This is a genomic window from Clostridium sp. X, from assembly GCF_055755365.1.
In genome coordinates, this window is sequence record NZ_CM146912.1 from 230,685 (window position 1) to 346,027 (window position 115,343).

The following is a 115,343-nucleotide window of genomic DNA, read 5'->3' on the forward strand; positions in this document are numbered from 1 at the left end:
ATAACTGGAGAAATAAGATGTATTTCATCTGATATATTTCCAAGATACTTCACTGCATTTAGCACTACAGCAGCAGTTGCATTGATGACTTCAGAACTTTTCCCTGTAATAATTGTTCCATCTTCAAGCTCTATGGCTACAGTAGGACATATTTCATTTTTATCTGATAGCTCTCTTAACTTAGATGATTGATTTCTTGCAGGTATAACTACTTTTCTATCTTCTCCTTTTAGATTAAGCTCTTCCATAATAAGCTTAGCTCTCTCAAGAGTTTCTTTATCCACATAACCCTTTTTATATTCACAACTTGTTTTAAAGTATCTTCTTATTATTTCTTGATTTGATGCTTCTTTTATAACTTCATCATCTGTTATACCGTATCCTACTCTATTAACTCCCATATCTGTAGGAGATTTATATACAGCTTCTTTCCGTGTTATTTTCTCTATAATTCGTTTTAATATAGGGAATGTTTCAATATCACGATTATAATTTATTGCTACACTATTGTAAGCATCAAAATGAAATGAGTCAATCATATTAACATCTTTAAGGTCTACTGTAGCAGCTTCATAAGCTATATTTAAAGGGTGCTTTAGAGGTACATTCCAAACTGGAAAAGTTTCAAACTTAGAATATCCTGCAACATTCCCTCTCTTATGCTCATGATAAAGCTGACTAAGACAAGTTGCAAGCTTACCACTTCCTGGACCTGGTGCTGTTACAACTACAATAGGTCTTGTTGTTTCAATATATGGGTTCTTTCCATATCCCTCATCACTTACAATAGTATCTACATCTGTAGGATATCCCTTAGTTGCTTTATGAGTGTATACCTTTATACCTCTATGTTGAAGTTTATTCATGAATACAGTCGTTGCTGGCTGACCTTCATACCTAGTAATTACAACACTATTTACATAAAGCTCATATCCTCTTAATTCATCAATTAACCTTAAAACATCCATATCATAAGTAATACCAAAATCGCCTCTTATTTTATTTCTTTCAATGTCTCCTGCATATACACATATAACTACTTCAACTTTTTCTCTTAATTTGTGTAGTAATTTTATCTTTGCATTTTCATCAAATCCTGGAAGTACTCTCTTTGCATGTAAGTCCTGTAACAACTTCCCACCAAACTCTAAATATAGCTTATCATAATCATTAACTCTTTCTAATATGTACTTTGATTGTTCTTCTAAATATTTCTTGTGATCAAATCCTATTTTCATTTGTTTATCCCTCACTGTTTTCATAACTATTTCGTTCTACAACTTTCTATTATCACATATTTTAATTTTAAAGTAAATATAATTATAGTATGCCTATTTTGTTAATTTAAAATATAAAATTAAAGACAGCAGAGATTAAGAATTACGTAACTCTGTTATCTCTTCCTCCGTAAGATTACGCCACTTTCCAATTTCTATACCATCAATTTTTATATTCATAATCCTAATTCTTTCTAGTATCACAACTTTATATCCTAATGCCTTACTCATTCTACGAATTTGTTTGTTTAGTCCTTGTGTTAGAATAATTCTAAAGGTGTTTTCATTAATCCTACTCGCTTTGCAATGCCTGGTCTTAATTCCACAAATATCAACGCCTTCAGACATTCCTTTTATAAAAAGATCATCAAAAGATTTATCTAGAGTTACTATATACTCTTTTTCATGTTCATTTTCCGACTTAGAAATTTTATTCGATAAGTCACCATCATTAGTCATTAGTATTAGTCCTTGTGATGCTCTATCTAATCTACCAACTGGAAATATATAGTCTGGATAATTCATGAAATCAATTATATTACTCTCTACACTCTTTAATGCAGTACAAGTAATACCTACTGGTTTGTTTAATGCAATATAAATTTTATCTTTTACTGGAATAGGCTTATTATCAATGAGTATAATATCTTCTTCTTCTACCCACTGCCCTGGCTCACATGGCATACCATTTACTGTTACTCTATTATCCTCAATAATTCTGTTTGTTTCTCTTCTTGAGCAAAATCCAAGATTACTGAGACGCTTATTTATTCTCATTGTAAATTATTTCATCCTCTCGTTATATGTACGTTATTCTACTAAGTATCTTTTATTTATATAAAATATATACTATCCTACTATACTATATATTTTATAGTTTTGTTAATATAATAAACATTCTAAATTCTAAAATTTATATTAGTTTAAAATATAAATTTAAATTTACAATAGGTTAGTGCAAAATTTTCTCTACTTCTTTCGTATTGTTAGTGAAAGGAGGTTATTAACCTATGAATAGATTTTACGGTGCCGAAAATTATATTCAAAATATCATTAAAGATTACTCTGATATGATTTTTAGAATTTCATATTCTTATATGAAAAACATTAGTGATGCTGAAGATATAACCCAGGAAGTTTTTATAAAACTACTTGAGAAAAAACCTAATTTTGAAGATAACAATCATGAAAAAGCTTGGTTAATTCGAATTGCTATAAACTTATGCAAAGATAAATTGAAATCTTCTTGGTTTAAAAAAAGAACTATATTAGAGGAAGAATGTTTTTATGATGCTACAGAAGAAGATAATGAAATCATCTCCTTTGTACTGAATCTACCTATAAAATATAGGAGTGTAGTACTACTATTTTATTATGAAGATTATAGTATAGCTGAAATTGCAAATATTCTACAAATTGATCAGTTTTTTCATAAAGTAAATAAAGCAACTCCAATTCTTGCAGAAAATCTTGAGGCTGAACTAGGTGATTATAGAAATGAGGAAAGTTATAAAGAAGTAGTCCTAACTTTAAAAGATGGTTCTAAACTTTCATTTTCTATTATAAAAGATGGATATGTACACTATGGTGTATCTAATGTCTCTTTCAAAGTTGATAACAAAATTTTAAAAGAAATTTGGGATTTACTAAATGCTAATGTTTCTTAAATCTGCAAACAAAAGAGCCTCTGAATTGATAACTCTATTAATTCAGAGGCTCTTTAACTTTAAATTTATTTTCTATTATTACGAGTTTTTACGTCAAATATTACAGCAGCTACAAGTACTGCACCTCTAATTACATATTGATAGGATATTCCTACACCCATCAGATTCATTCCGTTTGTTAGGGATGATATAACTAGAGCTCCTATTATAGATCCAGTAACTTTTCCTACTCCACCAGCTGCCGATACTCCCCCTACATACGCTGCAGCGATAGCATCAAGTTCAAATGCAGTTCCCGCTGTAGTTGTAGCTGATTGTAGACGAGCAGTGTATAGTATTCCTGATAATGCAGTTAACATACTCATAGAGGCAAAAACTATATAGGTTATCTTGTTAACATTAATACCACTTAGCTTAGCTGCCTCTAGATTTCCTCCAACAGCATATATATGCCTTCCAAGTACTGTTTCATTAGTAATAAAGTGATATAAAGCAACTATTGCTATAACTATCACTATAGTCCATGAAAGTCCATTATAACCTGCAAGTATCCATGTTATATAACCAACAATTAATGAAACAAACACTAGCTTAACTGTAAATAACTTTGAAGATAAAACTTCAAAATCATATTTGATTTTCTTCTTTCTTGTATTAAGTTCACTCCAAATATATAATCCTATTGACAAAATGCCTATAATAAGAGTTAATACATGAACCCCTTGTAACTTTACTATATCTGGTATAAATCCATTTCCTATAGCATTAAAGCTTCTATTTGGCACAATTATAGTTCCTGTTTTTTCTGTTATTAGAAGTAATGCTCCTCTAAAAATCATCATACCAGCTAAGGTTACCACAAAAGATGGTATACTCATCTTAGTTACTAAAAATCCTATAACCAATCCAATTAATACACCAAAAACTAATACTATTGGAATAGTAATAATTACTGGTAATCCAAATCTAGTCAGTAGTATAGCTGCTACTGCACCTAAAAATCCTGCAACAAATCCTACAGATAAATCTATATGTCTTATTATTAAAACAAGTGTCATTCCCACCGCTAAGACAGCGATATAACCTGTTTGGTTAATTAGATTGCTGATATTTCTAGATGAAGTAAATAATCCACCAGTAGCAATTGAAAATATAATCATAATAAGCGCAAGAGCAATATACATTCCGTATTCACGTATATTTTGTTTTATTAATTGTTTAGCTTCCTCATATAATCCCATAATTTATCCTCCTAATTAGTTGCCAGTTGCATTATTTTTTCTTGAGTTGCCTCTTCTTGGGTAAGCTCACCGACAATTTCCCCTTCGGACATTACATATATTCTATCACTCATTCCAAGTACTTCTGGTAGTTCAGAAGAAATCATTATAATACTCATACCCTGATTTACCAGTTCATTCATTAGAGTGTATATTTCAAATTTTGCTCCTACGTCAATACCTCTAGTAGGTTCATCTAGAATTAATATATTTGGATTTACAGCTAGCCACTTTCCTAAAGAAACCTTCTGTTGATTACCACCACTCAAATTACCAACTTTCTGTTCTATACTAGGTGTTTTAATATTCAAAGAAGATTTATAGTAATTTGCTAATTTTATTTCTTCATTTTTGTTTAGAACTCCTTGATTGGATAAATTCTTTAGATTAGCAATAGTTATATTTGATCTAATATCATCAATTAATATAAGCCCATTTCCTTTTCTATCTTCAGTAACATAAGCAACTCCCGCTTTTATTGCATCTCTAGGATTACTAAAATGCTGCTTCTTTCCCATGATATATAATTCACCCTCAATATCATAAGCTCTGGCATTTCCAAAAAGACTAAGCGCGAGTTCAGTACGACCTGATCCCATAAGCCCTGCAATACCTATAATTTCACCTTTTCTAACATTGAAATTAACATTTTTAAGAATCTTTCTTCCAATATTACGATCATATGCACCCCAGCTTTTCACCTCAAATATCATATCTCCAAATTGCTTATTAGTTCTTTTAGGATATATATCTTCAATTTCACGTCCAACCATATTTTTTATTATTTTACTCTCTGTAATTTCCTCTACACTGGCATCCATAGAACAAATACTTTTACCGTCCCTAATTACTGTAACACTATCTGCAACTCCAATAACTTCCTTTAGTTTATGAGAAATCAAAATGCTAGTTACACCCTGCTGTTTAAGCTCTTTTATTAAATATAAAAGATTTTCACTATCATTCTCATTTAATGCTGCAGTAGGTTCATCTAGTATGAGAAGACGAACATTTTTACTTAACGCCTTAGCTATTTCAACTAACTGCTGCTTACCAACTCCTAGATCCTTTATTTTAGTTGTAATGTTAATATCAAGTTTTACTTTTTTTAACATTTCCTCTGCTTTAACTATAGTTTCATTCCAATCAATTAATTTTCCACTTTTTATTTCGTGTCCTAAAAATATATTTTCATAGATAGTCATTTCAGGAATAAGAGCTAATTCTTGATAAATGGTTGCAATTCCAACTTGTTCACTATCCCTTATAGCAGAAAATTTTTGTACTTCTCCATTAAATATTATATCTCCTGTATATTCACCATGAGGATAGAGCCCACTTAGTATCTTCATAAGAGTAGATTTTCCTGAACCATTCTCTCCAATAAGACAATGAATTTCACCCCTTTTAACCTTAAAATTAACATTGTCCAAAGCCTTAACTCCTGGAAATAGTTTTGTTATATTCTTCATCTCTAATATATACTCATTCATATCTGACTTCGCTCCTCACTAAGACTATGGTTAATTTTTATAAATCATATAATAAACGAATAGTGATAGTTTTAGCTATCACTACTCATTCACTTATTAGTTCTGTTTATTTTAATCCAGTAAAGTCTGTTGCTGGATAATAACCAGATTCAATTAATGCAGATTTTACATTATCTTCTTTAACAACAATTACTTCTGTTTGTTTAGCTTTAACATCAATTTTACCATTATTGTATGATCCAGTTGTTTCTGGCTCTTTGTTTTCTAATACAGATACTGCCATATCTATTGAATCTTTTACTAAAGTACGTACATCTTTAAATATAGTCATAGATTGTTTTCCATCAATTATATATTGTACAGAAGCTTTTTCAGCATCCTGTCCAGTAACTTTAAAGCTCTTAACTTCGCTATCTGCTTTGAAAGCATCAGCTATAGCACGTGCTGTTCCATCATTTGGAGCTAATATAAATACGTTACCTTTATCAGCTACAGTAGCAGATGTTAAGTGTGCTTCTGCTTTATTCTTAGCTTCATTAAAATCCCAGTTTGTAGTTACTTGGCTAATTATTTTACCCATTTCATCACGTGAAAGTTTAGCTTTACCTTTTAATGCAACTGCATCACTTGAATTTTTGATTACAAAAGTACCATCAGCAATTTTAGGTTGTAATACATTCCATGCGCCTTCAAAGAATAAGAAAGCATTATTGTCTGATGCAGCACCAGCATATAAGTATAGTGGATTATTCTTTCCTGTTGCTTGGTCAACTAAATATTTTGCTTGTGCTTCTCCTACAGCTATACTATCAAATGTCACATAGTAATCAACTGCATCTGTATTAGTAATTAATCTATCATATGAAATTACTTTAATTCCTTCTTTTTTTGCTGCTTCAACTGCTGCAGCTGCTGCTCCACCATCTTGTGGACAAATAATTAATACTTTTATTCCTTTAGCAATTAAAGCCTCAACATTTTCCTTTTCTTTAGCAGATGTTCCTTGACTAAATAGGATTTCAACAGAGTACTTAGTATCCTTTAATGCTTCTTTAAATCTTGCTTCATCTTGAACCCATCTTGGTTCATCCTTTGTTGGCAATACTATACCAACATCTACAGTATTAGTTTTCTTGCCACAGGCAACCATTCCTATAACCATCAAACCTAATAAGAACAACGAAATAAGTTTTTTCATTTTACCCCTCCTCTTTCTTATGTTTAAATTATTTCATATAAGAAGGAACTTGTCTATGTATACGATTACTCATTACTGGTAAAAATTTGCCAGGTATTTTCAATATAATTATTGACTAGTAATATTTTATGATAAAAAAATACAGTCTCATAGAATTTCTCCTACACAGACTGTATTTTTTACTCCCTATAAACTTCATCTTTTAAATGAAATCCATCTCTAATTACAGTATTATCTATGTTATTCTTATAAACCGCAATTGGCTCTAATATATAATATGGTATATTATATCTTCCATTAAATATTTGTTTACCAGTATCAATAGCTTCATTATTTACTAACTTTATTGCCATCTCTATACAATTTTCTGCCAGCTTTTCAATTGGCTTATATATAGTCATGAATTGAGTGCCTTCTACAATTCTCTGACAAGCTCCTAAATCTGCATCTTGACCAATTACAATTACTTTTTGTGTCAATCTATGCTCTGATAGAGCTTCAATTACACCTTCTGCAAGACTATCATTTCCTGCTATCACTCCATCTATATCCATTTTATTCTGTAGTGATGAATCCACTACATTAAAGGCATATTCCTTTAGCCAATTAGGTGCATTTTCTTCAGTTATAATACTAATTTTTCCACTTGATATATAGGGTTGTAATTTTTTATCATAGCCCTCCTTAATCATTTTCGTATTGTTATCATTTTTTGCTCCATTTATTATAAGAAGATTTCCCGACTTCATTGTATCTAGCAGAGCACTAGCCATAAGTTCCCCTATTTTTACATTATCAAAACTTATGTAAAGATCTACATTAGTGTTCAAAATAAGTCTGTCATAAGAAATAACGGGCACTCCCTGTTTTTTTGCAGTTTCTACTGCAGAAGCTGCTTTATAGTAATCATTTGGTACTATTATAAGTACATCAATTTCCTGTTCTAAAAGATATTTAACTTGCTTCAACTGATCCTGATCATCATTATTAGCATTTTGAACTATAACTTCCGCTCCAAATTCTTGTGCTTTTGCCATTAAGATATCTCTGTCTCTAATCCATCGTTCTTCCTTTAGAGTACCAAGAGAAAATCCAATTCTTATTTTTTTCTTTTCTTTAATACTTACTTGGTCAGTGTCATATTCCTTATGAGTTGTTCTATTCCAATTTCTAAAAATAAGAGAAACTAGTATACCTAATATAAAAATAAGCATAACAATTATAAAATTTTTCAATATATTATTTTTAATAATTATAATCACTTCCCTTATTCGTAAATGATTTATATTCTGTAGGTGTCATCCCTGTTATCTTCTTAAAGGATTTACAGTAATAATTAGCATCATTATATCCAATCTTCTGACATACTTCTTTAATACTCATATTGTGATTAGCCAGCAGTTCCATTGACTTTTCTATTCTAAGCTCAGTAAGATAGTCCGTAAAGCTCTTTCCTATTTCATCTTTGAAAATTTTACTAAAGTAATGATAACTCAAATTTACATTTTTTGCTGCATCGTTTAATGAAATATCAGAATAATAATTATTGTTTAAGTACTCTAGCACTTTTGGAATAATTCCCTCAATATCTCCTTTTCTCTGATTTTGTATTTCTATAGCTATATCAGAAAGATAGTAAATAAACTGTATTCTAAGTTCATCTTTATTATTAATTCTTAAAATATCTAAAATGTATTTCTGCTTTAATTCATCTGCCTTTTTTAATTTATGAGGTAAGACTTTTTCTGTAGTAAATATCAAGTCTATAAGTTTAAACTTTATTCGGTCAATATCATCTCCGTAAATATTTACTAGCCAAACATATATCTCTTTGAATGCCTCTTTAGCCTCATTTATATTACTAGTCAGTATACTATTTGAAAATATATTCTCCTTATGTGAAGGATAAATATTTGAATTAATATCTGCGGCAATAATATCCTCAAAATGCATAAGTTCTTTATCCTTTGTCTTAGTTGCTGCTATGTATGCCTCATTACAAGACTTTCCAAGACTTTCTACATCATAAACTTTTCCTACACCTATTTTATATGTTAAATTTGATAATCCTTTAATTTTTCCTAGTACCTTTTTTCCAATCTCTATAGACTTATTTTTTATATTATCATTATCTATTTCTTTATCAGTAGGAATATAGGCTATTATTCTATCTGATATAGGACTTCCTATAAGACAATAACACAATGATTTTAATTTAATACTAAACACATCAAAAAAGCTCTGTTTTTCAAACTTTAATTTTAAACTCTCTTCTTTACCTGAATTGTTCAGATTATCGAATAATACTGTTATTGCATAACCACTTTTTAGATTCATATTAAAAATATTTTGGTAAAACTCTATATCATTTACTGTTCTAACATTAAATAATTTATTAGAAATAAACTCTGCTTCTAGAGAAGGTATAATTTTATTCATTTTTTCTTTTAATTCAATTTCTCTTATGAAGTCCCCTCTTTTTTTGTTAATAGCAATACTTATATTATTGAAAGTCTCTATTAATTTATTTTTATTTATAGGTTTAAGAAGATACTCAAATACTCCTAAATTTAGTGCCTCCTTAACATAATCAAAATATTCATAGGCAGTAAGTATAACAAACAAAGTGTCACTATTCACACTTTTTATTTGCTTTATAGCCTCAATGCCATCAATTCCTGGCATATGAATATCCATAAAAACAATATCTGGTTTAAGACTAATAGCTTTTTCAATAGCCATCCTACCTGTACTTGCAGTAGCTACAACATCAATATCTTTTATATTTTTTGATATAATCATCTTAATAGCATCTATAACAAGATATTCATCATCGGCAATTAATAATTTAAGCATACTTTCTGCTTCCTTTCCCTGTGAACTTTAAAGTCTCGGAATCCTTAAGGTAACTTTTGTTCCAGAGTCTACCTTACTTTCTATACTAATTAGTTTTTCACTATCTGGGATACCAAATGAAATCTGAAGTCTTTGTATAACATTTTTCATACCTATCCCTGTAACATGCTTTTGAGAAGTTCCCTCATCTAGATTTAGGGATATAATTCTTTGTATACAATTTGAATCCATTCCTTTACCATTATCTATAACTTCTATTAAGATACTTTCTTCCATGGACCTTACATTTAGATGTATTTCTCCATTTCTCTCTAGGCTTTGTAACCCATGTATAAATGCATTTTCTACTATAGGCTGTATGGTTATTCTTGGTATCTTCGTATCTACTGTATCATCATCTATATGTAAAAAAAAGTCAATTCTACTTCCAAAACGTATTTTCAAAACCTGCATATAATTTTTTACGTATTCAATCTCATCATGCAGTGGAACCATATCTTCAATGTTCTTTAAATTATATCTAAAAAGTTGGGCAATATTTTCTATAAATTCTGAGGATTTATCTGCTCCCTCTATCATAGCTAGCTGTGATGCAGCATTTAATGTATTAAAAAGAAAATGCTGATTAATCTGAGACTGCAAAGATTTTAGCTCTGCTTCTTTTAGAAGACTTTTCATCTTTAAATTATAAAATTCTTGCTCTTTTAGCTTTTTTTCTACTTCTGCATGACGTCTTAATTCAGCAATATAATCCTTTATGCTTTTAACCATCTTTATAAATGCATTTGCAAGAATATCTGTCTCATCCCCGGTATGAGTTTGAGTTAATTCAATATCAAAATCGCCCTCCGCTATTTTCTCCGCGGATTGTGAGAGCTCTGCTATAGGCTTTGTTAATCTGTATGTAAATATAACGGCTATGAAAATGTTGATAAATATAGCACCTATTATTATAAAAATATTAAAATAAGTTATGATTTTCATATTTTTTGCTATAATTTCATATCTTTCTGAGCCACTTTTTAATTTACTATCTAATAGTTTATTATTATACAATTTTATATAGTTACTAATTTCATCTGCCCTTTGAAAATGTAAAATATACCTACTACTTATTCTTCCTCGTTTTGCTTGTATTGCTCTATCACTTTCACTCATTAATTCATGTAGCATATTTCCAATATCTTTAAGCACTAGCTTATCTAGATCATATTCCCTTGTTGTAGGTATTTGCCTTGTCAATTCTTCAAGATTATTATAATAGTAATAATAATTTAGTAGATTCTCAGATGATGCATTAGTAAGATACTTTTCAAGCTCCATCATCATATGGTCTACATCATTTTTTAAATTATTTAAATATCCATAATCAGTAATTATATTATTTGTATTTTTTAATACTACTCTCGTATTATAATATGAAAAGATACTAGTAAATCCTAACAATGATATAGTTAAGAGAAATTGTATAATTAATTTTTTCCTTATTCCAAAAAATTTAAATATGTCTCTATTCATTATTTAATCACCTATTTCACTCTGAATGTATCTAGGTTTTTCTTTGTAATTATTTTTACTTCTGTATCAATAAAGGTAGGAACACTTTTTCCTGCTTTAATATCAACTAAAGCCTTTAAACTCTCATATCCCATTTTATATGGATCACTTGCAACGGTTCCATAGACTATTTCTCTATCTATATATCTTAGAATTTCCTCTGAGCTTCCATATCCTACAAGTATAATATTTCCTACCTTATTTCTATCAACTATAAATTGAGCTGTTCCTAAGGTATCTGCAGCACTAATTGTGAATATGGCATTTATTTCATTTCTAGAGTCAATTATGGTCTGAGTAATTTCCTCTGCGCTTAAAGTTCCCATTTGAGATAGATAGGTTTTTATTATTTTCATCTGTGGATATTCTTTTAAAATACTCATAAATCCATTCATTTTCAAGTTGTTTTCTATTGAACTCTGATCTAGATCATTATTTGAAATCACGGCAATATTAGCTTTTCCATCTGTTGCTTCTACTAGGAGTTTAGCAGCTTGTCTTCCAATAATAAAATTATTTGTACCTACAAAAGCATTACGCTTGCTCTCACTGTCATCATTTTCAAAGGTTATTACAGGTATTTTATTATTATATGCTTTATCAATATAATCTGTAAAACTTACCTTGTTAGAAACATGAGTAATTAAACCATCTACTTTTGATATAGTAGCAATATCAATGTATTTTAATTCCTCCTGTGGATCATTAAATCTCGGTGCATAAAACTCTACCACAACATTATTATCCTTAGCAGACTTCTCCACACCTTTTATTACTTCTTCCCAAAATGGATCTACAGAGTTTTGAGCAATAAAATAAAAATGATGTGTTGGTTTAGAAACAGGCAATTTTACATCCTCTTTACTAGAGTAAAATAGAACAATACTTGCACCAAATATCAATATCAATAAAATTAAAATTGCCTGTCTGTATAAAAATCTATAGATGTTTCTCAAGGTATTCATTTAATCGCTTATCTCCCAACTACAATGTTTTATACTAAATAAAAAATTAGTGTTAAAAAACCTTACCTATATTATATTCTACTTGATAGGCTTTTTAAAATAATTATTTTAAGATAAAAACAATAAAAAAGGATAACTAATATTAAAGGAAAGATACTTATCATCTTTCCTTTTTACTGTCATTTGATTATTGAAAAAACCTCATCAACTGACTTTCGTGGTCTAGCTTTTGGATTCTGCGCTGGTCTTCCTATTGGCAAAAGAGCTGTAAGTATCCATGGCTCAGGAACATTAAGAATCTGACCTATTTCTTTATATGCTATAACCGGGGCATACATCCAAGTTGTTCCATAACCTTTTGCATGAGCTGCTAAGGATATATTTTGAATAGCGGCTCCCATACTCTGCTGTATTACATCTATATTCATAGGTATTTTTAACTTCAGATTCAACTTATCTAATGCCAAGTCAAGTGCACTTTCATAAGGATGAGCAAATGCTAGTATTAGAGCAGGTGCATCTCGAAAAAAGGTTAAAAAGTATCTATGATGTGCAATAGCATCATAGTCAAATCTTTTGCAAGCATTAATTATAGTATCTACTTTATAAGAAACCGCATCACCAATTTCATTTAATACTTCCTTATTTGTTACAGCAATAAATTTCCACATTTGTGCATTTTCAGCGTTTGGGGCTAGAATTCCAGCCTCTACTATTTCTTTAAGATCTTCCTCACTTACTGAGTCTTGCAAAAATTTTCGTATACTTCTCCGGCCTCGAATAGCCTCCATTAAGTTCATATATACCTCCTTAAAAACACAATTATATTTTAATATTTTAAAATTATATTCTAATATTTTAAAATTATATTCTAATATTTTTACATTATGATTCTTAAATTCTTATACTCTTCAAATTCTATATTCCAATTAAACCCTTAATTTAAAAAATTATATTATATTTTAGTACTAAATACCTCTAAGTTGCATATATTATATTTTGTCCGCTAATTTTAACGGCATTTTAGCTTGGCTTAATCGAGGGAGGTACTTAACATGAATACTAAACAAATCTTTGTAATTACAGAAGATGTTATTGAAGAGTGTTTATCTGAATCTCTAGGTAAATAACATAAAAAAAATAGCTATCAATACCTAGTGTATTGGTAGCTTTATTTTTAATTACACTCTATCTAAACAAGGGTTCTCTTGAAAACTTTTCGATTACATCGTCAATTTCTCTATATGCTTTTTCTTTTGCCATATCTATTCCTACATCTTCATCGTCTGTGCCCTGTACAAGTATTTTCTCAAACTTATCTACTCCTAAGAACTTAAATAAGTCATGAAAATAATCTATACCATGGTTTATATTCCAATTTAAAAGTTTTGGATACACTCCTCCTGAAGATTGTATATAAACCATTTTTCTATCTTTGTCTTCTAGAAGACCTGTTACTTCCTCTTGTGATATTTTAATTGTCTTATCTTTGATTACTACACAATCTACATATCTTTTTAATATTGATGGAAAGCTTATACTCCACATTGGTGCAGCGATAACGTAAACATCTGCTCTTAAAAATTGGTCACATAACTGGTTTATTTTATCCACAGCTTTTCTCTCTTCTCTTGAGAGATGTTCATATTCTGCTCCTGAAGCTGGCTCTGCTCTACGAGTAAATATTCTATGATTCACCTCTGGTATGTACTCACTATAAAGATTTAATTCCTCTAATCCATACTCAGGATTTTTTTCTAAAAATCGATTAACAAATTCTCTTCCAACAGTTTTGCTAGTAGAGATTGCTTCTGGTTTTGAGTTTGCTGATATATATAGTAATTTTTTCATACACTTCACCTCCAAGAAAATCTTCTATTAGTTTTAGCTTATTAAATAGATTTATTCCTTTTTTCAAATCTTAAACTAGAGGTGCTATTCACTATTAAATTTCAAAACTTTTTTATTTATTTCTTAATTATGTGTTATACTATATATAGCAGATAAATTTAATTACTTTACCACCTTCATTAGATTAATTTACATATACAAAGGTGGTTTTTTGTATTCTATGATTTTATAAGTATTAAAAAATTAATACTTATATATTAAATCAACAAAAAAGAAAATATTATTTAAAGAGGAGACTATCCATAGTGAGAAAAAATTATAACTTAAAAAAGACAATATCAATGAAGCGTTTTATTTCAGATCTTGGAGGAAATTTCTCAAAGCATATGAAAAAAAGATTATTAGACTTAGAGATACGCTGTGTATTAACAAGAAAAGAAGATGATGAATTTAGACTTGATATTAAACATGTAGAACATGTAAAATATAATTGTAATTTAGAAAATCCTTCAGATGAAAATAAAAAAGAATATGTATACGGTCAACTTATAGTAGTAGATGAGGATTTATACTTTTCTGAAACCTGTACTGAAGATGATAGTGTTATGCAATCTCCAATTGTAAATGAACTTTATAATTCTTTAGATAGTGAGTCTATTACTTTTGACACAGGCATTATGGCTAAAAAACTAGATGATAGTAATATCGACCATGTTGTAGATAGTTTATTATCAGTATGTCCCGAAGTATCTGACTACTACGCTAATATTGTTAAAGGGATGCTTTCTAGATCAAGCAAGAAAGTCCCAAATAGCACACTTAGCTAAAATACTGGTACCTGTAGAGGGTTTCATGTAACTTTAACCACTCTACAGACTTTTTTTATTATTTAACCTTTTTAGATATACCCTCATATAAATAATCAATATACTCTGTATTTACACTTTTGTCTTTTAAACTATCTATTCTAACTTTAGCTCTAGATAAGCTTTCTTTTGCCTCTCTGTAATCTTGTTGTTTTATGCAACTACTAGTATACTCTAGTAAATAATCAATCTTTAATACTTCCTGCGCTAATTCTCTCTTATCCTCATTAACTAAGTCTACTAATAACGAGTATATTTTAGGTGAAGTGCTCTTTTTAGCTTCCTTTAAAAAATCATCTCTTTTTGCACTTACTTTTGCCATTTTTTATCATCCGCCTTTTGTTTATATAACTATCTTATAGTGTAAATGTTAAGAGGCAGCCTCTTAACATTTACTATTTTGCTGCGTTACACACTATATGAACCGCATCCCATACACCTGAAAAAGGAGGTGCATAGCATAAATCTGCCATTCCTAAATCCATAGTTGTCATGTTATTGTGAATTGCAATAGCAAACATGTCAATTCTCATAACTGCTCCTTTATTACCTATTGCTTGAGCTCCTAGAATTCTATAGCTTTCCTTTTCATATATAAGCTTAATCCAGATAGGTGTTGAATTTGGGTAGTACATAGGATGATCATAAGCTTTTACAAATACAGTTTTATAATCTAATGCTAATGCCTTTGCTTCACTTTCTGATAAGCCTGTTCTTCCAAGCTCATAGTCTAAAATTTTTATTGCTGCACTTCCCAGTGTTCCAACATATTTGTTATGTTTTCCCGTGATATTTTCTCCTGCAATTCTACCACATTTATTAGCAGTTGTTCCTAGTGGCGTGAAAGTGTTTTCTTCTTTAATTTTATTGTATACTTCTGCACAGTCACCTGCTGAGTAGATATCTTCAATATTAGTTCTCATTTCTCTATCAATTATAATGGCACCATTTTTTGCTAATGCAATTCCGGAATCTTTTAAAAAGTCAGTAGCAGGTCTAACTCCTATAGAAAGTATAACTAAATCAGCCTTATATACTCCCTTATTAGTCCTTACTTCCTCTACCTTATCATCTCCTAAGATTTCTTCAATTTTTTCATTTAGATTAAGGTTAATTCCTTTTTCTATTATATGCTTTGTAACTATATCAATTAGTTCATCGTCAAAAGGTCTTAATATTTTAGGAGCAGATTGAATAACTGTTACATTCTTTCCTACTTCTTTCAAAGTCTCTGCAACCTCTATTCCTATATAGCCACCACCTATTATAGCTACATTTTTAACCCCTTGTTTATCCATAGCTTCTCTAAGAACTAATCCATCTTCTAGAGTTTTTAACATATATACTCCATTCAAATCTTTTCCTTTTATTTCAGGTACAACAGGTATTGTCCCAGTAGCAATCATAAGTTTATCATAGGAGTCTATAAACTCTCTTTCACTATCTAAATCTTTAACTATAATTTCTTTCTTCTCTGGAACAATCTTCACTACTTCATGCCTCAAGTGTGTTCTTATTCCTGATCTTTCAAATCTCTCTCTAGTTCTTGCTATCATTTTAGTATAATCATTATTTATACCAGCCACATAGTATGGAAGTCCACAAGCTCCGTAAGACAAAAATGAACCCTTTTCATAAACTACAACCTCTGCTTCTTCATCCACTCTTTTTATTTTTGAAGCTGCTGACATTCCTGCAGCTACTCCACCTATGACAATAGTCTTCATTGCTGGATACACCCCCTAAATTAAATTATTTTTATTTAACATTATATCATAAACTAGTCTAATTAACATTTTAATCCATTAGTGCTGTGTTTATACTTAATATCCATAGTAAATACTTATAAATTTTAAAAGTTTGTCTCATAGAACTTATACTAATTTCTAATACTATTAAAGTGTAATCAATAATTTTTTAAATCTAAGGAGGAAGTTTCATGAAGAAAAAAATAATTGCTTTAACTATAGCTACATGTTCAATTTTAGCTGTAGGCTGTAGAGAGCAAGATCAACAAAGCCAACGTAATCAGCAAAATCAACAACAAACTCAAAGAAATCAAAATAACACAAATAACAGAAGCCCAGTTATCGGCGGTGTAGAATCTTCTATTCAACAGTTTGGAGATATTCAAAGAATAAAAATCACTTCTGACAAGGCTAATGTGAGAATGGGAGCAGAAGGTAATACTCCTGTACTTCAAACTCAAGATAAAAACAGCACTCTAGATGTTATAAACAAAGTTGGAGATTTTTATGCTGTTCAGCTACCTAATGATAAAATAGGTTTTGTACCTCAAGAGGATTGTAAAGCAATAATTGCAGAAGATAAGGAACCTGCCGCACCACCAGCAGCACAAGGATCAGCTCCTCAAGGAACTACAACTCCTCAAGGGCCAACAACACCAAAAACACCAACTGCTACAACTAACACAGGATCACTAAGTGCAGTTGAACAAGAAATGGTAAGGCTAGTAAACCAAGCTAGAGCTCAAAACAATGTACCAGCTTTAAAGGTAGATACTTCTCTTGCTAATGTTGCCAGAACTAAATCTCAAGATATGATGGATAATAACTACTTTAGTCATAATTCTCCAAAATACGGAAGTCCTTTTGATATGATGAAATCTTTTGGAATTAAGTACGTTCAAGCTGGTGAAAATATAGCTGGTAATCAAACTGTTGCCGCAGCTCATAACGCTTTAATGAATTCTCCAGGTCACAGAAAAAACATATTAAGCCCAGATTTTACTCATATAGGAATTGGAATCACAAAAGGTGGAACTTACGGAAATATGTTTACACAAATGTTTATTAGTAAACCACAATAGAAGAAAAGAGTGTATCAGTTTTTCGATACACTCTTTAACTTTTTTAATTAAAACTCCTCCAAAACTCTCCTTCAATATCAATAATACTTGATATTTCATTAAATAATATTTTAAAAGTAGGAAATCCAGCTGCATAAGGTGCAATTTCATAAGGTGTAAAATAAATATAAAGTGCATCTTTATCAAGATAAAAACCTTGATTTTCATTTATTCCTTTATAATCTTCTATCCATACATATGAATACTCTTCCCTAGTCTTTATTTGATTTTCTATAATATCACTTAAAACTTTTATATAGTCACTATCTTTTTTAAACAAATCTTTAAGCTCATAAAATCTTCCACTAACTAGATCTATACTAGGATAAATCAAGCTAGGCATACCATGAGCTGCTCCAAACGGAAATTCATACCCATTTAATTCTATAATTAATAGGTTCTTTTTAAAGAATTCTATTGAAAAATCCTCGGTATAACTGTAATCAAGCTGAGTATCCTCTGAAATTTCTTTTACCTGTGACATTTCCTTTAATTTTTCATTTACATTACTTTGTACCTGATTATTCTCCATTCCTTCAATTCTAGGATAATACACTAAATAATCCTTGTTTGGTTTATATTTCTCTTCAATAACACTATACTTATCATTTAATGGAATAGTAGTATTTTGTTTATAAACTAAAGTACCATTTTTATTTAAATATAATGTCCTAAGATCAACATTGACTTTAACTATATCCCCTTCAATAGACATACTTCCATTTCCTTCTACTATCGGTAGATTAAGTGCTGGTTTGCCACTAGTATCTATAAAAAATGTATCTTTATCATCATAAACAGAAGCCAATCCATCTTTATATTCTGAGACTTGAGAATATATAAAACCAATAAGGAAATTTCCATTTGTATCAGCAATAGCATATTTTGATCCCATATAAGACTTATCCTTATCTACACTTTCTCCTACTGCTATTCTTTTTTCCCCTATTTGTAGTATATCATTATATATAGGCTTTATTATAATCTTTCCTGTTTTATCGATAAGTCCATATTGATTTGTAAAATCTTCTCCTACATTTATAACAGCTCTCTCTTCTTTAAAACTCTGAGCTCCTGTATATTGTGGTGCTATAACTATATTTCCATTTTCATTAATAAACCCGTATTTGCTCTCATTCTTCTCCCTAAAGGGTAAAAGTCCATCTCCTATATTTCCTACAAAACTGTACCTATAGGTGTTTAACGTCTCTCCGTTTATTCCTATTAGTCTATATTCACCATCATTTACATTAACTACAGCTTTTCCATTGTTAAAATCATTTACAGATTGATATATCGCAGGAATAACTTCCTTACCTGTTCTATCTAAAAATCCATATTTCCAATTTCCTTCACTATCTTCTATACTAAACATAGCTCTTCCATTTTTATAAGTTCCTATATAGCTATATGCTTTATTTGTTATCTCTTTTCCATTCTCATCTATTACCTTGAATCCCTCTCTATGAAGAACAGTAGCCCTTCCCTCTGAAAACTCATTGATTGTCTCGTATTTTGGTTCTATAATATATTTTCCTGATAAATCTATAAGCCCATATAAGTTTTCCTTTTCAACTATAGCAATACCATTATCCTGAAAATCTCTTGCACTATTATACTCTGGCTTGATTATAAATACACCTTTACTATCTATATACCCCCACTTTACTCCATCAATATTTTTCACAGGAGCTGGATACAATTTATACTGCCTATCACTTCTAGTCTCAGATTCTATTATATCTATATTTGTATTTGTATTTATACTATTTAATTTTAATAGAATTTCTTCCTTTAATTTAAGTAAACCATCTTTATCAGGATAGCCTGAATTAATGCTAATAGCCTTTTCAATTGACTTCAAAGCTCTCTCTGGCATTTCTGCTTTTAATTCAGCATCAGCTAAGTAATACCAATAAAAAGTTGCATCAGGCATTTCTTTAACTTTCTTCTCATAAAACACAACTACCTTTTTAAAATAGTAAGGATATACATCTAATGCTGTCTGTAACTTTCCATCTATCCACCTAACTACTTCAATTTTGTATGCCTCTCCGGTGTCATGACTCCAAAGAGCTATTTCTGACTTCCCGTCTTTTCCATATTTTCCTGGCATATCTTCAACTTCAATCTTGCTATAATAAATATTTTCCTTTATTAAATTCATAATTCCTCTTGTAGTCCATTGATAAATATTAAGTTTAGACCATATTGCTCCATATTGCCAACCAATTATTAAGTTATGTTCATAGTTACTTGTAATAGGAGCTACATCTAAGTAATTTACATCATATCCACTTCCTTTAATATTAGCTGCAATATACCAAAGATTGTAATGGCTTTTTATTATAATAACATAAATTTCCTCTCCAAACTTATAGGGTGCAATTATCTCTACTACACCATCCTTGTCTATATCCGCCAGTAAAATTAATGTCTTATTGCCATCTTCTTTAGATAATAAAAGCTCACTTCCTATTGGTAAATAAGCTTTCACAAAACTAATTAAATAGTTCTTATAATCCATAATAAAACCTTTCTAACATTATTCTTAAAATATTATATGAAAACTTATAATAATGGGTGTTTATTATATAAGTACCTTATTCTCCCTAATTTCATATTCTGTAATTAGGATATAGAAATAGTCTGGAGGTAGTGTATGTACCCACTAAAATTTGAGAACCTATATTTTGATAAAATTTGGGGTGGAAGAGACTTTGAATTATTTAGAGATAATCTTCCTAAAGGAAATATAGGCGAAAGTTGGGATATTGCCTGTCACCCCCACGGAATTAGTATAATGGCAAATGGAGAATTTAAAGGAATGTCCTTAGCAGAGCTTATAGAGCTTAAAGGAGATGAAATACTAGGTACAAAGATACAAAAAGATTGGTTTCCATTACTTATAAAACTTATAGATGCAAAAGATTACCTTTCCGTTCAAGTACATCCAAATGATGAGTATGCAACAAGAGTTGAAAATGAAATGGGTAAAACTGAGATTTGGTATGTATTAGAGGCTTTTGAAGATGCTAGCTTAGTAGTTGGGACTAAAGATAACTGTACTGTTGATGACTTTAAACTTGCTATAAAAAAAGGGACTTTAGATGAGTATATGAATAAGATTTCTGTTAAAAAAGGGGATGTCTATTTTATACAAAGTGGCTTAATTCATGCCATTGGTCCTGGGGTAATTATAGCAGAAATACAACAGAATAGTGATACCACTTATAGAGTGTATGATTATAATAGAGGGCGTGAGCTTCACATAGCAAAGGCTCTAGATGTAATAGATCCAACTCTTAAAAGTGAGAAGATTAAAGGAATTTCTATAAGCTCAAGTGGTTATTCTAAGACTTATTTATGTATTGATAAAAACTTCTCTTTAGAACTTTATACAGTAGAAGATTCCTTTACTGAAAATAGTGATATAGAAAGATTTTATGCATTTACCTGTGTAGAAGGAAGTGGTAAAATTCTTTATAAAGATGGTAAAGAAGATATAAAAATAGGAGACAGTGTTCTTATCCCTGCCTCCCTTGGTGAATATACCTTTACTGGAACTATGAAAGTTTTAAAAAGCTACGTACCGCCTCTATAATAAAAAGAAGTTGCCTTGCGACTTCTTTTTTAGGTTCTAAATATAACATCTTCTCTACTAAACATGTATCTTGCAAATAAAATTGCAGCTATAATATATATCATTATCCATGCAAAAGTTATTAATATATGTCCTGTATTAAATACTCCCGCTAAAATTTCTTTCATAACACATACTACATTTGCAATAGGTATATGAAAATAGTAAGTATCAATATTTCTAGCATCTAACATATAGGTTGCATAAATTGGAATTATTGCAACTATGTTAAGTGGTGTAAGATACGTTTGTGCCTCTTTAAAGGACCTTGCGTATATGCTTATTGCAAGTTCCAAAGAACCAAATACAAGATTTAAAAGGATTACCATAATAAATATTAAAGCAATTCCGCTAATACCCATACTCAAAATACTATTAGCACTTATAGAGATATCCATAGCACTTTTTCCGCTTTGATAAAAGGCCATACCTATACCTATCAAGGAAGATAGTGTAGACAAGAGACCTACTATAGAAATGGCCCCAAACTTCCCCCATAACAGTGACATTCTCCCCACTTGAGTAGTTAAAAGTGGCTCTAGGGTTCCTCTTTCTTTTTCCCCTGCTCCTAAATCTATTGCAGCTCCCATAGGTCCTGTTATACTATATATTACAAGAAAAAGAGGTAGCATCATTGAAAGCATCATTTTACCTAAGCCTTCTTCTTCCTTTGAAGTTGTTCTATAGTCTATCTTAACTGGGGTTAATATTTCGGTATTCATATTTCTTTCCTGTAATCTTACTGCGACTACCTGCTTACTATAGTCTTGTATATAATTTTCAATAATACTCTGTGCCATCATAGATTGTTGGCTAGTGTTATCATAGATTATATTAACTCCTGCCTGTTTCTCATCTTTAATCAAACTATCTATATTATTTGGAACTTCTAAGGCTAATAATAATTTCCCATCCTTTACATCCTCCTCTAAATTTTCTGATTCCTTTAATTTTATTTTTGGTTCTTGTTTTATAAAGTTAACAAATTGAGAGTTTTCTCCACCTTTTATAGATATATGAAAATTCTCTTCAACACTCTTTGTATTACTAGAAGCAGCTTTACCTATAGCAAAAAACATGAAAGGAAATATTACTAAAGGAATTAGTATACTTACTAATATTGTCTTTCTATCTCTAAAAAGATCTCTTAATTCTTTTTTAAATACAATCGCAGACTTATTCATGGTTATCACCTACCAAATTCATAAAAATACTTTCCATATCATCATTATTATACTTAAGCTTTAATGCTTCTATGGTTCCCTCTTCAATTAACTTTCCTTTATGGATTATTACGATTCTATCACAAAGTTTTTCAACCTCAATCATACTATGACTTGAAAAAACTATAGCTTTATCTTCTTCCTTGCACTTTAAAATAAAATCTTGTACAATTTTGCTTGCGCTTACATCAAGTCCTATTGTAGGTTCGTCAAAGAGCATTACTGATGGTTTATGAACTATAGATCTTGCTATAGCTACTTTTTGCTTCATTCCTCTTGAAAACTTACCAACCTTTCTATCTATAAACTCTTCCATATGAAGCATTCTAGTTAAATACTCTACACTTTCCTTCGCTTTAGCTTCATTCATTCCATTTAGCTCTGCGAAATACATGATATTTTCTCTAGCTGTAAGCCTGTCATAAAGTCCAACTTCTCCTCCAAATAGAATACCTATTTCACCTCTTACTTTATCATCATCTTTTTTTATGCTATATCCTGAAACTGAGCAATCTCCATCTGTAGGCTTTAACATTGTAGCCATCATTCTAAGAGTTGTCGTCTTTCCTGCTCCATTTTCTCCTAATAGACCTAAAATTTCTCCCTTTTTTACTGAGAAATTTATGTGATCAACAGCTTTAACCTTTTTAAATTCCTTTGTAAGGTTTGTAACCTCTACCATTCTTACCCCTCCTACTACTTTTACTACATGATAAGTGTTCAAATTCATTCAATAAATAAGAGAAGTATTAAAACTTCTCTCTGTGGATTTTATTATATTGTAATTCACTTTCATCATATGCTTTCTTAGTCTCATTTGGATATCCAATAGAAATTATAGCCTCTACACAATAATTTTCTGGAATATCTAATATCTGTTTTATATACTGCTCTGAGGTAACTTTATCATTATACATCCTATTTCTTATCTGTATCCAGCAAGACCCAAGTCCAATATCTTCTGCTTGAAGTTGTACTATTGTAGAGGCTATAGCTGTATCCTCTACCCAAACATCACTCTTTGTAGTATCTGCAATAATAATAATTCCAAGAGCTGCTTCAGATAAGAATGAAGAGCCATGAGTCTTACTCTTTGAAAGATTATCTAAAGTGCTTTTATCCTCAATAATAATGAATTCCCAAGGTCTAATACTTCTTGAAGATGGAGATAGTAATGCAGCTTTTATAAGTTTATCTACCTTATCCTTCTCTATAGAAATATCTTTATATTTCCTTATACTTCTTCTCTTAAACAATAACTCTAGCATACTTATCTCCCCTTATTAATCTTTTTAATATAATTTTTATATTTACTGAATTCTCTTCCTAAACTTTCATTCCACCCTAAATTTTTAATATTATGTTTTATATTCAATATAAAATTGTCCTCCTAAAATGTTCTAACTAAAAGTAGTCTTTTCAATTTTTAAGGCTACCTAAAAACTAAATAATGGTAAATTAAGATTATTTTAACGTAAGCATCATTTCTAAAATCAGCATACCAAATAATAATTCGAATATCAATATTTAAGCAATTTATTATTTTTATCACTAAAGGACATAATATACTCAATGTAGCATATATGATTTATTATAATACCCTAACTTACTAATTAGAATTTACCTATTGACAATCTATTTGTAAACTTATATCATATTAATTAAAATTCTATATAGAATTACTGTGACAAGGGATAGTAAATTTTAAAGTCTTTTCAAAGAGAAGAAGCCATTGGTGAGAGGTTTCTAAAGATTTAATTTTGAACCAGCCTTCGAGTTCTGTACCGAAATAATAGTAGGCTACAGCGGAACTTTACCGTTAAAAGAATGAGTGAATATATTTTATATATTAACTAGGGTGGTACCACCGGAAGCCGGTCCCTTTTTGGGATTAGGGCTTTTTTATTTTGTAAAAATATGAAAAATACATAGGAGGAATTATTAATGTCTAAACAAAAAAAATTCGTTGAAGCTATAACTGCAATGGATGTAGATTTTGCACAATGGTATACAGACATCGTAAAAAAAGCTGAGCTTGTTGATTATTCAAGCGTTAAAGGGTGTATGATTATACGTCCTTACGGCTATGCAATTTGGGAAAACATACAAAAAAACCTAGATGAGAGATTTAAAGCAACAGGACATGAAAATGTATATATGCCAATGTTTATCCCTGAGAGTTTACTTCAAAAGGAGAAGGATCACGTTGAAGGCTTTGCTCCAGAGGTTGCTTGGGTAACTCACGGTGGAAGTGAAGAACTTGCTGAAAAGCTATGTGTTCGTCCAACTTCTGAGACTTTATTCTGTGATCACTATGCAAAGATAATTCAATCTTATAATGATCTTCCAAAGAAGTATAACCAATGGTGTTCTGTTGTAAGATGGGAGAAAACAACTCGTCCTTTCTTAAGAACTACAGAATTTCTATGGCAAGAGGGTCATACAGCACATGCAACCCCTGAAGAATCACACCAAGAAACTATTGATATGCTAAATGTTTATGCAGAATTCTGTGAAAATGTTTTAGCAATTCCAGTAGTAAAAGGACAAAAAACTGAGAAAGAAAAATTTGCTGGTGCAAAAGCAACATATACAATAGAAAGCTTAATGCATGATGGTAAGGCTCTTCAATCTGGTACATCTCATAACTTTGGAGATAACTTTGCTAAAGCCTTTAACATCCAATACACAGATAAAAACAGCCAGCTTCAATACGTTCACCAAACTTCTTGGGGAATGACAACTAGACTTATTGGCGCAATTATAATGGTACATGGTGATGATAGTGGTCTTAAACTTCCACCAAGAATAGCTCCAACTCAAATAGTAATCGTACCTGTTGCTCAACATAAAGAGGGAGTTATTGAAAAGGCTCAAGAACTTAAAGCTAGAATTGCAAAGTTTGCTAGAGTTGGCATAGATATTAGCGATAAAATGCCTGGCTGGAAATATAATGAATACGAAATGAAGGGCGTTCCAGTACGTCTTGAAGTTGGTCCAAAGGATATAGAAAATAATCAAGTTGTCCTAGTACGTCGTGATACTCGTGAAAAGCTAGTAGTATCAATGAATGATCTTGAAACTGCAATACCAAAGCTTTTAGAAGATATTCAAAATGCTATGTATGAACACGCTTTAAAACACAGAGAAGAAAAAACTTACTCTGCAACAACTTTTGATGAACTTAAAGAAATTGCTGACACTAAACCTGGCTTTATAAAAGCTATGTGGTGTGAAGAAAAAGCTTGTGAAGAAAAGCTAAAAGAAGTTGTAGGAATAACTTCAAGATGTATGCCTTTTGAGCAAGAAAAGCTTTCTGAGAAATGTATTTGCTGTGGCAAGGAAGCTAAGAAAATGGTTTACTGGGGAAAAGCATACTAAAATAGTAGCTAATCTCTAATCTCTAATCACTAGTCGCTAGTCACTATATAAAAAACTTAGGAGGATTCTTTTAGAATCCTCCTAAGTTTTTTCATTTTATACTTTTATATATAAGCATACTGCTACTTGAGTTTTACAATACTAAATACTAATCACAAACAAACCAATTCTCAACCTTATGTAGCTATTATTGATTGGTCTAGGTGAAAATTGTTTTAATCTTTCTGCCAAGCTCTTTTCCTAAAATATAATGACTTTCCTCACTTAAGTGACTTCCATCTACTTCACTGGTTGAGATTATTTCATTTGAATCTAATAAATAGTATTGCCTATTGTCAAATATATTTTTAAACTGTTCTGATATATCTTTGCACTTTTCTTCTGCCCCCATAAAAACACCTCTTTGCTCGTTTAATTCTCTTATAGCAGGTGGTGTTACTACTAGTACCTCTGGTGATTTTCCTTCCTCTGGTCCTGTTCCACTAGTTTTTATTATTTTGGCAAGAGTTTCAACAGCTTTTGATACGTCAAAAGAATTAACTGAAAATCTATATTTAAAGTCATTAGCTCCAAGATAAATTATAACTATATCTATAGGCTTATGAGTATGTAAACAAGGCAAAAGATAGGTCTTACCGTTCTTATATTGACCATCTATTGGGTCATTCCACACAGTTGTCCTTCCATTTAAGCCTTCCACAATTACCTCAAATTCTTCTCCTAATTCTTTTTGTAGAACACTACTCCACCTTTTTTCCTTTGGATATCTAGATCTATTTAAAGGATTATATCCCCAAGTATTTGAATCTCCATAACATAATATTGTCTTCATCATAATCTCCTTTATTTTTAGTACTTTATTTATATTTTTTCTCATGTTCTAAAAGCCATTCCTTAAAATGCAATCCTCCTGCATATCCTACTAATTTTCCATTACTTCCAATAACTCTGTGACAAGGAATAACTATAGCAATCTTATTTTTATTATTTGAATTCCCTACAGCTCTCACTGCCTTTTCATTTCCTACAGCTATGGCTATATCCTTATAACTTACTACTTTTCCATAAGGAATATCAGATAATGCTCTCCAGACTTTCTTTTGAAAATCTGTTCCATCAATATTTAGCTTAAGATTGAAATCTTTTCTCTTTCCTTGAAAGTACTCATCTAATTGATCATAAGCATCCTGTAGTACTTTAGGAGTTTCAGTGACTTCTCCTTCTTTTTCAACAAAATCAATTCTAGTTATAGCATCTTCTAAGCTTGTAATTTCAATTACTCCCACTTCAGATCTATAATAAATTTTATATTCCATACCTATATAAATTTCCTCTCTATACGTAATTAATGTTAAGAGGCAGGCTCTTAACATTATAATTACATTTTGTCACTTATTTTTGTATACTTTCTTCCTAAATAGTCCTCTACTATTACTTCTATTTCTTCATAACTATATAATGCATTTTCATACTGAAGGTTTGTGCTATAGCTAATTCTTTCTAATTTATGTCCCTCACGCACCTCAAAAGGCTCTATCTCATAACGTGCATTAGAATCTATTATTTTGCCATCCTTTAATACTTCAATTTCCTTCTTTAGCTCATCATTACTATAGACCTTTACTCTAATATTCTTTAGTTTTAATAAGTTCTCATCAAGTTTTATATTTTTACCTAATTTCTCTGGAGCTAGATACAAATCAGTTACGCTTGTAATGTTAACTTCAAATTTAAAGTTTACTTTATTCGCTGAAGTACTCTTTTCTCTTGGCATAGCTTGTATATCAACCCTGTTACTTAAGCTTTCTAAGAAGTTAATCTCTGTTAAATTTTCACTTATATTATTATCATTATTCTTGGCAATTATCTTAAATTTATAATTATTTTCATAGGGTAGTGTTATCTGAGTACTATAATTTAAATTTCCTAAATCTTCTGCAGCTACTTCAGTCCACTTATCCCCATTACTATTATCTTTTCCCGTATATAATAAATACATTTTATAATCCTTACTTAATTCACGCATACTCCATTTAAATTTAACAGTAACACTGTCTAAATTCTTACTTATATCTACGATACTATAATCTATATTTCGAACCCACTTTTGTTCTTCAACAATCTGATTAACAGTATGTGATACAGAAGAACTTATGTTGTTAATGCTCCTATCTAGACTATTTATATTATTGTTTATATTACTCACTTCTTGCCTTAGACTTACTATATGAAAATACATTTTCATATTAAATATAATAAATATAGCAATTAATATATATATTTTATATTTTTTCAATTCCTCATCCCCCTATAATCTCTAATTAATATTATACCATAAAGTGGATTAAAACGTTAATTTTAGGGGCCTATCACCTATACCTGCTTAAATTCTTTAAACAATAAAAAACTCATCTTCATATGAAGATGAGTTTTTTATTGGAGCGGGTAAAGGGAATCGAACCCTTGTGTTCAGCTTGGAAGGCTGACGTTCTACCATTGAACCATACCCGCATATTAAATTGTTTGGTGGGTCTAAATGGACTCGAACCATCGACCTCACGCTTATCAGGCGTGCGCTCTAACCAGCTGAGCTATAGACCCATAAATGGTGGAGATAAAGAGATTCGAACTCTTGACCCCCTGCGTGCAAGGCAGGTGCTCTCCCAACTGAGCTATACCCCCAAATATTTTGTATCGTTAACACAAAACATATATTATCATAATTTTTATTTCCATAAAACAAGCTATATTCCAATACTGTAGTTTATATGTTTTATTCTTTACTTTTCTCAGTATAGGTAACAAATTCACCCAAAGATACACCCGGATAAGTTTCCTTGTTTTTTTTAACTTTTATGCAAAACTATTTATACTTTATTTGGATTAATACATCTTCTACCTTTGTATTTAGAGAATCAATATCTATATTATTTATATCTCTGTCTTGTATTTTATATCTACTTTTTAACTCTAAAATCCTATAGACACTCTCATCTATTCTCTCTTCTAAAATCTCATTTTTTACCACTGAAAGCTTTATTTTATCTATTGCTTTTATGGAATTTTCGTAATTCTTACATATTAAAATAATGTCTGAGCCTGCCTTAACTGACTTTAGAGCAGCATCTTCAATTGTATAGTGTTTTGCAATAGCCTGCATTTCCATATCATCTGTAATTACTAACCCATCAAAATTTAGCTTATTTCTAAGTAGATCTGTAATTATATGCTTTGAAATAGATGCTGGATAGTCCTTATCTAGCTTAGGAAGTAGAATATGAGCTATCATTATAGCATCGGCTCCCTCTTCAATAGCATATTTAAAGGGTATTAACTCAAAGCTCTCTAGTCTATTATAATCATAATAAACAACAGGAAGTTTTAAATGTGAGTCCTCTGTAGTATCACCATGTCCTGGAAAATGCTTTACTACAGGGATAACCCCTTGTTCTGATAAGCCTTTCATTGTTGCAACTCCAAGTTTTTTAACCCTCTCTGGTTCTACTCCAAAAGCTCTATCTCCAATAACCTTGTTTTTAGAATTACTATATATATCTAGTACCGGAGCAAAATCCATATTAAAACCAAAAGCTTTTAATTTTTCTCCTGTAACCTCTCCAACCTGAAAAGAAATATTACTATCCTCTGTCTTACCTATACTCATACTACTTGGGAATCTTTTTATTTCCTTTGGAAGCCTGGATACTCTACCTCCTTCCTCATCTATAGACATGAATAAAGGAGCTTTATTATTCTTATTAAAATCTTTTAGTGAATTCATAAGCTGCAGAAGCCTATTAGAACCTTTTATATTCCTATCGAAGAATATAACTCCTCCCACATATCTTTTTTCAATGAGATCCTTTATTTTAGTATCAGCTTCATATCCCTCAAAGCCTACAATAAACATCTGTCCTATCTTTTCATCTATAGACATAGCATTAATCTTTTCTTTTATAGGATCATCTTTTTCCACCTCAACTACTTCAGGTACTTTAGGTATATCTTCTTTCTCCTCTTTAACTAGAGTGCAACTTGACATTATCATTGCTAAAACTATTATATAAACTATCTTCTTAATCTTTTTTATCATAATATTCTCCTTAATTAGGTAGCTTAGTTTATTAAAAACTAGCTCATTATTAAATTCACCATATTATTCCTATTATTATTATAACTCATTATTTTTATATAAATCACTAACTTAAGCTAAAGTTTTCTAATTAGCTTTCGATATATATAGATAGTAAAACTTTTATATACAAACAAAGGTTGGTGAAATTATGGAAGTAAATAATTCTAAGCAAATTGAACAATTTATGCAATTTCAGTTAATGACAGAAATGTTTAAACAATCAGCTGGTGATTCCCCTGCTTTTCAGTTAGTAATGGAGGGACTTCTAAAAGCATCAACAGATAGTGCTGGAAATATGGATTTGAGTAAACTTGGCTTTAGAGAAGCTGATTTAAGTCAACTTGGATATGCTGGTAATGAACGACTTACTAATATATATAAAGATATTGATACATCAATTAAAACTAATAATACTACTATAGAAGAAGCTGTTGATAAAGCTTCAAGAAAGTATGGAATAGATAAAGCATTAATAATGGCTGTAATTAAGCAAGAATCTTCCTTCAATCCTAACTCTACTTCTCACGCTGGTGCTCAGGGGCTTATGCAATTAATGCCTGGTACTGCTCGTGAGCTTGGTGTTACTAATTCCTATGACATTGAACAAAATGTTGATGGAGGAACTAGATATTTAAAATCCATGCTAGAAATGCACGGCAACTCAAAGCAGTTAGCACTTGCTGCATATAATGCAGGTCCAGGAACCCTTAGAAGACGTGGTGTAGATACTATAGAAGAAATATCTAAACTTCCTTCTGAAACAAAGGATTATGTTAAAAAGGTAATGAAATACTACGGAAAATAACATATAAAATATAAGACACATAGTATCACACTATGTGTCTTATATTTTATATGAAACTATTCTTCCATAGCTTCATCCTTATGTACCTTTCTATATTTCACCATGAGTTCCGAGAAAAGATCTGCGGAATATGGAGGTGTAAAGGTAATAGCATTAGCTCCAGCCTCTATAGTCGCTTTTATTGTATCCTCTGTAGGTCCTCCCGTAGCTATTATAGGTATATTGGGGAATTTAGACCTTATTCCTTTAACTATATCTGTAGTTCTTTTAGCTCCTGATACGTTTAAAATATCTGCTCCTGCATCTATTCTAGCTTGTATATCTTCATACTCTGAAACTACAGTAACAACTACTGGTATGTCTATAGTTTTTCTTACACTCTTTAATACTTCATTAGGGGTAGGATTGTTTAATACAACTCCTATAGCTCCTTTAAACTCAGCATCTAATGCTAAGTTTACTACTCTTTTACCAGTAGTTACCCCTCCTCCTACACCACAAAATACCGGTATATCTGCTGCCATAACTAGGGCTGCTGTTATAAGGGGTTGAGGAGTGAAAGGGTATACTGCCATTATTGCATCTGCATTAGTATTTCTTATTACTGCTACGTCAGTACTAAAAACTAAAGACTTTATTCTTTTACCTAAAATTATTATACCACTTGCATCTCTTATAACCTTAGGTACTTGGATCATATGACTTCTTAAATTTCCACTTATTTCAGGTGCATTTTTCTTCATAAAAATTCTCCTCATATAATTGTTTACTGTATTTTTTTATAATCACTTCATAAGTTTTTATATTTTCTCAAACACATAATACTTTTATAATTATTTTATTTTTCATTATTATATAAGTATATTCTACCATATTTTAAATTTAAGTGACTACTCTTTTATTAATACAAAAAAAGGATATACTTATAATTTCCTATAAACTGAAAAAGTTAATGTTCGGTAAAGTTACACTCTACCGAACATTTAAAATTACTTTATCGTGATTTTGCCCTTTAAAGTTGGGACACTTGAAAGTTCCTTTGATACAGAATAGAATTCATAGTCATATACTCCTTTTGACAAAGGAAGTTCTTCTAGGTTAATATTAAAAATTTCACTCTCTCCTTGTAATAATGTCTTTTCAGAGAGCATTTGTATAAAGTTCTTATCTTGCGACCAGGTATACACATGTTTACCATCTTTATAAAATTTCATATCAAATTTTTGTCCACTTGTGTATGTTAGTTTTATAGGATTTTCAGTTTGATTTTTAACTTCTACTATTAATTCCTTACCACTGGTACTCTTCACTTCATATTTTAAAGGGAAATATGCAATTCCTGAGTTATCCTTCTTTATTAATTTACCTGTTTTGTGTGGTATATTTCTCATTTCATTAGCCACTAAATAAAATTCATACTTATATTCTCCAGCTTTTAACTTTAAATCAGATAAATCTATGCTATACTCTAATTTTCCTTTTGCTGCTATTTCTTTATTCACTATCATCTCTCCAAAAGCTTTATCATCAGACCATTTATATATTTGCTTACCTTCTTTATTATATAAAATAAAATCATATTCCTGAGTACTTCCAAAAGTTAATTTAACCTTTGAGTTTAATGGATTAGATACAATAATATTTAACTTATTACCTTCCTTATCTTGATTAACATTATAAATATTTACTCCATTTTTTACAGTGGCATTTTCTAGTCCTAATCCATTTTCATTTTTATAAGATACTACAGTACTACACCCAACTAAACTTGTAACGATTATCATACTTGCTATAATTACACTTAATTTTTTATTTTTCATATTTCTTTCACCTTCCACTACTCTATTTTTAACAAGGTTCATTGCAATGATTCCTATTTTATTATTTACTACGAAGACAAAATATAAATAGTTTTTTATGTAATAACTTTTTTATAACTTATGATAAAAGTAAAAGCAGCAAACCTAGTCTCTTATCTAAGTCCACTGCTCTTAATATATTAATTAATTACTTAATTAACTACTTATTCATTTCCATCTATTTGTTTAAGATCTATATGAATTATGTTATTTAAAGGCACTGATCTTTGAACTTCTTTTATTAAACCTCTTACTATAGTACCATTTAATTTAATATTCATTATACTGTTTTGTCCATATCTTAACATATACTTCTCTACCTGATTTTTTTCTAATGATAAGGGTACTTCACCTAAACTTCCACCATACAATATGCAAGGTATTTCACCCATTCTTCTTAACTCTTTTATACCACAATCACCTTTTTTACTTCTTAAACTTCCAGATAGCTCGTACATTCTTTTACCCCCTTAAATAATGTTAATTTTAATCCTTTTCTCAACAATTTACTTAATGTGTCTGCTGAGGTTAACAATTTTTGTCTTATCGTAATATAAATATATTCATGATTTTTAATATTATTCTAAGGGGTAATATAAATAAAAAAAGAACTGTATACACAGTTCTCATATTTGCTATTATCTATTAAATCCTCTATTATTTCCTGATTGTTGCTTTCTATTTCTTCTACACTCTGGACATCTTACAGGATCATTTTCAAATCCTTTTTCTTTGTAAAACTCTTGTTCTCCTTGAGTAAACACAAATTCTTTTCCACAATCTTTACATACTAATGTTCTATCTGCCATTATAAAACTCTCCTTTTTTCTTAAATGCGATGGTTTATTGATACTTTTATCGCTCTATTTTATATATAAGTTTATCATATTAATAATTACTATTCAATAGAATTTCAGTAATTTTTTTCAATTTTTTCCACATTAAACACTAGTTTTTTCTACACAAAAACTCATTAATGTTATAAGACTTTTTTATTAAATGTATATAATCCGTAATTATGTCTAGAATTTAAATAAAAGTTAATGAGGTGGTATAAATGAATACTTATTCTAAGTTTTTTTTACTAATAGGGATTTTAATATTATTTAAACTACTAAATAAATATTTAATGTCCTTTAATAATAAAATTGAAAACAGATTCAAAGAAGAAAAACTTATGTACGGATTAACTTCCAGACATTTCTTATCTCAGCTAAGTTTTAGCGAGTTTGAGGAATTCTGCAGTTATTATCTAACAAAAAATAACTATGCTAATATCAACTTTGTATCTGAATCATTTCACGGAGGATTAACTCTAATTTGTAGTGATTCTAACTTCAATAAGATATATGTGAGTTGTATTCAATCAGATTCTAAAGAAAATAATAACAATGATGATTATAACTCAATAGGACGTCCAGAACTTCAAAAGTTTATTGGCTGTATGCTACATGATGAAATTCTCAATGGCATAGTTATGAGTAATGGATATTTTACTAAAGAAGCTATGGATTACGTTAATAGTCTTCCTAAGGAATATAACATACAACTTATGGATGGAATTAGCTTATCTAAATCCTGCTGGGATATTAGAAAAAAGAATATTATAGATCTTTCATTAATAGATGTAATTTCACAATAATTTTAAAGAGGTGAATATTTATGTATTACTATCTTGCTGTGATTTTTAATAACTTATTTAAATTTATAAATACTATACTCCTTATTATCATAGGATTTAAATTTATAAAGCTAGTTTTAAAATCTACAAACTTACTAAAAATGTATCGTAGTGAATATGAAAATGTCGAGCGATTAAAACAAGGATCTATTAATCTAAAAGACCTTCATAGTCTATCTCCTCTTGAATTCGAACATTGGTGTGCTGAACTTCTTGAGAGTAAAGGTTATACTGATGTGATTATAACTCCTCCAAGTAAAGACGGTGGAAAAGATATTATATGTAAAAGTGGAACTGAAGTACACTATGTTGAATGTAAAAGATATTTATATTCAAATGATGCAAGTTACTTTATAGATATTGAAGTTATTAGAAAGTTACTTGGAGCTATGGAAGGCGATGGTATCAAAAATGGAATAGTAATGACAAGTGGTATTGTGACTCAAGATGTTATTGATTATGTTCACTCCTTACCTTCTTCTTATTCTATAACCATATATGATGGGAAAGATTTAGTCAACGAGCACTCTAATCTAATAGATACTACTCCCGCTAAAGCCTTGTCATAGATTCTAAAGACAATCACTAGTCACCAATCTCTAATCGCTAAAATCAAAATCTTGGTTTTGTCTGATAGCGATTAGAGACTAGAGATTATTAATGATTTATAAATATCCCCCATCTACAGTAATTATCTGAGATGTAATGTATTTAGACTCATTACTTGCTAGAAATACAGCTAGTTTAGCTATATCTTCTCCCTCTCCGAATTTCATCATAGGTATTTCTTCTTCTAAAGCTTTCTTTTCTTCACTTGACATCCATCTATTCATTTCCGTATCTATTACACCTGGCTGAATAGCATTAACTCTTATTCCTGAGGTTGCAAGTTCTTTTCCTAGTGCTCTTGTAAATGAATTTACTCCACCCTTAGAGGCTGAATATAAAACTTCACAGGATGCACCAACTTGTCCCCACATAGATGATATATTAATAATACTTCCACTTCTTTTTTCTAGCATATACTTGACTGCATTATGACAGGTATTAAAAATGCCTTTTAGATTTGTATCTATAAGACTATCAAAATCTTCTTCTTTCATATCTATAAATAGTCCTACCTTAGATACCGCAGCATTATTAACTAAAACATCTATTCTACCAAATCTATGTATTATATCTTTTATCATTCTATTTGTAAATTCATAACTACTAATATCACCCTTTATACTTATTGCATAACCACCCATAGCTTTAATATCTTCTAAAGTTTCTTCTGCTGCTATATCATTATTCTTATAGTTAATGATTATGGATGCTCCTAGCCTAGAAAACTCTTTAGCTATACTCCTCCCAATCCCCCTACTTCCTCCTGTAATTAAGACAATCTTCCCCTTAAACTTCATATATTTACCCACCTTTAGAAATATACATTATAATGAAAATATAAATATCAGTTCTTCTTTTGTCAAGAAAAATCTATAATTCATTTATATATTCATTTGAGGCCTATGTTAGTAATAACCTTATATGGTTGTATTCCTTTTACTATAAGTTTTATAACCTCATTTTTCATCTCATCATATTTGTTAAAGGTATTTATTGCTTTTTCTAAGTTATTATATACTTTCCAATAGCCAAACATTAATGCCTTTTTATGAGGGAACTCTATAAATTCAATTACATCCTCTATAGGATATCCTAAAAATATTCCCATCTCATGAGGACACAAATTTATATATCTTTCCTTTAAATGCTGTAAACATTCATCTATATCCATACTTTTACTATATCCGTATTTTTCAAGAAAATTTAAATTACTCTCTTCTTCTAATAATAGTTTTATCTGTTCTTCATTATAAAAAAGGACAACTTCACTATCTTCTATTCTTTTTAACTCGAAAAACTTTATATTTAGCTCTTCTTTTATACTATTTTTATACTTTTGCCAAAAATCATAAAGCTTCTTTTTTCCTTTATTATGAAATATTATAAGATATGAAGGTTTTATTTTGCCTAAAGCCGGAGCTGCATTATATGCTATTATAGATAAGAGATAACTTCTATCATCAAGTTTATCTATAAAATTCATGAAATTCTCAGATAATTTATTCATATAAATCTCCCTCATCTTCACTATTTTAAATCATAGTAAATACACTATTTGTATTATAGTGTGTACATTGCTGGGAAACTTAATACTTTTAAATAAAAAATCATAAATATAGAAATCTCTACATTTATGATTTATGTAATTTTTTTATATAGATTGCGTTTTAAACTTATTCACATATTCTAATAGCCTATGTGCACTTATAGAGTTTTCATTAGACTCTCCTGTAATAGTCTCATTTTTATTACTTATCTCTCTAATGCTTTCCCCTATTTTACAAGAGGCTATAGTAGCTTCACTAACTGAAATATTTATCTCTTCCATATTATTTACTATATCATCTATAGATAAAGAAATATTATCTGTTGCCTGTGTCAAGTTTTCAATGATATCTTTGATTATATCTCCATCGCTTTTATATGCTTCTCCTATGTTTATAAAATTATCATAGTCTTTTATAGTTTCTTTTTCTATAACATCTAGAGTATTCTCTGAAGAAATTGCCAATTCATCAACTGCGGTTAATACATTTTTTACAAGACTTTGAATATCTTCAACAGTGCTTGAAGTCTCTTCTGATAATTTTCTTATTTCTTGAGCAACTACTGCAAACCCTTTTCCTGATTCTCCAGCTCTTGCAGCCTCAATAGCAGCATTTAATGCCAAAAGATTAGTTTGTTTTGATATAGCAAGAATACTATCAGCCATTTTTGATACTTCATTAACTACTTTAGCATCATTTATGGATTTTTCTAACTCTTCTTTTGAATTCTTATATATATCCACTATTCTATCCTTAGATTCATAAGTTTTATTTTTTATATTATCAGCCTTTACCTTTATTTCCCCAGCAGCTTGAAATCCACTTTTTATATTTTTTAAAGTATTTTCAACTTCATTTTTAACCTTTTGAGTTTTTTCTGTTATATCATAAAGATTACTATTTGAATTTTCCATTCCTGCTGTAATTTCCTCACATGAAGCCTGTACTTGCTGTAAAAGATTATTAACTTCATTAATCATACTATTGGTATTCTCAGAAGAATTAGACGTTTTACAGCTTTCCTCTTTAACTAAATTAATTACTTTTTCAAGTTTATCCACTGCTGTATTTAAGGCATATGCTGTCTTTGCAAACTCATCTTTTCTCGTTATACTTATTCTATGTGATAGATTACGTTCTGCTAATTTTTCAGCATAGTTCTCCATTTTAACAAGAGGCTTTTTTATATCTCTAGCAAAAGCTATTCCTACTATAATTCCTAAAATTATAAATCCTAGTGTTCCAATGATAATATTAGTTCTTAATTTATCTACTTCTTTAAAAACTTCATCTTTAGGTAGTGTTAAAGCTAATGCCCATTCAGTATTAGGCACTGGAGCATAAGATATAATCATATCTTTTCCATTTACAGAATATAAATCATACCCATACTCCTTGTTTATCATTTTATTTTGTATCTGCGCTAATTTAGTAAAGCTATCATCATTCTTCGCTTTGTCTATATCATTATCTCTTTTTAATACTAAGTTCATGTCCTTATGTGCTGCTTTTGCTCCTGTTTCATCTATAACAAATGCATATCCTTCTTCTCCTACTTTTGTCTTTTGAACTATTACATTTAACTTAGATAAGTCTAACTCTGCAACAATAACACCTAGAACTTCTCCAGAATTATTTTTTATAGGAGCTGATATACCAAGTATTAAATTATTATGTCCACCTGAACCTAGTATGGGATTTGAAATACTTGCTCTCCCTATCAATCCATCCCTTAAATATTTTGTGTCTTTATTTTCTGGAGATAAATTAATTTTATTACTAAGTCCATTTGTAAAATACATAGTTCCATCTTTACCTAATATGCTAAGCTTGTTATAACCCATTCTACCAGCTTCAGTTATCATAACTGTTTTTTGAGTATTAAAATCCATACTTTGAATATCTGGTCTTGTAGCGAATATACTTAAAGACTTTGTATTTTCGTCTACTAATGCTGTTATTAGTTTTGCCCCATCCTCTGCTCTATTTAATAAAGTTGTACTTATACTATCTTTTAAAGCTTTAGAAGAACTACTATAAGAAATAAATCCTAATATAGAACATATTATCATAACAAGCAAGGTAATTTGAATGATTATTTTAGTTCCTATACTCTTAAAAACATATATATTTTTCGTTTTTCTACTGATTATATTATCTTTATGTTTTCCAATGTCTTTAAACCATTTATTAGGTTTTTTATTTGAATCTTTTAATTTAATTTTTTTCGACTTAACTTTTAAAAACATATTTTTAATAGAAACTAATTTTATTCCTTTTAACTTTGCAATAATACTCTTCATGTATATTACCCCTTACCTAGATAATTTTAGTAATGAACTTATTAACCACATTCTATCATCTCTAAAATAAATAAATTCAATTGTAAAGAGGTTTTAACAATAATTTACATAGACTTATCATAGATTTATACAAAAAATAAAGAGTATATAAGATTGAATACTAATCTTATATACTCTTTATCTCATTATTATTTTAATTTAGCTATAAGGAAATTACTCTTTATCCCTAATTGCTTAAATTTTGATTCATACTCTGTCATAATGTTTTCTTCTGCATATTCACTATTGTGTAAATCATAAGTTTTAAATAATATTTCAAATCCGCTTTCTGAAAAATATTCAAATGATTCATCAAATAGTTCTAAGTCGTCGGTCTTAAAATGAATTTCTGTCCCTGGCTTTATAAACTTTTTATACTTATCTAAAAATTTCGTATGTGTAAGTCTTCTCTTTTTATGTCTATCCTTTGGCCAAGGATTGCAGAAATTTATATATATTCTACTTATTTCATTTTCTCCAAAAATCTCTTCAATAAATGCAATTTGCATCGCTATTATTCTTGCATTGTTAAGCTCTGCCTTTAATAAGTTTTTAAGAGCATATACTAAAATCTCATCTTTTATATCTACAGAAATTAAGTTCTTATCTGGATATTTTGTTCCTACTTGAGCAGCGAAACCACCTCTTCCACAGCCAAGTTCTAAATATATATCATTATCATTCTTAAACTCTTCTCTCCATCGTCCCTTTAACTCTTTTGCTTCTTCAAAAGACTTAAACAAAGGGCTTGCTTCTAGCTCAGGTCTTGCCCATCTTTTCTTCCTTAGTCTCATATTAATCTATTCCTCCTTGGAGTAAACTATACTCTCATATTATCCTAAGTTTATATTATACTTTAATACTATCTACCAGACAACCATTTAGCTCTTTTTAATAGCTTAAAATTCTGTTTATACGAAAGTTCCTACTTTTTCCTTACGCTTCCATAATTCCTTCCATTAATGCAAAGTAAGTACTAAAGTATAAACCTAACTATATTTATAAAGAAATCTAAAAGTAATGATGCAGGTCCATCTAAAATAAAATCAATTAAAGCATATCCGCCAAAAATAGGCAGAATAAAAGCAAAAAGTATTACCATTTGATATCTATACAATTTACCCTCAATTCTATAAAAGAATTTAGGAAACAAATCTCTCAATATATGAAATCCATCAAAGCTAGGAATAGGAATTAAATTCAAGACAAATAGTATACAATTTATATATATAGATAGAAATGCTATTGAAAATAGTATAAATCCTAATGTATTATCTGCTATACTGAGTAAAGTTAAAATTTCCGTAAATGCCTGATTAGGATAAAAAACCTTTGCTATTATTATTAAAATAATACTTGACAGTAGTGCAGCTATTAGATTCCCTATAACTCCTGCTACAGATACTTTTAAATCATCTTTATAATAATTTTTAAACGCACTTGGATTCACTTGCACTGGTTTTGCCCAACCAAAATTAAATAATAAAATCATTATAAATCCTAATGGATCAATATGAGACATTGGATTAAATGTAAGCCTTCCTTGAAACTTAGGTGTTTTGTCTCCTAATTTATATGCCACCCATGCATGAGCGTACTCATGGAAAGTAAATGCTAAAAGAATTCCCGGTATAAGAAGTATTGTATTTAAAATTTCTTCACTACTAAACATTCTCTGCCTCCTAACTTTTTTATATTTTTATTATATCAAAAGAATCTATAAAAAACATAAATACACTAAAAAACCTTACTTCTATAATATAGAAATAAGGTCTTTTAGTGTATTTATACTTAGATTAATTTAATTTTACAGTGATAAGCTTACCGTCACTTATTGAAGCTATTCCATCGTCATACATCTGTACAAATATACCCTTGTATGAGGTTTGTTTATTTGAACTTACTTCTCTAACAATTCCTTTTAGATTATCATTAATATAGATTTTGCCGTCTCTTGATATATAAATATCTTTTTTATTTATAACTTCATTTAAACTAATCTTTTTCCAATTATCTGAGTCTTCACCAGTTGTTCCGTAATATATATTTTTAAACCTTGAAGCTCCTTTTAAATAATCCCCCTCAAGCTCTCCTACATAGATATTATCATTATCGTCTACATCTATAAGGCTTAACTTGTCTACATTTTCAATATTAATTGCTTTAGACTTTCCTGTAACATAAACTTTGTTTTTTGTAAAATCTTCATAAGCTATTCTATCGTCATTAGGTATTATTCTTATGTCTCCTATAAAGTAAGATTGAGTGCTTACTTTGTTAATTCTTTTCATTATATTAATGCTTTGAATATTGCTTCTTCCACCATTTAATGTAGCTTTTACATATATCATATTTGTAAGTGGAGATAGCTGAAGGTCTTCAATACTTGAAGATTTATTAGAAACAAAAGCAGTTTCTTCTTGCTCTTTTGTTTCTAATTTCTCTTTTAATCCTCTCTCTGCATCATAGGAATAAAATAGATATTTAGCACTGTTATTATATTCCTTTTTTCCTGATATAAGAAGTATGTTTCTATCTGGTGCCCATTTGTAAAATGATACAGAAAGCTTGTCCTCAAGTCCGATAGTACTTTCTTGTCCCGTATAAGCATCTACTAACTTAAGCTCATCATCTTCATAATAGGATAAATAACTTCCATCATAGGATAATGCTATTTGTTCTGCTTCTTCTGGAACATATATGTTTACATCTTTTTTCTTATCTTCTTCTCTATCAATCTTTTTTATACTTGTAATGGAACTTACCTCTTCGGATGCAAATAAATATTTATCCACATAATATAAAACTGCTATTTGCATAACAAGCGATAAAAGTATCCATACAATTATTCTTTTTAAAGCTTTCATTGCTTTTTCTCTCCTTTAAGGTTCTACGTATATTGCTGAAGGTATTGATCTTTCTCCCAATGCATTATCAGGTTCATTTATAACTTTTCCCTCATAGTACATTGTAGCCGATGAGCCTCCATCTAGATTACTAGCAGTGTATGCCTTATGTTCATATAATACATCTTGTACATCTCTTAAGGTTGCAGCTAATCTTTTTATTTGCTTTCCATCAATAACTAATAGAAGTATTGCTCCATCTTTTCTTTGTCCTATAGCTGTCCTTGGTGCCTTTCCCCAGCCACCATCTCCACTTGTAATAGTCTTTTTCCCATTTACTATTAAAGCAGGTCCAAAAGAAACAGCATCACTCACTCCTTTTTCTTTTAATTGTCCAACTGAGTGTTTACCAACCAAAAGTAAGCCCTCTTTAGTTATTGCAACAATATTATCCTTCACACTATCATCTTTATAGTCGTTGTAAATAATTTTGCCTTTTGACATTATTATTCCTGTTGGAAGTCCTCCATTGCCTGTCCAAAGTTTTCCGCTAGCAGACTCGTCCGTAAACCCACCTGCATTTATGGCTGCTACTGCATTATTTGTTTTTGCAATTTTACTTGTAGTTTCTCCTGCTTTACCAAGTTTGCTACTATATCCTACCTTTACGCGCTTAGGATTCTTAATTACTAATAAATATCCTGTAAAGCTCTTTCCATCAATCTCATATCTTTCTATAGTATTATCATGAGTATCTTTTATTTCTATTTCTTCATCCTCATTAGCTACTATGTCCTCTATTTTATTTTCTCCCAATATTTTATCTATACGCTCTTGGCTTAGAAAGGTTGTTGCAATCCACTGATGAGTAAGTGTTGTCATAGCTGCACCTACCATTGTACTTTTTGCATTCTCAAAAGGACCATAATAGAGCATAAAAGGACCTGTTATACCTGTAAATACAAATTCAAAAACTAAGAAAGCTATAAACAATTTAAAAGAAAGCCTTTTTTTCTTTCTTTTCTTACTATCTTTCGTACGTGCTTTTTTCATATATTAATCATCCTTTTTTTAAAAATTCAAAACAACCCATAATTTATTGTACAACAAATATAACTTTTTTCAAATTAATTTTTTTGTAAACTAGACAGTTTTAGTTACAAATTTGCCTTTTCTATCTATTTTTACTTCATTCTAACTTTTTATTCTTTTATTTTCTCATTTTCTTCAGTAGCTTTTTCACTATTAATTATAACTTCCTCTTTATATTCTTTCTCATCTGACATTTTTATCTTACTCTCATCATTGGTATTTTGATTATTTATATTTTCATCCTGTAGACTATTTTCCTTGTAATCTTCTAAATCGTCTTTTTTTTCATCCTCTAACATATCTTCATTTTCTAAATTATTCTTTTTATCCTCTAATTCCTGATCCTTAACGTTATCTATATTTTCTTTACTATCACTACTGTCATCATTCTTATTATCATTGTTCTCATTATTATTTTCTATAATTTTATCATAATAATATTTCTCATTAGATTCACTATCTTCATGTTGTAATCTTTCAGACTCATTAGTGCTTACCTGTTCCTTATAACCTTCTAAAGCCCTATTAAAGGATATATAATCTAAAGTCTTAACATCATACCTTACATCTTTAAAAATAAAATTGTGAATTATTTCAGTATTTTGTTCTCTATCCATTAATAATACCCATCCTTTATTTTTTAGCATTTCTGGTCTACTTATTTCTGTTATAGGTATTTGGATTTGTTCTGGAGTAAAATTGTTAATTTTATATACTGTATATGCATAATTAAGAATTGTATTTATCTCCATATTAGTTTTGAAATATGGAAAAAGCTTTGAAGCTATTATTGGGTATTTTAGTACATTAAGATCCTTTATTTCATCCATTAGAAGTGATACAGCTTCTCTTTGCCTTTTAGTTCTCTCATAATCCCCATTTCCTACCTTCCTTATTCTCACGTAACTTAATGTCTGTTGTCCATCTAATCGCTGAAATCCTGGTGATTTAATTAAGTGAGGATTTTTAGGATTTACTTCTTTAATAAATTTGTTTATCTCATCCATTTCCTCTTTTGTCACATTGACTTCTATCCCACCTATAACATCTACTAACTTTTCAAAACCTTTAAAATTTATTACAGCATATTTATCTAGTTTTATTTCAAAGTTTTCTTGTATAGTTTCCCTTAATAAATCTACCCCACCTATAGCATAGGCATGATTTATCTTTTGTTCTCCATGACCTGGAATCTTTACATATGTATCTCTCATTATTGATATAAGTTTTAGTTTTTTATTAATGTTATCCATGGATAATATTAATATAGCATCTGTTCTAGAATTTTCTTCTAGACTTCTTGCGTCACTTCCAAGCAAAAGTAGATTAGATATACCCTCTATTTCTTTATAACCATCTATATTTCCATCCTGCTTACCATTGTTAAAATCTCCTCCCATATAACTATTATTTTTAAATGAATAATATATATATAATCCGCTTGAGAGGAGTATAAACGCTATACTTATAAGTATAATTATTAATATCTTTTTTTTATCTATCTTCTTTAAATTTTTCTCTTCATGATTATCCAAGTAATTCAACCCCTTATTCTACCTTGTAAAAAGTTAAAAATAAATTATTATGTATTAAATGTAAGTTATTATTAACCTTTTACTACATTATATTACTAACCACATATTATTATATTTATACTTAAAATATTCGTTACATATCTAGCTTTAGAAAAAACAAGCCCTTTCATAAAATAAAACGCCAACAATGTCGGCGTTTTATTTTATAGTCTTTGAGAAGCATCTTGTGCAAGAGCAGATCTTTCACATTCATCATACTTAAGAGTAACTTGATAGCATAATGGGCTTCCTTTCATTTTTTCAGATGCATAACATAGTCCATTGGATCTATAATCTAAAAAAGGTTGATCTATTTGCTCTGGATCACCTATAAGTATTAATTTTGTTCCTTCACCTACTCTTGTTGTAATAGCTTTTACTTGTTTTGGAGATAGATTTTGGGCCTCATCGATTATTACCCAATTTTTTACTATAGATCTTCCACGAAGAAAAGCTACTGCTTCAGTAGTAATAATTCTTCTATCAAACAACTCTCTTATTTTATCATTTAACTCTTTTTCATTTTTATATCTCTCTTTTTCATCAGAATCAATTAAAATTTCTAAATTATCTAATACTGGTCTCATATATGGAGCAATCTTTTCCTGCTCAGTACCTGGCAGATATCCAATATCCTCATCCATAGTTACATTGGGCCTACACACTAATATTCTTCTATATTGACCCTGGTCTTCTTCCAATATTTTATGAAGTCCAACTGCAAGGGAATATAAAGTTTTTGCAGTACCTGCTGGACCTTTTATTATAGCTAACGGAACTTCTTTGGCGCTAGTAAAAAGGGCTTCTAACATAAATCTTTGACCTACATTTCTAGGAGATATCCCCATAGGAATTATATCTTTATATATAAGAGGAATAATCTTTTCACCATCAAATTTACCAAGGGCAGTTTTTCTTGAATTTTCGAAGGAATGAATTATTAAAAACTGATTAACATAAAGCTCTGGCCTTAAATACTCTTCTGTGTTCTCATTATAAATTTTTAATTTGCTTATATCTAAGCATCTATTTTTATAAAAAGAATCTATATCTTCTGATAGCGCATATACTTCAGTTCTTCCTGTATACTGATCATCATATTCAGGAACTACTTTTTCATAATAATCCTCAACTTTGATACCTACAGTATCTGCCTTAATTCTCTCAAATATATCTTTTGTAATTAAATATACGTTATCTCCTTTTTCTTTTAATCCTATACATACCTGTATTATTCTATTATCCGCTTTCATTTTATCCCAATATGGTGGTATCTTTGTATCGTAATGATTCATTTCTACCCTTAATGTTCCTCCATTAGATAGCTCTATTCCTTTATTAAGATTTCCTTTTTTTCTTAGAGCATCTATAAGCCTAGCTGCCGTACGTGCATTAGCTCCAAGCTCCCCGTTATTCTTTTTCAACCCGTCTAATTCTTCTAGAACTACCTCAGGTATAACTACATTAGCATCATCAAAGCATAATATAGAACGTGGAGAATATAAAATTACATTAGTGTCTAAAACATAAGTTTTACTCAATATCTATTTCCCCCTCTCTCTCTACATTATATTACGCTTATGAGTTTATATATGTATTAAAAAAATTAAAACCTGAATTTTAAATTTTATACTTCAATAGTCTATAAGCTGTAATTGACTATTAATAATCTTTATTATATAATATAAATATCCAATTTAAAAAAGGGTGATTGTTATGGATAATATTACGACAATTTTTAAAGAAAAGAAGCTTAAATTAACGCCTCAAAGAATAGCAGTTTATTTCTATCTTACTTCTACTAAAGAACATCCATCAGCAGAGACTATTTATAAAGCCTTACATCAAACTTATCCAACCATGAGTTTAGCCACTGTTTATAAAGCTTTAAAAACTCTAGTTGAAGTAAATCTAGTTCAAGAACTTAATGTTGGAGAAGGTAACTTTAGATATGACGCTAATACCATTCCTCATCCTCATATTCAATGCATGTCTTGCGGTCGAGTTGATGATATCGATGGTATATCTTTTAATGAATTAAATGAAAAAATAGGAGTTTATACTGATTATAAAGTCCTTTCTAACAAAATATATTTTTATGGACTTTGTAATAACTGCAAAAATATTGAATAGACATTTGTCTATTCTTTTTTTATTATTATGATTTATAAATATTTTTAAGTTATTCTTCATACATATAAATAAAAGGAGGTGGCTGAATTGAAATTAAGAGTGTTATTCTTAAGAAAAAAACATATTTACTACTTTATATTAACACTTGTTGTATTTATGCTTTTTATTTTTTCTAGAATCTCAGATACGAATTACATTTCAACTATGTTCAGTTTAAATTCAAATGATAAAGCTATTAAAGCCGACCTAACTGGTGATGGGAAAGAGGATCTTCTTTACATAACTAAAAATAAGGATAAGTATTCTCTTCAAGTCAATACGGAAAAAGAAAGCTTATATTTAGACCCCCATACTACGCTAGATACTTTAGGCGATTATTCTTCAAGTTGGCCTATGAGACTTAAGCTACTAGATATCTCTAGAGATAAGATTCCTGAAATATTTGTTCAGTCTTCTCAAAATAATAATCCTATTCAACATATTTTTTTATACAATAAAAAGGATAAGTTTGAAGATATATTTTGTAGTTCTAACAACATTATTGGATTTTTAGACTGTACAAATAATAAGACTCCAAAAATAGTTTCTGGTACACTAAAACAAAATAATTTTATACTTTCTAATTATATATTAATTCAAAATAAATTAGAAAAATATCATTATGTATACTCAGATACTTTTATGGGTAAGGATACTATACTACATCTTATTAATAACATAAATAACGCATCTCAGAACTATGTACAATCCTCTGCAGAAATTTTTGATCCTGTAATACCTTCATCTTCACTTTCTATACTTTCTTCATTACCTTACATGGGAAACAATTTTATTTTTCAAGATGCATTATTTACTGATATAAAATCTAATAATAATGGAGACCCAACCCATATACAGTGGACTTTAAACTTTAGAGGAACTTCTATTAAATCAAATGAATCGAAAAATTTTACTCTTAAAGTAAATTTAAGAACTTTTGATAACTCAAAAGATAGCTTCTATTTTAAAATTTATTCTATAGCTTTAGAGAACAAATAAAAAACGGACCGCTTATGCGGTCCCAATCAAAAGGGGGATGGGGGGTTTTAGCACTAGTGAAGATATAACACATATCTCTCATGTTATTTCTTCCGTGTACATTATTTATATTAACCTCTTTTGAAAAATTTATTCACTTACTAAAAAACTTTATATACATATTATATTATGGGGGGTAATTATGTGTTTAATGATAAAGATATGAATAAGATTGAAAATCTTATTGGTCAAAACTGTAAAATTCTAGGCTCCTTCACTGGAAGTGGACTTCTGAAAATTGACGGTTTAGTAGAAGGGGATATTCTATGGGAAGATACTATTGTTTTAGATCAATCATCCCTTTGTATTGGCAATATTTCTTGTAAAAATGCTTTAGTTAATGGTAAAATTCAAGGAAATATTATTTGTTCTGAAACTTTAACTATAGAAGAATTCGGTGAAATAGTTGGTGATATTACTATGCCCAACTTAGTTATTTCTCAAGGTGGAAAATTTACTGGAAACTGTAATATGTTATCCTATATATAAAAATATAAACTTCCTAAAAGGGAAGTTTATATTTTTAACTTCATATTATATTTTTCCTTGAATATAAAGCTCAATAATTCTATTTATTATTTCAGCTCTTTCTGGTGTCACTAGTGGTTTTATTGCATTCAATAACACTGTAATAGAGTCTTGTGATTGTGTTTGAGTATGTGCTTGTTGTATGCTATTTCTTTCTTTCTGTGGTCTACTCTTACTATGTCTTTCTCTTGGTTCCTCTTCTTGAACTTCATTATTAATATTACTATTCATCATGTTATTTAAATTAGTTGCTTGACTAAGTATCTGTCCTATATCTATATTATTTAAAATATTTTGAAGACCCTCTTTTTGTTCTCCTTCTGTGTTACTATTTGGATTATTTAATCCATTTAGAATACCTGATGAGCTTAAAAGAGAGGCTATTTGGTTTATATCTATATTTCCTAATAAGGATGATATACTTCCAAGATTACCAATTCCAGTATTCATATTTCCTAAGTCATCATAATTTGCATAGTCTCTACTATGCCTCCTATGCTTTGACATATTCTCACCTCTCTATAAATATAATTCTTGTATTTGTACAAGGATAATTACCTTATAAATTAGGAGGGCATATAGCCCTCCCTGATTTTAGTTTCTTACTAGCATGCACATATGCCTCTGTTTATACCTCCAAAGCCTTTACAGCAAAGTAAGAATAAGAATATTAAAATTGTTGCTGTTTCGTGGTCGATTATACATGCTCTTTTTAATATTAATAAGAACAATGCTAATTTACAAGGATCAAATCCGCCGCATCCTAATCCTGCTACTGGGCTAACTGGTCCATATCCACATCCGCATTCTCTGTGTCTTCTTGACATGATATACCCCCCCTTCTTGGGCCATGGTTTCAATGTAGTTTATTCTTCGTCGTCAGTATCTTTATATTCATAATCATCATGGGTATCTAAAACGTCTCCGGCATTAAAGTTGAAGATATTACCTGCAGCACTTTCTGCTAATGGGTAAGTTCTTTTTCCAAGTTGGATTAAGAATAATAATATTATAATAAATATTATATTACTACCTCCTCCAACACCGCCGTAACCGCCGTATCCTCCTTGGCCATATCCACCATAGCCGCAGCATTGGTTTCCATAGCCATAACTTTCATTACAACAACATCTTCTATGGTGTCTTCGATGTTTTCTCTTGTAACAGCAGCAAGCATATTGTTGTGGGTTGCTACCATAGCCACCTCTGTTACCAAATAGAACCAGAAGAAGTAATATTAAGGCTATCGGAAACTTGTTTCCGAGTCCTATTCCACTAAGTCCTCTTGTACCTAATAGTCCAGTAAGTTTGCCAATGTCGCCGAGACCTCCAGCTTTAGCTCCGCCAGTTAAACTGTTTATCCAAGAGCTTATACCCTCTAAATTGTTTAGCTCCACTTTACCTCCCCCTTTCTGCCCATCCTTCTTTTTCTTTTGTTTATACTATATACTATTCACTTATATTTATTTTGACACAAAAAAAAGATATACAAATAATATTATCTGTATATCTATAAACCTTAGTATTCTAGCCATTTATAAGAAGTTCTAAAAGGTCATCCTTACCTTCTTTACTTAAAGATGAAAAGAAAATGAATTTATCTTCTTCTCTAATATTTAAAGTTTCTCTTATTAATTTTTTACTCTTCTGATAATCATTTTTCTTTAACTTATCACTTTTAGTTGCTACTACTATAACTTCATAATCATAGTATTTAATCCACTCATACATTTGAATATCTTCTTTAGTAGGCTTATGTCTTGAATCTACTAAGAGAGCTATTCTTTTTAATTGTGGTCTATCAACTAAATACTTTTCTATCATATCTCCCCATTTTTCTTTCTCACTCTTTGAGATTTTAGCAAATCCATACCCTGGTAAGTCAACAAAATAAATTTCATCATTTATTAAAAAGAAATTTATTAGTCTTGTTTTTCCAGGAGTAGAACTAGTTTTTGCAAGCTTTCTTCTATTAGTAACCGTATTTATAAGTGAAGATTTACCTGCATTGGATCTTCCAACAAAAGCTACCTCAATTCTATTATCAATGGGATATTGAGAAGGTTTTACAGCTGATGTTATAAACTCAGAATTTTTAACCATTATCATATTTATTCTCCTCTAACAAGCGCATTTTCTAAAACATCTTCTATCTTATCTGCCAATACAACCTTCATTTTACTTGTAATTGATTTAGGAATTTTAACTAAATCTTTTTCATTTGCCTTAGGAATAATTATAAGGTCTATACCTGCTCTAAAAGCTGCTAAAGTTTTTTCTTTTAATCCTCCAATAGGAAGAACTCTTCCTGTAAGAGTTATCTCTCCTGTCATTGCAACATTATGTTTAACCTTAGTATTGCTTAAAGCTGAAACCATAGCAGTTATCATTGCTACACCTGCCGATGGACCATCTTTAGGAACAGCACCTTCCGGAGCATGAATATGTATGTCATTCTCCTTATAAAAATCTGCATTTATATTATATTTATTAGCATTAGCTCTTACATAACTATATCCTGCTTCTGCAGACTCTTTCATTACATCTCCTAGTTGACCAGTTAGTTGAAGTCTTCCTTTTCCAGGCATTACAGTAACTTCTATTGGAAGTGTATCTCCACCATATCCCGTCCAAGCCATTCCTGTAACAACTCCAATTTTATCTTGCTTATCTACTTTATCATAAGTATATATCTCAGGACCTAAGTATTTAGTTACATGAGTCGCTGTAACATTTATTTTATCTTTATCCTTTTCTAACATATCTGCAATAGTTTTTCTTACTACAGAGGCTATTTTTCTTTCTAAGCTTCTTACCCCTGACTCTCTCGTATAATCCTCTATAACTTTATAAATTGCAGAATCTGAAATAGTTATTTTACCTTCTTCTATACTGTGTTCAGTAAATTGTTTAGGAATTAAATGCCTTTTAGCTATATGAAACTTCTCTTCATAAGTATAACCTGAAACTTCTATTACTTCCATTCTGTCTAAAAGAGGTCTTGGTATTGTATCTAGACTATTTGCAGTTGTTATAAACATAACCTCTGATAAATCTAAGTCTAATTCCAAATAGTGATCTCTAAATGTATTATTTTGTTCAGCATCCAGTACTTCTAAAAGAGCACTAGCAGGATCTCCTCTAAAATCTCCATTGAGCTTATCAATTTCATCTAGTAAGAAAAGAGGATTTTTAGATTCAGCTTGCTTCATTCCATATACTATTCTTCCTGGTATTGCTCCTACATAAGTTCTTCTATGTCCTCTTATCTCAGCTTCGTCTCTAACTCCACCTAGTGACATTCTAACAAAATTTCTATTTAGCGCATTAGCAATAGACTTTCCAATAGATGTCTTTCCCACTCCTGGAGGTCCAACTAGACAAAGCACAGGACCTTTTAGAGATTTACTTATGCTTTTAACTGCTAAAAATTCTATTATTCTATCTTTAACATCTTCTAAACCGTAGTGTTCATCTTCTAATATTTCTCTTGCTCTTTTTATATCTAAATTATCATCCGTCTTCTTATTCCAAGGTATATCTAATATCCAATCTAGATAAGTTCTTATTACTCCACCTTCTGAGGAATAACTTCCTGTATTTTTTAGTCTATTCAATTCATAAATAGCCTTCTCTTTTACTTCTTTAGGTAGCTTTAATTTTTTTATCTTCTTATTATATTCATCTATCTCTTTTTTATTTTCATCGTCTTCGCCCAGTTCTTCTTGTATTACTCTAAGTTGTTCTCTTAAAAAGTACTCTTTTTGCGATTTATCAATTTTACTCTTTACTTTCTTTCCTATCTTTTTTTCAAGCTTTAAAATTTCAACTTCGCTCTTAATAATTAATAAAAGTTTTTCTAGTCTTGTGTATACATCGTAAGTTGCTAATAATTCTTGTTTTTTATCTTCTTTTAATGCTAGATAGGAGCTTACAACATCTGCTAATCTTCCAGGTTCCTCTAACTCATCAGAACTTATTAGTATTTCTGTAGATACTGTATTAGATAGTCTGGCATATTCTTCAAAAGCATCCTTAACTAATCTCATTAATGCTTCACATTTATCATCTACACATTCATTATCTAGTAATATCTCTACTTCAGTCTTAAAAAAAGGTTCTTTTTCTATATACTTAATTAGTTTAGCTCTATATTCACCTTCCACTAATACTCTAACTGTATCTCCTGGAAGCTTTAATATTTGTTTTATATTACAAATAGTTCCTATATCAAAGATATCCTCTTCTTCTGGTTCCTCAATTTTTGCTTCTCTTTGTGGTGCTAAAAAAATTTCTTGACCATTTAACATTGCTTCTTCAACAGCTAAAAGAGACTTCTCTCTGCCTACATCAAAGTGCAATACCATATGAGGAAATATTGTTATACCTCTCAATGGAATCAAAGGAAGAACTTTTAATTGTTTTTCCATGGTTTTCCCTCATTTCTAGTTTAATATTATATTGGTACATGTTACTGAAATATTTTGTACTATGCTATTATAACCATAAACTAATTTTTTTTCAACGAATTTAATGATTAGCCCTTTTACCAGGGTTTGATAAAAGGGCTAATCATTAAATTGATTCTGCTGTTAGAATATCTACATTGGGATTTATTTCTAATATAGTCTCTTCTTTCTCTTCTCCATTTTCTTTTATTAAAGCTATATCTATAACTTCTCTAATATTAGATACAGGAATAATTCTTACTCCATCTTCAGTTTTAAACCTATCTTGCCAGTTCTCTTTTGGAATTATTACTTGTTTGGCTCCTGCTTTCTTAGCTGCAGAAATTTTTGCATTTACTCCGCCTATCGGTTTCACATTCCCATGAAGAGATATTTCTCCTGTCATTGCTACCTTATTATCAACTAATGTGCCAGTTATAGCACTGTATACTGCTGTAGCCATACTTATTCCTGCTGAAGGTCCATCTACAGGCATTCCACCTGGAAAGTTTACATGTATATTATATTCAGTAAAATCTATATCATATATGTTACCTAATACAGTAAGAACATTTTCAACAGAAGCTCTCGCTGTACTTTTTCTCATGATCTTTTTATTCATACTACTTATTTCTTCTTCTTCTACTATTCCTGTTATTGTTAGTTTGCCTTTTCCAGATACTACTCTAGCTGCACTAGCTTCTATCTCCATTACAACTCCCATGTTAGCTCCATAGACAGCTAACCCATTTACATAACCTACTTGTGGTTCATCTTGAATATTTTTTTCTGGCCTTGGTGTGTACTGGCCATTTTCAATAATCCACTCCATATCTTCCACAAGAATTAAATCTCTATCTTCATTTAAAGCTATGCCTGAAGCCAGTTGTACTAAACTAACTGCATCTCTTCCATTATTTGAATACTTACCTACCAACGTTTTAGCCTTTTCTTCTATTTTAAATCCTATTTTATCAATTGCATTTTGACATATTAACTCATTCTCTTCTGGTAAAAGTGCTCTAAAGTATATTTCCACACATCTTGACCTTATAGCTGGACATATCTCTTCCGGACTTCTTGTTGTAGCACCTATAAGTCTAAAATCTGCTGGAAGTCCATTATCAAAAACTTCCTTTATGTAAGCGGGCATATTTGGATCTTCTGAATTATAATATGCACTATCTAAAAACACTCTTCTATCTTCCATAACTTTTAATAACTTATTCATTTCAATAGGATGTAGTTCTCCAATTTCATCTATAAAGAGAATTCCACCATGAGCTTTTGTTACTGCTCCTGCCTTAGGTTGAGGTATACCAGCACTTCCTAGTGGACCTGCTCCTTGATATATAGGATCATGTACTGAACCTATTAGTGGGTCTGCTATGCCCCTATCATCAAATCTAACAGTAGTTGCATCTATCTCAACGAACTTTGCATTCTCTGTAAAAGGCGACAGCTTTTTGTTCTTAGCATTTTCTAGTACCAGTCTTGCTGCCGCAGTCTTTCCCACTCCTGGAGGTCCATAAATTATTACATGTTGAGGATTAGGGCCACAAATAGCTGCTTGTAAAGCTCTAATTCCCTTCTCCTGACCTATTATTTCATCAAAAGATATTGGTCTGCTTTTTTCTGTCAATGGTTCAGTCAATTTAATACTTCTCATTTTCTTCAACTTATCCATTTCTTTTTTGTTTTCTTTAGTTATTGTAATCTTTCCTCCAGCCTGCTCTTTAAGCGCATTAAAAAAATACATCCCCATAATTATCGTCACACCTAAACTTATTACACTTAACACTGATCCCGTCATAAATATATCATCCCCTTTGCAGTACTTTATTAATTATGTTATACCGAGCAGAAATTCCTTCTCATTTTTCCAATGAGTAAGCAAATATCACCAAATTGTAAATTTAGGATTCCTACTTATATTTTGTGCAAACTAAGGGAATATATTCTCTTTTTTTAATTTTTAATAATGATTCATTTAAGAATTTTACGTCTTAAAATTCTTATAAAAAGAAAAAAGCTTGTATAACAAAGTATAGATTCGTAAACTCTACACCTTATCATATAAGCTATTTTTTAAAAATATTATGCTGATTCTATTCCTCTTTTTTTTCTTTTACGCTTTTGCTGTGCAATAGCCTGCCTTGGCTCGCCATCAGTTAAAATAATTTCTGGTTGCTTTGTTGTTACAGTATCTTCGTTAATAATAACTTTACTTATTTCTTCACGAGTTGGTATTTCAAACATTATATCTCTCATTATGTCTTCAATTATAGCTCTAAGTCCTCTTGCTCCAGTCTTTCTCTTTATAGCTTCATCTGCAATAAGTCTTAATGCCTCTTCTTTAAATTCTAATTCTACATTATCCATTAAAAGAAGTTTTTGATATTGCTTTACAAGAGCATTTTTAGGTTCACTTAAAATCTGTATAAGAGCTGCATTATCTAGTGAGTCCAATGTTACAAGAATTGGTACTCTTCCTACAAATTCAGGTATAAGTCCAAATTTTAATAAATCCCCCGGAACTATGTTCTTTAATATTTGACCAACATCTTTCTTTTCCTTAGATTCAATTTCTGATCCAAAGCCTAATGTAGCTTTTCTAGTTCTCTTTTCAATAAGTTTATCAACTCCATCAAAAGCTCCACCACAAATAAATAATATGTTAGATGTATTTATTTGTATAAATTCTTGATGAGGATGTTTCCTTCCACCTTGTGGAGGTACAGATGCTACAGTTCCTTCTAATATCTTTAATAAAGCTTGTTGAACTCCTTCTCCTGATACATCTCTAGTTATAGAAGGATTTTCTGATTTTCTAGCTATCTTATCTATTTCATCAATATAGATTATCCCTCTTTCAGCTCTTTCAATATCATAATCTGAATTTTGAATTAGCTTTAAAAGTATGTTTTCTACATCTTCTCCAACATATCCAGCTTCTGTTAAAGTAGTTGCATCTGCTATAGCAAATGGAACATTTAAAAGTTTAGCTAGAGTTTGTGCTAGTAAGGTCTTTCCAGAACCTGTTGGACCTAGAAGAAGTATATTACTTTTTTGAAGTTCTATATCGTCCATTTCAACATTTGAATTTATTCTTTTATAGTGATTGTATACAGCCACCGCTAACGATTTTTTAGCACTGTCTTGACCAATAACATATTGATCTAGATAATCTTTTATTTCGCTAGGTTTTGGAAGTGCGCTGATGTCTGTTTGAACATTTTCTTCAAATTCATCTGCTATTATTTCGGAGCATAAGTCTATACATTCATCACAAATATATACTCCGGGTCCAGCTATTAATCTTTTTACTTGTTCTTGACCCTTTCCGCAGAATGAACATTTTAATTGTTTCTTATCTTCATATTTGGACATTCTTCCACCTCACTTAGCCTTATTTCTTTCTAGTTATAACGTCGTCGATTAATCCGTATTCCTTAGCTTCTATAGCCTCCATGAAATAGTCTCTTTCAACATCTTTCTTAATTTGATCTAAAGGTTTGCCTGTTCTCTCACTAAGTATTTGATTCAATTTATCTTTCATTCTTAAAATTCTCTTAGCATGTATGTCAATATCTGTAGCTTGCCCTTTGAACCCACCTAAAGGTTGATGTATCATTATTTCACTATTTGGAAGTGCAAACCTCTTACCTTTAGCTCCTGCTGCTAATAGGAATGCTCCCATTGAAGCTGCCATACCTACACATATAGTAGATACGTCCGGCTTTATATATTGCATTGTATCGTATATAGCCATTCCAGATGTAATTGATCCACCCGGACTATTTATATAAAGATATATATCCTTATCTGGATCTTCACCTTCTAAGAATAATAGCTGGGCAACAATAAGACTTGCTGTAACATCATTTACTTCTTCTCCCAAGAACACTATTCTATCTTTTAATAGTCTTGAGTAAATATCATACGATCTTTCTCCTCTGTTCGTTTGTTCAACTACCACTGGTACTAAACTCATTTTTTTCTCTCCTCCTTAAAATAAATTAATATACTATTATGATTATCACCTATATTAACTATGATATTCATAATTTAGAGTAATTTATTATAAAATTAATTGCCAGAAATATTTCTGGCAATTAATTTAATTTATCTTATACTATTTCTTTACTGTTATTAACTAAAAGTTCTACAGCCTTTTGATTAACTATTTGAGCAGTTAATTGTGGCTTTTGTGCTTCCATTATAGCCTCAACTAATTTCTCTGATTTATCGCTTCCGTATTGTTGAACCATAGCTAATGCTTTTTCTTGTAGTTCTTCTTCTGATACTGCAATATTCTCTTCCTTAACTAATTGTTCAAGAACTAATTCTGTTTTTACTCTCTTTTCAGCAGTTTCTTTCATATATTCTCTTACTTTTGCTTCTGTATTGTTTGTATATTGATAGTATGATGGAAGATCTAATCCTTGATATTGTAATCTCATTTCTAAATCTTTAAGCATCATATCTATTTCTTTATCAATCATAACTTGCGGAATTTCAACTTCAATTTTTGAGCAAACTGCGTCAACAACTGCTTCTTCATATTCTACTTTTTCTCTTGTCTTATTGTTTTCTTCTAATTTTGTTTTAATATCAGCTTTTAACTCGTCTAAAGAATCAAATTCTGAAACCTCTTTAGCAAATTCATCATCTAATGCTGGTACTTCTTTAACTTTTATCTCTTTAATTGTAACTTTAAACAATGCTGGCTTACCATTTAAATCTTCTTTTCCATAGTTTTCAGGGAAATTAACATTTACATCTTTTTCTTCTCCAACTTTTAATCCAATTAATTGTTCTTCAAAAGTGTCTATAAATGTTCCTGAACCAATTTCTAGTGAATAATCAGCACCTTCTCCACCTTCAAAAGGAATATCATTAACAAATCCCTTGAAATCTATAATAGCAATATCGCCATTTTCTACTGTTCCGTCTTCTTTAGTTGAAACTCTTGCATTGTTGTCTTGCATTGTTTTTAATTCTTTTTCAACATCTTCGTCTGTTACATTATATGTAACCTTTTTAACTTCTAATCCTTTATAATCGTTAAGCTTTATCTCTGGCTTAACTGTAACTTCTGCAGTGTAAACAAAATCTTTATCTTCACCAATTTCAACTATGTCTATTTTTGGATAGTCTACTGGTGTTATGTTATGTTCATCAATAGCTAATGGATATGTATCTTCACAGCAATAGTTTATAGCATCTTCATAAAATACTCCTTCTCCATAATATTTTTTTATAATATTTAAAGGAGCTTTTCCTTTTCTAAATCCAGAAATATTGAATTTACCTACATTTTTTTTATATGCCTTTTGTATAGCTTCGTTAAACTTTGCCTTTTCTACTGTTATTTCTAATTTAACTACGTTAGTTTCTAATTGTTCTACTTTTGTGTTCATTATATTAATTCCTCCTAAATTACCGTAAATACTTATTTGCTCTATATATTATAACATACATTATATTTTTTTTACAAATAGCATACGAGTTTTTTCATAATAAACATTATACTAAAAAACGTTTATAACAACAATGATTTTTAACAAATAAAGCTATTTCTATTTTATTATAGCTTTTTTACCATCAAATATAATCTCAATACCTTGTGGAGATATATTTCCATATATTATTTTTTTGCCTTCAATCTCTCCACCTTGTGGTAATAAATTATGTTGGTGCTTGTCAGTACTTATACTATACTTCCATAAATATTTTATACTTCCTTTATTAAACCATGGTAACTGAGACATATATAATATGGAATCTTCATTTAGAAATTTTGGAGAACTACACCAAATATACTCTTTATTATTTTGTAGTATTTTATTTTTATCAAAAATAGTTCCCTTGCTAGATACATATTGTTTCTTGGTTATATCTTTTATATTTCCCTTGTTATCAATAATAATCATATTCTGTGTTAGATTCTCTATAAGTATTATATTCTGTTTTGATGGGCTTATGTCATAATTTATTGTATTTGGAAGTATTCCTATATATTGTTTTTTATTATTTATCATATTGTATTGAAGTTTTATTTCTTGTTCATTTGATAATTTTATTAATTGCTCTTCTACTTTACTGATATTTTTTTTATTGTCGTTCTCATTTTTAGATACCTTATCTTGACTACTCTTTTCATTTACTTTATTATCTTCTTTTAATATCTCTTTGTTATTAGTAGTAGTATTTTTAATCTTCTCTTTTTCATAATTCTTAGATATAATCATCCCAGTTATCTTTGTCTTTAACTTATCAAATCCAAATTCACTTCTTTTATTAACAATACTCTTAATAGTTCCACCAAATACAGATATCAGAATCACTAGCACAACCAAAACACCTAGTATTGCACTTCTTATTCTCTTTCTTTTTCTCATTTTTTCATCATAGTCTCTACTAAAAATACTTGGCTTTGGCACTATTCCACCCCCTGCCTAAATCTTTCGCTAGTATACATATTAGCTTTTCTCCTATATTTATACATGTAATTACACACTATAAATTATAATACTATTTTCTGCATTTATACAATTATATTATACAAAAAGAGCTAAAGATTTTAAAATCTTTAGCTCTTTTTCTTAATTTAAACTAGTTTTGCTATTATCAAAATAATAATTTAAAGGTCTATATTCAACTTTTTCTCCACTTTTAACAAGCTCTATAGCCTTTAAAAATATTTTTGCTGTATCTATGCAAGTGAATACTGGAACTTTATATTCTGATGCTTTTCTTCTTATCTTAAATCCATTACTAGCATTATTATTTCCTTTAGTTGGAGTATTAATTGCTAAACTTATCTCTCCATTAGATATAAGATCAAAAAGTTTGTCTAATTCTATTACTTCACATTGAATATCACTTTTTAGTAGTTCTTCTCCAGTACCCTTAGAGCTGTAGATTTTAAATCCTAAATCATAGTATTCCTTTACTACATTAATACCTTCTAACTTATCTACATCCTTTAGTGATACATAAATAGATCCTTCTGTTTCTATATTTATTCCAGCTCCAAGAAAGCCTTTATATATTGCTTTATTTAAATCCGTATCTATTCCTAGAACTTCTCCTGTAGATTTCATTTCTGGTCCTAAATAAGTATCTACATCAACAAGTTTTTCATTAGAGAATACCGGAACCTTAACAGCATACATAGCATTTTCTCTTATAAGTCCTGTTCCATAACTCATCTCTTTTAGTTTTTTCCCAAGCATAATTTGTATAGCTATATTAACCATCTCAACACCTGTAACCTTACTTAATATAGGTACAGTTCTTGAAGCTCTTGGATTTACTTCTATTACATATACATCTTTTCCATCAAATACATATTGTATATTTACCAATCCCATTATCTTTAAAGCTTTTGCAATCTTTTTAGTGTTTTCTATAAGAATTTGAATTACATCTTCACTTAGAGTTATATAAGGGTAAACAGTTATACTATCTCCTGAGTGTACTCCTGTTCTTTCTATATGCTCCATTATTCCTGGTATTAATATATCTTCTCCATCTGATATAGCATCTACTTCAATTTCTGTTCCTCTTATATATTTATCTACAATTATTGTATTTTCATCACTTAGACTAACTGCTTCCTTCATATACTTTTCAAGGGCTACATCATCATATATAACTTCCATAGCTCTACCACCAATAACATAAGAAGGTCTTACTATTACTGGATATCCTAGCTTTTCTACAGCTTTAAAAGCTTCCTCTACATTAGTAACCGCACTTCCTGTTGGTGTTTTTATATTCAACTCTTCAAGTAACATTCTAAACTTTTCTCTATCCTCTGCTAAATCTATAGATTCAAAGCTAGTACCTAATATATTTACTCCTCTTTTACATAGCTTCTCTGCTAAGTTAATAGATGTCTGTCCTCCAAACTGAAGTACTACTCCTTTCGGATTTTCCTTTCTTATAACGTTCATAACATCATCTATGTACAGAGATTCAAAATAAAGTTTATCTGATATATCAAAGTCTGTACTTACTGTTTCTGGATTATTATTTACCATAATTGATTCATATCCAGCTTCTTTAATAGCCCATGCTCCATGAACACAACAGTAGTCAAATTCTATTCCTTGCCCAATTCTTATTGGCCCTGATCCTATAACCATAATCTTCTCTTTTTCAGTAACTACATTCTCATCTTCACTATCATAGCAAGAGTAATAATAAGGAGTTTTTGCTTCAAACTCTCCACTACATGTATCAACCATTTTATATACAGGATATATATTCTTTAACTTTTTAACTATTTCTATTTCCCTTACTTCTACATTTGATAGTTTACTTATCTGCTCATCTGTAAAACCCATTGAACTTGCATCACATATAAGTTCATTATCAATGTTTTTACTTTCAAGTCTTTTTTCTATTTGAATAATGTTATTTATTTTGCTTAAGAACCACTTATCTATTTTAGTTATTTCACATATATAGTCTATTGTGATCCCTCTTCTTAAAGCCTCTCCTATAGCAAATATTCTCTGGTCATCTTGCATTTTTATTTTATTAATTAACTCTTGTTCTGATAATTCACTTCCATTTTCAAGCTTTAATCCTATCATTTTTCCTTCTAAACAGGTTATAGCTTTTATAAATGCACTTTCAAAGTTTCTATCTATTGCCATAACTTCCCCTGTTGCCTTCATCTGAGTTCCAAGCTTTCTTGCTGCAGTATTGAATTTATCAAAAGGCCACTTAGGCATTTTTACTACTAAGTAATCTAAAGCTGGCTCAAAGCAAGCACTTGAGTTTTGTGTTACATAGTTTTTAAGTTCATCTAAACTATAGCCTATAGCTATCTTAGATGCAATTTTCGCTATTGGATATCCAGCTGCCTTTGAAGCAAGAGCACTAGAACGACTAACTCTTGGATTAACCTCTATAACTATATACTCCTCACTAAATGGGTTTAATGCAAACTGTATATTACAGCCACCCTCTATTTTTAAGCTTCTTATAATTTTAAGAGCAGAATTTCTAAGCATATGGTATTGTTTATCTGTCAACGTCTGAGATGGAGCTACTACTATACTATCTCCTGTGTGAACTCCCACTGGATCTAAATTTTCCATGTTACATATTATTATGCAATTATCTTTTTTATCTCTTATAACCTCATACTCAAGTTCCTTCCATCCAGCAACACTTCTCTCAAGAAGTATCTGGCTAATTGGACTTAACTTTAACCCTAGTTCACATATATCTAAGTATTGCTCCATAGTCTCTGCTATTCCGCCACCTGTTCCTCCTAAGGTATATGCTGGTCTTATTATTATAGGTAAACCATTTTCTTTTACAAAGTCTTTGCACTGTTGCATATTTGTTGCAATAACACTTACAGGAATAGGCTCATCAATCTCAATCATCAGCTTTTTAAATTCATCTCTATCTTCAGCTTTTTTAATTGAATCGCTATTTATGCCTAGTAGCTTTACATTATACTTATCTAATATTCCCATTTCTTGAAGTTGCATAGCTATATTTAAAGCCGTTTGTCCTCCAAAACCAGCTAATATTCCATCTGGTCTTTCAGATTCTATTATTTTTTCTAAAACATCTACTTTTAAAGGCTCAATATACACCTTATCAGCCATATTTAAATCCGTCATTATTGTAGCCGGATTACTATTTACAAGTATTGTTTCAATACCTTCTTCTTTTATAGACTTACAAGCTTGAGTTCCTGAGTAATCAAATTCTGCCGCTTGCCCTATTATTATCGGTCCTGAACCTAATATTAAAACCTTTTTTAAGCTTTTATCTAGTGCCATAACATTACCTCCTTAGATGTTTTCCTATATAGCTTCTCTCTTAACACCTTTATCCATATAATATACAAATTGGTCAAATAAATAATCTGAATCTCCTGGTCCTGGTGACCCCTCTGGATGAAATTGTACTGAGAATACTGGTAAAAAATTATGTTTAATTCCTTCTACAGTATCATCATTTAAATTTATATGAGTTACAGTTAAATCTTTATCTTTTATACTTTCTCTATCAACAGCATATCCATGATTTTGAGCTGTTATATAAGCTTTATCCTTTTCTATATCATATACCCCATGATTTCCGCCTCTATGGCCAAACTTCATCTTATAAGTGTCTCCGCCAAAAGAAAGTGCTAATATCTGATGCCCTAAGCATATTCCAAAAGTCGGCTTAGTCTTAACTATTTTCTTCACTGTTTCAACCACCTCTAGAATGTCCTTCGGGTCTCCTGGTCCATTACTTAGCATTACCCCATCTGGATTAAGCTCCATTATTTTCTCAAAGCTTGTATCAAAAGGAACTACAGTTATATCACAATCTCTTTCTTTTAGGTTTTCTATTATGTTAGTTTTTGCTCCAAAATCCATTAAAACTACTCTACGCCCTTTTCCGCTTATATTATAAATTTCTTTTGTGCTTACGTTTTCTACAAAGTTAGTTTGAATTTCAGATTCTTTAAGCTTTTCCTCTAATTCCTTAATTGTTAAATTTTCATTAGTTATAACACATTTCATAGTACCATTATTTCTTATTTTTTTCGTAATACTTCTTGTATCTACTCCTGAAACTCCAACTACGTTCATTCTTTCAATCATATTATTTATTGTTTCATCACTTGTATAATTAGAGGGAACTTCACATATTGACTTAACTACAAACCCTTTTGCATGTATTTGTTTTGACTCCCAATGTTCTTCTGAAACTCCGTAGTTTCCTATTAGTGGGTATGTCATATTTATAATTTGACCTGCATAGGATGGGTCTGTTAATATCTCTCCATAACCTGTCATAGAAGTATTAAACACTAATTCTCCTACAAATGTACCTTTCTTTCCAAAACCTTTCCCATTTAAAACTGTCCCATCTTCCAGATACAATATTCCATTCACTTTTATTACCTCCTCATAGTTATAAATATCTTTGCACATACATGAAACTTTATACATATATTTTCTCATTTCTTTTTAAATACTTATCTATATAAATATCTCAAATGCTATATATAACACTATATACTCTTATTATTATTTTTTATTTGTTTTTATAATTATACATTTATTTTAATATTTATACAAGAACTATCAGCTTAAATTATATATATAAATAATAGAATTATTATTGTTTATATAAAGTTTCCTTTGCTTAACTCTAAAATCAAGAAAATAAAAAAATCTTTTGCCAAAGAGCAAAAGATTTGTAAGTGCTTGTTTGAAGAGCAAGACTAATAATTTAAGATAATTCCAATTAACTATGCTTAAATATTAATAATCTACGCCTGCACCTTTCTAATCTCTCTGGACTAAATTAAAGGTATTAATATATTCAATTTTAATTTTTGTATAAAAAAACTTCTGCTCTAAGACAGAAGGATATTAGTCATAAATAGTTCCCTTCCTAGCCTCTCGGACCATCTTAAAGGTTTACTTCATTTTCTATTATATTATCATAAAAAACATTTTACGTCAATGTATTTATTGTGGTATCATTTATATTCTCAAATAGAACTATTTACAAATAACTTTTTTCCGTACTTTGAGCTTTTATACCACAATATTATTCGGTATATACTGTTAAATATAGTTTAAAACAAATTTAATATTCACTTTTTTGCTTTTTTATTATATAATCTAAGTATAATTATAAAAGAAACCAAATTCAGTTTTTTTCGCTATAAACCGCACTTTTTTACCTATTATTTTTAAGGAGGTACAAATATGTTTAAACAATGGGAAGGATTCAATTTAGGAAATTGGACAGAAGAAATAAATGTACGAAATTTTATACAAAAAAACTATAATTTATATGAGGGCAATGATAGCTTTCTAGAGGCTACTACGGAAAAAACAAAAAAGATATGGGATGAAAGTTATCAGCTTATAGTAAAGGAAATAAAAGAAGGTGTAGCAGAAATTGAAACTACTAAATTTTCTGGTATAGATAATTTTGAACCTGGCTATTTGGATAAAGAAAATGAATTAATTGTTGGTTTTCAAACAGACTCTCCCTTAAAAAGAATCATGAATCCTTACGGCGGAATGAGAATGGTAGAGCAATCATTAGCAGTGTATGGCTTCTCTATGCAAGAAAGCTTAAAAAAAGATTTTACTTCTTTTAGAAAAACTCATAACGAAGGTGTATTTGATGCTTATACCGAAGAAAGCAAAACAGCAAGACACGTAGGTCTTTTAACTGGTCTTCCTGATGCTTATGGAAGAGGTAGAATTATTGGAGACTATAGAAGAATATCTTTATACGGCATTGATTTTTTAATTGCTGAAAAAAAGAAAGACCTAAAAGAGTTAAAAGGAAATGCTACTGAAGAAATGATAAGACTTCGCGAAGAAGTATCCTCTCAAATACAAGCACTAAAAAAAATAAAGAATATGGCTTTAAGTTATGGTATTGACATATCTGAACCTGCTAAAAATGCTAGAGAAGCAGTTCAATTCATATACTTCTCTTATTTAGCTGGAGCAAAAGAAAATAATGGTGCTGCTATGTCTCTTGGAAGAACATCAACCTTTATTGATATATATATAGATAGAGATTTACGAAATGGCATAATCACAGAAGCAGAAGCACAAGAGATTATAGACCAATTTGTAATTAAATTAAGACTCATTAGACACTTAAGAACTCCTGATTACAACGAATTATTTGCTGGAGATCCTAACTGGATAACAGAATCTATAGGTGGAGTAGGTATAAACGGACAGCCTTTAGTTACAAAAACCTCATTTAGGTTCCTACATACTCTATCAAATTTAGGTCCTGCTCCAGAACCTAATATGACAGTATTATGGTCTGAAAAATTACCTGAAGAGTTTAAAAAATATTGCTCTAAAATGTCTATAGATACTGATTCAATTCAGTATGAAAATGATGACTTAATGAGACCTATTTATGGAGATGATTATGGTATTGCATGCTGTGTTTCCGCTATGGAAATGGGAAAACAAATGCAATTATTCGGTGCTCGTTCTAATTTAGCCAAAGCATTACTATATGCTATAAATGGTGGTATTGATGAAATCAGTAGAGAATCCGATGGCAGCTTAATAAAGGTTGTACCACATATTCCAAAGCTTATGGATGAATTTCTAAATTATGAAAAAGTTAAAGAGAACTACTGGAAGGTTATCGAGTATGTTGCTGAGCTTTACGTAGATACAATGAATACTATACACTATATGCACGACAAATATGCCTATGAATCTAGTCAAATGGCTCTTCACGATACTAATGTGCATAGAATTATGGCCTTCGGTATCGCAGGATTGTCTTGTATCGCTGATTCTCTTAGTGCTATAAAATATGCTAAAGTTAAACCAATAAGAGATAAAGATGGAATTACAGTAGATTTTGAAATACAAGGAGACTTCCCTAAATACGGTAATGATGATGATAGGGTTGATGATATAGCTGTAGAAGTAGTGAAAAAATTCTCATCTGAACTAAAGAAACATTGTGCTTATAGAAATGCAGAACACACTCTTTCTGCATTAACAATAACTTCAAATGTTGTATATGGTAAAAAGACTGGTGCAACTCCAGATGGACGACTAAAAGGAGAACCCCTTGCACCTGGAGCAAATCCAATGCATGGTAGAGACTTAAATGGTGCTCTAGCTTCTTTAAATTCAGTAGCTAAGATACCTTACAGAGAATGGTGCCAAGATGGCGTTTCTAATACCTTCTCAATAATACCAGATGCCCTTGGCAAAGAAAAAGATACAAGAATAATCAACTTAGTGAATATCATGGATGGGTATTTCTCTCAGGGTGGCTTTCATTTAAATGTTAATGTCTTTAATCGTGAAACATTAATGGATGCAATGGAACATCCTGATAAATATCCAACTTTAACAATACGAATATCTGGTTATGCAGTTCATTTTAATAGATTAACTAAAGAGCAACAGTTAGAAGTTATTAAAAGAACTTTCCACGAAAGTATGTAACTAATTTAAAAGAGAACAGGCGGTATATTTTACACCGCCTGTTCTCTTATTTTATATTTCTACTGCCTGGTTTTATATATTCTATACCTTGTTTACATAGCGGACACTCTTCCGCATCAAAGCTTTCTATTTCTAATTCTATACAGCTGTAGATTGGAAGATCTATTTGACTAGTCTTTCTATCTACTATAGAAGCTATTCCTACTACTTCTCCACCAAAACTCTTAATAACTTCTGCAGTTTCTAGTGATGATTTACCTGTAGTTACAACATCTTCTGTTATTAAAACCTTTTGTCCTGGTTTTATTTCAAAACCTCGTCTTAATGTCATTTGTCCGTCTACTCTTTCAGTAAATATGGCCGCCTTACCAAGTTGACGTCCAAGTTCATAAGCAACTACGACTCCTCCCATAGCTGGTCCTAAAACTATATCAAAATCTAAATCTTTAACTTTGTCATGAGCTATACTTAGCACCTTTGCAGCTTTATCTGGATACTGAAGTAATTTAGCACATTGTACATATCTATTACTATGTCTTCCTGATGATAATAAAAAGTGACCCTCTAATAGTGCATCTGCTTCTTTTAATATTTCTAATACGTTTATATTATTGCTCATAACTTTTACCCCCTATATTTTAAACTATTCCTCTAATTTCACTAATATCTTTTATACCTTCTTCTATCATAAACTTTTCTATTCCTTCTATTATATCTATACATATATCTGGCTTCATGAAGTTTGCACTTCCAACTTGTACCCCATGAGCTCCTGCCATTATAAATTCTATAGCATCTTCTGAGTTACATATTCCGCCCATTCCTATAACTGGTACATTTACAGCTTTACATACTTCATGAACCATTCTAAGAGCCACTGGTTTTATTGATGGTCCTGATAACCCTGCATAAACATTATCAAATACTGGTTTTCTCTTTTTTATATCAATTGCCATAGCCTTTAGTGTATTTATTAAAGATATTGAATCCGCTCCTGCCTCACAACACTTATATGCCATATCCACAATATCTTCTGCATTAGGAGATAATTTAACTATAAGAGGCTTCTTACATATTTTTTTCACTTCTGAAACTACATTGTATGCAACCTCTGATTTTATTCCAAAGGCCATTCCTCCACTTTTAACATTTGGGCATGATATGTTAAGCTCGATCATATCTACCTCTGCTTCATTAAGCTTCTCTATTCCCTCTAGATAGTCCTCTATGCATCCTCCACCTAGATTCGCTATAATCACTGTGTTAAGTTTCTTCATATCACCTAACTTATCTTGAACAAAACCATCTACTCCCGGATTCTGTAAACCTACACTGTTCATGATTCCACTTGGTGTTTCATATATTCTTATTCCATCATTGCCTTCTTTTTGATTTATAGTAAGCCCTTTAGTTGAAATACCACCAAGCCTAGATACATCAAACAACTTTGAATATTCTTCTCCAAATCCAAAAGTTCCTGATGCTGCAATTACAGGGTTCTTAAAATCAATTCCACATATATTTATATTAATCATTAAAGACCAAATCCTTTCCATTAAAGACTGGACCATCCTTACAGGTTCTCTTGTTTCCCTCTTTAGTTTTACATGTACAAACTAAACATGCTCCAATCCCACAAGCCATCCTGTTTTCCATAGAAGCATATACTAAAACCTCTTTAGCATTACACATCTTAACTACTTTCTCCATCATAACCTCTGGCCCGCAACATATAACCACATCATATTCTTCTGGTTTTAATAAATCAGTTACATAACCTTTATACCCTTTTCTTCCACTTTCTGTTGCTATATTAACTGAAGTTACATAATCACTTATATTTTGTATACCGTAATCCTCATCTCTAAATCCGGCATATAAATCCACATTGCAATTCTTGATACCTTTTATTAGGTAACTTATAGGAGCTATTCCTATTCCTCCAGTAACCACAGCTACCCTTCCCTTTATACTTTCTAAATCAAACCCATTGCCTAAAGGTCCTATTAGCTCAATACCTTCATCAGCTTCAAGCTTACTCATTATCTTTGTTCCTTTACCAACTACAGCATATAAAAATGTAATTCCATCCTCTTTTACATCATGTACACTTATAGGTCTTGGAAGAATTAAACCATCATCCCAAGCCTTTAACATAAAGAATTGGCCTGGTTTTGCTTTAAAATTTCCTCTTACTGTGAGTTTAAATATTCCTGGAGAGATTTCTATATTTTCTTTAATTATCTCTTTTAAGTATTTCATCTAAAGTTTACTCCCTTCCAAGTTCTTTTTTCATCTTTAATACTTCTTTTCTAGCACATTCATCAAAAGATTTTTCCCCATTTTCATAATTTTTATATGCTAAAAGTATGCCCCTAGAAGAATTTACTACTCCACCATTTCCATTTTTAAGATACACTCTAGCCTCTTCTGCACCTCCACCTTGTGCTCCAAAGCCTGGTATTAAAAAGAAAGTTTTGCTAAAATTTTCTCTAATCTTCATTCCATCTTCAGCAGTTGTACACCCAACCACTCCACCTATTGATGTATATCCGCACTTACCTAATACTGTTTCCCCCATTTTTTCAAGCTTTTCTCCGACAACTTCATAAACTTTTCTACTTGCTTTACTTTCTATATACTCAAAATCCTTTGATCCTTTATTAGATGTCCTTATTAGTGCAAAAAGTCCTTTTTCTTTATTCTTAAGATACGGTATATATGGCTCTATACTGTCCATTCCCATGTAAGGATTTACAGTTATAAAGTCTGATTCAAAGTCTCCTTCAAAGTGAGCTTTTGCATACATTTCAGCTGTCTTTGAAATATCTCCTCTTTTTATATCCGCTATAGACAAACATCCAACACTTTTTATATACTCTAAGGTTCTTTTATATGCTATAAGTCCTTTTATACCATAAGCCTCATAATATGCTATTTGTACCTTATAACAAGCTGTATGATCAAGTGTTGCATCTATTATTTTTTCATTAAAATGGAAGAGGCTCTCTTCTATATCATTATAATTTTCTAAAAAAGATTTAGGTAAATACTCTAAGTCCGTATCAAGCCCTACACAAACATTACCTTTCTTTTCTACTTCCTCATATAATCTATCTATAATCATCCTCTTACCCCCGATTCTTTATCATAAACCACTTTACCACATCTAATTGTCATTTCTACTTCTCCATACAGTTTCATTCCATTAAAAGGAGTATTCTTTCCTTTTGATAAAAAATCCTCTGAGTTTACTACATATTCTTTATCTAAATCTACTAAAACCAGATCACCATCAAAGCCTATTGTTATTTGCCCTTTATTTAAATCCATTATTTGAGCAGGTCCTTTAGACATAAGTTCTGAAACCTTACTTAAAGTCATATTACACTCCTTAACAAGCTTTGTATAACATACAGAAAATGCCGTTTCTATTCCTGAGATTCCCGGTGCACCATTTTTCTTATCTTCTTCGGTATGTGGAGCATGATCAGTGGCTATTGCATCTATAAAACCCTCTCTAATTCCTTTAATTAATGCATTCACATCTTCTATTTCTCTAATAGGTGGATTTACTCTATATGTATCTTCTCCTACTAGAGCTAAGTGATGAGGTGTAACTTCACTAGTAACTTTAAAGCCTTCCTTCCTAGCTTCTCTAACATACTCTACAGCTTCTTTAGTACTTACATGAGCCATATGAAGTCTGCAACCTGTAAACTTAGCAAGGGATATATCTCTCCAAGTCATCATATTTTCTGCCATTCTCATATCTGTTTTGCTCATTTCAGGATTTTCAGCATGAGATATTACGGTCATGTTTTTTCTTTTTGCTTTTATCATAGCTTCCATCATGACCTTATTATCGTCTACTCCCTTTCCATCATCTGAAATAAATTTTACACTTGAGCTTAGATCATCTAAATGCTGTATATCTTTTCCATCTAAATTTCTTGTAATTGATACTACTTGATGTACATCTAAAAGCCCAACTTCCTTAGACCTCTCAATAACATAATTAACTGTATCCATAGTGGAACAAACCGGATTTGTATTTGCCATTAAGTTTACTACGGTGTATCCACCTTTTACTGCTGCTCTGCTTCCACTTAGTATATCTTCTTTATTGGTAAATCCCGGCTCTCTAAAGTGAGCATGCAAATCTATAAATGAAGGCATTAATACTTTTCCTTTTCCATCTATAACTTTACAATCCTTGCATAAATGCTTTCCTATTTCATTTATTTTTCCTTTAACTATATAAACATCTCCATAAAAATCTTGCGAACAATCAACTATTCTTGCATTCTTTATTAAAATCTCCATTTATCTTACCTCCTAGATCTCTCTTTTAAAAGCTTCATCACAATACTTACATCTATATTCCTTTTTGATTTCATCTACAAGATAAAATTGTTGTGGGATATACTGCTCTACAGTGGTTATGCATCTAGGATTTTTACACATCATAACATTTTCAACCTCTTGAGGAAGATTTAACTTAATCTTTTCTCTTGTCTTTCCATCAACTATTATGCTAATAGTTACATTGGGATCAATAAGTCCTAATACCGTAAAATCTATGTCAATGTTATTCTCTATTTTAATGATATCTTTTTTACCTAACTTTTTACTAGAGGCGTTCATAATAAGCGCAACTGAAAATTCCGCTTTCTCTAATGCTAGATAATTAAACATTTTTATTCCACTTCCAGATTTAATGTGATCAATTACAATACCGTTTTTAATACTATCTATATTCAACATTAATCTGCCACCCCCAAAAGCTTTGATATCAATGCCATTCTTGCAAACATTCCAAGTTTAGTTTGTTTAAAATAACACGCCCTTGGATCTGAATCAATTTCATGTGATATTTCATTAACTCGGGGAAGAGGATGGAGAATTATCATATCCTTCTTTGCCATTTTCATTTTTTCTTCATTAAGTATATAGCTATCTTTAAGTCTTATATATTCATCTTCATTAAAAAATCTTTCCTTTTGAACTCTAGTCATGTAGAGTATATCAATTTCCCCTATGACCTCTTCTAATCTTTCCTCTTCTACATACTGTATATTTTTCTTTTCTAGTATTTCTTCTTTTATATAATCTGGAATTCCTAATTCTTTAGGTGAGATTAAAATAAATTTATTATTCTCATATCTTGATAAGGCTTTTACTAAAGAATGTACTGTTCTTCCAAACTTTAAATCTCCACAAATTCCAATGGTATGATTCGAAAACTTTCCCTTTATATTTTTAATAGTAAGCAGGTCTGTTAAAGTTTGAGTTGGATGTTGATGTCCCCCATCTCCTGCATTTATAACTGGTACATCGGAGTACATAGTAGCAACCTTTGCAGATCCTTCCTTTGGATGTCTCATTGCTATAATATCGGCATAACATCCTACAGTCTTAATAGTATCTCCTAGACTCTCACCCTTAGACACGGAACTTGAACTGGCGTCTGAGAATCCCATTACCTGTCCACCTAATCTTAGCATAGCTGCTTCAAAGCTTAATCTTGTCCTTGTACTAGGCTCATAAAATAGTGTAGCTAAAAGCTTTCCTTCACACACCTTAGAATATTTTTTAGGATTTTCAATAATCCTATCTGCTAGTTCGAATACTTCTTCCAATTCTTCTAATGTAAAATCCATTGGGTCAATTAAATTTCTTCCATTTAACATATAAATCCTCCTTTTTAGTCTCTCTGAACTAACCTTAAAGGGTAATAAAAAATGCCCTCCCGATTTACGAGAAGGCATAAATTTATACACAACTATGGCATAATAAATTCCTATAACGGCAATATTACTATACACTTGTACTCATCCATCCTTCTCAGCCTCTCGTGCTGAATTAAAGGTACACTATTAACTTTTACATAATTGTATCATAGTAATATTATAAAATCAATGTATTTTAATTTTAAGCGCTATCTGCTATCTATTTTTAAACTGCTTTTCTTTTCTTTTTTCAACAAAAGCGGTCATACCTTCTGTTTGATCTTCCGTTGAAAAACATGCTCCAAATAACTCTGCTTCAAATGCTATAGCTGTATCTATATCTACCTGCATTCCTCTATTTATAGCTTGTTTGCAAAGTTTAACTGCTATAGGTGCATTTTTTATCATATCATTAGCTAATTTTATAGCTGTGGGCATCAATTCTTCTAAAGACACAACTTTGTTCACAAGTCCAATTCTATAGGCTTCTTGAGCATCTATTATATTAGTTGTATAAATTAATTGTTTAGCCATTCCCATTCCAACAAGCCTTGGCATTCTCTGTGTTCCACCAAAACCTGGAGTTATACCTAATCCTGCCTCTGGTTGACCAAATTTAGCATTAGTAGAAGCTATTCTTACATCACATGCCATAGAAAGTTCACAACCACCACCTAATGCAAAACCATTTACAGCGGCTATAACTGGTTTTTCTAGTGTTTCAATCGCTCTAAAAGTCTTATTTCCTAATATCCCAAATTCTCTACCTTGAATAACATTCATACTTTTCATTTCTGAAATATCTGCACCTGCTACAAATGACTTTTCACCCGCTCCAGTTAAAATAACTACAAATATATTATCATCTTTTGAAATTTCTTCAATAGCTAAGTAAATTTCAGTTAACGTTTCTGAATTCAATGCATTTAACGCTTTAGGTCTATTTATAGTTAAATACCCTATTCCATTTTTATTAGTTAAAATTAAATTTTTAAATTCCATTTTTACTCCCCCTTAAATTCCGAAATTCCTTATAATTCAATATGTTTTATTAACTATTCTTTAACAAATTCAACCTTTTTTCATATTATAAGAAATTTCATACTTCATGTTGTCTTCAATTAAATCTATTCAATTTTAAATAAAATATTACTTAATCGTAATATTTCTATTTAAAATCCTTCCTTATTTAGAAAATAAAAACAGGTGTAAATCCTATAAATATAGGACTTACACCTGTTTTTATTTTTTCGTAATTTTTTTTACTACACTAGTCCAATTACCGCAAGTATAATTACTAAAATCGTAGTACATAGTGGTACAACAACAGAAACCATACCTACATCTGCATAAGACTCTTTATGCGTAAGTCCACAGATGCTAAGAAGTGTTATAACCGCTCCATTGTGTGGTAATGAATCAAGACCACCGCAAGCAAGTGCTGCAATTCTATGAAGAACTTGAGGGTTTATTCCTTGTTCTATTGCCATTTCTAAATATTGTTTTCCCAATACTCCAAGTGCTATGCTCATCCCACCTGAAGCTGAACCTGTAATACCCGCAAGTACATTAACTGATATTGCTTCTGATATTATTGGATTACTAGAAAATCCAAGTATTAATTCCTTTATTATTGTAAATGCTGCAAGTGTTTGAATAACATTTCCATATCCAACTTCTGAACCCACATTAATTATGGCAAGAAGTGAACCTATTGCCCCCTGATTAACACTTTCTCTAGCACTCTTTAATCTCTTTAAATTGATTATTACTGTAACAACTATGGATACAATAAGTGCAATAACCAAAGCCCAAGTACCCGCTACTTTAGCTAATGTAGTCTTATAAGCTTCCAGATATCCAGCATCATATTTATTAGCTACATAAACAAACTTAGAAAGTACAAAGTTTACAACAAGAACTATTATTATTGGCAATATTGACATTCCAAATGATGGAAGATCTTTATCACTAAATTCAATAACTTTTTCACCCGGGTGATTTCCATAACCTTCTCCAGCAGCCTTAGCTTTCTTAGCTCTTAATGTCAACCAAGTTACTCCTCCTGCAAACATGCATATACCTGCAATTATACCTAGTATAGGTGCTGCGTATGCGTCTGTTCCAAAAAAAGGCATTGGGATAGCATTTTGTATTTGTGGTGTTCCTGGTAATGCTGTCATTGTAAATGTAAATGATCCCAATGCCAATGCTCCAGGTATTAATCTCTTAGGTATATCTGCTTCCTTGAATAATTGCATAGCTATTGGGAATACTGCAAAAGCAACAACAAATAATGAGACTCCACCAAATGTTAAGATACCGCAAGCTAATACAACCGCTATTATTGCTTTATCTTTGCCTAGTTTACTTGCAATCCCTCGCGAAATTGCTTTTGCTGAACCTGAATCATCCATTAACTTACCGAATATAGCTCCAAGTAAGAAAATAGGAAAGTATGCCTTAACATATCCAGCCAATGAAGTCATAAATGTTTCAGTATAAATTGCCATTAAATGAGCATCCATTCCTCCAGCAAGAATAGCTGCAAATAATGCTAAAATTGGTGCAAGTATAAGAACTGTAATACCTCTATATGCTAAATACATTAAAAGACCTAAGGAAATTATAATCCCAATTACTCCTACCATATTATATTTTCCACCCCTTTTGATCTTATTTAAGTCCCATTAATTTATCTTTAAATATTCTTTCATCCATTAATTTAAGATCTGTAGCAACTATTGGTATGAATTCCATTTGATTCAATACATCTTTCTGAAGCTCTACACCTGGAGCTATTTCCGTTAATGTAAGTCCTTCTGATCTTAATTCAAATACAGCTCTTTCTGTTACATATATAACTGGTTGACCTGTATCCTGTGCATACTCTCCACTAAAAGTAACTTGTTCAACTTCTGGTATAAACTTTTTTACTTTTCCTTCTTTTACTATAACTAACTTACCTTCCTCAGCCTTAACCTCTAATCCCCCCGCAGTAAATGTTCCACAATAAACTACCTTTTTAGCATTTTGAGTTATATTTATAAATCCACCACAACCCGCAATCTTTGGACCAAACTTACTCACGTTAATATTTCCTTTAATATCACATTGTGCAAGTCCTAAGAATGCTACATCGAGTCCGCCACCATCATAAAAATCAAATTGATATGGTTGATCAATAATGGCTTCTGCATTTATTGATCCTCCAAAGTTTAATCCTCCTAGGGGAACTCCCCCAATAGGACCTGGTTCAACTGTTAAAGTCATACTATCGCCAATTCCCTCTTCATTAGCTACCATAGATACAACTTCTGGCATTCCTATTCCTAAATTTACTATTGCATCTTTAGATAGTTCCATAGCCGCTCTTCTGGCTATAATCTTTCTTTCGCTGAATTCAGCTGGTTCTATATTATTTAGTGGAATAACAGCTTCTCCACAATATTCTGCCTTATATTGCTCTGTAAATGTTTGCCACGAAGCTTCTCCTTCCGAAACAACAACTATAGCATCAACATATATACCCGGTATTTTGACTTGCTTTGGATTAAGTATTCCATTAGAAACTATTTTGTTGACTTGAACTATTACTTTTCCACCAGAGTTTTTAGCTGCTTGAGCCATTGATAATACTTCTGCCGTAACAATCTCCTTTTCTAAGGAAACATTTCCTTTCTCATCAGCATAAGTTCCCCTGAGCAAAGCAACATCAATGGGAAATGCCTTATACAATAATCTTTCTTGACCTTCTATAGTAACAGTTTTAACTATATCCTCAGTAGTTTTTTTATTTAGTTTTCCACCCTCAAGTCGTGGGTCAACAAAGGTTTTCAAACCTACGTGAGTTATCGTTCCTAGTTTTTTTGCAGCTATATCCCTAAATAATTGCGATATAGTTCCTTGAGGGAGGTTATAAGCTTCTATTTTGTTTTCTAAGGCTAACTTCTGAAGTTTAGGGGCAAGTCCCCAATGCCCACCTATCACCTTTGACACTAATCCTTCATGTCCAAAATGGTTTAATCCTTTACTTTTCGAATCGCCTTGACCAGCTGCATAAATTAAACTTAGGTTTTTAGGACTTCCATCATTTAGAAACTTTTTTTCTATTGCAATTGATATTCCTTCTGGTTGTACTGCTCCTACGAATCCAGATACTGCCACCATATCTCCATCTTTAATCATTGCAATAGCCTCTTGCATAGTTTTTACTTTTGAAGCCATCAATTCCCCTCCTTCTATGTTTACTAACTATAAATGGTACCTTTAATAGCTACAATTATTAATAGCAACTTCTATGCCAAGTTTAATATTATGAATTCCATCTAAAATAAAAATTAAATTTTTTAACCTCTTATAAATCGTTATTCAAGGACGTAGCTAACTTTATCTTCAACTTAAGCAGATATCCGAAATCTATGATTTGGAGTAAGTCGCTTACTCAGTGGAGTACTCTTTCCAGGAACTAGCAGGGTTTTGTAAATGTTTTCATACATTTTTGTAAATTAAATATAAAAAGTGTACGTTTTTCCGTACACTACCCTTTATTTGCCTTGTTTTTTGTAAATTTCCTCGTACATCTTTAAGATTTCTCTCATACCTTAATCTAATATATTGTGCTTAGTCATCTTTTCATAAAGGGTTGTCCTGCTTATATTAAGCGCTTTAGCTACCTTACTTTTATTTCCACTATATACACTAAGAGCATTAAGAATAGCATATCTTTCAGCTTTATTTAAAACATTATCTAAGTTTTCAACAATAGGTTCAACAGTTTTACCTACAATATCATAAGATAAATGCTCTAGTTTTATTTCTTTTCCATATTCCACAATATTTATAGCTCTTTCTATAACATTTTCAAGTTGCCTAACATTTCCTTCCCATTTATAATTCTTCATACATTCCATAGCTTTTTTACTTATTCCACTTACGTTTTTGTCTAGCCTTTTACAAATCTTATTTATTAAACAGCACGTTAGAGTAACAATATCCTCACGTCTCTCTCTAAGTGGAGGTATAGTAATAGTTACAACGTTTAATCTATAATATAAGTCTTCTCTAAATGCTCCCGATTTCACCATTTGTTCTAGATTTCTATTTGTGGCTGCTATAACTCTTATATCTATCTTTTTCGTAACTATAGAGCCAATTCTCTCAACTTCTTTTTCCTGTAGAACTCTAAGAAGCTTGGCCTGCATATGTAATGGCATATCTCCAATTTCATCTAAAAAAATTGTACCTTCATTAGCAAGCTCAAATTTTCCTATTTTACCTTCTTTTTTAGCTCCAGTAAATGAGCCTTTTTCATAACCAAATAATTCCGATTCAAGTAAATCTGTTGGTATAGCAGCACAGTTCACTTTAACAAAATTGCCATGAACTCTATCACTGGCTTTATGAATAGCATGTGCAAAAAGTTCCTTGCCAGTACCACTTTCCCCCTTCAACAAGACATTTGAATTGGTTAAAGCAGCTTTTCTCCCCATTAGTTTTGCCTCTTCTAACTTATTACTATTTCCAATTATGTTATAAAAAGAATAAGTTGCACTATTGCTTTCTTTAGCATCTCCCTTATAATGCTCGATTTCTTTCTCTATTTTACTTATTTTATTATATAAGGTGTTAAAATCTTTAAGGTTTCTAAATAATACTTTGCCTACCGCTCCCTCTATTTTACCTTCTTTAATTATTGGTATTCTGCTAGCTATCATATATTTCCCCTTTAGCTTTTGTAGTTGAGCAATTTCAGCCTTTTCTGTCTCTAAAACTATATGCATTCTTGTATTTTGTATAACATCTGTTACATGCTTTCCTATAACATCTTTTCTATTCATATCTAGAAATTCTGTATAGGCCCTGCTTATCATAGTAATATATCCATACTTATCCACAACTACAATTCCATCATAAATCATCTCTAGTATAGTATCTAAGACTTCTGCAGCATGTCTTTCTTTTTCTAATTCTTCAACTAGAATCATGTTCTTTGTTTCATCATAAATCAAAGCTATATATCCTTGAATTCTATCTTCATTTATTATAGGTATATTATCAATCATAAGTTTTTTATCCTTATATATTAGATCAGTTCTTTTTTTCTCAGTTCCAGATTCAAAAACCTTCTTCATATCAATGTCTGGAAATATATTTAAAATACTTTCTCCATTAACCTTTTTATTATTTTTTATACCAAATATTCTTTTTGCAACCAAATTACAGTCTGTTATGATTCCATTTAAATTAACCTGAATGATTCCAATATCTATATTATTTCCTATAATGCAATTTTTCTTATCATTAACACTAACTAAAGCCTCTATCATATCAATTAGCCCCTTTTATAAAAATATAATTTTATACTCATTGCATTATATGTTGAATACTACAAGAATAATGAAAATATAAATTAATTTTAATCATTTCATAATCTACCTTATTTTTTTATTACTAAAACATTTTTTTGAAATAAAAAAGTAGCACGCGAAAATGTTGATATTTTGCGCACTACTTATATTTATTTTATTCTTTAGTTAATTATTAAACATCCTTAGGAGGCATTACTTTAGCTTGACCATCTATAACTATTTTTCCTTCTTGATTAGTTACCTTAGTTCTTAAAACCATTCTATTTTTAGTCTCATCTTTTTCAATAACTTCAACTTCAGCAGTAACAGTATCTCCCATCCTTACTGGCGCTAAAAATTTCAAATCCTGTCCCATATATATTGTTCCTGGACCTGGAAGGTACATAGCGAGAACAGTTGAAATTAAGCTTGACACTAACATTCCGTGGCATATCCTCCCTCTAAACATAGTTTTTTCAGCAGCTACTTGGTTAACATGTGCGGGATTTAAATCTCCAGAAATTCCTGCAAATAAGTATACGTCAGTTTCTGTCATAGTCTTAGTGAAAGTCGCCTTGTCTCCAATTTGGATTTCAGTAATAGTTTTTCCTACCATTATTCAACACCCACCTCATATAATTTTTTAGAATTTACATTTTTAATGAGCAACTCTAATAAATTAATGTAGCAATCTCTATGCCAATTTCAAAAAAACATCACCAAATCTTTAATTTGGTGATGTTTTTTATCTCTCTTCTCTAAAGTAAGCATTTCCTAAATTTAATGGTGGTGCATTTTTCTTGTTTTTTCTCATAGATACAATTAAAAGAACAATTATAGTCACAAGATAAGGTAACATATCAATTAAGTATTGAGATACATGAGCTGTTAATGCTTCAAACCTAAAAGCAACTATACCTAATGCTCCAAATAAATATGATCCAAAAATAGCTTTATAAGGATTCCATGCTGCAAATATTACAAGTGCTACAGCAATCCATCCTCTCCCTGCTGTTACGTTTTCCTGCCATGCTGGAATATATATTAAAGATAAATAAGCTCCTCCAAGTCCACAAAGGGCTCCTCCAATTAATACATTAACATACTTGTATAAACTTACATTAATACTAGCTGCATCTGCACATACAGGATTTTCCCCAACAGCCCTTAAATTAAGTCCTTTATTTGTATTGTATAAATATATCCCTATACATATAGCTAATATATATCCAAAATACACAAAAGGATCATGATTGAAAAATATTGGTCCAATAAAAGGTATTTTAGATAGTCCTGGTATAGGAAGAACTTTAAAAAACTCTTTTATAGTGTCAGGAGTTTTTTGTCCTATTAACCCTGTAGCTTTACCTATTAGACTCGAAAATCCTGTACCAAATATAGTTAATGTAAGTCCTGAAACAACTTGATTTGCTCTTAATCCTATTGTCAGAAAGGCATATATTAAAGCACCGCTAGCTCCTGCCAAAGCTGCTCCAATCATTGCTAGTATGGGATTACCTGTCTTTAGACCTACCGCAAATCCAATAACAGCCCCCATTAACATCATACCTTCAACTCCTAGGTTTAAGTTACCTACCTTCTCTGTAATAATTTCACCTAGAGTTGCAAAAAGTAGTGGGGTTCCTGCAATTACCGCAGCACTTAAAAATATAACTATTGAATTCATTCCTATTCCCCCTTCACTACTTCAGTTTTAGATCTTCTAATATAAACCTTGTATTTAATAAAGAATTCACTTCCTAATATAAAGAATAAAATAGTACCTTGAAGCACTGAAGCTGCTGCATCTGGTATTCCAAAAGCCGTTTGTATATATGCTCCTCCTTGAAGCAGTCCTGCAAAAAGTATAGAGGATATCATTATTACAGGTGCACTTAAAGCAGATAGCCAGCTTATAATTATTGCTGTAAAACCTGCTCCACCTGAAACTGCAACAGATAAAGTATTACTTACTGCTGAAGCTTGAATCATACCTACAACACCACATAAACCTCCACTTAAAAATACAGCAGTCATTATAGTCTTTTTTATATTAATCCCAGCATATTGAGCAGTTCTCTCACTCTCTCCAAGCACACTAATCTCATACCCTTTTTTACTATAATTCATAAATACATATACTATTACTGTAAGTATTACAGCTATTATCCATCCGATATGAACTCCAAACAACTTTGGAAGTATAGCATTACCTGAAAATGGAGGTATCTTAGGAAATCCCATTGCTTTTGGATCTTTCCACAAGTCATATTGAAGATATGTAACCCAATTTAATGCTATATAATTCATCATTAAGGTTACAATAGTTTCATTTGTTCCCCATTTTGATTTGAAAAGTGCTGGTATAAATGCCCAAAGCCCTCCTCCAATCATTCCTGCTATTCCCATAATAATTAATAAAAGAACTTTAGGCAAATCTGAGAAATTCAAGGCAAAATATGATGCAGCAAAAGCTCCCATAATTATCTGACCTTCTCCACCTATGTTCCAAAACTGCATTTTAAAAGCTATAGATATTCCTAATGAAGCAATTAAAAGAGGAACTGCTTTTATAATAGTCTGTTTTATTTTATATTCTGAACCAAAAGCTCCTTCTAGCATAGAAGTATAAACTTTAAGAGGATTTAGTTCTAAGGTGAATATAAAAATCCCTACTACTATAAGGGAAAGAACTATAGCAATAGCCCTTATTCTTATACTATCACTTTTACTTATTTCACCCTTTTTTATAATTCTAAGCATCAAGAAGCTCCTCCTCTAATTTATTTCCTACCATGAGCATTCCAATTTCTTCTTTTGAAGTATTATTTGCATCTACTACCCCTGTTACACGTCCATCATACATAACCATAATTCTGTCACATAACTCAATTAAAACATCTAGATCTTCACCTATATAGATTATGGAGTTTCCTTTTGCTTTCTCCTCATTAATCAAATCATATATTGTATAACATGTGTTAATATCTAATCCTCTAACTGGGTATGCCATAATAAGCAGTTTAGGATATAAACTTAGTTCTCTTCCAAGTAATATCTTTTGAATGTTTCCACCTGATAAATACTTTATAGGATGATGTATTCCTGGAGTTTTAATTTCAAGCTTCGAAACCATTTTTTTAGCTTTTTCTTTAATAGCATTTCTTCTAATAAACATTCCTTTTTGACTTTGATACTCTTTAAGTAAAAGATTATCTACCATATCCATAGATGCTACAAGTCCCATACCTAATCTGTCCTCTGGTATAAAACTCATACTTATTCCCTTTGTTATTATTTCTCTAGCATTCTTGCCAACAATATTTTCTTTTTCAAATATAATTTCTCCGTCTTGAACTTTTTGAATACCTGCTATAGCCTCACATAGCTCTTTTTGACCACTTCCTGCTATTCCAGCTATACCTAAAATTTCTCCAGCTTTAACATCAAAACTAATATTTTTAATTACTTCTACCTTATCTTCACTTAAAATTTTTAAATTATTTACTTCTAGTACTTTGGAACCTTCTTTAAAAGGTACATTTTTTATAGATAAATCTACAGAACGTCCTACCATAAGGTCAGTAAGTTCTTTAGGATTAGTTTCTACTTTATTTAACGTTTCTATTGTTTCACCTTTTCTTAGAACTGTTATTCTATCTGACATAGCCATAACTTCGTCCATCTTGTGTGTTATAAAGATTACAGCACACCCTTCACTTCTCATCTTATCCATTATTTTAAATAACTTTTTACTCTCTTGTGGAGTAAATACCGCTGTCGGTTCATCTAAGATTAATATATCTGCCCCTCTATATATAACCTTTAGTATTTCAAGATTTTGTTTCTCTCCTACTGACATTTCATATACGTTTTTATCTAAATTAACTTCTAGTCCAAACTTTTCAATTATACTTTCTATTTTTTTTACATTTTTCTTCTTATCTAAAAATAATTTTCCTTTTTGTCCAAGAAGTATATTTTCTACTGCAGTCATAGTTTCCACTAACTTAAAATGTTGATAAATCATACCTACACCAGCTTCTATAGCATCTTTTGGTGAAGTAAACTTTTTATCAACCCCATGTATGAAAATAGAACCGCTGTCAGGAGTATAAACCCCTGATAGCATGTTCATAAGTGTACTTTTCCCAGCCCCATTTTCACCTAGAAGTGCATGGATTTCTCCACCATACACTTCTAGATTTATATTATTATTTGCAATTACTTTTCCAAAAGATTTAGTTATATTTTTCATTTGTATATATGGAACTTTATTTTCCAGCATTTTGAACTCCCTCTACGAACCAATTAAATTCTAATAGTTCTTTATCAGTCATAACTGTGTCTTTTGCTACTTTTTCTGTTCCTTTATTATCTTTTATTGGTCCTACAAATATTTTATTTTTTCCTGATATTATATCTTCTTTCACTTGTTTTACTTTTTCTTCTGCTCCTGCAGGTGCATTTTTAGTTAATGGAGCTAAATCAACGATTCCTGCATCCATACCTTTCCAATAACTTTCATTTGTCCAAGTTCCATCCATAATAGCTTTTATTTGTTCTACATAGTAAGGTCCCCAATTCCAAACTGCTGATGTCATATAAGCTTTTGGTGCTGAACTTTCCATATCTGTATTATACCCTATTGAGAATGCTCCTTTTTCTTCTGCTGCTTGTTGTGGTCCTGCTGTGTCTTGATGTTGAGCAATAACATCTGCACCTTCATCTAAAAGAGCTTTTGCTGCTTCTTTTTCTTTACCTGGATCATACCAAGTATTTGTCCATTTTACTTTAACTACAGCTTTAGGATTTACAGCACGAACTCCTAAAGTAAATGCATTTATTCCTCTTACAACTTCTGGTATTTCAAAAGCTCCAACATATCCAATTGTATTAGATTGTGTCTTCATTCCTGCAACTATACCTGATAAGTATCTTGCTTCATACATTCTTCCAAAGTAATTTGCCATATTTTCTGCACTTTCATATCCTGAACAGTGTAAAAACTTAACTGTTGGATGTTCTAATGCTGCCTTTTTCATTCCATCCATAAATCCAAAGCTTGTTCCTACTATAACATTAGCACCTTGGTCAATCATACTTTCAATAACATTCTGAACTTCTGCATCTTCTTCTTTTACATTCTCTTTAATTATAGATGGTTGAAGTCCTAATTCCTTCTCCATATAAAGTCTTCCTTGATCATGAGCATAGCTGTAACCGCCATCCCCTATTGGTCCAACATAAATGAAACCTACTTTTATATCTGAAGCACTTAATTTTGTCGAACTATCTTTTTTTGGTGATTCCTTATCATTACTAGCGCCACATCCTGTTAATAATGTCCCTAATGATAAGATGAAAACTAATAATAATCCTGTTAGCTTTTTCATAAATTCTTCCCCCTTAATTTTTATATTATTTTTGATATTAATCTTTAAAAATAACTTTTCCATTTTCGATAGCTTTTATAACTGCTAATGACTCTAATTGTATTTTACTTTCTTCAATAAGTTTTCTACCATTTTGAAAGCCTTTTTCTATTACAATTCCTACGCCAACCACTTCAGCATTTGCTTGTGTAATAACATCTATAAGACCAGAAGCTGCATTTCCATTTGCTAGAAAATCATCTATTATAAGAACCTTATCTTCTTCAGTTATATATGTTTTTGAAATTTTTATTTTATAAGATTTATTTTTAGTAAAAGAAAATACATCAGCTTCATAAACTTCTTTATCCATATTACTTCCTTCATGTTTTTTTGCAAAAACTACCGGAACATTAAAATATTGTGCAGTTATACAAGCTATTCCGATTCCCGATGCTTCTATTGTAACTATTTTTGAAACCTTTTTTTCACTAAATCTTCTCTTAAATTCTTTTCCTATTTCATTAAAAAGTTCTACATCTATTTGATGATTAAGAAAGCTATCTACTTTTAAAATATTCTTTCCTAAAACTTTACCCTCTTCTAAAATTCTATTCTTTAACAATTCCATGAAATGACCCATCCCTTATGCTATATTTTTAATACAAACAAAAACTCCCTAGTTTAAACTAGGGAGTTTATATGGCAATAACCTTAAATAACAATTCTTTATTAAAATAGCTAATAACCTTTTAAGTACTTTAAATTCTTCCTTAAAATATATAAGTATTTTAACAAACTTTGTTATAACTATAAACCCCGTAGTTAAACAGTTTAAGGCTGTTTAGTAGAAACGTTTAGACCATATTTCTAAACATATACGAGATACGAACAATATTTATTTTTTAATAAAAAACATTCGACACATAACTATATTTTATATATTACCCGAAACTTGTCCAAAAAGCAATACTAAATTTTAAAGCCATAGTAAAATTTTATTTACTATGGCTTTAATTAAAACGACACTATTTCGTTACTTATGCTTCTACTGATTCTCCTACAACTACATCACTATTATAAACTTCTAAATCTAATTCTTTTTCGGAATTAGCCATAATTATAGTTGCTGCTGCATCTCCACTAATATTTACAACAGTTCTCATCATATCAAGTAATCTATCTACACTTAATATTAGTGCTATTCCTTCTAGTGGAAGACCTACTTGTTGAAGTACCATAGAAAGCATTACAATACCTGCTCCTGGAACCCCAGCTGTACCTATAGATGCTAAAGTAGCTGTTAATACTACCATTACCATTTGATACATACTTAAATCGACTCCAACTAACTGTGCAATAAATACTGTTGCTACCCCTTGCATTATAGCAGTACCATCCATATTTACAGTTGCTCCTAGTGGTATCGTAAAGCTTGCAATTGATTTAGATGCTCCTAGTTTTTCTTCACAAGTTTCTAGTGTTACTGGTATTGTAGCATTACTACTTGAAGTACTAAACCCAACTAACATTACAGGCCAAAACTTTTTAAAGAAAGTAATAGGGCTAACATTACCTAAAATTCTCAATGCTGATCCGTATACTACGAAAAGTTGAATTGCTAGTACTAAAACAACTGTAAGGAAATATTTTAAAAGCGGTAATAAAACATCTATACCTTGGAACATTATAACCTTTGATATAAGAGCAAAAACTCCTATAGGTGCTGTAAGCATAATAACATTTATCATTTTTAGAAGAACTTCATTAACCTGTGTAATAGTATCTAAAAGTAATTCTCCTTTTTCTCCTAATAATGTAATGCAAGATCCAAATATTATTGCAAATACTATTATCTGAAGCATATCACCTTTTACCATTGAATCAATAGGATTTGTAGGAATCATATTCACAAACATATCCATTATAAAAGGTGCCTTTGCAGTTTCAACAGCAGTTTGTGCTACTGATATATTTAATCCTGTACCTACTCCTGGTCTTATTACATTAGCTACAAACATTGCTATAGATATAGCTACTGCTGTAGTTAGTACATAATAAGCAATTGTTTTTACTCCAACACGTCCTAGTTTTTTAATATCTCCAATAGCAGCTACTCCACATATTAAAGAACATAAAACAAGAGGTACTACTAACATTTTTATTGATCTTAAAAACATATCACCTACTGGTGACAATACCCATTTACTTAAATCATTGTTTATATCTGCCGAGAATACATTATTTGCTACTATACCAAATAATATACCTAAGATTAATGCAAAAACAATTTTTGCAGCTAATGATGATTTTCCCTTCTTATTCAATCATTTCCCCTCCATTAAAAGACTAATTATAAATCATTTTATTCATTTTATGTTGTTATTATATCATTATTTATATAGTTTTGCAACAAAAATGAATTTTAATATATACCCTCTTGCATATGTGATTTTTTTATTATTTATCCAAATTCTGTTCATTCATATTGCTATTTTATTCTATATTTACATTTATTTTCTTAGATTATATTTTAGACATAATAAGCCTTGAAGGGTTTATACTGAGCAAAAAATAAAAAAATAAGACTATGCTAGAACATAGTCTACAAGTAATTAACTATATGTTAATACTATTAACTGTCTTATATATAATGTATAAAACATACAACATAAAGGTACTAAATACAATTAAGTATAAATAGTTTGGTTTTTTCTTTTCTTTTTTTAAACTTTTGGCTATTTCATTTAATGATCCACCTATTTCCTTATGAATAATTTCCTGCAATTCTTCTTTCTCCATATGCTTCACCTCTTAAGTAAGTATATGACATATGATAATAAAGAATCACCACTATTCATTCACTTTAGTATGCTTTATTAATATAAAAGATAAAATAAAGCATTTTATTATATTGATTAAATGTATTGCACATCAAATAAAATACGATCCTTTTCAATTTCTCTAATAGTCATACAACTTGCTTTATAAAACTTATATTTTTCCTCTATTTTACTTCTTAAAATGCCTACTTCCTCCTCAGTTAAAATATTACTGCCTAAATCCTCATTTAGTCTAATTTTTTCACCAATTCTAACTTCTATACATATATTAAAAGAATAATTACTTAACCAATCGCTATTTACAATATGAAGTGTACTATCTTTTAAATCATTCTCACATCTTTTACTTAAACCCATTTTTAATTTCCACTTCCCAGAATTTATTTCTTCTGCTCCTAGAAAAATTAAAAGTTTAGATTCGTCATAGTTATTCAATATTAAATCTCCTAAAAAACATTCTTTATATTCATCTATATCAACTTGACCTCGCTTGATTATCATATTTCCCCCTTATATCTTTTTTAGTATTAATATTGATATAGATTATGTTTTATTACAAAAAAAATTTGTTCTTATATTATATATTAATTAATCAATTACTCTTAGTCTTTCTATTTCTTTATTCATAGTATCTTCTACGTATTATCATTTGTAAAATTTTTCTTATTACAACCAATAAATATATGTTCTTCCATAACATTTGTTACCCTTTTATAATCTTATATAAAAATAGATAGTCTTTCTCAAATACTCTAGGCAGATATTTCTCTTCTTCTGATATTTAAAGATGAAGTAATAAGACTGAAAAACACGCAAATATTAGATTAAAGATATTTGAAAAGCCCAATATAGCTACATAGGTTTCTTTCAGCTTATAGACTAAGCATACATTTTGGACGTACAAAAAAAGACCTCCTGAAAACTCAGGAAGCCTCTATTTTGGTGCGCCTAAAGGGATTCGAACCCCCGACCTCCGGATTCGAAGTCCGTAACTCTATCCAGCTGAGCTATAAGCGCATAATACTTTTAAAAGTCCAAAAAATAAAAAAATGGAGCGGGTAAAGGGAATCGAACCCTTGTGTTCAGCTTGGAAGGCTGACGTTCTACCATTGAACCATACCCGCACATTAAAATAAAAAACTATTGATTATGAAACTCATCTTTCTTTTAGTCAGATGAGTAAGCGATTCACAACAAATCATCGATTTGTGCTCACTGCTTAAAATTGGTGATCCACCGGAGAATCGAACTCCGGACAACTTGATTAAAAGTCAAGTGCTCTACCGACTGAGCTAGTGGATCACATTGGCTGGGATGGCAGGATTTGAACCTACGCATGTAGCAGTCAAAGTGCTATGCCTTACCGCTTGGCGACATCCCATTATTTTGGGGTGAACGATGGGATTTGAACCCACGACAACCAGAATCACAATCTGGCGCTCTGCCAACTGAACTACGTCCACCATATTTGGTGCGCCATCGGGGAATCGAACCCAGGACCCACTGATTAAGAGTCAGTTGCTCTACCATCTGAGCTAATAGCGCATATTAATTGGTGCGTCTTAAGAGATTCGAACTCCTGGCCCACGCCTTAGAAGGGCGTTGCTCTATCCAGCTGAGCTAAAGACGCAAATTGGAGCGGGTAAAGGGAATCGAACCCTTGTGTTCAGCTTGGAAGGCTGACGTTCTACCATTGAACCATACCCGCATATTTTGGAGCGGAAGACGAGATTCGAACTCGCGACGTTCACCTTGGCAAGGTGACGCTCTACCACTGAGCCACTCCCGCTTAAAATTTAAATGGTCGGGGTAGCAGGGCTCGAACCCGCGGCCTCATGGTCCCAAACCACGCGCGCTACCATCTGCGCTATACCCCGAAATATTTTTTTAAAAGATAGTGGTGCGCCATCGGGGAATCGAACCCAGGACCCACTGATTAAGAGTCAGTTGCTCTACCATCTGAGCTAATAGCGCATATTAATTGGTGCGTCTTAAGAGATTCGAACTCCTGGCCCACGCCTTAGAAGGGCGTTGCTCTATCCAGCTGAGCTAAAGACGCAAATTGGAGCGGGTAAAGGGAATCGAACCCTTGTGTTCAGCTTGGAAGGCTGACGTTCTACCATTGAACCATACCCGCATATTTTGGAGCGGAAGACGAGATTCGAACTCGCGACGTTCACCTTGGCAAGGTGACGCTCTACCACTGAGCCACTCCCGCTTAATTGGTGCAGGTGAAGGGAGTCGAACCCCCACGCCAAAGGCGCTAGATCCTAAGTCTAGTGCGTCTGCCAATTCCGCCACACCTGCATAATTATAATATATTTTTTTAAAACTGGTGATCCACCGGAGAATCGAACTCCGGACAACTTGATTAAAAGTCAAGTGCTCTACCGACTGAGCTAGTGGATCATATTGGCTGGGATGGCAGGATTTGAACCTACGCATGTAGCAGTCAAAGTGCTATGCCTTACCGCTTGGCGACATCCCATTATTTTGGGGTGAACGATGGGATTTGAACCCACGACAACCAGAATCACAATCTGGCGCTCTGCCAACTGAACTACGTCCACCATATTTGGTGCGTCTTAAGAGATTCGAACTCCTGGCCCACGCCTTAGAAGGGCGTTGCTCTATCCAGCTGAGCTAAAGACGCATTTGGAGCGGGTAAAGGGAATCGAACCCTTGTGTTCAGCTTGGAAGGCTGACGTTCTACCATTGAACCATACCCGCATATTGGTCGGGGTAGCAGGGCTCGAACCCGCGGCCTCATGGTCCCAAACCACGCGCGCTACCATCTGCGCTATACCCCGAAAATCATATCGCTTTCTTAACATTTAATGTTCCGAATTCACCAGCGACATTGATTATTCTACACCATATACTTATTTCAGTCAATACCTTTTATTAATTTTTTTATATTTTTTTTATACTAGGCTTAATTTCGCCATTTTCTATTTCAATAATTGCAACACTACTATATTCATCTCTGGGAAGAGCTGCACTACCTGGATTGATAATCCACACCCCGTCTTCTAGACGTATTTCTCCACTATGAGTATGTCCATACAAAGCTATAGTTGCATCTAATTTTATAGCTTTATCCTTTAATTTTGAAATGTTTTGTTTTACGTTATATTTATGTCCATGAGTAATTAGTATCCTTATACCTTCAAATTCTTCAACTAACTCTAAAGGTGTTTTTGATATAAAATCACAATTACCTTTAACACTTATAATTCTATTTTTATATAATTTACTTAATTCTTCAACATCACTATCATTATCACCTAAATGTATCAACACATCTGTATTGCAAAGTTCTTCAGCCGCCCTTTTTATTGCAATTTTATCCCTGTGGGTATCACTAACTACTCCTATAAGCACGCAACTTCCCTCCTACAAAACTTTTGTAAGTTCTTTTTCTAGCATTTTTAATGCTTTTCCTCTATGACTTATTAAATTTTTCTCCTCTGAACTCATTTCTGCAAAAGTTTTGTTAAACTCTGGTACATAAAATAATGGATCATATCCAAATTCTTTTTTTCCTCTCAGCTCTTCAGATATATAACCATGTGCTTCCCCTTGAACACTAATTATATTTTCTTCGTCAATAATTAGTTCTATGGCACATACAAATTTAGCTTTTCTATCTTCAAATTTAACTCCCTTTAAATTTGATAAAAGCTTCTCATTATTCTTTTTATCATTTCCATGTTCTCCACCATACCGAGCAGAATAAACCCCTGGCTCTCCTCCTAATGCATCCACCATAAGGCCTGAATCATCTGCCATAACCATACTTCCATCCTTTAGAAGCTTATAAATCTCTATAGCCTTTATATGAGCATTTTCTATAAATGTAGTTCCATTCTCTTCAACATCTACATTTATTCCAACTTCCTTTAGTGATAATATTTCAAGATTAAAATTTATTAGTATTTCTTTTATTTCACCTATTTTATGTTCATTATTACTAGCTATTATAAGTCTCTTCATATTTAACTCCTATCTTTAGAATATATTTAAATTAAAAAGTTCATCTCTCTCTTGCGGAATAACTTTTTTTTCATTATTATTCTCTATTAAAACTCTGTCTTTCTTGGTGATATTCCCTATTATACAAGCATCGATATTACTTTTTCTAAGTTCTTCTACTAAATCCGCCCCATTTTTACAAGTAATTAGCATACTTCCTGAAGATATAAACCTTAAAGGATCTATTGAAAATCCTCTACACAATTTTTCAGTTATATTATTTATAGGTAGCTTATCTTTATGAATCCTAAATCCAACTTTACTTCCTTCTGATATCTCCCATAAGGCTCCAAGAACTCCACCCTCTGTTATATCATGCATTGAGTTTACCCCAAATTCCCCTGCAATTATCCCTTCATTTACTACACTTAACTTCTCTGTATATGTTTTAGCTTTATTTAATTCTTCATCACTTAAAATCTCTTTAGCTTTAGTATAATAATCATTTACTAAAATTGAGGTGCCTTCTAAACACAGTTCTTTTGTAACAATTATATCATCATCTAATTGCGCTCCTGAGGTTGATATAGCACGTCCTGCTTCAGTTTTACCTATAACAGTACAAGACACAATTACCTTATTTACCGCATCTGTAACTTCTGTGTGTCCACCTAATATCTCTAGTTTTAATTTTTTCGCTTCTTCGTCTATTTCTTCCATTATCTCTTTAACCTTTTCAAATTGTGTATGTGGAGGTATTAGAATTGTTACTAAAATCCCAAGAGGACTTACTCCACAAGAAGCTACATCATTTGCATTAATATGAACTGCCAACTTTCCTATATTCTTTTCTGCCCCTGTAATAGGGTCCGTTGATAAAACACATTCATAGTCTCCAAAGTTAACTACACTACAGTCCTCCCCTATGGCACTTCTTACTCTTACTTCTTCTCTCAAAAAACCTTTATTATTTTTAATGATTTTATTTAACTCTTCCCATGGTAATTTTCCAATTCGCACAAAATTCTCTCCTTTTATATGTTAAAAACTATCATCATTTATTATGTCTTTTCATATTATTTATATAATCATTAATTTATGGTGGTGTAATAATGTTAAGATATATAGGCCCTTTTTTAAGAATGAATAAACTAAGCACAGAACAAATCCAAAGTCAATTGTTCTATTTATCTAAAGAATCTATAAAAAACCTTGTTTTATATTCAAGATGTGGAATTACTATAAACAATAAGGATTTACATCTAAAACATATTTCTAATACTGATATTAACACATTAAAAGTAAATTCTCCACTTCTATGTGTATACAAAAAGGCTGTTCCAAAACTAAAGATTAAAGATAACAAAATGCATTGGGATGAAGATAAATTAAAAAAAGATATAAGCTTATCTAGTAATGCATATATGACTCTTTGCCTACTAGAACTTGTTGATTATTACAAGAAATTTAAAGATATTGATTCTAAAAAATATTCCCTTAGTATTTTATATACTGAAATAGCTAAGAAGCAATTAGACTTTTATGCTTCTAATTTAAGAAATGAAGAAGGAGTATTTGTAGATAAAAAAGATTGCACAGATCCTATAATAGGGAAAATTAAACTAAAAGATAAGAGCAAAGGATTTAAATTTTCAGAACAAGCACTTTTGATGAATGCCTTTTTTAAATGTTCTACTTATTTAGATGGAGAAGCAAAGGAGTCCTTTAAAAACTTCTCTTTAGATATATTAAAAATGTTTATTGATTTTAAAGAAGAAATGTATGATATATCCTTCGAGGATAAATGCATGCTTTGCTTAAGCTTAAATACATTTTATTCTTATTCCCAACTCGAAGAGGTAAAACTACTTCTTTTAGATATATTTGACTTGTTATATGATGATTATAATAAATTATCTGATAATCCTAAAATAGAGCATACTTGCCTAATATACTTAAATTCAGCTCTTTTATTTAAACATAGTAATATATTTAAATTTAAAAAGATATCTAATAAACTTAATGGGCTTCTTAAAAAATACTATAATGAAGAATTATCTATGTTTGTAAAGTCTACAGAAGATAAAAATATAAAATTCTCTTCAAATGAAATAGTGCTTTATATTTTATGTATGCTGTATCATTCTAATCTTGAGGAAAATGTAGATGAGCAGATGATTTTAGAAATTTTTAGACACCAACTACTTGATTCTGGAATAGTTCTTAGTTGGCCAGATCCGCCTACTTTGGATGATATTGAACATTACAGAGATTTTTCTTCTAAGCCTGAAAACTTATTAGATGATCACTACTTCAAAATGCCTACAATATCAAATCCTGAAAGTAGCGAGTATGCTTCAATTTTTATAAAAGATGCAACTTATGACAAAGAAAAAAATACATTTAAAACTAGTAAAGCTATTTTCGATAGTAGAAAAAACCTAAATTTATTTTACTTTATTCTTTATTTTCTTAAAAACGATACTCCCTAGAATCTAGGGAGTATCATTTTTAACTGAATTATTCATTTTTTTCAAAATCACATTTCCTCTTTTGTTTACTTCAATTCCCATTATATATGGTTTTATATAGACTGTAGTATTATATATGCCTATTGGTATCAATACTCTATCTTCTTGAAAAATTTCTTCTGCTTGCTTAAAACTCTCTTCTGCTTTACTATTATCACTTAATATCTTTCCTCTTAATACCTGTTCATCAAATTTCGAATTATTATATCCATAAATATTTTTTTTAGAATCGCTCATCCATTGTTCTAAGAAAGATAAAGGGGAATCATACCCTCCCATATAATCTGCAAGCAATATTTCATAGTCACCATAGTCTATTATATTACTGAGATCTTCTTTATCATATCCTTTACTTTTTACATTTAAATTTATAGATTTTAAATCTTTTACTATACAGTCTACTATTTTTTTATTATTATCCTCTGTATTTAAATATACAATATTTATAACTTCTCCATTATAAATGTTTGATAGCTGCTTTTTCATCTCTTCTTTTAATATTTCTGTCTCTAAAATACTTCTAGTTTTACTTGCACCTTTTATGTTATTTGGTACATATAATGTTGAAGCTTCTAATACCCCATTTAATTCTTCTTCAATTCTATTTCTATCAATACTTCCACTAACAACCTTTCTAAAATTTATATCTTTAATTATATAATTCTTGTTAAGATTAAAAATCAAACTAACCCCTTTAGCTGTAGGGCCATTTGAAAGCTTCTCATTAAGACTAAAATTATTTATTTCACTAGTTGGAAGTTCTCTAAATGCATCAATTTCACCAGATTTATATTTAGCTAATGCAAAAGCGGTACTTTCCTCATTAGTTACATGTAGCTTATTACTTAGTACATTGCTACTATCCCAGTAATTTTCATTTCTCTTTAAAGAAATTTCACCGTTACCATACATATCTTCAATAATAAAGGGACCAGTATACGTTATTTTCTTATATTCAGTTTTCCAGTTTTTTACGTTGTAAAAATTTTTCTTTAATGAAAAAACTGGTTGACTAATTATATCTAGAAAATAATTGGAAGGATAATTTAGTCTTATCTCTAAACTTCTATCATCTTTAGCAGTTATAGCAACTCCATTAAACTCTATTTTTTTATCTATATAATCTTTTACTCCAAATATACATTCTAGTTGATTAGAATATATATTATTTTCCTCTCTTAATATTCTTGCAAAAAAATCAGTAAAGTCTTTTGCTAATATAGCACTTCCATCACTCCAAGCTGCATTTTCTCTTATATGAAATGTATAGGTTAACTTATCTTCTGTAATCGTCCAACTGTCAGCAATAGATGGAGTGATTTCTCCTTTTAAGTCAGTAGACACTAATCCCTCAAATAATAACAATGTAAAATCTTCTTCTCTTGTATCATCACTATTTAACATCAGTAAATTTTTCGGTAGTTTTCTTGTATTATAGACTAAGTAATTTCTTACACTTGTATTTGAAACTTTTTTTCTCACACATCCACTCGTAAAAATTATTACTATAATTAGAAATATAGATATAAATTTAATCTTTTTCATAATATATAATCACCATTCTTAATATAAGTCTTATCATTCATGTTAAATTATTTACCATAAAAGAAAAAAGTAAACAAAATTTCAAGTTAAAGTTGAAATTTTGTTTACTTAAATAAATTTTCATCTAATATATTTTCATAACTACAAAAAACATAGCTCCAACTCCCATAAGCAAGCATAGTGCTGAATTAATCCACTCTCCTCGTCTTATATGGAATTGCTTAATACTCCAAAGAAACATTGTTACAATTATGCTTATTTGAACCATATAGTAGTTATTAAAATAGCTTAACTTAATATATCCATATGATGAAATCATCGTTAGCATTAAGCATATAGATGTCAATACTACTGATAACCAAGCCGATATACTTATAACTCTTTTCATATTGCATCCCCCGATTTTATAGCTCTGATTTTTATATTATCATATTTTTAAATTCATCTTCACTTATAACTTTTATATTAAGCTCAACTGCTTTTTCATACTTTGACCCTGGATCTTTTCCAACTATAACGTAGTCAGTTTTCTTACTTACGCTTCCTGAAACTTTTGCCCCAAGTGAATCTAGTTTTTCTTTTATTTCATTTCTTGAATAAGTTTCTAAAGAACCAGTAACCACTACAGTTTTCCCATTAAATATATTTTCTTTCACAATTTCTTCTTCAAAATGAGGGTTTACCCCTAAATTCAGTAATTCTTCTATACTCTTTAGTATTTTATCATCTCTAAAAAACTCTACAATACTACTTGCTACAATATCACCAATATCTTCTACTGATACAAGTTCTTCAACGCTAACTTTTTTTAAATTTTCTAAAGTTTTAAATCTCTTAACTAAATCTATACTAGTCTTCTTTCCTACATTTGAAATTCCTAGTGCATATATAAATGAAGCTAGTTCACAGTTTTTGCTATTTTCTATGGCCTGCAATAAATTTTCTGCCTTCTTATCTCCAAATCTCTCTAACTTTAGTAGATCTTCTTTTGTGATTCTATAAAGATCTGATATAGACTTTATATCTAAGTCTTCAAATAGTTGTTCAGCTGTCTTTTCACTAAAACCTGATATATTCATAGCTTCTCTACTGCCAAAATGAACTATAGATTTTACAAGCTGTGGCTTACAAGAAAGTGAGTTTTCACAATAATAGTGAACTCCCTGTTGAATTACCTCACTACCACAGTAAGGGCAATTTGTTGGAGGTTCTATTTCTTTTAAACCATCTCCTATATTCTCATCTACTACTCCTAGTATTTCAGGAATTACATCATTAGAACGGCGTATAAACACATTACTTCCTATTTTTACACCTTTTCTATTTACGTCATCTATATTATTTAAGGTAGCTCTCTTTACTGTAACTCCAGCAATTTCAACTGGGTCTAATAAGGCAGTCGGGGTAACCCTTCCACTTCTCCCTACATTCCATTCTACATCTAAAAGTGTTGTAGTTGCTTCCTGTGCCTCAAACTTATAAGCTAGAGACCACTTTGGGAACTTAATTGTATAACCAATAATCTCTCTAGTCTTAATATGGTCAACAGCAATTACAATACCATCTATTTCATAATTCAAGCTATCTCTTATGGAATTTATATAATCTATTTCTTTTTCTATTTCTTCTACACTTGAACATACTTTAATGTAATCGTCTATTGAAAAGCCTTTTTCTTTTATAAACTGCAGCATATCCAAGTATGTTTCAAAAAGTTTGCCTTCATTATACACTACATTATAAAAAAATGCTGATAAATTCCTTCTTGCAGTTTCCTTTACATTCAAATTTCTTAGTGCTCCAGCTGCTCCATTTCTCAAATTTTTAAGTGGAACCTCTGCTACTTTATTATATTCTCTAAAAGCCTCTTTTGTCATTATTGCCTCACCATGTACCTCTATTAAAGCATGGTTATCTATTCTTAGAGGAATAGTTTTAATGGTTTTTGCTTGTGCTGTAATATTTTCTCCAACAAATCCAGTTCCTCTAGTAGCTGCTGTTACCATTATTCCCTCTTCATTATATGTACAATTAATTGTCAATCCATCAAACTTCTTAGTTACAATATACTTTATATCCGGAAGTCTATCATCATGGTTTAAATTATATTCATTTATAATCTTAACATTTTTATTATGCCACTCTCTTAACTCTTGTAGGTTTTGAGCCTTACCTAAGCTCCAAAGTTTACCCTTGTGTATGTGCTTTTTAAATTCTGATAATACTACATCACCTACTCTTTGAGTTGGCGAATAGGGAAGTATAATTCCTGTTTCATCCTCTAGTCTTACTAGCTTATCATACTTTCTATCATATTCCTTATCTGCTACACTTGGATTATCTAGAGTGTAGTATTCATAAGCTAATCTATTAAGCTCTTCCACAAGCTCAGAAACTCTTTGCTTTCTATCTTCCACAACTCTCACCTTTCCTCGCTTAATTACTGCAAAACATATAATTAGAGAATAATTGACAATTATATATTTCAATTGTCAATTATTCTTTTTAGTACCTTTTATTTAAATTAGTTTAAGTGGTGACATACTAAACATAAGTTGTTTAATTCCCATATTTTCAAAAGCAATAGTAACCTTTACATCATCCGCTGCTTTCATGGCACTTATTATAGTTCCTATTCCGAACTTTTCATGCCTAACTTTTCTCCCAGCACTTATCTCATTTATATCTGTTTTAGCATTAGAAGTAGCTAATGAATCTTCTTCTGATTTTCTTAGTTGAAAACTAGACACACTATGGGATGTGATATTGTGGTTTCTTAAAATATCACCAAGTGTTCCAGTACTACCTGCACTACTTCTTCTCTCACTTGCAAGTTCTTTTAAATCTGGAGCTATTTCATTTATAAAATCAGATTCTGCATAGCTTACAGTTCTACCAAATACTCTTCTAGTATTTGCAGAGGTCATATATAACTTTTCTTTTGCTCTAGTTATTCCTACATAACAAAGTCTGCGAGACTCTTCCATTTCAGCAAAGTTATCCATAGCCTGGGTTCCTGGAAATATACCATTCTCCATTCCAGCCATAAACACTACAGGAAACTCTAATCCTTTTGCACTGTGAACAGTCATCATGACAACAGTATCTGTATCTTCATTATAATTGTCTACGTCTGATACCAATGCTACCTTTTCCAAAAAGGTAGAAAGGGATTTATCTTCTGATGTATTTTCAAATTCTACTGCTGCTGATACTAATTCTTTTATATTTTCGATTCTACTAATATCTTCTATCTCTTTTGAATTTTTTAATTCTTTTATATATCCTGTACTTTCTAGTATTTCTTCAATAAGCTTCGCTACACCAACTTTATCCTTTGTTCTAGTGAAGCTATTTATAAGACTTGTGAACTTATTTATGGATGCAATATTTCTTGCCGAAAGTCCAGGTATATTTTCAATGTCTAATAAAACACTATACATACACTCATCCATTTGATTTGCAAAATCTTGTATTTTAGCTACCGTAGCTGCTCCTATAGCCCTTTTAGGTACATTTATAATTCTTCTTAAGCTTATGTCATCTTGAAGATTATTTATAAATTTAAGATAGGCTATTATGTCTTTAATTTCTTTTCTATCATAGAACTTTAAGCCTCCTATAATTCTGTAAGGAATATCTCTTTTCATAAATATATCTTCAAATATTCTTGATTGAGCATTTGTCCTGTATAGTATAGCAAAGTCTCTAAAAGCTCTTGATTCACTACCCTTAAGACCTTTAATTTGATTTGCTACAAAGTTACCTTCATCCATATCAGAGTAAGCTCTATAAATCTTTATTTTTTCTCCATTTGGATTAAGTGTTCTGAGCACTTTGTTTTTTCTTTGAGAATTATTTTTAATTACAGTATTAGCTGCATTCAATATGTTTGCTTTAGATCTATAGTTTTCTTCTAACTTAATAACCTTAGCTTCAGGGTAGTCTTTTTCAAAATCTAAAATATTTTTAATGTCCGCCCCTCTCCACTGGTAAATACACTGGTCATCATCACCCACTACAAAAATATTTTTGTGAGCTTCAGCTAGCATTCTAACTAATTCATATTGTGTTTTATTTGTGTCTTGATACTCATCTACCATTATGTATTTAAATTTATTTTGATAAAATTTTAAAACATCTGAATTTTTCTTAAAAAGTTCAACAGTTTTAAAAATTAAATCATCAAAATCTAAGGCATTGTTAGCTTTTAATCTTTTTTGATATAAAAGATAAGCATCTGCTATTTTATTTTTTCTGAAGTCTTTTTCATTTAATTTCTTATATTCTTCAGCTGTTATCATATTATCTTTTTGCTTACCAATTTTATTTATTATTTCTTTTTCATCTATATCTTTTTCATTAATATTTAATTCCTGCATACATTGTTTAACTAAGGCTTTCTGGTCTGAGCTATCATATATAGCAAAGTTTTTACTGTACCCTAATTTATCTATTTCTCGTCTCAAAATTCTAACACAACAAGAGTGAAAGGTAGATACCCACATACTTTCGATATCACTTTTAACTAATTTCCTTATTCTCTCCTTCATTTCTCCTGCTGCTTTGTTTGTAAATGTTATAGCTAGTATATTGTAATTAGGAACTCCTAAATCTTCTATCATATGAGCTATTCTATATGTTAAAACCCTAGTTTTTCCTGAACCAGCACCAGCTAGCACTAGCACAGGACCTTCTATTGCTATAGCTGCTTCATACTGTTCTTTATTTAGTAATGTCTTTAACTCCATAAAATCACTCCTTTGCAGCACTTTCTATATATTATTACCAGGTTATTCTCTCCAATACGATATTATAGCCATCACTTCCATAATTTAAGCATCTATTAACTCTACTAATGGTAGCAGTGCTTGCCCCTGTATTTCCAGCTATTTCTGTATAAGTTTTCTTTTGTTTAAGCATTTTAGCCACTTGAAGTCTTTGTTCTACTGCTTTTAATTCATTTATAGTGAATATATCCTCAAGAAATCTATAGCATTCCTCTTTATCCTTTAAAGATAAAATAGCTTCACATAAATGATCCATTTCTAAACTTTCCAATTTAGATTTATAATCCGACACAAAACCACTCCTATTCTCAATATGACTTTAAACGCACTAAGTTGCAATAATACTATTCATATATAAATTCTAACATTTCACAAGATTTTTCTCTATATTTTATTATTATTATACTAGATTATTTATAATCTCATTTTGAAAGCCTTATATAAATGTATAATTTAATTTCTCCATACCTAATCTATTTGAAAATTATGCTCCTAAACTAAAAAAAACACTATCGCCGATGATAGTGTTTTGAATTATATAGGGTAAGACAAGTCCTGGGGCGGGACAGTGCCTCAAATAAAAAGGGGGCTATTTATCTTTTTATTTCCCTTACAACAGTTATTATAGTAAATCTATAGTAAAAAGGCAAGTATTTTTGCAAAATAAATTGTAAACAAACTGTTATGATAATTAATCTCCTTCATAATTTCTTAATATTTTTGCTAAAAATACAAATTATGAGATATTATCTTTCTTTTAGTGAGCTTAATTCTTCCTCAGTCAGTTCTCTGTATTCTCCTTCCTCTAGTGTCTCATCTAAATCTAATGCTCCCATTTTAATTCTTTTCAGATATACCACTGTCTTACCTACAGCCTCGAACATTCTTTTAACTTGATGAAATTTTCCTTCTTGAATTGTAATATATACTTCTGATCCATCTTCTCCTGCTGAAGTTATTTCTAATTTAGCTGGTAAACACTTATACCCATCATCTAAAGTTATTCCTTTTTCAAAGGCTAAAATATCTTTTTCATCTACTGCTTTGTCTATTTCTGCGTAGTAAACCTTATCTACATGCCATTTTGGCGAAGTAAGTCTATGATTTAATTCGCCATCATTTGTAATTAATAATAGTCCCTCTGTATCTTTATCAAGTCTTCCTACTGGAAAAGGTTTAAAAACCGTATGTTCATAATCTAACAAATCTATTACAGTTTCATCATAATTATCAAAAGTTGCAGAAACTACTCCTTGTGGCTTATTCATCATAAGATAAATATTTTCTCTATAATTAATTTCTTCACCCTCAAATTTAATAATCGATTTATCAGGATCCACCTTCATACTACTATCTTTTGCAAGTATTCCGTCAACTTCCACCTTTCCTTGCTTTAAAATATCCTTTATTTCTTTCCTAGAACCATATCCTAAATTTGATAGGATTTTATCCAATCTCTCCATATGCTTTCCACTCCTTGACTAGTTTGTTATATCAATCTATTTTACCAAAATTACTAGTACAATTCATACTTTTATTTATATTTATTAATAATTCTTCCCAATTTTATTATAATACTATCCTTCTACCTATAAAATCTTTTAATAAATTATTACAGGAGAGCAAGAACTAAATGATATCCTCTTAATATTAAAAGCTAGTACCTTAACATTGTTTTGTTAAGGTACTAGCTTTTAAATCCGCAATGTAATGCTGCTATTTCTTCATTTGTAAGGCTTATATCTATAAATCCTTCTTTACTTTGTTGATACTTATTATCTAAAAATAAATTACTATTTAAAATATCCTTACACTCCAATAGCTTTTCACTTACTCTAATATCAATAATGCAATAATCCTCATATGCCGATTTTTTATAGCTACTCTTAGCAAGAACTAATATTTTATAATTTCCCTTAGTAAATGGTATAAAGATATAGTTAGATTTTTTACCATAGCTTTGTACTAATGTCCATTCATTTTTATCCATTAGATAAAATTCATAAATTACATCCTTTCCTCCAAAGCTTTCTGCGGTTACCTCTATAGGTTCATTACAAAAAAATTCAATCTTATCACATTTTATCATAGTATTCATTATTGGTGGAGCATCATTTACTGATAAGGATATGTCTTTTACATTGTCAAAGTCTTTGGTACTTTTCTCATTTTTAGCATATACCTTTACAATATATTTACCACTACATTTAGGGGTTACCATATATCTCTTCCCTTTTACATAATCCGTCTCTTCCACCTTATGTCCATTTATAAAAAGAGCATATTTAATTAATATATTTTGCGTTTCTCTAGTTATAACATCTAATACAACTTGATCTCCTACAAGATAGTACTCCTTTGGCTCCATTAATACATAATCAATAACTGCTGGAATATATTCGTATGCTTGTATGGAGATTATATCGTGCATATCAAATTCTTTAGAAGAGTATTTGTCTTTAACCCTCACCTCTAGTTGATATCTTCCTTCTTTTTGAGGAGTAAAATAAAATGAATTATTCTCACTATAAATTACTTCTTCATGTTTTGTATTATTTATTTTAAGAATATAACTATATAATAATTTAACTCCACCCTGGGCTATAGTCCTAACTTTTATTTCTTCTCCTATTAGTACATTGTTATTTTTATTTAGAATTACTTCGCTTATTATTACAGGATTTCTTGGCAATTCATCTATATTAAACTTTAGTACCTCAGAGACTTCATACTTTCCTTTAAAAGAAACATCTTTTATCCATAAGTTAATCTTATAACTTCCTTCTTTTTTGGGTTCCCATTCAAAAAAATTATTTTTTATATATCCTGAGTCTTCGGTCTCCTCACCTTCAATTATAAATCTATATCTAAGCTCCTTTCCTCCATTTGCAACGGCCTTTAATGTAATCTTCTGTGCGATTATCTGTGGAGAACCTAGATCACTAGTAAAGCTTTGAAGTTCTATTGGCTTATATGGTTTAACTTCATAATATATTACAGCTCTATCATCATATTCTTTTGAAGAATACATATCTTTTGCTAAACATAAAAGCCTGTATTCTCCACTTGCTTCCTCTTTAAAACTTACTACCTTTTTAGTAGAGTAATCTTGAATACACTTAACTTGTCCACTCGAGTCTAACTTTACAAATTTATATAATGTGGTTCTACTATCTTCACATTTAGCATTAACCTCAAATATAATTTCTTCATCTACAAGTAGCAATGAGTTCAGACACTTAAAGTCTGTAATTTCTATATCTTCTATACCTTCTACTTCAAAATCTACTTTAGTAGCATCCTCAAAAGTCCTTTCCGAATCCATAAGCTTACATTGTACTAGAACTTCTTGTTTTCCAACCTCATTCGCACTCCATAAAAATGTATTTTCACTTGAATAATCTTTTGCTAAAACCCACTTTTCTTTTTCTTTAATAAAATATCTAAACATTGATAATTCTGTTTTACTTTCCACACTAATAGTTACTTTTTCTCCAATTTTAAAAATTTCTTTATCTATATATATATTATTAATTAATTTTTCATTAGCATTACCTATGGTAAACTGTTTTCTTGATACATACTCAAAAGCTTTACTACTATTTTCTTTTTTAGCTTGTACCATTAAAATGTAGTTTCCATTTTCTTTAGGTTTCCATATAACACTTTTTTCTTCTCCAAAATCCTTTAATGTCTCCCAAGTTCCTTCTAATCCAACAATAAATTTATATAATAGTTGTTCCTTTTCGTCACTTAATATAGAAATCTTTATTTCTGAATCTTTATCTTGTGGAGATTCCTTATCACAATTTATTATTATTTCATCCATCAAATATCATCCCCTAAACAAAATATTACTTTAGTTTATATTGTATCATAATTCCAATTATTGTAAAAGTTATATTTTAATAACTTTTATCATATAATATTAGTCACTAATATTTGAGACTTAGTTTTAACTACTTATAATATTGCAAATATTTATCCATAGATATAAGGGGGCTAATATGTACAACTTATATGCTAATGTACTGGGATTTAAAAAAATTTCCTTACATTTAGATGATCCTGATACCTTTAATGTACGAAGACTTAGCATAAGAAGCAAAAATAAAACTTTATCCGTAAAAAACTTTACTTTAAACAGTGAGAAATCTTTTATTATCTTTCTTGTGGAGGAAATAGATATAAAATATCAATGTTTTATTAGTTATAATGGCATAGAAATCGCAGCTTCTTATAGCACTTTATTTTCCACATATGATTTTAATAAAAAATTTTATTATGATGGAGAGCTGGGTCTTAACTATATTAAAGAAGCCTCTATATTCAAAGTTTGGTCTCCCCCATCAACATCTGTATCTCTTCTCATATATAAAAATGGTGACATAAGTCTTCCTGAAATTCCAGAAGAATTTCCTATGAATGAAACTACAAATGGTGTTTGGGAAATCAATATAAATAGAGATTTAAATAACTTTTTCTACACTTATAAATTAAATGTTTATGAGTCTATTAATGAGACTATAGATCCTTACGCTAAGGCCGTAGGAATAAATGGACTTCGTGGCGCAATAGTTGATTTAACATCTACAAATCCAAAGGATTGGACTAGTGATACCTCTCCAGTTCTTCCTCATTATACTGATGCAATTATCTACGAGACTAGTATTAGAGATATTTCTATTGACGAAAGCAGTAATGTTATTCATAAAGGTAAATACTTAGGTCTTACTGAAGATAATACTTTCTCAAAAAAAGGAATATCTACTGCTCTATGTCATATAAAGGAACTAGGTATAACTCATGTTCAGCTAATGCCTTTTTATGATTTTAGCTATGTAAGTACGGATGAAAAAAATCCTATACAGTATAACTGGGGATACGACCCTCAAAATTACAATGTCCCTGAAGGAAGTTTTTCTCTAAATCCTTATAACCCTATATCTAGGATTTTAGAACTGAAAACAATGATTCAAAAACTTCACTCAAATAATATTTGTGTAAATATGGATGTAGTATATAACCATATCCATCACCATAGCAATAATCCCTTCGAAAAGATATTTCCTGGATATTACTTTAGATTTAATGAAGATGGCACCATTTCTAATGGTAGTGGCTGTGGTAATGATACTGCCTCTGAACATGCTATGATGAGAAAATTTATAATAGACTCTGTTACCTACTGGGCAAAAGAGTATCATATAGATGGATTTAGATTTGATCTTATGGGACTTCATGATATAAAAACAATGAATAAAGTTTATGATAGTTTAAATAAATTAGATAGAAAGATAATGATATATGGAGAAGGATGGAACCTAAATACTAATTTAAGTCAAAACCTAAAAACCACTCAACAAAATTCTTATAAAGTTCAAGGTATAGGATTTTTTAATGATGTTATAAGAGATTCTATTAAAGGCAGTGTCTTCTCTCTTAAAGATAAAGGCTTTGTAAGCGGTAAGGTTAATTTAGAAAATATAATGAAGGGCTGTATACTGGGCTCCTCTCTATCAAGGGATAAATTTAACGCTATTTATGTCTCCCCAGAACAATCAATTAATTATGTCTCCTGTCACGATAATAACACTTTATGGGATAAGTTTGAATTTAGTAATAAGGAAGATTCTCTTGAAGATAGGAAAAACATGCTTAAACTAGCTAATGCTATAATAATGACAAGTCAAGGAGTTCCCTTTCTACATTCTGGAGTTGAATTTTGCAGAACAAAAAATGGAATTCATAACAGTTTTAACTCTCCTGATAAAATTAATAGCATTAATTATCATAGGAAGTTAGAATCTTTAGATGTATTTAATTACTACAAAGGGCTAATAAAATTAAGAAAAGAGCATCCCGCCTTTAGAATGTTTGATGTAGAAAAAATTAAATCTAATATAGACTTTTTAGAAAAAACTCCTAAAAATACTGTGGCTTTTTTAATTAAAAATCATGCTAATGGTGATTCTTGGAATACTATATTAGTTATTTATAACGGAAATAACTTTCCTGTAACTATAAATGTACCTGAGAGTAATTGGAATCAGGTAGTAGATAAAAACAAGGCTGGTACTGATATCTTAGATACATTTAACTCTGATAAACTATGCATAGAAGGAATATGTATGAATGTTCTTTATTCTACATGATATTAAAAAAATTTTGCTGAACAAACTCTAAAATTCTAGTTCAGCAAAATTAATTTCAAGCTTTTCATATATTCCAATTTTAAAATTCCTCTACTTTTTTCCTAATAAGCACTAAAATATTTCTATATAACCTCTCATTATCCTCTTCTGTTCTCTTTTTATGATTACTAGTTTTCTGTCCTCCTCTTCTAGCTTTAGCCGACAGATGTCTCTCAAATAATAATCTATCAATGTTACTATTATCATAAATATATCCCTTTGGACTAATAGCATAGCACTTTTTGCCTAGAACCATAGCAGCTACCCCATAGTCTTGAGTTACAATAATATCTCCCTTCTCGGCCTCATTTGCAATCTTCATGTCTACACTTTGAAAACCCTTATCTACAATTCTTACTTCGCTATAATCACTAGTTATGTTGTGATTTATATCTGTAAACATTAATACATTTATATTATTTTCTTTTGCTGCATCCTCAATTACGTCTCTACCCGGACAAGCATCTGCATCTACAATTATTCTCATCTACTTTTCTCCTTTAAGTTTATTTATCCCATTATTACCTGTAAAAAAAGCTCCTTCGTTGCTTTCGCTATGGAACCTTATTTCCCCGCTGTTGTGCTCTGTAGTACAAGAATATTATTAATATTCTTGCCTTCGACGACGCATCCGCGTCTGAGCACCCTCCTTAAAGAAGCAGGGAACCTTTCCCCTGCACCCCTTTTTTTATTCTATAGAATATCTACTAAATATTAAAATAGTTATCCACAAATTATTTTTTTATAATTTCCTATAGAATAAAAAATTCCACCTGAAGCTAAGAGCTCTGTTTATAAAACTGTATTAAATTTTGATTTAAAAATATTTTTTATAATATTATAACTTAATTCGTACACATATCGTATATATTTTAGGAATATAATTGAACATTTAACATAGTATTCCTAAATATATTCGGAGGTAATTATATGAATAAGAAAAAATTGTTTTCTGTACTACTAACATGTTCAGTTCTTGCAAGTACTATAATCCCTGCATTTGCAATGGATAATAGTACTATAAGTTTTAAACCTGAAATTAGTTCTCCTTCAGTTACGACCTATAAAGAACAAAACCTTGGATTAGCCAAAGAAGAAGCACTTAAAAAGAGTACAGAGTTACTTAAAAACTACTTTTCCATTATAATTAATGAAAAAGATTTTAAGTATAATATATCTTTAGACACTTTAACCTATGATGCTTCTTCTGGAAAGCGAGTATGGAATATACAATGGTATTATAATGCTTTTAAAAGTAACATAAACATAAGCGTATCAATAGATGCATCTAATGGAAGCTTAATTTTTATGAACAAGAATGAATATAATGGCAGTAGTGAATACTCTGTTCCTACTTTATCAATAGAAGAAGCTCAAAAGGTTGCTGAAAATCTTATTAAAAAGATTAATCCTGAGGAATTTAAAAGTTGTGTTTTAAGTAGTAATAAATGGTTTTCAAATAGAGGAAATTCTTCAAGCTATAACTTCAATTATGTTAGAACTATGAATGGTGCTTCCTACGCTAACAATAATATTTATGTGAATGTAGATGGTACAAGTGGTAAGGTTACATCCTATAATTGTAATTGGAACTCCGAATTATCTGTTCCTAAAACTGAAATCTATCTACCATTGGCAACTGCTAAAAACATATTGAAAAATGATATGAATATAGTTCTTAAATATAAATTATTTCAAAATAAATATGAGTATCAAAATGCTCAAAATAAAAAGAATGTAAAATTAGTTTATGAACCTACTTTTAAAAGCGGATATGTAATTGATGCTAAAACTGGTAAGTTTATTGATACTACAAATCCAAATAACACTCCAGTAGAATCTGCTAATTTAAGCGATAAAGAACTACAAACTTTTTATAGTAAATATACTGAGATTCTAGATTCTAAAACTCCTCTTGAAGAAGCTAAAGCTCTAAGCCTAATAACAGATTTAGTAAAAAAGATTTATGGTGAAGGTTACATCATAAATGATTTAAGATACTTTGAAAATGAAAACAAAACATGGTCTGCTTTCTTTAGCAAAAAAATAGATGACAAGATTACTCAAAGCGGATCCATATCAATTAATGCATTAAACGGACAAATTTTATATGTAAATAATTACCGGCCATATGATTACAAAGAAAAATTCACTCCTAAATTCACTTGGAAGGAAGGTTACAACAAAGCTATAGATTTAATAGGTGAATACTACAAGGATAAGGTTAAAGATCTCCAATTAACTTTGGTCCATGAAGAAGCTAAATATTACGAGATAGAACCTGAAAGACATTATAGATATTCCTTTGTTAGAAAAGTAAACAATATTCCTTTTGAAAACAATAATTTATATATAGAATTCAATGCTGAAACTGGTGAGTTATCCAGTATGGGCTCAACTTGGGATAAAAGCATTTCCTTCCCTGACCCTGCAAAAAAGATAAATAGCGATACTGCTAAAGAGGCTTATTTTAACAAATATAAACCTTCTTTAAATTATATTGTTGTAAACGCTAGCTCAGATGACAAAAACTATATACCTGGATTAAAACTAGTATATTCTCTAGATTATAATACTGTTAGCGTCAATGCTTTTGATAGTAAGATACTTAATAGTTATGATGGCGAAGATGTAAAATTTGATATATCTGAGTTCTTAAATGAAATAAAAGGCAGTAAGGCTGAGAAAGAAATAAAAATATTAGCCTATAAAGGCTTAATAGACACTGATAATTTTAAATTAAAAGCACAAGTTAAGAATATAGATTTAATAAAGACCTTAGTAGATGCACTTGGTTACACACCTTATGTAGTTAATGATAGTAGAGTAGCTAGTGGTTTAGATGGAGTAAAACAAGAAAGTGCAGAAATAAACGGTAATCAATCCCTTCTCTCAGATGAGGATTATTTAAAAATGGCTAAATACTATGGGATACTGGTAGAGGATACAGATAATCTTAATCTTCAAGGAAATGTAACTAAAGAAAACATGACTAAAGCTTTGGTAAGATTTTTAAGATACGATAAACTAGCTCAATCCTCTGATATATTTATATTAAATTCTAAAGATGCTAAATCTATATCAAAAGAAAATTTAGGCTACATTGCTTTAGCTAAGGGATTAAATTTAGTTACTTTAGATGAAAACAATAACTTTAATCCTAAGAATATAGTAACAAAAGAAGACCTAGCTTTATCCCTTTTCAGAACACTTCAAAATCAAGAAAGCAGTAATTTCTACACACCTTATCCTATTTATAAATAAATATAAACTTTAATATTGCTCATTTTCAATTTTTCACTTATATAAATATAAAACTTGCCAAGAGGTAATACTCTAGCAAGTTTTATTTTATTAATTATACTTTCTACCTATTTTAGCTTTGCCTCTATTTCCGCTCTCATAGCCTCATAACCTGGCTTTCCAAGTAGAGCAAACATATTTTTCTTATAATCCTCTACTCCTGGTTGATTAAATGGATTTACTCCAAGTAAATACCCACTTATTGCACAAGCTTTTTCAAAGAAGTATACTAAATATCCAAAATAATAAGGAGTAAGTTCTGGTATATTTATAATTATATTTGGTACTCCCCCATCATTATGTGCTACTACGGTTCCCCTAAATGCTTGAGAATTTACATAGTGCATATCCTTTCCTTGAAGAAAGTTTAAACCATCGAGATCATCCTGGTTTGCTTCTATTATATAAGATTTTCTTGGTTTTTCTACATTTAAATGAGTTTCTATTATATTTCTTAAACCTTCTTGTATATATTGACCCATTGAATGAAGGTCTGTTGAGAAGTTAACAGCTGCTGGGAATATACCCTTATTATCCTTTCCTTCACTTTCTCCAAATAGTTGTTTCCACCACTCACTCATGTATTGAAGGGCTGGTTCAAAATTCGCTATGATTTCAATATTTTTTCCTCTATTATAAAGGGCATTTCTTGCTGCTGCATATCTATACGCTGAGTTTTTGTTTATATCTGTATCACTATACTCTTCTCTAGCATCTGCTGCTCCCTTCATCATTTCTTCAATATTTATTCCCGCTGCTGAAATTGGGAGTAGCCCTACTGCAGTAAGTACTGAAAATCTACCTCCTACATCATCAGGAATTACAAAAGTCTCATATCCTTCCGACTCTGCTAAAGTTCTTAAAGCTCCCTTTTCTTTATCTGTTGTAGCAAAAATTCTATCTTTTGCTCCATCCTTTCCATACTTCTTTTCAAGTAAGTCTTTAAAAATTCTAAAGGCTATAGCAGGCTCCGTTGTAGTTCCTGATTTTGATATAACATTTACTGAGAAATCTATTCCTTCTAATAGCTCTACTAAATCTGCCATGTATGTAGAACTTATATTGTTTCCTACATAAAGTATTTTAGGGTTACTTCTTTTTTCTTTTGGAATAAGATTATGGAAAGTATTTGTTAACATTTCTATGGCAGCTCTAGCTCCTAAATAAGATCCACCAATTCCTATAACCAAAAGCACATCAGAATTATTTTTTATTTTTTCTGCATATTTTTTTACTCTTTCAAATTCTTCTTTATCATAATTAATAGGTAAGTCTACCCATCCTAAAAATTCATTTCCTGCACCAGCTTTATTATGTAGTAACTCATGTGCAGCTGTTACCATAGGTTGTAACTGTTCAACCTCATGTGTATTTAAATAAGGTTTAGCTTTAGATAAATCTAGTGATATAGACATATATTAATAACCCTCCAATAATAATTGTATATTCTTTCTTTAATATTCCTCAATAATAATATTTCTATAATTATATTTAAAAACCCTTTTTTATTGTTAAATTTTGTAAATAATATTAACAATTTTATACTTTTACCTGATGTATATATTAATTGCCTCTAGTATATTGTATAATTAATTTGTTTTTATCTACTTTATAAAGAGAGGTTTAAATTTATGAAAATGCCCTTATGTTTAACTGCTACTTTTATTTCTGCACTTTTACTAAGCTCTTGTGGATATAATCAAAATATTAATAAGGATACTTCTTCTACAAATCCAAATATTAGTACAAGCATTAATAAAAATCCTAATTCAAAAGTACCTGAGAGTAACCCTTCTATAGAAGATCCCAAATATAATAATGAAGGTATTCCAATACTTATGTACCACTCAGTAAAATACGAAAAAGATAATCCAGTTAGAATTTCGGAAGATAAATTTAGTGAACAAATGAAATATCTAAAGGATAATAGCTATACTACATTGACTTTAGATGAAGCATATGAATTTTTTCAAAATAATGTACCAATCCCTAAAAAATCTGTGGTATTAACCTTCGATGACGGATATGTTGATAATTATACTAATGCATACCCTATTTTAAAGAAATATGGTTTTAAAGCTACTATATTTGTTATAACTAATGTTATAGGTACAGGGGAATACTTAACAGAATCTCAGATAATAGAATTAAATAAGAATGGTATAGATATTCAAAGCCATACTGTAAATCATGAAAATCTTAGTGAGCTTTCTTATGATAAACAACTTGCTACCCTTAAGAATTCAAAAGAGTTTCTTGAAAAATTACTTAATAAAGAGATTAAATATATAGCTTATCCTTTTGGAAAGTACAATAAGGATACTGTAAGAGCCGCAGAAGCTGCTGGATATAGTTTAGCCCTTACTACCGCTGGAAAATGGTCTGATAAAACTGATGGAATTTTCACATTAGACAGAGTTTATATAAGCGGTTTTCATAATATAGATACTTTTAAAACTAGAATAAGTGACCCTAACTATGCTGCTAATGTAGAAACTTCATCCACTAATACAAATACCACTCAACTTCAAAAAGAGATTGAAACTCAATATAATAAAGCTTATGGACTGTTTTTTCAGGGTAAATATAAAGAAGCTATAACTCTAGCAGATAACATTGTAAAAAAAGATATTAATTTTTATAAAGCTTACAACATTAAAGGAATCGCATTATGCTTCTCTAGTAACTTTGAAGAAGGAATGAAAAATATAGATAAATCCTTAAACATAAAACCTGACTTTGCTTACGGAAGATTTAATAAAGCCTTGGCCTATGAATTATATGGTCATTATGACGATTCTTTAAAATGGTACGATGAGGCCTTAGAGGTTGAAAATTATGTGTGGAGCCATTATGGAAAAGCTAGCATATACGGAAGACTTGGAGATGTAGAAAATACTGTGAAGTATTTAAAAATAGCTATTAGCATGAATGGCGGTGTTAAAGAGGAAGCTAGACATGAAAAAGATTTTGATAAAGTAAGAAATAGTGATGCATTTAAAAAGTTAGTTCAATAGTAAAAGATGAGTACAAGAAAAATATTTCTGTACTCATTTTTTAACTATATTTTATACTCTTGAGTGAAGCTAATTTCAATCCCATATATGAGCCAAATAATCCAAGTGCATATATACATAGGGATAAAATAATAACTGTTGTAGTTCCACCAAAAATTAAACTAGTAGAAAATATAGTACCAACTTTTTTAATCTTAGATATAAGAATTGTAAGCATAAATCTTAAAAAAGGTGCCATAGTTACAAATTTAGAACCTGACCCTGGGAAAATACCCCCTATTATATAAAGAATATAGCCTACTGATATCATAATGGCTACTACTATAGCAATTAAAGTAATTTCTTCTAGTTGAATACTTCATATAATACCACCTTTTATATCTTAGCTAATATATTTTAAGTTAAATATTCATAGAAAAAAAGCCCTTCTTATCTATTATATGATAAAAAGGACTTTTTAATTTTAAAATTTAGTTATTCCCACTCAATCGTTGATGGTGGTTTTGAAGTAACATCGTAAACAATTCTGTTTACTCCTTTAACTTCATTAACTATTCTTCTTGAAACTTTATCTAATACCTCATATGGTATTCTTGCCCAATCAGAAGTCATAGCATCTGAAGATGTTACTGCTCTTAGTGCTATAGTATGACAGTATGTTCTTTCATCACCCATAACTCCTACTGATTTTATATTTGGTAGACATGCAAAGTATTGCCATATCTTTTCTTCAAGGCCTGCTTCTGCAATTTCTTCTCTAAATATAGCATCTGCTTCTCTAGTTATAAATAGCTTTTCTTCTGTTATTTCTCCAAGAACTCTTATAGCAAGACCTGGTCCTGGGAATGGCTGTCTCCATACTAAATGATGTGGAATTCCAACCTCTTCACCAACTGCTCTAACTTCATCCTTGAATAGTTCTCTTAATGGTTCAATTAAAGAGAATTGTATATCTTCTGGAAGCCCACCAACGTTGTGATGACTCTTTATAGTTGCTGATGTACTTGTTCCACTCTCAACTATATCTGGGTATATAGTTCCTTGTACTAAGTAATCTATTTGTCCAAGCTTATTTGCTTCTTCTTCAAAAACTCTTATAAATTCTTCTCCGATTATCTTTCTCTTCGTTTCTGGATCACTTACTCCACTAAGCTTTCCTAAAAATCTTTCACTAGCATTTACTCTTATAAGATTCATATCAAATTGCTTTTTAAATATAGTTTCAACTTGATCGCCTTCATCTTTTCTAAGTAGTCCATGATCAACAAATACACAAGTAAGTTGTTTTCCTATTGCCTTATGAACAAGTACTGCTGCTACTGATGAGTCAACCCCACCTGATAGAGCACAAAGTACTTTTCTATCTCCTACTAATTCTTTTATTTCTTTTATTTTATCTTGTGCAAAAGAAGCCATTGACCAGTCACCTTTTACATTACATATCTTAAATAGGAAGTTAGAAAGCATTTGCTTACCAAATAATGTATGTTCAACTTCTGGGTGGAATTGAACTCCATATATTCTTCTTTCAGCATGCTCCATAGCTGCTACTGGACATTGGTTTGTAGTTGCTATTATTTTAAATCCTTCTGGAACTTTTGATACATAATCTGTATGACTCATCCAAGACTCACCTATTTCTTCTATTCCATCAAATAATAATGAGTCCTTGCTTAAATTAACTTCTGTCTTACCGTACTCTCTAATATCTGGGCTTTCAACTGTTCCACCTAAAGAATATGAAGTCAATTGATGTCCATAGCATATTCCAAGTACTGGTACACCTAATTCAAACACTTCTTTATTTACTCTTGGTGCTCCTTCTCCATATACACTGTTAGGTCCACCAGTGAAGATTATTCCCTTTGGTGCTTTTGCTTTTATATCTTCAATTGTAGCAGTATAAGGGATTATTTCACAATATACATTATTTTCTCTAACTCTTCTTGCAATAAGTTGGTTATATTGTCCCCCAAAATCTACTACTAAAACTAATTCATGTTGCATAGACATTTCATATCCTCCTACTTTTTAGTCTTTAGTAACTAACTATCCTTGCACACTATAATTTGGTGCTTCTTTTGTTATTGATATGTCGTGCGGATGACTTTCTCTAAGTCCTGATGAAGTTTGAACTACAAATTTAGCATTTTCAAATAAATTCTCAAGAGTTGGTGCTCCTAAATATCCCATTCCTGAACGAATTCCTCCAACTAATTGATAGATCGTATCTGATACAAGTCCTTTATATGGAACTCTTCCCTCTACTCCTTCAGGAACTAACTTCTTACCTTCCTCTTGGAAATATCTATCCTTACTTCCACAAGCCATTGCTCCTAAAGAACCCATTCCTCTATATACCTTATAACTTCTTCCTTGATATATCTCTACTTCTCCTGGGGCTTCTTCACAGCCTGCAAGCATAGAACCCATCATTACTACTTTTGCTCCTGCTGCAAGTGATTTTACTATATCTCCTGAATACTTTATACCTCCATCTGCGATAACAGGTACTCCGTACTTATTAGCTTCCTCTACACAATCCATAACTGCTGTAAGTTGTGGTACTCCAACTCCTGCTACAACTCTTGTAGTACAAATTGAACCTGGACCTATTCCAACCTTTATACAGTCAGCCCCTGCTTCTATTAAATCTCTTGTAGCTTCTTGTGTAGCTACATTACCTGCTATAATTTGAAGCTCTGAATACTTATTTTTAATCTCTCTTACTGCGTCCATAACCCCTTGTGAATGTCCATGCGCAGTATCTACAGTTATAACATCAACATTTGCTTCAACTAGTGCAGCAACTCTTTGCATCATATCATAAGTTACTCCAACTGCTGCTCCACAAAGTAGTCTACCTCTTTCATCTTTTGCTGCATT

Annotated in this window: 97 protein-coding genes, 24 tRNA genes, 1 riboswitch and 1 other annotated feature (2 of these 123 cut by a window edge); of the genes, 16 read left to right on the top strand and 105 right to left on the bottom strand. The window is 30.6% G+C overall.

Going from position 1 to position 115,343, the window contains the following annotated elements; all coding sequences use genetic code 11:
• A protein-coding gene (locus ACX0KU_RS01095; RefSeq protein ID WP_472992381.1) for a DUF1846 domain-containing protein crosses the window boundary here: on the bottom strand, window positions 1-1,238 show its 5' portion. 271 nt of this gene lie to the left of the window's left edge; the window shows 1,238 of its 1,509 coding nt (coding positions 1-1,238); its start codon is at window positions 1,236-1,238; its stop codon lies beyond the left edge, outside the window.
• A 135-nt stretch (window positions 1,239-1,373) separates the two neighbouring features.
• Window positions 1,374-2,054, bottom strand: a complete 681-nt coding sequence (locus tag ACX0KU_RS01100) for a pseudouridine synthase (protein WP_472991109.1) — start codon at window positions 2,052-2,054, stop codon at window positions 1,374-1,376.
• Between the two features lie 233 nt (window positions 2,055-2,287).
• On the opposite strand from ACX0KU_RS01100, the gene ACX0KU_RS01105 reads away from it, so the two are divergent.
• Window positions 2,288-2,944, top strand: a complete 657-nt coding sequence (locus ACX0KU_RS01105) for a sigma-70 family RNA polymerase sigma factor (protein WP_472991110.1) — start codon at window positions 2,288-2,290, stop codon at window positions 2,942-2,944.
• 65 nt (window positions 2,945-3,009) lie between these two features.
• On the opposite strand, the gene ACX0KU_RS01110 is transcribed toward ACX0KU_RS01105, so the two are convergent.
• The 9 genes from ACX0KU_RS01110 to ACX0KU_RS01150 form a co-directional block, all read right to left on the bottom strand.
• Window positions 3,010-4,185: a sugar ABC transporter permease gene (locus tag ACX0KU_RS01110; protein WP_472991111.1), complete on the bottom strand. Its 1,176-nt coding sequence runs from the start codon at window positions 4,183-4,185 to the stop codon at window positions 3,010-3,012.
• An 11-nt stretch (window positions 4,186-4,196) separates the two neighbouring features.
• Complete coding sequence (locus ACX0KU_RS01115) at window positions 4,197-5,717, bottom strand: ATP-binding cassette domain-containing protein (protein WP_472991112.1); 1,521 nt, start codon at window positions 5,715-5,717, stop codon at window positions 4,197-4,199.
• 106 nt (window positions 5,718-5,823) lie between these two features.
• Window positions 5,824-6,915 (bottom strand): sugar ABC transporter substrate-binding protein, encoded by a 1,092-nt coding sequence (locus tag ACX0KU_RS01120; protein ID WP_472991113.1) that lies wholly within the window; start codon window positions 6,913-6,915, stop codon window positions 5,824-5,826.
• Window positions 6,916-7,094: 179 nt separating this feature from the next.
• Window positions 7,095-8,150 (bottom strand): sugar ABC transporter substrate-binding protein, encoded by a 1,056-nt coding sequence (locus ACX0KU_RS01125; protein WP_472991114.1) that lies wholly within the window; start codon window positions 8,148-8,150, stop codon window positions 7,095-7,097.
• Between the two features lie 10 nt (window positions 8,151-8,160).
• The gene (locus tag ACX0KU_RS01130; RefSeq protein ID WP_472991115.1) at window positions 8,161-9,771 is read right to left on the bottom strand and encodes a response regulator transcription factor; all 1,611 of its coding nucleotides are present in this window, start codon (window positions 9,769-9,771) and stop codon (window positions 8,161-8,163) included.
• A 27-nt stretch (window positions 9,772-9,798) separates the two neighbouring features.
• Entirely contained in the window at window positions 9,799-11,289 is a 1,491-nt protein-coding gene (locus ACX0KU_RS01135) for a sensor histidine kinase (RefSeq protein ID WP_472991116.1), read from the bottom strand.
• A gap of 11 nt (window positions 11,290-11,300) precedes the next feature.
• Window positions 11,301-12,293, bottom strand: coding sequence for a substrate-binding domain-containing protein (locus ACX0KU_RS01140; protein ID WP_472991117.1), 993 nt, complete (start codon window positions 12,291-12,293; stop codon window positions 11,301-11,303).
• Between the two features lie 179 nt (window positions 12,294-12,472).
• A complete protein-coding gene (locus ACX0KU_RS01145; protein WP_472991118.1) occupies window positions 12,473-13,093 on the bottom strand; it encodes a nitroreductase family protein in 621 nt (206 codons plus the stop codon).
• 388 nt (window positions 13,094-13,481) lie between these two features.
• Window positions 13,482-14,144: an FMN-dependent NADH-azoreductase gene (locus tag ACX0KU_RS01150; RefSeq protein ID WP_472991119.1), complete on the bottom strand. Its 663-nt coding sequence runs from the start codon at window positions 14,142-14,144 to the stop codon at window positions 13,482-13,484.
• 305 nt (window positions 14,145-14,449) lie between these two features.
• On the opposite strand from ACX0KU_RS01150, the gene ACX0KU_RS01155 reads away from it, so the two are divergent.
• Window positions 14,450-14,971 (top strand): hypothetical protein, encoded by a 522-nt coding sequence (locus tag ACX0KU_RS01155; RefSeq protein WP_472991120.1) that lies wholly within the window; start codon window positions 14,450-14,452, stop codon window positions 14,969-14,971.
• 58 nt (window positions 14,972-15,029) lie between these two features.
• Here the strand turns inward: ACX0KU_RS01155 and ACX0KU_RS01160 are convergent, their stop codons facing one another.
• Together ACX0KU_RS01160 and ACX0KU_RS01165 are read right to left on the bottom strand one after the other, a co-directional pair.
• On the bottom strand, window positions 15,030-15,332 hold the full coding sequence (locus tag ACX0KU_RS01160; RefSeq protein WP_472991121.1) for a hypothetical protein: 303 nt from the start codon (window positions 15,330-15,332) through the stop codon (window positions 15,030-15,032).
• 73 nt (window positions 15,333-15,405) lie between these two features.
• A complete protein-coding gene (locus ACX0KU_RS01165; protein ID WP_472991122.1) occupies window positions 15,406-16,737 on the bottom strand; it encodes a CoA-disulfide reductase in 1,332 nt (443 codons plus the stop codon).
• Window positions 16,738-16,949: 212 nt separating this feature from the next.
• Between ACX0KU_RS01165 and ACX0KU_RS01170 the strand changes: the two genes are divergently transcribed.
• Window positions 16,950-17,840: a CAP domain-containing protein gene (locus ACX0KU_RS01170; RefSeq protein WP_472991123.1), complete on the top strand. Its 891-nt coding sequence runs from the start codon at window positions 16,950-16,952 to the stop codon at window positions 17,838-17,840.
• A gap of 43 nt (window positions 17,841-17,883) precedes the next feature.
• On the opposite strand, the gene ACX0KU_RS01175 is transcribed toward ACX0KU_RS01170, so the two are convergent.
• Window positions 17,884-20,406 carry a WG repeat-containing protein gene (locus tag ACX0KU_RS01175; RefSeq protein ID WP_472991124.1) on the bottom strand — a complete coding sequence of 841 codons (2,523 nt, stop codon included), beginning with the start codon at window positions 20,404-20,406 and terminating at the stop codon, window positions 17,884-17,886.
• Between the two features lie 135 nt (window positions 20,407-20,541).
• Here ACX0KU_RS01175 and ACX0KU_RS01180 point away from each other — a divergent pair, with 135 nt between their 5' ends.
• Window positions 20,542-21,483 (top strand): type I phosphomannose isomerase catalytic subunit, encoded by a 942-nt coding sequence (locus ACX0KU_RS01180; RefSeq protein WP_472991125.1) that lies wholly within the window; start codon window positions 20,542-20,544, stop codon window positions 21,481-21,483.
• A 29-nt stretch (window positions 21,484-21,512) separates the two neighbouring features.
• Here the strand turns inward: ACX0KU_RS01180 and ACX0KU_RS01185 are convergent, their stop codons facing one another.
• From ACX0KU_RS01185 to ACX0KU_RS01195, 3 genes are all read right to left on the bottom strand, one after another.
• The gene (locus tag ACX0KU_RS01185; protein WP_472991126.1) at window positions 21,513-22,706 is read right to left on the bottom strand and encodes an ABC transporter permease; all 1,194 of its coding nucleotides are present in this window, start codon (window positions 22,704-22,706) and stop codon (window positions 21,513-21,515) included.
• Complete coding sequence (locus ACX0KU_RS01190; RefSeq protein WP_472991127.1) at window positions 22,699-23,427, bottom strand: ABC transporter ATP-binding protein; 729 nt, start codon at window positions 23,425-23,427, stop codon at window positions 22,699-22,701. The genes ACX0KU_RS01185 and ACX0KU_RS01190 overlap by 8 nt, the downstream gene beginning before the upstream one ends.
• Window positions 23,428-23,494: 67 nt before the next feature.
• The gene (locus ACX0KU_RS01195; protein WP_472991128.1) at window positions 23,495-24,013 is read right to left on the bottom strand and encodes a nitroreductase family protein; all 519 of its coding nucleotides are present in this window, start codon (window positions 24,011-24,013) and stop codon (window positions 23,495-23,497) included.
• A 407-nt stretch (window positions 24,014-24,420) separates the two neighbouring features.
• Window positions 24,421-24,631 (top strand) — a binding site (T-box leader).
• 58 nt (window positions 24,632-24,689) lie between these two features.
• Between ACX0KU_RS01195 and proS the strand changes: the two genes are divergently transcribed.
• Window positions 24,690-26,126 carry a proline--tRNA ligase gene (gene proS, locus ACX0KU_RS01200; RefSeq protein WP_472991129.1) on the top strand — a complete coding sequence of 479 codons (1,437 nt, stop codon included), beginning with the start codon at window positions 24,690-24,692 and terminating at the stop codon, window positions 26,124-26,126.
• A gap of 199 nt (window positions 26,127-26,325) precedes the next feature.
• On the opposite strand, the gene ACX0KU_RS01205 is transcribed toward proS, so the two are convergent.
• The 7 genes from ACX0KU_RS01205 to nagZ all read right to left on the bottom strand — a co-directional run bounded on the left by ACX0KU_RS01205 (window position 26,326) and on the right by nagZ (window position 30,219).
• On the bottom strand, window positions 26,326-27,003 hold the full coding sequence (locus ACX0KU_RS01205; RefSeq protein WP_472991130.1) for an SGNH/GDSL hydrolase family protein: 678 nt from the start codon (window positions 27,001-27,003) through the stop codon (window positions 26,326-26,328).
• Window positions 26,984-27,442 (bottom strand): methylated-DNA--[protein]-cysteine S-methyltransferase, encoded by a 459-nt coding sequence (locus tag ACX0KU_RS01210; RefSeq protein ID WP_472991131.1) that lies wholly within the window; start codon window positions 27,440-27,442, stop codon window positions 26,984-26,986. Before ACX0KU_RS01210 ends, ACX0KU_RS01205 begins: the two co-directional genes overlap by 20 nt.
• A gap of 62 nt (window positions 27,443-27,504) precedes the next feature.
• On the bottom strand, window positions 27,505-28,422 hold the full coding sequence (locus ACX0KU_RS01215) for a hypothetical protein (RefSeq protein WP_472991132.1): 918 nt from the start codon (window positions 28,420-28,422) through the stop codon (window positions 27,505-27,507).
• A gap of 141 nt (window positions 28,423-28,563) precedes the next feature.
• Window positions 28,564-28,637: transfer RNA gene (locus tag ACX0KU_RS01220), tRNA-Gly, on the bottom strand.
• Window positions 28,638-28,650: 13 nt separating this feature from the next.
• Window positions 28,651-28,727: transfer RNA gene (locus ACX0KU_RS01225), tRNA-Ile, on the bottom strand.
• Window positions 28,728-28,732: 5 nt separating this feature from the next.
• Window positions 28,733-28,808: transfer RNA gene (locus ACX0KU_RS01230), tRNA-Ala, on the bottom strand.
• A 181-nt stretch (window positions 28,809-28,989) separates the two neighbouring features.
• Window positions 28,990-30,219 (bottom strand): beta-N-acetylhexosaminidase, encoded by a 1,230-nt coding sequence (gene nagZ / locus ACX0KU_RS01235; protein WP_472991133.1) that lies wholly within the window; start codon window positions 30,217-30,219, stop codon window positions 28,990-28,992.
• A 190-nt stretch (window positions 30,220-30,409) separates the two neighbouring features.
• On the opposite strand from nagZ, the gene ACX0KU_RS01240 reads away from it, so the two are divergent.
• On the top strand, window positions 30,410-31,066 hold the full coding sequence (locus ACX0KU_RS01240; RefSeq protein WP_472991134.1) for a lytic transglycosylase domain-containing protein: 657 nt from the start codon (window positions 30,410-30,412) through the stop codon (window positions 31,064-31,066).
• A gap of 56 nt (window positions 31,067-31,122) precedes the next feature.
• Here ACX0KU_RS01240 and ACX0KU_RS01245 read toward each other — a convergent pair whose 3' ends face one another.
• From ACX0KU_RS01245 to ACX0KU_RS01260, 4 genes are all read right to left on the bottom strand, one after another.
• The gene (locus ACX0KU_RS01245) at window positions 31,123-31,809 is read right to left on the bottom strand and encodes a hydrolase (RefSeq protein ID WP_472991135.1); all 687 of its coding nucleotides are present in this window, start codon (window positions 31,807-31,809) and stop codon (window positions 31,123-31,125) included.
• A gap of 246 nt (window positions 31,810-32,055) precedes the next feature.
• Entirely contained in the window at window positions 32,056-32,886 is an 831-nt protein-coding gene (locus tag ACX0KU_RS01250) for a BsuPI-related putative proteinase inhibitor (protein WP_472991136.1), read from the bottom strand.
• Window positions 32,887-33,089: 203 nt separating this feature from the next.
• Complete coding sequence (locus ACX0KU_RS01255; protein ID WP_472991137.1) at window positions 33,090-33,383, bottom strand: hypothetical protein; 294 nt, start codon at window positions 33,381-33,383, stop codon at window positions 33,090-33,092.
• Window positions 33,384-33,563: 180 nt separating this feature from the next.
• Window positions 33,564-33,734: a zinc-ribbon domain-containing protein gene (locus ACX0KU_RS01260; RefSeq protein WP_472991138.1), complete on the bottom strand. Its 171-nt coding sequence runs from the start codon at window positions 33,732-33,734 to the stop codon at window positions 33,564-33,566.
• Window positions 33,735-33,982: 248 nt separating this feature from the next.
• On the opposite strand from ACX0KU_RS01260, the gene ACX0KU_RS01265 reads away from it, so the two are divergent.
• Entirely contained in the window at window positions 33,983-34,567 is a 585-nt protein-coding gene (locus tag ACX0KU_RS01265) for a restriction endonuclease (RefSeq protein ID WP_472991139.1), read from the top strand.
• A gap of 20 nt (window positions 34,568-34,587) precedes the next feature.
• Entirely contained in the window at window positions 34,588-35,175 is a 588-nt protein-coding gene (locus ACX0KU_RS01270; protein WP_472991140.1) for a restriction endonuclease, read from the top strand.
• A gap of 96 nt (window positions 35,176-35,271) precedes the next feature.
• On the opposite strand, the gene ymfI is transcribed toward ACX0KU_RS01270, so the two are convergent.
• The 9 genes from ymfI to ACX0KU_RS01315 form a co-directional block, all read right to left on the bottom strand.
• Window positions 35,272-36,012, bottom strand: coding sequence for an elongation factor P 5-aminopentanone reductase (gene ymfI / locus ACX0KU_RS01275; RefSeq protein ID WP_472991141.1), 741 nt, complete (start codon window positions 36,010-36,012; stop codon window positions 35,272-35,274).
• A gap of 92 nt (window positions 36,013-36,104) precedes the next feature.
• The gene (locus ACX0KU_RS01280; RefSeq protein WP_472991142.1) at window positions 36,105-36,722 is read right to left on the bottom strand and encodes a DUF3793 family protein; all 618 of its coding nucleotides are present in this window, start codon (window positions 36,720-36,722) and stop codon (window positions 36,105-36,107) included.
• Window positions 36,723-36,866: 144 nt separating this feature from the next.
• Entirely contained in the window at window positions 36,867-39,065 is a 2,199-nt protein-coding gene (locus ACX0KU_RS01285) for a methyl-accepting chemotaxis protein (RefSeq protein WP_472991143.1), read from the bottom strand.
• Between the two features lie 188 nt (window positions 39,066-39,253).
• Window positions 39,254-39,898 (bottom strand): tRNA (guanosine(46)-N7)-methyltransferase TrmB, encoded by a 645-nt coding sequence (gene trmB, locus ACX0KU_RS01290; protein WP_472991144.1) that lies wholly within the window; start codon window positions 39,896-39,898, stop codon window positions 39,254-39,256.
• Window positions 39,899-40,080: 182 nt separating this feature from the next.
• Entirely contained in the window at window positions 40,081-40,776 is a 696-nt protein-coding gene (locus tag ACX0KU_RS01295; protein WP_472991145.1) for a site-2 protease family protein, read from the bottom strand.
• Window positions 40,777-40,900: 124 nt separating this feature from the next.
• Window positions 40,901-41,971, bottom strand: a complete 1,071-nt coding sequence (locus ACX0KU_RS01300; protein WP_472991146.1) for a hypothetical protein — start codon at window positions 41,969-41,971, stop codon at window positions 40,901-40,903.
• A gap of 15 nt (window positions 41,972-41,986) precedes the next feature.
• Window positions 41,987-43,003 (bottom strand): phosphodiester glycosidase family protein, encoded by a 1,017-nt coding sequence (locus tag ACX0KU_RS01305; RefSeq protein ID WP_472991147.1) that lies wholly within the window; start codon window positions 43,001-43,003, stop codon window positions 41,987-41,989.
• Window positions 43,004-43,152: 149 nt separating this feature from the next.
• Window positions 43,153-44,577, bottom strand: coding sequence for an LCP family protein (locus ACX0KU_RS01310; RefSeq protein ID WP_472991148.1), 1,425 nt, complete (start codon window positions 44,575-44,577; stop codon window positions 43,153-43,155).
• A 203-nt stretch (window positions 44,578-44,780) separates the two neighbouring features.
• Complete coding sequence (locus ACX0KU_RS01315; protein WP_472991149.1) at window positions 44,781-46,157, bottom strand: PhoH family protein; 1,377 nt, start codon at window positions 46,155-46,157, stop codon at window positions 44,781-44,783.
• Window positions 46,158-46,332: 175 nt separating this feature from the next.
• Here ACX0KU_RS01315 and perR point away from each other — a divergent pair, with 175 nt between their 5' ends.
• The 3 genes from perR (at window position 46,333) to ACX0KU_RS01330 (ending at window position 48,315) form a co-directional block, all read left to right on the top strand.
• The gene (gene perR / locus ACX0KU_RS01320; RefSeq protein ID WP_472991150.1) at window positions 46,333-46,749 is read left to right on the top strand and encodes a transcriptional regulator PerR; all 417 of its coding nucleotides are present in this window, start codon (window positions 46,333-46,335) and stop codon (window positions 46,747-46,749) included.
• 87 nt (window positions 46,750-46,836) lie between these two features.
• The gene (locus tag ACX0KU_RS01325; RefSeq protein WP_472991151.1) at window positions 46,837-47,787 is read left to right on the top strand and encodes a VCBS repeat-containing protein; all 951 of its coding nucleotides are present in this window, start codon (window positions 46,837-46,839) and stop codon (window positions 47,785-47,787) included.
• A 183-nt stretch (window positions 47,788-47,970) separates the two neighbouring features.
• On the top strand, window positions 47,971-48,315 hold the full coding sequence (locus tag ACX0KU_RS01330; protein ID WP_472991152.1) for a bactofilin family protein: 345 nt from the start codon (window positions 47,971-47,973) through the stop codon (window positions 48,313-48,315).
• Between the two features lie 45 nt (window positions 48,316-48,360).
• On the opposite strand, the gene ACX0KU_RS01335 is transcribed toward ACX0KU_RS01330, so the two are convergent.
• The 12 genes from ACX0KU_RS01335 to carA all read right to left on the bottom strand — a co-directional run bounded on the left by ACX0KU_RS01335 (window position 48,361) and on the right by carA (window position 63,730).
• Complete coding sequence (locus ACX0KU_RS01335; protein ID WP_472991153.1) at window positions 48,361-48,861, bottom strand: hypothetical protein; 501 nt, start codon at window positions 48,859-48,861, stop codon at window positions 48,361-48,363.
• 98 nt (window positions 48,862-48,959) lie between these two features.
• Complete coding sequence (locus tag ACX0KU_RS01340) at window positions 48,960-49,181, bottom strand: hypothetical protein (RefSeq protein ID WP_472991154.1); 222 nt, start codon at window positions 49,179-49,181, stop codon at window positions 48,960-48,962.
• Between the two features lie 39 nt (window positions 49,182-49,220).
• On the bottom strand, window positions 49,221-49,751 hold the full coding sequence (locus tag ACX0KU_RS01345; protein WP_472991155.1) for a hypothetical protein: 531 nt from the start codon (window positions 49,749-49,751) through the stop codon (window positions 49,221-49,223).
• A gap of 130 nt (window positions 49,752-49,881) precedes the next feature.
• Window positions 49,882-50,463, bottom strand: coding sequence for a ribosome biogenesis GTP-binding protein YihA/YsxC (gene yihA / locus ACX0KU_RS01350; RefSeq protein WP_472991156.1), 582 nt, complete (start codon window positions 50,461-50,463; stop codon window positions 49,882-49,884).
• Between the two features lie 2 nt (window positions 50,464-50,465).
• The gene (gene lon, locus ACX0KU_RS01355) at window positions 50,466-52,784 is read right to left on the bottom strand and encodes an endopeptidase La (RefSeq protein ID WP_472991157.1); all 2,319 of its coding nucleotides are present in this window, start codon (window positions 52,782-52,784) and stop codon (window positions 50,466-50,468) included.
• Between the two features lie 145 nt (window positions 52,785-52,929).
• Window positions 52,930-54,615 carry an ATP-dependent protease LonB gene (gene lonB / locus ACX0KU_RS01360; protein ID WP_472991158.1) on the bottom strand — a complete coding sequence of 562 codons (1,686 nt, stop codon included), beginning with the start codon at window positions 54,613-54,615 and terminating at the stop codon, window positions 52,930-52,932.
• Window positions 54,616-54,899: 284 nt separating this feature from the next.
• Window positions 54,900-56,192 (bottom strand): ATP-dependent Clp protease ATP-binding subunit ClpX, encoded by a 1,293-nt coding sequence (clpX, locus tag ACX0KU_RS01365; RefSeq protein WP_472991159.1) that lies wholly within the window; start codon window positions 56,190-56,192, stop codon window positions 54,900-54,902.
• A gap of 19 nt (window positions 56,193-56,211) precedes the next feature.
• Window positions 56,212-56,796 carry an ATP-dependent Clp endopeptidase proteolytic subunit ClpP gene (clpP, locus tag ACX0KU_RS01370; protein WP_472991160.1) on the bottom strand — a complete coding sequence of 195 codons (585 nt, stop codon included), beginning with the start codon at window positions 56,794-56,796 and terminating at the stop codon, window positions 56,212-56,214.
• Window positions 56,797-56,932: 136 nt separating this feature from the next.
• The gene (gene tig / locus ACX0KU_RS01375) at window positions 56,933-58,225 is read right to left on the bottom strand and encodes a trigger factor (RefSeq protein WP_472991161.1); all 1,293 of its coding nucleotides are present in this window, start codon (window positions 58,223-58,225) and stop codon (window positions 56,933-56,935) included.
• Between the two features lie 159 nt (window positions 58,226-58,384).
• The gene (locus ACX0KU_RS01380; protein WP_472991162.1) at window positions 58,385-59,248 is read right to left on the bottom strand and encodes a hypothetical protein; all 864 of its coding nucleotides are present in this window, start codon (window positions 59,246-59,248) and stop codon (window positions 58,385-58,387) included.
• Window positions 59,249-59,410: 162 nt separating this feature from the next.
• Entirely contained in the window at window positions 59,411-62,620 is a 3,210-nt protein-coding gene (carB, locus tag ACX0KU_RS01385; RefSeq protein ID WP_472991163.1) for a carbamoyl-phosphate synthase (glutamine-hydrolyzing) large subunit, read from the bottom strand.
• 24 nt (window positions 62,621-62,644) lie between these two features.
• The gene (carA, locus tag ACX0KU_RS01390; RefSeq protein ID WP_472991164.1) at window positions 62,645-63,730 is read right to left on the bottom strand and encodes a glutamine-hydrolyzing carbamoyl-phosphate synthase small subunit; all 1,086 of its coding nucleotides are present in this window, start codon (window positions 63,728-63,730) and stop codon (window positions 62,645-62,647) included.
• 825 nt (window positions 63,731-64,555) lie between these two features.
• Between carA and pflB the strand changes: the two genes are divergently transcribed.
• Window positions 64,556-66,802, top strand: coding sequence for a formate C-acetyltransferase (gene pflB / locus ACX0KU_RS01395; RefSeq protein WP_472991165.1), 2,247 nt, complete (start codon window positions 64,556-64,558; stop codon window positions 66,800-66,802).
• 46 nt (window positions 66,803-66,848) lie between these two features.
• Here the strand turns inward: pflB and pyrE are convergent, their stop codons facing one another.
• From pyrE to ACX0KU_RS01615, 44 genes are all read right to left on the bottom strand, one after another.
• Window positions 66,849-67,421: an orotate phosphoribosyltransferase gene (gene pyrE, locus ACX0KU_RS01400; protein WP_472991166.1), complete on the bottom strand. Its 573-nt coding sequence runs from the start codon at window positions 67,419-67,421 to the stop codon at window positions 66,849-66,851.
• A 19-nt stretch (window positions 67,422-67,440) separates the two neighbouring features.
• On the bottom strand, window positions 67,441-68,337 hold the full coding sequence (locus ACX0KU_RS01405) for a dihydroorotate dehydrogenase (protein ID WP_472992382.1): 897 nt from the start codon (window positions 68,335-68,337) through the stop codon (window positions 67,441-67,443).
• On the bottom strand, window positions 68,330-69,064 hold the full coding sequence (locus ACX0KU_RS01410; RefSeq protein ID WP_472991167.1) for a dihydroorotate dehydrogenase electron transfer subunit: 735 nt from the start codon (window positions 69,062-69,064) through the stop codon (window positions 68,330-68,332). The genes ACX0KU_RS01405 and ACX0KU_RS01410 overlap by 8 nt, the downstream gene beginning before the upstream one ends.
• Window positions 69,065-69,071: 7 nt before the next feature.
• Window positions 69,072-69,929: an orotidine-5'-phosphate decarboxylase gene (gene pyrF, locus ACX0KU_RS01415; RefSeq protein ID WP_472991168.1), complete on the bottom strand. Its 858-nt coding sequence runs from the start codon at window positions 69,927-69,929 to the stop codon at window positions 69,072-69,074.
• Window positions 69,926-71,128: a dihydroorotase gene (locus ACX0KU_RS01420; RefSeq protein WP_472991169.1), complete on the bottom strand. Its 1,203-nt coding sequence runs from the start codon at window positions 71,126-71,128 to the stop codon at window positions 69,926-69,928. The genes pyrF and ACX0KU_RS01420 overlap by 4 nt, the downstream gene beginning before the upstream one ends.
• Before the next feature lie 12 nt (window positions 71,129-71,140).
• Window positions 71,141-71,569, bottom strand: a complete 429-nt coding sequence (locus ACX0KU_RS01425; protein ID WP_472991170.1) for an aspartate carbamoyltransferase regulatory subunit — start codon at window positions 71,567-71,569, stop codon at window positions 71,141-71,143.
• Window positions 71,569-72,495, bottom strand: coding sequence for an aspartate carbamoyltransferase (pyrB, locus tag ACX0KU_RS01430; RefSeq protein WP_472991171.1), 927 nt, complete (start codon window positions 72,493-72,495; stop codon window positions 71,569-71,571). The genes ACX0KU_RS01425 and pyrB overlap by 1 nt, the downstream gene beginning before the upstream one ends.
• A 255-nt stretch (window positions 72,496-72,750) precedes the next feature.
• The gene (locus ACX0KU_RS01435; protein ID WP_472991172.1) at window positions 72,751-73,536 is read right to left on the bottom strand and encodes a short-chain-enoyl-CoA hydratase; all 786 of its coding nucleotides are present in this window, start codon (window positions 73,534-73,536) and stop codon (window positions 72,751-72,753) included.
• Window positions 73,537-73,799: 263 nt separating this feature from the next.
• Window positions 73,800-75,185, bottom strand: coding sequence for a GntP family permease (locus tag ACX0KU_RS01440; protein WP_472991173.1), 1,386 nt, complete (start codon window positions 75,183-75,185; stop codon window positions 73,800-73,802).
• A gap of 25 nt (window positions 75,186-75,210) precedes the next feature.
• Complete coding sequence (locus tag ACX0KU_RS01445) at window positions 75,211-76,761, bottom strand: acyl CoA:acetate/3-ketoacid CoA transferase (protein WP_472991174.1); 1,551 nt, start codon at window positions 76,759-76,761, stop codon at window positions 75,211-75,213.
• Window positions 76,762-77,138: 377 nt separating this feature from the next.
• A complete protein-coding gene (locus ACX0KU_RS01450; RefSeq protein WP_472991175.1) occupies window positions 77,139-78,863 on the bottom strand; it encodes a sigma 54-interacting transcriptional regulator in 1,725 nt (574 codons plus the stop codon).
• Between the two features lie 214 nt (window positions 78,864-79,077).
• Window positions 79,078-79,500, bottom strand: coding sequence for a MaoC family dehydratase (locus tag ACX0KU_RS01455; protein ID WP_472991176.1), 423 nt, complete (start codon window positions 79,498-79,500; stop codon window positions 79,078-79,080).
• Between the two features lie 129 nt (window positions 79,501-79,629).
• Window positions 79,630-80,571 carry an ABC transporter permease gene (locus tag ACX0KU_RS01460; RefSeq protein ID WP_472991177.1) on the bottom strand — a complete coding sequence of 314 codons (942 nt, stop codon included), beginning with the start codon at window positions 80,569-80,571 and terminating at the stop codon, window positions 79,630-79,632.
• A gap of 2 nt (window positions 80,572-80,573) precedes the next feature.
• Window positions 80,574-81,647 (bottom strand): ABC transporter permease, encoded by a 1,074-nt coding sequence (locus ACX0KU_RS01465; protein ID WP_472991178.1) that lies wholly within the window; start codon window positions 81,645-81,647, stop codon window positions 80,574-80,576.
• Window positions 81,640-83,172 carry an ABC transporter ATP-binding protein gene (locus ACX0KU_RS01470; RefSeq protein WP_472991179.1) on the bottom strand — a complete coding sequence of 511 codons (1,533 nt, stop codon included), beginning with the start codon at window positions 83,170-83,172 and terminating at the stop codon, window positions 81,640-81,642. The genes ACX0KU_RS01465 and ACX0KU_RS01470 overlap by 8 nt, the downstream gene beginning before the upstream one ends.
• Window positions 83,159-84,280: a BMP family ABC transporter substrate-binding protein gene (locus ACX0KU_RS01475; RefSeq protein WP_472991180.1), complete on the bottom strand. Its 1,122-nt coding sequence runs from the start codon at window positions 84,278-84,280 to the stop codon at window positions 83,159-83,161. The genes ACX0KU_RS01470 and ACX0KU_RS01475 overlap by 14 nt, the downstream gene beginning before the upstream one ends.
• 37 nt (window positions 84,281-84,317) lie before the next feature.
• On the bottom strand, window positions 84,318-84,890 hold the full coding sequence (locus tag ACX0KU_RS01480; RefSeq protein ID WP_472991181.1) for a xanthine phosphoribosyltransferase: 573 nt from the start codon (window positions 84,888-84,890) through the stop codon (window positions 84,318-84,320).
• A 171-nt stretch (window positions 84,891-85,061) separates the two neighbouring features.
• Window positions 85,062-85,163: riboswitch (purine riboswitch) on the bottom strand.
• Between the two features lie 136 nt (window positions 85,164-85,299).
• Window positions 85,300-86,586: a dicarboxylate/amino acid:cation symporter gene (locus ACX0KU_RS01485; RefSeq protein ID WP_472991182.1), complete on the bottom strand. Its 1,287-nt coding sequence runs from the start codon at window positions 86,584-86,586 to the stop codon at window positions 85,300-85,302.
• A gap of 292 nt (window positions 86,587-86,878) precedes the next feature.
• A complete protein-coding gene (locus tag ACX0KU_RS01490) occupies window positions 86,879-87,061 on the bottom strand; it encodes a hypothetical protein (protein WP_472991183.1) in 183 nt (60 codons plus the stop codon).
• 116 nt (window positions 87,062-87,177) lie between these two features.
• The gene (locus tag ACX0KU_RS01495; RefSeq protein ID WP_472991184.1) at window positions 87,178-87,603 is read right to left on the bottom strand and encodes a hypothetical protein; all 426 of its coding nucleotides are present in this window, start codon (window positions 87,601-87,603) and stop codon (window positions 87,178-87,180) included.
• A gap of 439 nt (window positions 87,604-88,042) precedes the next feature.
• Window positions 88,043-88,119, bottom strand: a tRNA-Arg gene (locus tag ACX0KU_RS01500).
• Window positions 88,120-88,152: 33 nt separating this feature from the next.
• Window positions 88,153-88,226 (bottom strand) — tRNA-Gly (locus ACX0KU_RS01505).
• 102 nt (window positions 88,227-88,328) lie between these two features.
• Window positions 88,329-88,404, bottom strand: a tRNA-Lys gene (locus ACX0KU_RS01510).
• Window positions 88,405-88,408: 4 nt separating this feature from the next.
• Window positions 88,409-88,483, bottom strand: a tRNA-Gln gene (locus ACX0KU_RS01515).
• Between the two features lie 6 nt (window positions 88,484-88,489).
• A tRNA-His gene (locus tag ACX0KU_RS01520) sits at window positions 88,490-88,565 on the bottom strand.
• A 6-nt stretch (window positions 88,566-88,571) separates the two neighbouring features.
• Window positions 88,572-88,647, bottom strand: a tRNA-Lys gene (locus ACX0KU_RS01525).
• An 8-nt stretch (window positions 88,648-88,655) separates the two neighbouring features.
• Window positions 88,656-88,732: transfer RNA gene (locus ACX0KU_RS01530), tRNA-Arg, on the bottom strand.
• Window positions 88,733-88,736: 4 nt separating this feature from the next.
• Window positions 88,737-88,810 (bottom strand) — tRNA-Gly (locus tag ACX0KU_RS01535).
• A 6-nt stretch (window positions 88,811-88,816) separates the two neighbouring features.
• A tRNA-Gly gene (locus tag ACX0KU_RS01540) sits at window positions 88,817-88,891 on the bottom strand.
• A gap of 12 nt (window positions 88,892-88,903) precedes the next feature.
• A tRNA-Pro gene (locus tag ACX0KU_RS01545) sits at window positions 88,904-88,979 on the bottom strand.
• Window positions 88,980-89,000: 21 nt separating this feature from the next.
• A tRNA-Lys gene (locus ACX0KU_RS01550) sits at window positions 89,001-89,076 on the bottom strand.
• Window positions 89,077-89,084: 8 nt separating this feature from the next.
• Window positions 89,085-89,161 (bottom strand) — tRNA-Arg (locus tag ACX0KU_RS01555).
• Window positions 89,162-89,165: 4 nt separating this feature from the next.
• A tRNA-Gly gene (locus ACX0KU_RS01560) sits at window positions 89,166-89,239 on the bottom strand.
• A 6-nt stretch (window positions 89,240-89,245) separates the two neighbouring features.
• Window positions 89,246-89,320 (bottom strand) — tRNA-Gly (locus ACX0KU_RS01565).
• Between the two features lie 5 nt (window positions 89,321-89,325).
• Window positions 89,326-89,409 (bottom strand) — tRNA-Leu (locus tag ACX0KU_RS01570).
• 26 nt (window positions 89,410-89,435) lie between these two features.
• Window positions 89,436-89,511, bottom strand: a tRNA-Lys gene (locus ACX0KU_RS01575).
• A 4-nt stretch (window positions 89,512-89,515) separates the two neighbouring features.
• Window positions 89,516-89,590: transfer RNA gene (locus ACX0KU_RS01580), tRNA-Gln, on the bottom strand.
• 6 nt (window positions 89,591-89,596) lie between these two features.
• Window positions 89,597-89,672, bottom strand: a tRNA-His gene (locus ACX0KU_RS01585).
• Window positions 89,673-89,678: 6 nt separating this feature from the next.
• A tRNA-Arg gene (locus ACX0KU_RS01590) sits at window positions 89,679-89,755 on the bottom strand.
• Window positions 89,756-89,758: 3 nt separating this feature from the next.
• Window positions 89,759-89,832, bottom strand: a tRNA-Gly gene (locus tag ACX0KU_RS01595).
• A 4-nt stretch (window positions 89,833-89,836) separates the two neighbouring features.
• Window positions 89,837-89,912 (bottom strand) — tRNA-Pro (locus ACX0KU_RS01600).
• A gap of 103 nt (window positions 89,913-90,015) precedes the next feature.
• Window positions 90,016-90,486, bottom strand: a complete 471-nt coding sequence (locus ACX0KU_RS01605) for a metallophosphoesterase (protein WP_472991185.1) — start codon at window positions 90,484-90,486, stop codon at window positions 90,016-90,018.
• A 12-nt stretch (window positions 90,487-90,498) separates the two neighbouring features.
• Window positions 90,499-91,098 carry an XTP/dITP diphosphatase gene (locus ACX0KU_RS01610; RefSeq protein WP_472991186.1) on the bottom strand — a complete coding sequence of 200 codons (600 nt, stop codon included), beginning with the start codon at window positions 91,096-91,098 and terminating at the stop codon, window positions 90,499-90,501.
• A 15-nt stretch (window positions 91,099-91,113) separates the two neighbouring features.
• Window positions 91,114-92,097, bottom strand: coding sequence for an AIR synthase family protein (locus ACX0KU_RS01615; protein WP_472991187.1), 984 nt, complete (start codon window positions 92,095-92,097; stop codon window positions 91,114-91,116).
• Window positions 92,098-92,189: 92 nt separating this feature from the next.
• On the opposite strand from ACX0KU_RS01615, the gene ACX0KU_RS01620 reads away from it, so the two are divergent.
• On the top strand, window positions 92,190-93,569 hold the full coding sequence (locus tag ACX0KU_RS01620; protein ID WP_472991188.1) for a hypothetical protein: 1,380 nt from the start codon (window positions 92,190-92,192) through the stop codon (window positions 93,567-93,569).
• 3 nt (window positions 93,570-93,572) lie between these two features.
• On the opposite strand, the gene ACX0KU_RS01625 is transcribed toward ACX0KU_RS01620, so the two are convergent.
• From ACX0KU_RS01625 to ACX0KU_RS01655, 7 genes are all read right to left on the bottom strand, one after another.
• Window positions 93,573-95,153 carry a peptide ABC transporter substrate-binding protein gene (locus ACX0KU_RS01625; protein WP_472991189.1) on the bottom strand — a complete coding sequence of 527 codons (1,581 nt, stop codon included), beginning with the start codon at window positions 95,151-95,153 and terminating at the stop codon, window positions 93,573-93,575.
• A 124-nt stretch (window positions 95,154-95,277) separates the two neighbouring features.
• Entirely contained in the window at window positions 95,278-95,541 is a 264-nt protein-coding gene (locus tag ACX0KU_RS01630) for a hypothetical protein (RefSeq protein WP_472991190.1), read from the bottom strand.
• A 31-nt stretch (window positions 95,542-95,572) separates the two neighbouring features.
• Entirely contained in the window at window positions 95,573-97,570 is a 1,998-nt protein-coding gene (ligA, locus tag ACX0KU_RS01635) for an NAD-dependent DNA ligase LigA (protein WP_472992383.1), read from the bottom strand.
• A gap of 102 nt (window positions 97,571-97,672) precedes the next feature.
• Window positions 97,673-99,904 carry a DNA helicase PcrA gene (pcrA, locus tag ACX0KU_RS01640; RefSeq protein WP_472991191.1) on the bottom strand — a complete coding sequence of 744 codons (2,232 nt, stop codon included), beginning with the start codon at window positions 99,902-99,904 and terminating at the stop codon, window positions 97,673-97,675.
• A gap of 34 nt (window positions 99,905-99,938) precedes the next feature.
• Window positions 99,939-100,235 (bottom strand): YerC/YecD family TrpR-related protein, encoded by a 297-nt coding sequence (locus tag ACX0KU_RS01645; protein WP_472991192.1) that lies wholly within the window; start codon window positions 100,233-100,235, stop codon window positions 99,939-99,941.
• 454 nt (window positions 100,236-100,689) lie between these two features.
• Complete coding sequence (locus tag ACX0KU_RS01650; protein ID WP_472991193.1) at window positions 100,690-101,406, bottom strand: pseudouridine synthase; 717 nt, start codon at window positions 101,404-101,406, stop codon at window positions 100,690-100,692.
• A gap of 224 nt (window positions 101,407-101,630) precedes the next feature.
• Complete coding sequence (locus tag ACX0KU_RS01655; protein WP_472991194.1) at window positions 101,631-103,772, bottom strand: triple tyrosine motif-containing protein; 2,142 nt, start codon at window positions 103,770-103,772, stop codon at window positions 101,631-101,633.
• A 178-nt stretch (window positions 103,773-103,950) separates the two neighbouring features.
• On the opposite strand from ACX0KU_RS01655, the gene pulA reads away from it, so the two are divergent.
• Entirely contained in the window at window positions 103,951-106,098 is a 2,148-nt protein-coding gene (gene pulA, locus ACX0KU_RS01660) for a type I pullulanase (protein WP_472991195.1), read from the top strand.
• Window positions 106,099-106,177: 79 nt separating this feature from the next.
• Here the strand turns inward: pulA and ACX0KU_RS01665 are convergent, their stop codons facing one another.
• Window positions 106,178-106,624 (bottom strand): YaiI/YqxD family protein, encoded by a 447-nt coding sequence (locus tag ACX0KU_RS01665; protein WP_472991196.1) that lies wholly within the window; start codon window positions 106,622-106,624, stop codon window positions 106,178-106,180.
• 443 nt (window positions 106,625-107,067) lie between these two features.
• Here ACX0KU_RS01665 and ACX0KU_RS01670 point away from each other — a divergent pair, with 443 nt between their 5' ends.
• Complete coding sequence (locus ACX0KU_RS01670; RefSeq protein ID WP_472991197.1) at window positions 107,068-109,401, top strand: YcdB/YcdC domain-containing protein; 2,334 nt, start codon at window positions 107,068-107,070, stop codon at window positions 109,399-109,401.
• Window positions 109,402-109,508: 107 nt separating this feature from the next.
• On the opposite strand, the gene ACX0KU_RS01675 is transcribed toward ACX0KU_RS01670, so the two are convergent.
• The gene (locus ACX0KU_RS01675; RefSeq protein WP_472991198.1) at window positions 109,509-110,855 is read right to left on the bottom strand and encodes a glucose-6-phosphate isomerase; all 1,347 of its coding nucleotides are present in this window, start codon (window positions 110,853-110,855) and stop codon (window positions 109,509-109,511) included.
• A gap of 216 nt (window positions 110,856-111,071) precedes the next feature.
• Here ACX0KU_RS01675 and ACX0KU_RS01680 point away from each other — a divergent pair, with 216 nt between their 5' ends.
• Complete coding sequence (locus ACX0KU_RS01680; protein WP_472991199.1) at window positions 111,072-112,457, top strand: polysaccharide deacetylase family protein; 1,386 nt, start codon at window positions 111,072-111,074, stop codon at window positions 112,455-112,457.
• A 40-nt stretch (window positions 112,458-112,497) separates the two neighbouring features.
• Here ACX0KU_RS01680 and ACX0KU_RS01685 read toward each other — a convergent pair whose 3' ends face one another.
• The 3 genes from ACX0KU_RS01685 to guaB form a co-directional block, all read right to left on the bottom strand.
• Window positions 112,498-112,695 (bottom strand): hypothetical protein, encoded by a 198-nt coding sequence (locus ACX0KU_RS01685; protein WP_472991200.1) that lies wholly within the window; start codon window positions 112,693-112,695, stop codon window positions 112,498-112,500.
• Between the two features lie 236 nt (window positions 112,696-112,931).
• Window positions 112,932-114,464: a glutamine-hydrolyzing GMP synthase gene (guaA, locus tag ACX0KU_RS01690; RefSeq protein ID WP_472992384.1), complete on the bottom strand. Its 1,533-nt coding sequence runs from the start codon at window positions 114,462-114,464 to the stop codon at window positions 112,932-112,934.
• A gap of 42 nt (window positions 114,465-114,506) precedes the next feature.
• A protein-coding gene (gene guaB, locus ACX0KU_RS01695) for an IMP dehydrogenase (RefSeq protein WP_472991201.1) crosses the window boundary here: on the bottom strand, window positions 114,507-115,343 show its 3' portion. Its footprint extends 618 nt past the window's final position; 837 of the gene's 1,455 nt are visible here — the last part of the coding sequence; the start codon falls outside the window, past its right edge; its stop codon occupies window positions 114,507-114,509.

What these genes read in the sequence shown, in the direction of transcription:
- ACX0KU_RS01665 (WP_472991196.1), bottom strand. Translation starts at nt 106,624, where the DNA reads ATGAGAATAATTGTAGATGCAGATGCTTGTCCGGGTAGAGACGTAATT.
- pcrA (WP_472991191.1), bottom strand. Translation starts at nt 99,904, where the DNA reads ATGGAGTTAAAGACATTACTAAATAAAGAACAGTATGAAGCAGCTATA.
- ACX0KU_RS01680 (WP_472991199.1), top strand. Translation starts at nt 111,072, where the DNA reads ATGAAAATGCCCTTATGTTTAACTGCTACTTTTATTTCTGCACTTTTA.
- ACX0KU_RS01240 (WP_472991134.1), top strand. Translation starts at nt 30,410, where the DNA reads ATGGAAGTAAATAATTCTAAGCAAATTGAACAATTTATGCAATTTCAG.
- ACX0KU_RS01455 (WP_472991176.1), bottom strand. Translation starts at nt 79,500, where the DNA reads ATGGTAGGAAAAACTATTACTGAAATCCAAATTGGAGACAAGGCGACT.
- ACX0KU_RS01685 (WP_472991200.1), bottom strand. Translation starts at nt 112,695, where the DNA reads ATGGCACCTTTTTTAAGATTTATGCTTACAATTCTTATATCTAAGATT.
- perR (WP_472991150.1), top strand. Translation starts at nt 46,333, where the DNA reads ATGGATAATATTACGACAATTTTTAAAGAAAAGAAGCTTAAATTAACG.
- ACX0KU_RS01115 (WP_472991112.1), bottom strand. Translation starts at nt 5,717, where the DNA reads ATGAATGAGTATATATTAGAGATGAAGAATATAACAAAACTATTTCCA.
- ACX0KU_RS01625 (WP_472991189.1), bottom strand. Translation starts at nt 95,153, where the DNA reads ATGAAAAAGATTAAATTTATATCTATATTTCTAATTATAGTAATAATT.
- ACX0KU_RS01340 (WP_472991154.1), bottom strand. Translation starts at nt 49,181, where the DNA reads ATGTCAAGAAGACACAGAGAATGCGGATGTGGATATGGACCAGTTAGC.
- yihA (WP_472991156.1), bottom strand. Translation starts at nt 50,463, where the DNA reads ATGATAATGGTTAAAAATTCTGAGTTTATAACATCAGCTGTAAAACCT.
- ACX0KU_RS01270 (WP_472991140.1), top strand. Translation starts at nt 34,588, where the DNA reads ATGTATTACTATCTTGCTGTGATTTTTAATAACTTATTTAAATTTATA.
- ACX0KU_RS01145 (WP_472991118.1), bottom strand. Translation starts at nt 13,093, where the DNA reads ATGAACTTAATGGAGGCTATTCGAGGCCGGAGAAGTATACGAAAATTT.
- ACX0KU_RS01495 (WP_472991184.1), bottom strand. Translation starts at nt 87,603, where the DNA reads ATGATAATCAAGCGAGGTCAAGTTGATATAGATGAATATAAAGAATGT.
- ACX0KU_RS01295 (WP_472991145.1), bottom strand. Translation starts at nt 40,776, where the DNA reads ATGTTTAGTAGTGAAGAAATTTTAAATACAATACTTCTTATACCGGGA.
- ACX0KU_RS01160 (WP_472991121.1), bottom strand. Translation starts at nt 15,332, where the DNA reads ATGGCAAAAGTAAGTGCAAAAAGAGATGATTTTTTAAAGGAAGCTAAA.
- ACX0KU_RS01175 (WP_472991124.1), bottom strand. Translation starts at nt 20,406, where the DNA reads ATGGATTATAAGAACTATTTAATTAGTTTTGTGAAAGCTTATTTACCA.
- tig (WP_472991161.1), bottom strand. Translation starts at nt 58,225, where the DNA reads ATGAACACAAAAGTAGAACAATTAGAAACTAACGTAGTTAAATTAGAA.
- ACX0KU_RS01460 (WP_472991177.1), bottom strand. Translation starts at nt 80,571, where the DNA reads ATGAATTCAATAGTTATATTTTTAAGTGCTGCGGTAATTGCAGGAACC.
- ACX0KU_RS01650 (WP_472991193.1), bottom strand. Translation starts at nt 101,406, where the DNA reads ATGGAGAGATTGGATAAAATCCTATCAAATTTAGGATATGGTTCTAGG.
- ACX0KU_RS01100 (WP_472991109.1), bottom strand. Translation starts at nt 2,054, where the DNA reads ATGAGAATAAATAAGCGTCTCAGTAATCTTGGATTTTGCTCAAGAAGA.
- ACX0KU_RS01130 (WP_472991115.1), bottom strand. Translation starts at nt 9,771, where the DNA reads ATGCTTAAATTATTAATTGCCGATGATGAATATCTTGTTATAGATGCT.
- lon (WP_472991157.1), bottom strand. Translation starts at nt 52,784, where the DNA reads ATGGAAAAACAATTAAAAGTTCTTCCTTTGATTCCATTGAGAGGTATA.
- ACX0KU_RS01165 (WP_472991122.1), bottom strand. Translation starts at nt 16,737, where the DNA reads ATGAAGACTATTGTCATAGGTGGAGTAGCTGCAGGAATGTCAGCAGCT.
- ACX0KU_RS01195 (WP_472991128.1), bottom strand. Translation starts at nt 24,013, where the DNA reads ATGCTAGAGTTATTGTTTAAGAGAAGAAGTATAAGGAAATATAAAGAT.
- ACX0KU_RS01120 (WP_472991113.1), bottom strand. Translation starts at nt 6,915, where the DNA reads ATGAAAAAACTTATTTCGTTGTTCTTATTAGGTTTGATGGTTATAGGA.
- pyrF (WP_472991168.1), bottom strand. Translation starts at nt 69,929, where the DNA reads ATGATTATAGATAGATTATATGAGGAAGTAGAAAAGAAAGGTAATGTT.
- ACX0KU_RS01305 (WP_472991147.1), bottom strand. Translation starts at nt 43,003, where the DNA reads ATGAAAAAAGCACGTACGAAAGATAGTAAGAAAAGAAAGAAAAAAAGG.
- ACX0KU_RS01180 (WP_472991125.1), top strand. Translation starts at nt 20,542, where the DNA reads ATGTACCCACTAAAATTTGAGAACCTATATTTTGATAAAATTTGGGGT.
- ACX0KU_RS01250 (WP_472991136.1), bottom strand. Translation starts at nt 32,886, where the DNA reads ATGAAAAATAAAAAATTAAGTGTAATTATAGCAAGTATGATAATCGTT.
- ACX0KU_RS01670 (WP_472991197.1), top strand. Translation starts at nt 107,068, where the DNA reads ATGAATAAGAAAAAATTGTTTTCTGTACTACTAACATGTTCAGTTCTT.
- ACX0KU_RS01280 (WP_472991142.1), bottom strand. Translation starts at nt 36,722, where the DNA reads ATGAATAAATTATCTGAGAATTTCATGAATTTTATAGATAAACTTGAT.
- ACX0KU_RS01470 (WP_472991179.1), bottom strand. Translation starts at nt 83,172, where the DNA reads ATGCTGGAAAATAAAGTTCCATATATACAAATGAAAAATATAACTAAA.
- ACX0KU_RS01245 (WP_472991135.1), bottom strand. Translation starts at nt 31,809, where the DNA reads ATGAAGAAAAATGCACCTGAAATAAGTGGAAATTTAAGAAGTCATATG.
- ACX0KU_RS01630 (WP_472991190.1), bottom strand. Translation starts at nt 95,541, where the DNA reads ATGAAAAGAGTTATAAGTATATCGGCTTGGTTATCAGTAGTATTGACA.
- ACX0KU_RS01465 (WP_472991178.1), bottom strand. Translation starts at nt 81,647, where the DNA reads ATGCTTAGAATTATAAAAAAGGGTGAAATAAGTAAAAGTGATAGTATA.
- ACX0KU_RS01285 (WP_472991143.1), bottom strand. Translation starts at nt 39,065, where the DNA reads ATGAAGAGTATTATTGCAAAGTTAAAAGGAATAAAATTAGTTTCTATT.
- ACX0KU_RS01185 (WP_472991126.1), bottom strand. Translation starts at nt 22,706, where the DNA reads ATGAATAAGTCTGCGATTGTATTTAAAAAAGAATTAAGAGATCTTTTT.
- ACX0KU_RS01110 (WP_472991111.1), bottom strand. Translation starts at nt 4,185, where the DNA reads ATGGGATTATATGAGGAAGCTAAACAATTAATAAAACAAAATATACGT.
- pyrB (WP_472991171.1), bottom strand. Translation starts at nt 72,495, where the DNA reads ATGTTAAATGGAAGAAATTTAATTGACCCAATGGATTTTACATTAGAA.
- ACX0KU_RS01425 (WP_472991170.1), bottom strand. Translation starts at nt 71,569, where the DNA reads ATGTTGAATATAGATAGTATTAAAAACGGTATTGTAATTGATCACATT.
- ACX0KU_RS01490 (WP_472991183.1), bottom strand. Translation starts at nt 87,061, where the DNA reads ATGGAGAAAGAAGAATTGCAGGAAATTATTCATAAGGAAATAGGTGGA.
- ACX0KU_RS01610 (WP_472991186.1), bottom strand. Translation starts at nt 91,098, where the DNA reads ATGAAGAGACTTATAATAGCTAGTAATAATGAACATAAAATAGGTGAA.
- ACX0KU_RS01335 (WP_472991153.1), bottom strand. Translation starts at nt 48,861, where the DNA reads ATGTCAAAGCATAGGAGGCATAGTAGAGACTATGCAAATTATGATGAC.
- ACX0KU_RS01265 (WP_472991139.1), top strand. Translation starts at nt 33,983, where the DNA reads ATGAATACTTATTCTAAGTTTTTTTTACTAATAGGGATTTTAATATTA.
- pflB (WP_472991165.1), top strand. Translation starts at nt 64,556, where the DNA reads ATGTTTAAACAATGGGAAGGATTCAATTTAGGAAATTGGACAGAAGAA.
- proS (WP_472991129.1), top strand. Translation starts at nt 24,690, where the DNA reads ATGTCTAAACAAAAAAAATTCGTTGAAGCTATAACTGCAATGGATGTA.
- ACX0KU_RS01300 (WP_472991146.1), bottom strand. Translation starts at nt 41,971, where the DNA reads ATGAAAGCTTTAAAAAGAATAATTGTATGGATACTTTTATCGCTTGTT.
- clpX (WP_472991159.1), bottom strand. Translation starts at nt 56,192, where the DNA reads ATGTCCAAATATGAAGATAAGAAACAATTAAAATGTTCATTCTGCGGA.
- ACX0KU_RS01135 (WP_472991116.1), bottom strand. Translation starts at nt 11,289, where the DNA reads ATGAATAGAGACATATTTAAATTTTTTGGAATAAGGAAAAAATTAATT.
- ACX0KU_RS01150 (WP_472991119.1), bottom strand. Translation starts at nt 14,144, where the DNA reads ATGAAAAAATTACTATATATATCAGCAAACTCAAAACCAGAAGCAATC.
- pyrE (WP_472991166.1), bottom strand. Translation starts at nt 67,421, where the DNA reads ATGAGCAATAATATAAACGTATTAGAAATATTAAAAGAAGCAGATGCA.
- ACX0KU_RS01190 (WP_472991127.1), bottom strand. Translation starts at nt 23,427, where the DNA reads ATGGTAGAGGTTACAAACCTTACAAAGGAATTTAAAAAGGTTAAAGCT.
- ACX0KU_RS01435 (WP_472991172.1), bottom strand. Translation starts at nt 73,536, where the DNA reads ATGGAATTTAAAAATTTAATTTTAACTAATAAAAATGGAATAGGGTAT.
- ACX0KU_RS01405 (WP_472992382.1), bottom strand. Translation starts at nt 68,337, where the DNA reads ATGATTAATATAAATATATGTGGAATTGATTTTAAGAACCCTGTAATT.
- clpP (WP_472991160.1), bottom strand. Translation starts at nt 56,796, where the DNA reads ATGAGTTTAGTACCAGTGGTAGTTGAACAAACGAACAGAGGAGAAAGA.
- ACX0KU_RS01655 (WP_472991194.1), bottom strand. Translation starts at nt 103,772, where the DNA reads ATGGATGAAATAATAATAAATTGTGATAAGGAATCTCCACAAGATAAA.
- ACX0KU_RS01140 (WP_472991117.1), bottom strand. Translation starts at nt 12,293, where the DNA reads ATGAATACCTTGAGAAACATCTATAGATTTTTATACAGACAGGCAATT.
- ymfI (WP_472991141.1), bottom strand. Translation starts at nt 36,012, where the DNA reads ATGAAGTTTAAGGGGAAGATTGTCTTAATTACAGGAGGAAGTAGGGGG.
- ACX0KU_RS01105 (WP_472991110.1), top strand. Translation starts at nt 2,288, where the DNA reads ATGAATAGATTTTACGGTGCCGAAAATTATATTCAAAATATCATTAAA.
- nagZ (WP_472991133.1), bottom strand. Translation starts at nt 30,219, where the DNA reads ATGATAAAAAAGATTAAGAAGATAGTTTATATAATAGTTTTAGCAATG.
- ACX0KU_RS01475 (WP_472991180.1), bottom strand. Translation starts at nt 84,280, where the DNA reads ATGAAAAAGCTAACAGGATTATTATTAGTTTTCATCTTATCATTAGGG.
- ACX0KU_RS01450 (WP_472991175.1), bottom strand. Translation starts at nt 78,863, where the DNA reads ATGATAGAGGCTTTAGTTAGTGTTAATGATAAGAAAAATTGCATTATA.
- ACX0KU_RS01170 (WP_472991123.1), top strand. Translation starts at nt 16,950, where the DNA reads ATGAAGAAAAAAATAATTGCTTTAACTATAGCTACATGTTCAATTTTA.
- ACX0KU_RS01255 (WP_472991137.1), bottom strand. Translation starts at nt 33,383, where the DNA reads ATGTACGAGCTATCTGGAAGTTTAAGAAGTAAAAAAGGTGATTGTGGT.
- ACX0KU_RS01620 (WP_472991188.1), top strand. Translation starts at nt 92,190, where the DNA reads ATGTTAAGATATATAGGCCCTTTTTTAAGAATGAATAAACTAAGCACA.
- trmB (WP_472991144.1), bottom strand. Translation starts at nt 39,898, where the DNA reads ATGAGACTAAGGAAGAAAAGATGGGCAAGACCTGAGCTAGAAGCAAGC.
- carB (WP_472991163.1), bottom strand. Translation starts at nt 62,620, where the DNA reads ATGGCACTAGATAAAAGCTTAAAAAAGGTTTTAATATTAGGTTCAGGA.
- ACX0KU_RS01210 (WP_472991131.1), bottom strand. Translation starts at nt 27,442, where the DNA reads ATGGAATATAAAATTTATTATAGATCTGAAGTGGGAGTAATTGAAATT.
- ACX0KU_RS01420 (WP_472991169.1), bottom strand. Translation starts at nt 71,128, where the DNA reads ATGGAGATTTTAATAAAGAATGCAAGAATAGTTGATTGTTCGCAAGAT.
- ACX0KU_RS01260 (WP_472991138.1), bottom strand. Translation starts at nt 33,734, where the DNA reads ATGGCAGATAGAACATTAGTATGTAAAGATTGTGGAAAAGAATTTGTG.
- ACX0KU_RS01205 (WP_472991130.1), bottom strand. Translation starts at nt 27,003, where the DNA reads ATGAGAAAAAATATAAATAAAGTACTAAAAATAAAGGAGATTATGATG.
- ACX0KU_RS01410 (WP_472991167.1), bottom strand. Translation starts at nt 69,064, where the DNA reads ATGAAATACTTAAAAGAGATAATTAAAGAAAATATAGAAATCTCTCCA.
- ACX0KU_RS01480 (WP_472991181.1), bottom strand. Translation starts at nt 84,890, where the DNA reads ATGGAATTGTTAAAGAATAGAATTTTAGAAGAGGGTAAAGTTTTAGGA.
- pulA (WP_472991195.1), top strand. Translation starts at nt 103,951, where the DNA reads ATGTACAACTTATATGCTAATGTACTGGGATTTAAAAAAATTTCCTTA.
- ACX0KU_RS01445 (WP_472991174.1), bottom strand. Translation starts at nt 76,761, where the DNA reads ATGGCTTCAAAAGTAAAAACTATGCAAGAGGCTATTGCAATGATTAAA.
- ACX0KU_RS01440 (WP_472991173.1), bottom strand. Translation starts at nt 75,185, where the DNA reads ATGGTAGGAGTAATTGGGATTATAATTTCCTTAGGTCTTTTAATGTAT.
- guaA (WP_472992384.1), bottom strand. Translation starts at nt 114,464, where the DNA reads ATGCAACATGAATTAGTTTTAGTAGTAGATTTTGGGGGACAATATAAC.
- ACX0KU_RS01675 (WP_472991198.1), bottom strand. Translation starts at nt 110,855, where the DNA reads ATGTCTATATCACTAGATTTATCTAAAGCTAAACCTTATTTAAATACA.
- lonB (WP_472991158.1), bottom strand. Translation starts at nt 54,615, where the DNA reads ATGACGGGATCAGTGTTAAGTGTAATAAGTTTAGGTGTGACGATAATT.